This window comes from Dactylosporangium sp. NPDC051541, assembly GCF_044454505.1.
Taxonomy (GTDB): Bacteria; Actinomycetota; Actinomycetes; order Mycobacteriales; family Micromonosporaceae; genus Dactylosporangium.
The window spans coordinates 56,960-151,432 of the sequence record NZ_JBITDU010000019.1 but is presented as its reverse complement, the minus strand read 5'-3'; the positions used below and the strand labels follow the sequence as shown (position 1 = coordinate 151,432).

The 94,473-nt window shown below is 71.5% G+C and carries 87 protein-coding genes, 11 tRNA genes and 1 pseudogene (1 of these 99 running past the window's edge); 55 read left to right on the top strand and 44 right to left on the bottom strand.

The window, feature by feature from the left end; genetic code table 11:
• Positions 1-327 precede the first annotated feature (327 nt).
• Positions 328-1,218 (bottom strand): LysR family transcriptional regulator, encoded by an 891-nt coding sequence (locus ACIA8L_RS48335; RefSeq protein WP_395915783.1) that lies wholly within the window; start codon positions 1,216-1,218, stop codon positions 328-330.
• A 75-nt stretch (positions 1,219-1,293) separates the two neighbouring features.
• On the opposite strand from ACIA8L_RS48335, the gene ACIA8L_RS48330 reads away from it, so the two are divergent.
• The 4 genes from ACIA8L_RS48330 (at position 1,294) to ACIA8L_RS48315 (ending at position 5,366) form a co-directional block, all read left to right on the top strand.
• A complete protein-coding gene (locus tag ACIA8L_RS48330) occupies positions 1,294-2,208 on the top strand; it encodes a threonine/serine dehydratase (protein ID WP_395915782.1) in 915 nt (304 codons plus the stop codon).
• A gap of 289 nt (positions 2,209-2,497) precedes the next feature.
• Complete coding sequence (locus tag ACIA8L_RS48325) at positions 2,498-2,728, top strand: DUF3311 domain-containing protein (RefSeq protein WP_395915781.1); 231 nt, start codon at positions 2,498-2,500, stop codon at positions 2,726-2,728.
• Between the two features lie 6 nt (positions 2,729-2,734).
• Positions 2,735-4,399 carry a monocarboxylate uptake permease MctP gene (mctP, locus tag ACIA8L_RS48320; RefSeq protein WP_395915779.1) on the top strand — a complete coding sequence of 555 codons (1,665 nt, stop codon included), beginning with the start codon at positions 2,735-2,737 and terminating at the stop codon, positions 4,397-4,399.
• Between the two features lie 358 nt (positions 4,400-4,757).
• Positions 4,758-5,366: a YdeI family protein gene (locus ACIA8L_RS48315; RefSeq protein ID WP_395915777.1), complete on the top strand. Its 609-nt coding sequence runs from the start codon at positions 4,758-4,760 to the stop codon at positions 5,364-5,366.
• Between the two features lie 2 nt (positions 5,367-5,368).
• Here ACIA8L_RS48315 and ACIA8L_RS48310 read toward each other — a convergent pair whose 3' ends face one another.
• From ACIA8L_RS48310 to ACIA8L_RS48300, 3 genes are all read right to left on the bottom strand, one after another.
• Positions 5,369-6,163, bottom strand: coding sequence for a GntR family transcriptional regulator (locus tag ACIA8L_RS48310; RefSeq protein ID WP_395915776.1), 795 nt, complete (start codon positions 6,161-6,163; stop codon positions 5,369-5,371).
• A 304-nt stretch (positions 6,164-6,467) separates the two neighbouring features.
• The gene (gene metH, locus ACIA8L_RS48305) at positions 6,468-9,983 is read right to left on the bottom strand and encodes a methionine synthase (RefSeq protein WP_395915775.1); all 3,516 of its coding nucleotides are present in this window, start codon (positions 9,981-9,983) and stop codon (positions 6,468-6,470) included.
• A gap of 10 nt (positions 9,984-9,993) precedes the next feature.
• On the bottom strand, positions 9,994-11,640 hold the full coding sequence (locus ACIA8L_RS48300; protein ID WP_395915774.1) for a hypothetical protein: 1,647 nt from the start codon (positions 11,638-11,640) through the stop codon (positions 9,994-9,996).
• Between the two features lie 158 nt (positions 11,641-11,798).
• Between ACIA8L_RS48300 and ACIA8L_RS48295 the strand changes: the two genes are divergently transcribed.
• Positions 11,799-12,680: a PAC2 family protein gene (locus ACIA8L_RS48295; RefSeq protein ID WP_395915772.1), complete on the top strand. Its 882-nt coding sequence runs from the start codon at positions 11,799-11,801 to the stop codon at positions 12,678-12,680.
• Between the two features lie 15 nt (positions 12,681-12,695).
• On the opposite strand, the gene ACIA8L_RS48290 is transcribed toward ACIA8L_RS48295, so the two are convergent.
• From ACIA8L_RS48290 to ACIA8L_RS48275, 4 genes are read right to left on the bottom strand one after another with little or no spacing between them, the layout of a single operon-like run.
• On the bottom strand, positions 12,696-13,391 hold the full coding sequence (locus ACIA8L_RS48290; protein WP_395915770.1) for a hypothetical protein: 696 nt from the start codon (positions 13,389-13,391) through the stop codon (positions 12,696-12,698).
• Between the two features lie 12 nt (positions 13,392-13,403).
• Positions 13,404-13,886, bottom strand: coding sequence for an NUDIX domain-containing protein (locus ACIA8L_RS48285; RefSeq protein ID WP_395915769.1), 483 nt, complete (start codon positions 13,884-13,886; stop codon positions 13,404-13,406).
• A gap of 29 nt (positions 13,887-13,915) precedes the next feature.
• The gene (locus ACIA8L_RS48280) at positions 13,916-14,317 is read right to left on the bottom strand and encodes a hypothetical protein (protein WP_395915766.1); all 402 of its coding nucleotides are present in this window, start codon (positions 14,315-14,317) and stop codon (positions 13,916-13,918) included.
• Positions 14,318-14,322: 5 nt separating this feature from the next.
• The gene (locus ACIA8L_RS48275) at positions 14,323-14,751 is read right to left on the bottom strand and encodes a hypothetical protein (protein ID WP_395915764.1); all 429 of its coding nucleotides are present in this window, start codon (positions 14,749-14,751) and stop codon (positions 14,323-14,325) included.
• Between the two features lie 155 nt (positions 14,752-14,906).
• On the opposite strand from ACIA8L_RS48275, the gene ACIA8L_RS48270 reads away from it, so the two are divergent.
• Positions 14,907-15,563, top strand: a complete 657-nt coding sequence (locus tag ACIA8L_RS48270) for a hypothetical protein (RefSeq protein WP_395915763.1) — start codon at positions 14,907-14,909, stop codon at positions 15,561-15,563.
• Between the two features lie 26 nt (positions 15,564-15,589).
• Here ACIA8L_RS48270 and ACIA8L_RS48265 read toward each other — a convergent pair whose 3' ends face one another.
• A complete protein-coding gene (locus ACIA8L_RS48265; RefSeq protein ID WP_395915761.1) occupies positions 15,590-16,156 on the bottom strand; it encodes a Uma2 family endonuclease in 567 nt (188 codons plus the stop codon).
• 62 nt (positions 16,157-16,218) lie between these two features.
• Positions 16,219-16,458: an Lrp/AsnC ligand binding domain-containing protein gene (locus tag ACIA8L_RS48260; RefSeq protein WP_395915760.1), complete on the bottom strand. Its 240-nt coding sequence runs from the start codon at positions 16,456-16,458 to the stop codon at positions 16,219-16,221.
• Here ACIA8L_RS48260 and ACIA8L_RS48255 point away from each other — a divergent pair.
• The 3 genes and pseudogenes from ACIA8L_RS48255 to ACIA8L_RS48245 all read left to right on the top strand — a co-directional run bounded on the left by ACIA8L_RS48255 (position 16,457) and on the right by ACIA8L_RS48245 (position 17,299).
• Entirely contained in the window at positions 16,457-16,660 is a 204-nt protein-coding gene (locus ACIA8L_RS48255) for an NAD-dependent epimerase/dehydratase family protein (protein WP_395915759.1), read from the top strand. The genes ACIA8L_RS48260 and ACIA8L_RS48255 overlap by 2 nt on opposite strands.
• A pseudogene (locus ACIA8L_RS48250) lies at positions 16,588-16,812 on the top strand (NADPH:quinone reductase); the annotation flags it as partial. The gene ACIA8L_RS48255 and the pseudogene ACIA8L_RS48250, both read left to right, overlap by 73 nt.
• A 106-nt stretch (positions 16,813-16,918) precedes the next feature.
• Complete coding sequence (locus tag ACIA8L_RS48245; protein WP_395915757.1) at positions 16,919-17,299, top strand: hypothetical protein; 381 nt, start codon at positions 16,919-16,921, stop codon at positions 17,297-17,299.
• A gap of 3 nt (positions 17,300-17,302) precedes the next feature.
• Here ACIA8L_RS48245 and ACIA8L_RS48240 read toward each other — a convergent pair whose 3' ends face one another.
• Positions 17,303-18,517, bottom strand: a complete 1,215-nt coding sequence (locus ACIA8L_RS48240) for a pyridoxal phosphate-dependent aminotransferase (RefSeq protein WP_395915755.1) — start codon at positions 18,515-18,517, stop codon at positions 17,303-17,305.
• Between the two features lie 106 nt (positions 18,518-18,623).
• Here ACIA8L_RS48240 and ACIA8L_RS48235 point away from each other — a divergent pair, with 106 nt between their 5' ends.
• The gene (locus ACIA8L_RS48235) at positions 18,624-19,019 is read left to right on the top strand and encodes a BlaI/MecI/CopY family transcriptional regulator (protein ID WP_395915753.1); all 396 of its coding nucleotides are present in this window, start codon (positions 18,624-18,626) and stop codon (positions 19,017-19,019) included.
• Positions 19,016-19,951 carry a M56 family metallopeptidase gene (locus ACIA8L_RS48230; protein WP_395915751.1) on the top strand — a complete coding sequence of 312 codons (936 nt, stop codon included), beginning with the start codon at positions 19,016-19,018 and terminating at the stop codon, positions 19,949-19,951. The genes ACIA8L_RS48235 and ACIA8L_RS48230 overlap by 4 nt, the downstream gene beginning before the upstream one ends.
• 111 nt (positions 19,952-20,062) lie before the next feature.
• Here the strand turns inward: ACIA8L_RS48230 and ACIA8L_RS48225 are convergent, their stop codons facing one another.
• Positions 20,063-20,452 carry a hypothetical protein gene (locus tag ACIA8L_RS48225; protein ID WP_395915749.1) on the bottom strand — a complete coding sequence of 130 codons (390 nt, stop codon included), beginning with the start codon at positions 20,450-20,452 and terminating at the stop codon, positions 20,063-20,065.
• Between the two features lie 116 nt (positions 20,453-20,568).
• Between ACIA8L_RS48225 and ACIA8L_RS48220 the strand changes: the two genes are divergently transcribed.
• The gene (locus tag ACIA8L_RS48220; protein ID WP_395915747.1) at positions 20,569-21,537 is read left to right on the top strand and encodes a ketopantoate reductase family protein; all 969 of its coding nucleotides are present in this window, start codon (positions 20,569-20,571) and stop codon (positions 21,535-21,537) included.
• 81 nt (positions 21,538-21,618) lie between these two features.
• On the opposite strand, the gene ACIA8L_RS48215 is transcribed toward ACIA8L_RS48220, so the two are convergent.
• The 3 genes from ACIA8L_RS48215 to ACIA8L_RS48205 form a co-directional block, all read right to left on the bottom strand.
• Entirely contained in the window at positions 21,619-23,283 is a 1,665-nt protein-coding gene (locus ACIA8L_RS48215; protein WP_395915745.1) for a hypothetical protein, read from the bottom strand.
• A gap of 112 nt (positions 23,284-23,395) precedes the next feature.
• Positions 23,396-23,677 carry a hypothetical protein gene (locus ACIA8L_RS48210; RefSeq protein ID WP_395915743.1) on the bottom strand — a complete coding sequence of 94 codons (282 nt, stop codon included), beginning with the start codon at positions 23,675-23,677 and terminating at the stop codon, positions 23,396-23,398.
• Positions 23,674-24,048, bottom strand: coding sequence for a hypothetical protein (locus tag ACIA8L_RS48205; protein WP_395915741.1), 375 nt, complete (start codon positions 24,046-24,048; stop codon positions 23,674-23,676). The genes ACIA8L_RS48210 and ACIA8L_RS48205 overlap by 4 nt, the downstream gene beginning before the upstream one ends.
• A gap of 174 nt (positions 24,049-24,222) precedes the next feature.
• On the opposite strand from ACIA8L_RS48205, the gene ACIA8L_RS48200 reads away from it, so the two are divergent.
• Positions 24,223-24,861 carry an HAD family hydrolase gene (locus tag ACIA8L_RS48200; RefSeq protein ID WP_395915842.1) on the top strand — a complete coding sequence of 213 codons (639 nt, stop codon included), beginning with the start codon at positions 24,223-24,225 and terminating at the stop codon, positions 24,859-24,861.
• A 58-nt stretch (positions 24,862-24,919) separates the two neighbouring features.
• Here ACIA8L_RS48200 and ACIA8L_RS48195 read toward each other — a convergent pair whose 3' ends face one another.
• From ACIA8L_RS48195 to ACIA8L_RS48160, 8 genes are all read right to left on the bottom strand, one after another.
• Positions 24,920-27,118, bottom strand: coding sequence for a tetratricopeptide repeat protein (locus ACIA8L_RS48195; RefSeq protein ID WP_395915738.1), 2,199 nt, complete (start codon positions 27,116-27,118; stop codon positions 24,920-24,922).
• A gap of 130 nt (positions 27,119-27,248) precedes the next feature.
• Positions 27,249-29,801: an ABC transporter permease gene (locus tag ACIA8L_RS48190; protein WP_395915736.1), complete on the bottom strand. Its 2,553-nt coding sequence runs from the start codon at positions 29,799-29,801 to the stop codon at positions 27,249-27,251.
• Between the two features lie 5 nt (positions 29,802-29,806).
• The gene (locus ACIA8L_RS48185; RefSeq protein WP_395915734.1) at positions 29,807-30,562 is read right to left on the bottom strand and encodes an ABC transporter ATP-binding protein; all 756 of its coding nucleotides are present in this window, start codon (positions 30,560-30,562) and stop codon (positions 29,807-29,809) included.
• Positions 30,563-30,738: 176 nt separating this feature from the next.
• A complete protein-coding gene (locus tag ACIA8L_RS48180; protein ID WP_395915732.1) occupies positions 30,739-33,294 on the bottom strand; it encodes an ABC transporter permease in 2,556 nt (851 codons plus the stop codon).
• 5 nt (positions 33,295-33,299) lie between these two features.
• On the bottom strand, positions 33,300-34,082 hold the full coding sequence (locus tag ACIA8L_RS48175) for an ABC transporter ATP-binding protein (protein WP_395915730.1): 783 nt from the start codon (positions 34,080-34,082) through the stop codon (positions 33,300-33,302).
• Positions 34,083-34,170: 88 nt separating this feature from the next.
• Complete coding sequence (locus ACIA8L_RS48170) at positions 34,171-34,845, bottom strand: response regulator (RefSeq protein ID WP_395915728.1); 675 nt, start codon at positions 34,843-34,845, stop codon at positions 34,171-34,173.
• Positions 34,842-36,050, bottom strand: coding sequence for a sensor histidine kinase (locus tag ACIA8L_RS48165; protein WP_395915726.1), 1,209 nt, complete (start codon positions 36,048-36,050; stop codon positions 34,842-34,844). Before ACIA8L_RS48165 ends, ACIA8L_RS48170 begins: the two co-directional genes overlap by 4 nt.
• A gap of 513 nt (positions 36,051-36,563) precedes the next feature.
• Positions 36,564-37,433, bottom strand: a complete 870-nt coding sequence (locus ACIA8L_RS48160; protein WP_395915724.1) for a RecB family exonuclease — start codon at positions 37,431-37,433, stop codon at positions 36,564-36,566.
• Between the two features lie 70 nt (positions 37,434-37,503).
• Between ACIA8L_RS48160 and ACIA8L_RS48155 the strand changes: the two genes are divergently transcribed.
• The 3 genes from ACIA8L_RS48155 to ACIA8L_RS48145 are packed head-to-tail and all read left to right on the top strand — an operon-like array spanning position 37,504 to position 40,206.
• Entirely contained in the window at positions 37,504-38,718 is a 1,215-nt protein-coding gene (locus ACIA8L_RS48155; protein WP_395915722.1) for a site-2 protease family protein, read from the top strand.
• Positions 38,715-39,659, top strand: a complete 945-nt coding sequence (locus tag ACIA8L_RS48150; protein ID WP_395915720.1) for a tRNA (adenine-N1)-methyltransferase — start codon at positions 38,715-38,717, stop codon at positions 39,657-39,659. The genes ACIA8L_RS48155 and ACIA8L_RS48150 overlap by 4 nt, the downstream gene beginning before the upstream one ends.
• On the top strand, positions 39,637-40,206 hold the full coding sequence (locus tag ACIA8L_RS48145) for a hypothetical protein (RefSeq protein ID WP_223094089.1): 570 nt from the start codon (positions 39,637-39,639) through the stop codon (positions 40,204-40,206). The genes ACIA8L_RS48150 and ACIA8L_RS48145 overlap by 23 nt, the downstream gene beginning before the upstream one ends.
• A 206-nt stretch (positions 40,207-40,412) precedes the next feature.
• Here ACIA8L_RS48145 and ACIA8L_RS48140 read toward each other — a convergent pair whose 3' ends face one another.
• Positions 40,413-40,703: a ferredoxin gene (locus ACIA8L_RS48140; RefSeq protein ID WP_395915840.1), complete on the bottom strand. Its 291-nt coding sequence runs from the start codon at positions 40,701-40,703 to the stop codon at positions 40,413-40,415.
• A gap of 210 nt (positions 40,704-40,913) precedes the next feature.
• Here ACIA8L_RS48140 and arc point away from each other — a divergent pair, with 210 nt between their 5' ends.
• From arc to prcA, 5 genes are all read left to right on the top strand, one after another.
• Positions 40,914-42,680 carry a proteasome ATPase gene (arc, locus tag ACIA8L_RS48135; RefSeq protein WP_395915717.1) on the top strand — a complete coding sequence of 589 codons (1,767 nt, stop codon included), beginning with the start codon at positions 40,914-40,916 and terminating at the stop codon, positions 42,678-42,680.
• Positions 42,681-42,796: 116 nt separating this feature from the next.
• Positions 42,797-44,314 (top strand): depupylase/deamidase Dop, encoded by a 1,518-nt coding sequence (gene dop, locus ACIA8L_RS48130; RefSeq protein ID WP_395915714.1) that lies wholly within the window; start codon positions 42,797-42,799, stop codon positions 44,312-44,314.
• A gap of 92 nt (positions 44,315-44,406) precedes the next feature.
• The gene (locus ACIA8L_RS48125; protein WP_395915710.1) at positions 44,407-44,622 is read left to right on the top strand and encodes a ubiquitin-like protein Pup; all 216 of its coding nucleotides are present in this window, start codon (positions 44,407-44,409) and stop codon (positions 44,620-44,622) included.
• 426 nt (positions 44,623-45,048) lie between these two features.
• Positions 45,049-45,891, top strand: a complete 843-nt coding sequence (gene prcB, locus ACIA8L_RS48120) for a proteasome subunit beta (protein ID WP_395915708.1) — start codon at positions 45,049-45,051, stop codon at positions 45,889-45,891.
• Positions 45,892-46,171: 280 nt separating this feature from the next.
• Positions 46,172-47,053, top strand: coding sequence for a proteasome subunit alpha (gene prcA / locus ACIA8L_RS48115; RefSeq protein WP_395915706.1), 882 nt, complete (start codon positions 46,172-46,174; stop codon positions 47,051-47,053).
• A gap of 458 nt (positions 47,054-47,511) precedes the next feature.
• Here prcA and ACIA8L_RS48110 read toward each other — a convergent pair whose 3' ends face one another.
• Genes ACIA8L_RS48110 through rfbB form a run of 4 tightly spaced genes read right to left on the bottom strand, consistent with a single transcriptional unit; the run spans position 47,512 to position 50,435 of the window.
• Positions 47,512-48,213 carry a glycosyltransferase family 2 protein gene (locus ACIA8L_RS48110; protein WP_395915704.1) on the bottom strand — a complete coding sequence of 234 codons (702 nt, stop codon included), beginning with the start codon at positions 48,211-48,213 and terminating at the stop codon, positions 47,512-47,514.
• The gene (locus tag ACIA8L_RS48105; protein WP_395915702.1) at positions 48,200-48,601 is read right to left on the bottom strand and encodes a DUF2304 domain-containing protein; all 402 of its coding nucleotides are present in this window, start codon (positions 48,599-48,601) and stop codon (positions 48,200-48,202) included. Before ACIA8L_RS48105 ends, ACIA8L_RS48110 begins: the two co-directional genes overlap by 14 nt.
• Positions 48,598-49,449: a dTDP-4-dehydrorhamnose reductase gene (rfbD, locus tag ACIA8L_RS48100; RefSeq protein WP_395915700.1), complete on the bottom strand. Its 852-nt coding sequence runs from the start codon at positions 49,447-49,449 to the stop codon at positions 48,598-48,600. The genes ACIA8L_RS48105 and rfbD overlap by 4 nt, the downstream gene beginning before the upstream one ends.
• Complete coding sequence (gene rfbB / locus ACIA8L_RS48095; protein ID WP_395915698.1) at positions 49,446-50,435, bottom strand: dTDP-glucose 4,6-dehydratase; 990 nt, start codon at positions 50,433-50,435, stop codon at positions 49,446-49,448. Before rfbB ends, rfbD begins: the two co-directional genes overlap by 4 nt.
• A 60-nt stretch (positions 50,436-50,495) precedes the next feature.
• Here rfbB and rfbA point away from each other — a divergent pair, with 60 nt between their 5' ends.
• The 5 genes from rfbA to ACIA8L_RS48070 all read left to right on the top strand — a co-directional run bounded on the left by rfbA (position 50,496) and on the right by ACIA8L_RS48070 (position 54,481).
• Positions 50,496-51,365, top strand: a complete 870-nt coding sequence (gene rfbA, locus ACIA8L_RS48090) for a glucose-1-phosphate thymidylyltransferase RfbA (RefSeq protein ID WP_395915696.1) — start codon at positions 50,496-50,498, stop codon at positions 51,363-51,365.
• Positions 51,366-51,413: 48 nt separating this feature from the next.
• The gene (locus tag ACIA8L_RS48085; protein ID WP_395915694.1) at positions 51,414-52,013 is read left to right on the top strand and encodes a dTDP-4-dehydrorhamnose 3,5-epimerase family protein; all 600 of its coding nucleotides are present in this window, start codon (positions 51,414-51,416) and stop codon (positions 52,011-52,013) included.
• A gap of 35 nt (positions 52,014-52,048) precedes the next feature.
• Positions 52,049-53,407, top strand: coding sequence for a Pup--protein ligase (gene pafA / locus ACIA8L_RS48080; protein ID WP_395915692.1), 1,359 nt, complete (start codon positions 52,049-52,051; stop codon positions 53,405-53,407).
• A 274-nt stretch (positions 53,408-53,681) separates the two neighbouring features.
• The gene (locus ACIA8L_RS48075; protein WP_395915690.1) at positions 53,682-53,903 is read left to right on the top strand and encodes a hypothetical protein; all 222 of its coding nucleotides are present in this window, start codon (positions 53,682-53,684) and stop codon (positions 53,901-53,903) included.
• Positions 53,900-54,481 (top strand): hypothetical protein, encoded by a 582-nt coding sequence (locus tag ACIA8L_RS48070; protein WP_395915688.1) that lies wholly within the window; start codon positions 53,900-53,902, stop codon positions 54,479-54,481. Before ACIA8L_RS48075 ends, ACIA8L_RS48070 begins: the two co-directional genes overlap by 4 nt.
• Before the next feature lie 610 nt (positions 54,482-55,091).
• Here ACIA8L_RS48070 and ACIA8L_RS48065 read toward each other — a convergent pair.
• Positions 55,092-56,171, bottom strand: coding sequence for a DUF3866 family protein (locus ACIA8L_RS48065; protein WP_395915685.1), 1,080 nt, complete (start codon positions 56,169-56,171; stop codon positions 55,092-55,094).
• Positions 56,172-56,277: 106 nt separating this feature from the next.
• On the opposite strand from ACIA8L_RS48065, the gene ACIA8L_RS48060 reads away from it, so the two are divergent.
• The 6 genes from ACIA8L_RS48060 to ACIA8L_RS48035 all read left to right on the top strand — a co-directional run bounded on the left by ACIA8L_RS48060 (position 56,278) and on the right by ACIA8L_RS48035 (position 61,106).
• Complete coding sequence (locus tag ACIA8L_RS48060; RefSeq protein WP_395915683.1) at positions 56,278-57,276, top strand: helix-turn-helix transcriptional regulator; 999 nt, start codon at positions 56,278-56,280, stop codon at positions 57,274-57,276.
• Positions 57,273-58,217: a helix-turn-helix transcriptional regulator gene (locus tag ACIA8L_RS48055; protein WP_395915681.1), complete on the top strand. Its 945-nt coding sequence runs from the start codon at positions 57,273-57,275 to the stop codon at positions 58,215-58,217. The genes ACIA8L_RS48060 and ACIA8L_RS48055 overlap by 4 nt, the downstream gene beginning before the upstream one ends.
• Before the next feature lie 48 nt (positions 58,218-58,265).
• Positions 58,266-58,532, top strand: a complete 267-nt coding sequence (locus ACIA8L_RS48050) for a hypothetical protein (protein ID WP_395915679.1) — start codon at positions 58,266-58,268, stop codon at positions 58,530-58,532.
• 191 nt (positions 58,533-58,723) lie between these two features.
• Positions 58,724-58,990 (top strand): Sec-independent protein translocase subunit TatA, encoded by a 267-nt coding sequence (gene tatA, locus ACIA8L_RS48045; RefSeq protein WP_395915677.1) that lies wholly within the window; start codon positions 58,724-58,726, stop codon positions 58,988-58,990.
• Between the two features lie 80 nt (positions 58,991-59,070).
• Entirely contained in the window at positions 59,071-60,009 is a 939-nt protein-coding gene (gene tatC, locus ACIA8L_RS48040) for a twin-arginine translocase subunit TatC (protein ID WP_395915675.1), read from the top strand.
• A gap of 215 nt (positions 60,010-60,224) precedes the next feature.
• The gene (locus ACIA8L_RS48035; protein WP_395915673.1) at positions 60,225-61,106 is read left to right on the top strand and encodes a diacylglycerol kinase family protein; all 882 of its coding nucleotides are present in this window, start codon (positions 60,225-60,227) and stop codon (positions 61,104-61,106) included.
• A 5-nt stretch (positions 61,107-61,111) separates the two neighbouring features.
• Here the strand turns inward: ACIA8L_RS48035 and ACIA8L_RS48030 are convergent, their stop codons facing one another.
• Positions 61,112-61,492, bottom strand: coding sequence for an Hsp20 family protein (locus ACIA8L_RS48030; protein ID WP_395915671.1), 381 nt, complete (start codon positions 61,490-61,492; stop codon positions 61,112-61,114).
• Between the two features lie 118 nt (positions 61,493-61,610).
• Positions 61,611-62,417, bottom strand: a complete 807-nt coding sequence (locus ACIA8L_RS48025) for an HAD family hydrolase (RefSeq protein WP_395915838.1) — start codon at positions 62,415-62,417, stop codon at positions 61,611-61,613.
• On the opposite strand from ACIA8L_RS48025, the gene ACIA8L_RS48020 reads away from it, so the two are divergent.
• The 3 genes from ACIA8L_RS48020 (at position 62,373) to ACIA8L_RS48010 (ending at position 69,237) form a co-directional block, all read left to right on the top strand.
• Complete coding sequence (locus ACIA8L_RS48020; protein WP_395915669.1) at positions 62,373-65,138, top strand: DEAD/DEAH box helicase; 2,766 nt, start codon at positions 62,373-62,375, stop codon at positions 65,136-65,138. The genes ACIA8L_RS48025 and ACIA8L_RS48020 overlap by 45 nt on opposite strands.
• A gap of 290 nt (positions 65,139-65,428) precedes the next feature.
• Positions 65,429-66,361 carry an MHYT domain-containing protein gene (locus ACIA8L_RS48015; protein ID WP_395915667.1) on the top strand — a complete coding sequence of 311 codons (933 nt, stop codon included), beginning with the start codon at positions 65,429-65,431 and terminating at the stop codon, positions 66,359-66,361.
• Between the two features lie 392 nt (positions 66,362-66,753).
• Complete coding sequence (locus tag ACIA8L_RS48010; RefSeq protein ID WP_395915665.1) at positions 66,754-69,237, top strand: glycogen/starch/alpha-glucan phosphorylase; 2,484 nt, start codon at positions 66,754-66,756, stop codon at positions 69,235-69,237.
• On the opposite strand, the gene ACIA8L_RS48005 is transcribed toward ACIA8L_RS48010, so the two are convergent.
• Together ACIA8L_RS48005 and ACIA8L_RS48000 are read right to left on the bottom strand one after the other, a co-directional pair.
• Complete coding sequence (locus ACIA8L_RS48005) at positions 69,223-70,134, bottom strand: 5'-3' exonuclease H3TH domain-containing protein (protein WP_395915663.1); 912 nt, start codon at positions 70,132-70,134, stop codon at positions 69,223-69,225. The two genes, ACIA8L_RS48010 and ACIA8L_RS48005, sit on opposite strands and share 15 nt — an antisense overlap.
• Before the next feature lie 10 nt (positions 70,135-70,144).
• The gene (locus tag ACIA8L_RS48000; RefSeq protein ID WP_395915661.1) at positions 70,145-71,092 is read right to left on the bottom strand and encodes an anti-sigma factor RsbA family regulatory protein; all 948 of its coding nucleotides are present in this window, start codon (positions 71,090-71,092) and stop codon (positions 70,145-70,147) included.
• Positions 71,093-71,260: 168 nt separating this feature from the next.
• Here ACIA8L_RS48000 and ACIA8L_RS47995 point away from each other — a divergent pair, with 168 nt between their 5' ends.
• Genes ACIA8L_RS47995 through ACIA8L_RS47985 form a run of 3 tightly spaced genes read left to right on the top strand, consistent with a single transcriptional unit; the run spans position 71,261 to position 73,962 of the window.
• Positions 71,261-72,367, top strand: coding sequence for a M24 family metallopeptidase (locus ACIA8L_RS47995; protein ID WP_395915659.1), 1,107 nt, complete (start codon positions 71,261-71,263; stop codon positions 72,365-72,367).
• Positions 72,364-73,500 (top strand): acyl-CoA dehydrogenase family protein, encoded by a 1,137-nt coding sequence (locus ACIA8L_RS47990; RefSeq protein ID WP_395915657.1) that lies wholly within the window; start codon positions 72,364-72,366, stop codon positions 73,498-73,500. Before ACIA8L_RS47995 ends, ACIA8L_RS47990 begins: the two co-directional genes overlap by 4 nt.
• A gap of 15 nt (positions 73,501-73,515) precedes the next feature.
• Positions 73,516-73,962 (top strand): Lrp/AsnC family transcriptional regulator, encoded by a 447-nt coding sequence (locus tag ACIA8L_RS47985; RefSeq protein WP_395915655.1) that lies wholly within the window; start codon positions 73,516-73,518, stop codon positions 73,960-73,962.
• Here the strand turns inward: ACIA8L_RS47985 and ACIA8L_RS47980 are convergent.
• Positions 73,943-74,632, bottom strand: a complete 690-nt coding sequence (locus ACIA8L_RS47980) for a haloacid dehalogenase-like hydrolase (protein ID WP_395915653.1) — start codon at positions 74,630-74,632, stop codon at positions 73,943-73,945. The two genes, ACIA8L_RS47985 and ACIA8L_RS47980, sit on opposite strands and share 20 nt — an antisense overlap.
• Positions 74,633-74,668: 36 nt before the next feature.
• Here ACIA8L_RS47980 and ACIA8L_RS47975 point away from each other — a divergent pair, with 36 nt between their 5' ends.
• Positions 74,669-75,241: a histidine phosphatase family protein gene (locus ACIA8L_RS47975; protein ID WP_395915651.1), complete on the top strand. Its 573-nt coding sequence runs from the start codon at positions 74,669-74,671 to the stop codon at positions 75,239-75,241.
• Here the strand turns inward: ACIA8L_RS47975 and ACIA8L_RS47970 are convergent.
• The 3 genes from ACIA8L_RS47970 to ACIA8L_RS47960 are packed head-to-tail and all read right to left on the bottom strand — an operon-like array spanning position 75,238 to position 79,293.
• Positions 75,238-75,894, bottom strand: coding sequence for a VOC family protein (locus tag ACIA8L_RS47970; RefSeq protein ID WP_395915649.1), 657 nt, complete (start codon positions 75,892-75,894; stop codon positions 75,238-75,240). The genes ACIA8L_RS47975 and ACIA8L_RS47970 overlap by 4 nt on opposite strands.
• The gene (locus ACIA8L_RS47965; RefSeq protein ID WP_395915647.1) at positions 75,891-78,698 is read right to left on the bottom strand and encodes a BTAD domain-containing putative transcriptional regulator; all 2,808 of its coding nucleotides are present in this window, start codon (positions 78,696-78,698) and stop codon (positions 75,891-75,893) included. The genes ACIA8L_RS47970 and ACIA8L_RS47965 overlap by 4 nt, the downstream gene beginning before the upstream one ends.
• Before the next feature lie 25 nt (positions 78,699-78,723).
• The gene (locus tag ACIA8L_RS47960; RefSeq protein WP_395915645.1) at positions 78,724-79,293 is read right to left on the bottom strand and encodes a TetR/AcrR family transcriptional regulator; all 570 of its coding nucleotides are present in this window, start codon (positions 79,291-79,293) and stop codon (positions 78,724-78,726) included.
• Positions 79,294-79,388: 95 nt separating this feature from the next.
• Between ACIA8L_RS47960 and ACIA8L_RS47955 the strand changes: the two genes are divergently transcribed.
• Positions 79,389-80,300 (top strand): SDR family NAD(P)-dependent oxidoreductase, encoded by a 912-nt coding sequence (locus ACIA8L_RS47955; protein WP_395915643.1) that lies wholly within the window; start codon positions 79,389-79,391, stop codon positions 80,298-80,300.
• On the top strand, positions 80,297-81,199 hold the full coding sequence (locus ACIA8L_RS47950) for an SDR family NAD(P)-dependent oxidoreductase (RefSeq protein ID WP_395915641.1): 903 nt from the start codon (positions 80,297-80,299) through the stop codon (positions 81,197-81,199). Before ACIA8L_RS47955 ends, ACIA8L_RS47950 begins: the two co-directional genes overlap by 4 nt.
• Here the strand turns inward: ACIA8L_RS47950 and ACIA8L_RS47945 are convergent.
• A complete protein-coding gene (locus tag ACIA8L_RS47945) occupies positions 81,184-82,746 on the bottom strand; it encodes an LLM class flavin-dependent oxidoreductase (RefSeq protein ID WP_395915639.1) in 1,563 nt (520 codons plus the stop codon). The genes ACIA8L_RS47950 and ACIA8L_RS47945 overlap by 16 nt on opposite strands.
• Positions 82,747-82,783: 37 nt before the next feature.
• Positions 82,784-83,266, bottom strand: coding sequence for an HAD domain-containing protein (locus ACIA8L_RS47940; protein WP_395915637.1), 483 nt, complete (start codon positions 83,264-83,266; stop codon positions 82,784-82,786).
• A 425-nt stretch (positions 83,267-83,691) separates the two neighbouring features.
• On the opposite strand from ACIA8L_RS47940, the gene ACIA8L_RS47935 reads away from it, so the two are divergent.
• The 11 genes from ACIA8L_RS47935 to ACIA8L_RS47885 all read left to right on the top strand — a co-directional run bounded on the left by ACIA8L_RS47935 (position 83,692) and on the right by ACIA8L_RS47885 (position 84,730).
• Positions 83,692-83,763: transfer RNA gene (locus ACIA8L_RS47935), tRNA-Ala, on the top strand.
• 36 nt (positions 83,764-83,799) lie between these two features.
• Positions 83,800-83,871, top strand: a tRNA-Asp gene (locus ACIA8L_RS47930).
• A 64-nt stretch (positions 83,872-83,935) separates the two neighbouring features.
• A tRNA-Gly gene (locus tag ACIA8L_RS47925) sits at positions 83,936-84,010 on the top strand.
• Positions 84,011-84,016: 6 nt separating this feature from the next.
• Positions 84,017-84,089: transfer RNA gene (locus ACIA8L_RS47920), tRNA-Leu, on the top strand.
• A 25-nt stretch (positions 84,090-84,114) separates the two neighbouring features.
• Positions 84,115-84,189 (top strand) — tRNA-Glu (locus ACIA8L_RS47915).
• A 4-nt stretch (positions 84,190-84,193) separates the two neighbouring features.
• Positions 84,194-84,266 (top strand) — tRNA-Lys (locus ACIA8L_RS47910).
• Between the two features lie 2 nt (positions 84,267-84,268).
• A tRNA-Ile gene (locus tag ACIA8L_RS47905) sits at positions 84,269-84,347 on the top strand.
• A 3-nt stretch (positions 84,348-84,350) separates the two neighbouring features.
• Positions 84,351-84,423: transfer RNA gene (locus tag ACIA8L_RS47900), tRNA-Asn, on the top strand.
• A gap of 64 nt (positions 84,424-84,487) precedes the next feature.
• A tRNA-Tyr gene (locus tag ACIA8L_RS47895) sits at positions 84,488-84,569 on the top strand.
• 5 nt (positions 84,570-84,574) lie between these two features.
• Positions 84,575-84,648: transfer RNA gene (locus ACIA8L_RS47890), tRNA-Arg, on the top strand.
• Between the two features lie 5 nt (positions 84,649-84,653).
• A tRNA-Cys gene (locus tag ACIA8L_RS47885) sits at positions 84,654-84,730 on the top strand.
• Positions 84,731-84,843: 113 nt separating this feature from the next.
• Here ACIA8L_RS47885 and ACIA8L_RS47880 read toward each other — a convergent pair.
• Entirely contained in the window at positions 84,844-85,362 is a 519-nt protein-coding gene (locus ACIA8L_RS47880; RefSeq protein WP_395915635.1) for an LURP-one-related/scramblase family protein, read from the bottom strand.
• A 312-nt stretch (positions 85,363-85,674) separates the two neighbouring features.
• On the opposite strand from ACIA8L_RS47880, the gene ACIA8L_RS47875 reads away from it, so the two are divergent.
• Complete coding sequence (locus ACIA8L_RS47875; protein ID WP_395915633.1) at positions 85,675-86,079, top strand: hypothetical protein; 405 nt, start codon at positions 85,675-85,677, stop codon at positions 86,077-86,079.
• 5 nt (positions 86,080-86,084) lie between these two features.
• Positions 86,085-88,757, top strand: coding sequence for a DUF4132 domain-containing protein (locus ACIA8L_RS47870; protein WP_395915631.1), 2,673 nt, complete (start codon positions 86,085-86,087; stop codon positions 88,755-88,757).
• Positions 88,758-88,830: 73 nt separating this feature from the next.
• On the opposite strand, the gene ACIA8L_RS47865 is transcribed toward ACIA8L_RS47870, so the two are convergent.
• From ACIA8L_RS47865 to ACIA8L_RS47850, 4 genes are all read right to left on the bottom strand, one after another.
• A complete protein-coding gene (locus tag ACIA8L_RS47865) occupies positions 88,831-89,478 on the bottom strand; it encodes a GNAT family N-acetyltransferase (RefSeq protein ID WP_395915629.1) in 648 nt (215 codons plus the stop codon).
• 8 nt (positions 89,479-89,486) lie between these two features.
• Entirely contained in the window at positions 89,487-90,413 is a 927-nt protein-coding gene (locus ACIA8L_RS47860) for a superoxide dismutase (RefSeq protein WP_395915627.1), read from the bottom strand.
• A 70-nt stretch (positions 90,414-90,483) separates the two neighbouring features.
• Entirely contained in the window at positions 90,484-92,469 is a 1,986-nt protein-coding gene (locus tag ACIA8L_RS47855) for a methyl-accepting chemotaxis protein (RefSeq protein WP_395915625.1), read from the bottom strand.
• Positions 92,470-92,532: 63 nt separating this feature from the next.
• Positions 92,533-93,303 carry a C40 family peptidase gene (locus ACIA8L_RS47850; RefSeq protein WP_395915623.1) on the bottom strand — a complete coding sequence of 257 codons (771 nt, stop codon included), beginning with the start codon at positions 93,301-93,303 and terminating at the stop codon, positions 92,533-92,535.
• A gap of 274 nt (positions 93,304-93,577) precedes the next feature.
• On the opposite strand from ACIA8L_RS47850, the gene ACIA8L_RS47845 reads away from it, so the two are divergent.
• Positions 93,578-94,473: the 5' portion of an ABC transporter substrate-binding protein gene (locus tag ACIA8L_RS47845; RefSeq protein WP_395915621.1), read on the top strand. It continues 433 nt past the right edge of the window; the window shows 896 of its 1,329 coding nt (coding positions 1-896); its start codon is at positions 93,578-93,580; the stop codon falls past the right edge of the window.

The following is a 94,473-nucleotide window of genomic DNA, read 5'->3' as shown; positions in this document are numbered from 1 at the left end:
GCGCGGGCCGAGACCAACCGCGCGGGCCGAGACCAACCGCGCGGGCCGAGACCAACCGCGCGGGCCGAGACCAACCGCGCGGGCCGAGACCAACCGCGCGGGCCGAGACCAACCGCGTGCGGGCCGAGACCAACCGCGCGGGCCGAGACCAACCGCGCGGGCCGAGACCAACCGCGTGCGGGCCGAGACCAACCGCGCTGGAGCTGAACGAAGGCTCACCGCAACGGCCGGCAAAGCGCGCCGACGCTCGACGAAGCCACCTCGGGCCACCGGTGCGCTCCGCTTTCTGACACCGTACACCTATGAATCTATTTCACGTTTAACCGCTCACCCTCCGCTGTTTTCCATCACCGAGTGTGACTCGCTGAGGAATTCGAGCAGGCGGGCGGGCGCCGGCGGGTCTGGGGGCACACCGTACGCCGCCGCCAGCACGCGCCGCTCCCCGCCCTCCAGCGGGATCGTGGCCACCGCCGGGGACCGGTGCGCCAGCAGGGCCAAATCCGGCAGGATCGTCACCCCGAGACCGGCCGCGACCAGGGCCTGCACCGCCACATAGTCGTCGGTCGTGAACGCGATGTCGGGCTCGAAGCCGGCCGCCGCGCACCGGCGCACCAGGCTTTCGCGGCACCGTTCGCAGCCGGCGATCCACCGGGAACGCGCGAAGTCGGCCAGTGCGCCCTCGCGGCCGGGCGGGACCACCAGGTGCAGGCCTTCGGTGAACAGCGGGGTCAGCCGCACACCGGCCGGGTCGGCGCCGGTGGGCGGGCCGTAGTCGAACACCACCGCCAGGTCGGCGTCGCCGGAGCGCAGCAGCCTGAGCGCGGCCGGGGGCTCCGCCTCCACGAACTGGAGCTCCACGTCGGGGTGGGCCGCCGCGAACCGGGCGGCCGCGCGGGGCACGAACGAGCCGAGCGCCGACGGGAACGCGGCCAGGCGGACGCGGCCGGCGCACAGGCCGGTGTGTTCGGCCAGTTCGGCCTCGGCGGCGTCCAGGCGGCCGATGATCTCCTCGCCGCGTTCGGCCAGGAGGCGGCCGGCGGGGGTGAGCCGGACGCCGCGGCCGACCCGCTGCAGCAGCTGCGAACCGGTTTCGATCTCCAGGCGGGCCAGGTGGTGGCTGACGGACGGCTGCGCGTAGTGCAGCGCCTCGGCGGCCGCGGTCACCGAGCCGTGCCGCGCGACGGCGACGAGGACCCGCAGGCGCGTCAGATCCAGCATGCATCAATCATGTCTATGCAAAAGCCCAAAAACCAGCATTAGACCTATCCATTGGTACTGCGAGAGCCTCGACCCATGCTCACGATGCACGACGTGCTCAAGGCCCGCCGCATTGTCGCCGCGCACCTGCCGCCGACCCCGTCCTGGTCCTATCCGCTGCTCGACGAGGCCGTCGGGCGGCGCCTGGTCGTCAAGCACGAGAACGCCCAGCCCACCGGCGCCTTCAAAATCCGCGGCGCGCTCAACCTGCTCAGCACCCTCGACGACGACATCGTCACCTACTCCACCGGCAACCACGCCCGTTCGATCGCCTACGCCGCCCGCGAGTACGGCCGCGACGCCACCATCGTCATGCCCGCGCACACCGCCGCGATCAAGATCCGGGCGGTCGAGGCGCTCGGCGCGAAGGTCGTCCCGCACGGCGCGAACATGGCCGACGCCGAGGCGCACGGGCAGACGCTGCCGGGCCGCCTGATCAGCCCCGGTGACGAGCCGGCCCTCATCGCCGGGGTGGCGACGCTGTACCTCGAGCTGTTCGAGCGGCACCCCGAGCTCGACACGATGGTGGTACCCGTCGGCTCGGGCACCGGTGCGGCGGCCGCGTGCCTGGTCGCGGCCGCGGTGGCACCGCACTGCCGGGTGATCGGGGTCCAATCGGCATCGGCTCCGGCCGCGCACGACTCGTGGCGGGCGGGCGAATGCGTGGTCCGCCGAAACGAAACCCGGATCGATGGACTGGCCACTGGCCGCGGCTTCGCCGGCCCGCAGGCGATCCTGCGCGCCCACCTGGCGGATTTCGTGCTGGTGAGCGACGACGAGATCGACGCGGCGCGGCGGGACCTCGCGCGGCTCGCCGGCACCCAGGCCGAGGGGGCGGGGGCGACCGCCCTCGCGGCAGTACACCAGCGGCCCGATCTTCTGGGGGAAGCCGTCGGAGTGATAGTCACAGGAGCCAACGCAACGGAATTGGAGTTAGCGCCTGCTTCGTGACGCAGGCGGGGCTGCGGCGGGCCCAGATTCCGCCTGCGCACCTCCCGCGGAAGCCCGGTTACAACACCGGTAGCCGGGCTTCCACGGGACGCACGCAGACGAAATCTGGACTCCGCCTCGCACCCACCTCCGTCACGAAGCAGGCGCTGACCCGTTAGGCGCATTGTTTCTACCGTTCGCCGATTTGCGGCCCGGCGGGGCTGAGCGCACGGCGGGGATCAGGTTACGTCGATCACTGCGGACCTGCCGCCCAGGTCCGATAACCCCCGTCACATAGAAGAGGTCTGTCATGGCCGCTCCCGAAGAACCCGTCGCCGCGCCAGCGGAGCGGTCGGGTGACCGCAGCCCCTGGAACTGGCTGCTGCTCATTCCGATCGTCCTGCCGCTGCTCACGTTCCTGTTCAACGGCGACAGCCCGCGGCTGCTGGGATTTCCGCGGTTCTACTGGCTGCAGCTGGCGTACATCATCGTCGGCGTCAGCACCACCACGCTCGTCTACCAGATGACGAAGAAGAGGTGACCCGGCATGTGGCGTGATCATGTGCTCGAGATCGTCATCTTCGTCACCCTGTTCCTCGCGGTCAGCGCGATGGGCTTCGTCGCGGCCCGCTGGCGCCGCCCCGACAACCTCGCGCACCTCGACGAGTGGGGCCTCGGCGGCCGCAACTTCGGCGGCTGGATCACCTGGTTCCTCGTCGGCGGCGACCTGTACACGGCGTACACGTTCGTCGCCGTCCCGGCGCTGCTGTTCGCGTCGGGCGCGGCCGGGTTCTTCGCCGTCCCGTACACGATCATCATCTATCCGCTGGTGTTCCTGGCCCTGGCCCGGCTGTGGTCGGTGTCGCACCGGCACGGGTTCGTGACCCCGGCCGACTTCGTCCGGGCCCGGTTCCAGTCGCCGACGCTCGCGCTCGTCATCGCCATCACCGGGATCGTCGCCACGATGCCGTACATCGCGCTGCAGCTCGTCGGCATCGAGTCGGTCCTCAAGACGATGGGTGTCACCGGCTCCGGGACCCTGGCCCGGCACCTGCCGATCATCATCGCGTTCGCGATCCTGGCCGCCTACACGTACTCCAGCGGCCTGCGCGCCCCGGCCCTGATCGCGTTCGTGAAGGACATCCTGATCTACGTCGTCATCCTGGTCGCCGTCTTCTACCTGCCGGCGAAGCTCGGCGGCTGGGGCTCGATCTTCGACGCCGCTGACGCCAAGTTCCAGAAGACGCCGGCCGCGACCGACGGCATCCTGCTCAACGCCAACAACCAGTTGCAGTACTTCACCCTGGCTCTGGGCTCGGCCCTGGCCCTGTTCCTGTACCCGCACAGCATCACCGGCGTCCTGGCCAGCAAGAACCGCGACGTCATCAAGCGCAACATGTCGGCCCTCCCGGCGTACAGCTTCCTGCTGGGCCTCATCGCCCTGCTCGGCTTCGCCGCGATCGCCGCCGGTGTCACCCCGCTGAAGAACGCCAACGGCACCAACGACAACAACACGGTGGTACCGCTCCTCTTCGACAAGATCTTCCCGGACTGGTTCGCCGGCGTGGCCTACGCCGCGGTCGGCATCGGCGCCCTCGTCCCCGCGGCCATCATGTCCATCGCCGCGGCCAACCTGTTCACCCGCAACATCTACCGCGAGTACTTCAAACGCGACGCCACTCCCGCCCAGGAGTCCGCGGTCGCCAAGGTGATGAGCCTGCTGGTGAAGTTCGGCGCCCTGCTCTTCGTCGTCTTCGTCGACCCGCAGTTCTCGATCGACCTGCAGCTGATCGGCGGCGTCATCATCCTGCAGACCCTGCCGGCGGTGGCCCTGGGCCTGTTCACCCGCTGGTTCCACCGCGGCGCCCTCGTCGCCGGCTGGGCCGCGGGCATGGGCCTGGGCCTGTGGATGCTCTACCAGGTGGTCAACCCGACCACGAAGCGCCACTTCGCGGGCTCGGCGTTCCCGCTGAGCGAATGGGGCTTCGACACGAAGAGAACCGTCTACGTAGGCTTCGTGGCCGTCATCGTCAACCTCCTGGTAGCCGTCATCGCCACCCTGATCCTGCGCTCGACGAAGGTGGCCGACGGCGGCGACGACACCACCCGCGCCGACTACTTCGCCGACGCCGACGACCCCCGCGTCAACTCGGCCCCCACCTCCCCGGCCCCGGCCTCGGCCGCGACCGCCGCCCCCGACCCGATCACCTGACCGCTGTTCGGCACGACCGGCGCCGGCCGGGCCTATCCTGGCCGGCGCCCGTGCGTCACCCGCCGTGCGGCCACGGCATCGCCCGCCCCCGATGCGGAGCGGCCCCGTCGGCGCGGCCCAGCCTCCGCGGCACGCTGCGCCGGATGCGGCACGCTGCGCCGGATGCGGCACGCTGCGCCGGATGCGGCACGCTGCGCCGGATGCGGCACGCTGCGCCGGATGCGGCGCGATCACCGGGTTCGCGGCATCGGCCGGGGAGGATGCGGCGACGCCGCCGGGTGCCGCTGGACCGCGCTGTGCGGCAGTGTGGGGCGTGGGCGTGGCGCGAACGGCGGGCCGGTGCCTTAGCCTGCTTCTTGTGCCTGGAGCGGAGCTGGAGGAGCTGATCGTCGCCGACGCCGGAGCGCTGCGGGCGTGGCTGGCCGACAACCATACGACGTCGGCCGGGGTGTGGCTGGCGCTGACCCGCAAGGGCGGGGCGGTCACCACGCTCACCTGGCAGCAGGCGGTGGACGAAGGCCTGTGCTTCGGCTGGATCGACGGGCAGGCCCGGAAGGGCAATGCGGAGCATTCCTGGATCCGGTTCACGCCGCGGACGGCCCGCAGCCCGTGGTCGCAGCGCAACGTCGCCCACGTGGAGCGGCTCGAGGCGGACGGGCTGATGCGCGACGCCGGGCGGGCCGTGGTGGAGGCGGCGAAGGCGGACGGGCGGTGGGCGGCGGCCTACGCGCCGCCGTCCGAGGCCGAGGTGCCGGAAGACCTCGCGGCCGCGATCGCCGCCGAACCGGCCGCGCAGGCCATGTTCGATGTGCTGACGAAGACCAACCGGTTCGCGATCATCTACCGGGTCAACGCGGTCAAGCGGGCCGAGACCCGGGTGCGCAAGATCGGTGAGGTCGTGGCGATGCTGGCGCGGCACGAGGCGTTCCATCCGCAGAAGGCGCGGCCGGTGCCGCCGGCGGGGTGAGGTCAGCCCAGGGCCATGCCCGGTTCGTCGTCGGGCAGGCCGGGGCGGGGGGCCGGGATGCGGTACTCCTCGGTCAGTTGCGTCATCGGGCCCGGCCAGGCCGCCTGGGCGACCTCGAGCACCTTGTGGTCCTCGTCGTAGGCGACGTGGAGGAGTACCAGAACCGGGGTGTCGGGTCTGATCTGCAGCAGCTCGGCCTCCTCGCGGGACGGGAGACGGGCGCTGACCTGGTCGCGGGCGCTGGCGTAGCGGCGGCCGAGCTCGTCCTCGACCTCCTGGTAGAGGGGGCGGTCGAACACGTCGGGGCGCTCGATCGAGGTGCCGCGCACGTCGTTGGGGCGGAACCACGACGCGCCGACCTCGACCGGGGAGTCGCCGGTGCGGACCAGGTGGCGGCGGACCAGCAGCGGCGCGCCGGTGTCGAGGCCGAACGCCTCCGCGACCTCCGGGGGCGCCGGCATCTGGGCGACGATCATCAGGTGCTGCCGGTAGCGGGCCGCGAGCTCGGCGTGGTAGCCCCGCTGCGATCCGTAGCGGCCGCGGGAGAGCCGGTTCATCCGCCGTTTGGTGCCGCGGACGAACGTGCCGGAGCCGGGCCGGGTGATCAGCAGGCCCTCGATCCGCAGCTGGTCGATGGTCCGCTGCACGGTCTGCTTGGCCACCCCGTACTGCGCGGCGAGGGCCGGGATCGACGGCAGCCGCTCGCCGGGCGCCCAGTCGCCGCGCTGGATCTGGGCCCGGATCTGCGCCCCGATCTGCCGGTGCGGAAACTCGGCAGCCCCCGGATTAATCGTCATAAGGCCTAAACTAGCCTCCTAGGACGCTCTCGGCAACCTGTTCGACACAACCGCGGACCAAACAGCATCGCCAGCGCGTCGGCACTGCAAGGCGAAGCAAATCCCAGAAGCCGCGGGGGTACTGCAAGCCGCGGGACCGAAGGCCCAGAAGGCCGACGGGCGAGAAGGGGACAGCGGGGCAATTGGCGCGAGGGAGCTGTGCATGCGGGGGAGCGGTGAGCAGGTGGAGCGGTAGCGGCAAAAGTGCAGGTCAGCCGGGCCGGCCGCGTGCCGGGGTCGCGGTGACCCCGGCACGGCACAGCACCTACTTGGCGTTGAAGTAGGACGCGTCCGGGTGGTGGATGATGATCGCGTCGGTGGCCTGCTCGGGGACGAGCTGGAACTCCTCCGACAGGGAGACGCCGATGCGGTCCGGGCGCAGCAGCGCGACCGTCTTCGCGCGGTCTTCCAGGTCGGGGCAGGCCGGGTAGCCGAAGCTGTATCGGCAGCCGCGGAACTCGGTCTTGAGGAGGCCGTCGAGGTCCTTCGGGTCCTCGTCGGCCATGGGGCGGCCGTCGGGCAGGATCAGCTCTTCGCGGACCCGCTTGTGCCAGTATTCGGCGAGGGCCTCGGTGAGCTGCACGGACAGGCCGTGGACCTCGAGGTAGTCGCGGTAGGCGTTCTCGGCGAACAGTTTCGCGGTGTAGTCCGACACCGGCTGGCCGACGGTGACCAGCTGCATGCCGATGACGTCGAGCTGGCCCGCGTCGCGGGGCTTGAAGAAGTCGGCGATGCACAGGCGGCGGTCGCGGCGCTGGCGCGGGAACGTGAACCGGGCCTGCTCGGCGTGGCCGTTCTCGTCGAGGACGACGAGGTCGTTGCCTTCGGAGTAGCAGGGGTAGTAGCCGTAGACGACGGCGGCCTCGAGGACCCGGTCGGAGGCGAGACGGTCCATCCAGTACCGCAGCCGGGGTCGCCCTTCGGTTTCGACGAGCTCCTCGTAGGACGGGCCGCCGCTGCCGCCGCGGGTGCCGCGCAGACCCCACTGGCCGAGGAACGTGGCGCGCTCGTCGAGCAGGGCGGCGTAGTCGGCGAGGGGGATGCCCTTGACGACGCGGGTGCCGAAGAACGGGGCGGTGGGGACGGCGTTGTCGTAGGTGATGTCGGACTTGACGGAGGTGTCGTCGAGGCCGGGGAGGTCCTCGCGGACCTCGACGGTGCGGGCCCGGCGTTCCCGGCGGGCGGCCAGGGCGGCCTCGCGCTCCGGGTCGATGACGGGGGCGCCGCCGCGCTTGGCGGTCATGACCCGGTCCATGAGGGAGAGGCCCTCGAAGGCGTCGCGGGCGTAGTGGACGTCGCCGTGGTAGATCTCGTTGAGGTCGTCCTCGACGTAGGCGCGGGTGAGCGCGGCCCCGCCGAGCAGGACGGGCCAGCGTTCGGCGACGCCCCGGGCGTTCATCTCCTGCAGGTTTTCCTTCATGATCACCGTGGACTTGACCAGGAGGCCGGACATGCCGATCGCGTCGGCCTGCTTCTCCTCGGCCGCCTCGATGATCGCGGAGATCGGCTGCTTGATGCCGATGTTGACGACTTCGTAGCCGTTGTTGGACAGGATGATGTCGACGAGGTTCTTGCCGATGTCGTGGACGTCGCCCTTGACGGTGGCCAGGACGATGCGGCCCTTGCCGGCGTCGTCCTCGGCCTTCTCCATGTGCGGTTCGAGGTAGGCGACGGCGGTCTTCATGACCTCGGCCGACTGCAGCACGAACGGCAGCTGCATCTGCCCGGAGCCGAACAGCTCGCCGACGGTCTTCATGCCGTCCAGCAACGTGTCGTTGATGATCGACAGCGCGGACTGCGCCGTCAGCGCCTCATCCAGGTCGGCCTCGAGGCCGTTGCGCTCGCCGTCGATGATCCGGCGCTTCAACCGCTCGTCGAGGGGGAGCGCGGCCAGCTCCTCGGCGCGGGAGGCCCGGGCCGAGGCGACGTCGACGCCCTCGAACATCTGGATGAACTTCTGCAGCGGGTCGTAGCCCTCGCGCCGGCGGTCGTAGACCAGGTCGAGGGCGACCTCGCGCTGCTCGTCGGGGATCCGGTTCATCGGCAGGATCTTCGAGGCGTGCACGATGGCGCTGGTCAGCCCGGCCTCCTGGCACTCGTGCAGGAAGACCGAGTTGAGCACCTGGCGGGCGGCGGGGTTGATGCCGAACGACACGTTGGAGATGCCGAGGGTGAAGTTGATCCCCGGGTAGAGCCGGGTGATCTGCCGGATCGCCTCGATCGTCTCGATCCCGTCCTTGCGGACCTCCTCCTGGCCGGTGGTGATCGGGAAGGTCAGGCAGTCGACGAGGATGTCGGAGACGTGCATGCCCCACGTGCCGGTGAGGTCGTCGATGAGCCGGGAGGCGACGCGGACCTTCCACTCGGCGGTGCGGGCCTGGCCCTCCTCGTCGATGGTGAGCGCGACGACGGCCGCGCCGTGCTCCTTGACCAGCGGCATCATCCGGGCGAAGCGGGAGCCGGGGCCGTCGCCGTCCTCGTAGTTGACCGAGTTGACGATGCAGCGCCCGCCGAGCATCTCCAGGCCGGCCGAAATGACCTCGGGCTCGGTCGAGTCGAGCATGATCGGCAGGGTGGAGGCGGTCGCGAACCGGCCGGCGAGCTCCCGCATGTCCTGCGCGCCGTCGCGGCCGACGTAGTCGACGTTGAGGTCGAGCATGTGCGAGCCGTCGCGGGCCTGCTGGCGGGCGATCTCGACGCAGGTCTGGTAGTCGGCGGCGAGCATCGCCTCGCGGAACGCCTTGGAGCCGTTGGCGTTGGTCCGCTCGCCGACCATGAGGACGCTGGCGTCCTGGTGGAACGGCACGTGGTGGTAGATGCTGGCGATGCCGGGCTCGACCTGCGGCGCGCGGGGGACCGGGTGCTGCGCCCCGAGCTGGGCGGCGACGGCGCTGATGTGTTCCGGAGTGGTACCGCAGCAGCCCCCGACGAGCCCCGCGCCGTATTCGAGCACGAAGCGCTGCAGCGCGTCGGCGAGCTCGGCCGGGGTCAGCGGGTAGTAGGCGCCGTTCGCGGTCAGCTGGGGCAGGCCCGCGTTGGGCATCACGGACACGGGGATCTTCGCGTGCTGGGAGAGGTACCGCAGATGCTCGCTCATCTCGGCGGGCCCGGTGGCGCAGTTGAGGCCGATGAGGTCGATGCCGAGCGGCTCCAGGGCGGTCAGCGCGGCGCCGATCTCGGAGCCGAGCAGCATCGTGCCGGTCGTCTCGACGGTGACGTGACAGATGATCGGCACCGTGATGCCCGTGGCGGTGAACGCCCGCTGCGCGCCGATGATCGCCGACTTCGTCTGCAGCAGGTCCTGGCAGGTCTCGATGATCAGCGCGTCGGCGCCGCCCTCGATGAGCCCGGCGGCGTTGTCGAAGTAGGCGTCGCGCAGGGCCGCGAACGGGGCGTGCCCGAGCGTCGGCAGCTTGGTGCCGGGGCCGATCGAGCCGAGCACGAACCGCGGCCGGTCCGGGGTGCTGTGGGCGTCGGCGGCCTCCCGGGCCAGCCGCGCGCCGGCCTCGGACAGCTCCCGGATGCGGGACTCGATGCCGTATTCGCCGAGGTTGGCCAGGTTCGCGCCGAACGTGTTCGTCTCGACGGCGTCGGAACCGGCCGCGAAGTACTCCTCGTGCACGCCGCGGACCACGTCCGGGCGGGTCACGTTGAGCACCTCGTTGCAGCCCTCGTGCCCCTCGAAGTCGTCGAGGGTGAGCTCGGCCGCCTGCAGCATGGTGCCCATCGCCCCGTCGGCGAGCAGGACCCGCTCAGCGAGCGTCTTCAGTAGATCCGGCATACCCCAAAGGCTATCGGGCCTTCTCGGGTGAATCTTCCCCGGGCGTACGCGATTCCCGCCACGTATCGGTACCGGTCTCCCGCTGGCTGGGAACGTCGGGGTTGTCGGTCACACTTTTGCCGGCCGGCTCCAGCGCCGGCGCCTCCCCGCGGCCGAGCTGCGGCGCCGGTTCGTCGTGCGGGACGCGCCAGAACACGGCCGCCGTGAACAGCAGCCCCACGACCATGATCAGCAGGGGGGTGACGGAGCCGGTCGGGGGGTGCCAGTCCCCCTTGAGCGGGTTGAACCAGCCGACACCGGCGTTGCTCGGCAATCCCCGCTGCCACCGGACCATGGCCCAGGCCAGGAGCGCCAGGTGTACCGGCAGCAGGAAGATGATCATCGTACGGACCACGGTCCGGGCCTGCGTCGCGTCGAAGAACCGGCGCTCCAGGGTCCACGCGGCCAGCAGCGGCAGCCCCGCGAGCAGCGGCAGCATGTATCGCCCGTTGATGATGAAACCGGTCATGTTGGCCTGCGTCACCTGCAGGAAGCCGGGCAGCGCGACGCCGCCGAGCAGGATGACCAGGTATCGCCAGCGCATCGTCCAGTCGCCGAACATGCCGCCGAGGACGACGAGCCCGCCGACGAGCAGCGCCCACACGATGTAGAACGGCGACCACATGATCACGTCGAACCAGCCGGCGACGCCGATCATGCCTTCGAGGTACACCCACCAGCTGTTGACGTAGATGGCGATGGCCTCGCCGGTCTTGTAGTCGTAGAGGCCGGCGGGCGGCGGCACGAGCTCGCCGGTCTTCATCCCGACGATCCACGCGGCCGAGAGCACCGCGGCCACGATGACGCCCGCGGTCCACAGTTTCACGCGCAGGAGCCGCCAGTACCCCCGCAGCCATTGCCATCGCACCGGGACGGCCAGGGCGAAGAACGCGAACGCGAACCAGGCGGGCCCGGCCGAGCGCAGTGTCAGCAGCAGGACGGAGCTGATGCCCAGCAGCGTGACCAGGGGGCGTTTCGCAACCAGGTCGGGCGGTTCGAGCAGCAGCGGGATGCCGGCGGCGAAGAACGCGATCCCGGCCGCGATCTCCACCGAGTTCGGGTTCACCCCGCCGGCCAGGTGCGCCAGCATCGGGGTGGCCACGCCGAGCAGCGTCGCCGCCGTCAGCCCGTAGCGCGACCAGCGCAGCAGCGACACGAACGCCGAGGCCAGCAGGGCCGCGCAGATCGCCGACGAGATCAGCCGGGCGACGACGAGGCCGCCCCAGTCGGGCCACAGCCGCAGCGGCACGCCGACGGCGAAGTAGTAGAGGGGGTTGTACCGCCCGGCGCTGGTCGGCACCTCGCCGACCTCGCCGCCGTGCAGGCCCGCGGCGCAGGCGGCGCTGACCTGCGGTTTGAACCCGAAACAGACCGCGTGGGCGTCCATGCCCACCGGAACCCGCTGCAAGGCCCCCATACCGGGCTTCTGGAACGCGTCCGGGACCGTCGCCGGCCGGGCGAAGATCTGCCCCGGGTCGAAGGAGGCGACCCCGGCGGCCCGGATGGTGTGCTGGACCTCGTCGGCCGGCCCGTCGAACGGCGCGGCGAAGCACCACGCGCCGAAGACCAGGAAAAACGCCGAGAAGGCGAGCACCCAGGACCTGCGTCGGTTTCGCATTCCCGGATGCTATCGGGAGATCTTGTGAACCCGGCTCCGGGGCGTGACAGATCACCCGGGGTTGATCGCGCGGGGTTACCGGGCCGTATCCATTCTCATCTGGGTCGCTCCCGCGAGGCTGGCAAGCCATCGCGCGGGCATCCACGTAGGCTGGGACCGTGACCGAGTTCGACGGCCTGCCCGTATTGCGCTCCCCTGTCGCGATTGCCGCGTTCGAAGGGTGGAACGACGCTGCCGACGCGTCGACCGCCGTCGTCGAGCATCTCGAGCAGGAGTGGGGTGCGGAGACCATCGCCTCGCTCGACCCCGAGGACTTCTACGACTTCCAGGTCAACCGCCCGACCGTCGTCATGTCCGAGGGGGAGACCAGGCGCATCGAGTGGCCGACGACCCGGTTCTCGGTGGCCCGCCCGCCGGACGCCGAACGTGACATCGTCCTCATCCGCGGCATCGAGCCGAGCATGCGCTGGCGCACGTTCTGCGAGGAGGTCCTCGAGGTCTGCCACTCCCTCGAGGTCAGCCGGGTCGTGCTGCTCGGTGCGCTCCTCGCCGACGTGCCGTACACCCGCGCCCTGCCCGTCAGCGGTTCGGCCCCGTCGGGAGCGTCGCCCGAGACGATCGAGAACCTGGGCCTGATCCCCACCCGCTACGAGGGCCCCACCGGCATCGTCGGCGTGCTGCACGACGCCTGCCTGCGCGCGGACATCGAATCGGTGTCGTTCTGGGTGCACGTCCCCCACTACGCCAACAACCCGCCCTGCCCGAAGGCGACCCTGGCCCTGCTGCACCGCGTCGAGGAGATCCTGGACATCCCGGTCCCGACCGGTGACCTGGCCAAGGACTCCGCGGAGTGGGAGGAGCGCCTCAAGCAGGCCGCCGAGCAGGACGCCGAGCTCGCCGAATACGTCCGCGAGCTGGAAGAACGCTCCGGCGACGCGGGCCTGCAGCCCCTGTCCGGCGACGAGATCGCGCAGGAGTTCGAGAAGTACCTCCGCCGCCGCGGCGGCCAGGCCGGCCCGTCCGCGACCGGCGCCTGGTAAGGGCGCGGGCCGGGCTCACCCCCGGGCCGCGCGCCGGACGGTGTCGAGCGGGACCGGGTCGAAGCCGGTCCGGGCCGCCCGCGCGTAGTCGCCGGACTCCGGGACCTCGGCCAGGGGCCCGGCGAACGGGTGCCCGCCGCCGCTCCAGCAGCCGGCCGCGCTGAAGATGACCTGCTCGCCGACGACCGGCGCGACCCGCAGCGTGGGGCCGGTCGGGTCGTGGGTCAGCCGCTGCGGCCAGACGATCCCGAACAGCGCCCCGTCCGGCCCCCACAGCGACCCGGCATCAGCGCCCGGCAGCGGCCCGGCCGGCCCCCGGGCGGTGGGCACCCAGACCTTCGCCCCGTCGGCCACCACCGGCCCGGCGAGCGTCTCCACACCGCCGAGCGCCATCTCGGCCCGCACCCGCGGCTCCGGCACGGTCCGGCCGGTCAGGGTGCCGTGCGCGAGGACGATCGACGCTCCCGCCGCCCGCGCCTCCCCGAGATCCGCGGCCAGCGGCACGACCGCACAACCCCCGGCGCCCGCCGCGGCGGCCGCTGCCGATGCGGTCCCAGCCACCGGCGGCGCACCGGACCCCGCGGCCGGCGCCGCGGACACCGGCGGAGTACCGCCCGCCCGCAGCAGCGCGGCCACGATCACCGCGACGGCGGCGATACCGGCCGACCCGGCGAACAACAACCGGCGGTCACGGCGGTCTGTGTCAGTCATGGTCGGTGTCGGTCAGGAGTGCAGGAGCCCGCCGACGGCGATCGGGTCGACGTGCCCGGTCGGCGGGCGGCCGCGGTCCAGGTTCAGGGCGACGTCGATGATGACCGCCCGCTCGAGCCCGTCGACCTCGTCCACCGGCACCCACGCGGCGAGGTCCGTCGACCCGCCGATCTCGTTGCGCAGCTGCCCGCCGGTGACCCGGACGGTGTAGAAGACGCCGACGCTGTGCAGCTCGCCACCGCGGGGCCCGGCCCAGTCCACGGCGATGCAGCGGGAGTCGACCCCGAGCAGCCGCTCGACGGCGACGTCGTAGCCGGTCTCCTCGGCGACCTCCCGCACAACGGCGTCGACCGGGTCCTCGGCGTGCTCGACCTTCCCGCCCGGCAACGTCCAGTGCCGCTGCGCCCGGTCCGGCGACACGTACCGGGCCAGCAGCATCCGCCCGTCGGCGACACACACCCCGTAGGCCGCCACCCGCAACACCCGCGTCGTCACGACCGGTAACTCTAAGCGAACGCGCCCGGCTAGGCGGGGACACCCCAGCGGACCAGGACGCGGTCGGCCCGCTGCGGGTCGACCAGCACCGACACCCGCTGCCCGACGCCGGCCTGCGCGGAGGCGTGCAGCGGCAGCATCGTCTCGGTCGTGACCGGGTACGGCGGGCGGCCCCCGTGCTCCACCAGCAGGGTCAGGCGCACCAGCGGCACCATGTTGATCCGGGTGCCGGTGTCGGCCAGGGCGAGGACGGTCGCCGCCCCCGGGGTGCCGGTGCGCTGCAGCTCCAGGTCGGCCGTCTGCGTCTGCAGCGACTGCTGGGCCTGCTGCATCTGCGCCATCCCGGCCCGCATCTGGGCCGCCGGGTCGTAGGTGCGACTGATCTCGTTCGCCTGCTGCTGCAGCTTCCGGACGTCCTTGAAGAAGCCCACGGCGCTCAGACCTGGCCGAACAGGTTGCCGTAGTGGACGGCGAGCTGCATGTCGCCGCGCATGCGGGCCGGCCAGCCGGTCGCCGCCTCCTGCCACGCCTCCGCGGACACGCCGAAGCTCTGCGCCTTCAGCACGAGCCCGTCGGCGTTGAGGCCCTCCTGCGAGGCGGCCTTCGAGATCCGCGCGTACATGGCGAGGTCGACCCCGGCGATCGGGGCGAGCCGGGGGTCACTCTCGGCGATGCCACCGGCCGGCGCGCCCGGCGCGAAGCCGTAGCCGGCCGGCATCCCGTAGGACGCCTGCGCCTGCGCCGCGTACGCCTGGGCGGCCGCACCGGTCTGCTGCGCCTGCGCGATCATGTCCGGCGCCGCCGCGACGACGTTGCGCATATCCTTGAACTGCTTGAAAAGGCCCATGATTTCCTCAATCGTCAAATTCGATCATTCAGGGGTACGGCAACGACGATAGAGATCCGCCAAGGCGCCCGGCGTCAGCAAAGTGATCACCGCACTGTCGCCAAACCGCGCCCGGGAGTCAGAAAAGCGGCAGACGCGAGCCGTCGGCGCCGGGCCGGGGCTACAACGGCCGGATGGACCTCATCGCGAGCGCCGATGTATCCGCCGACAACATCCTCGACTACACGGTCACCCCGGCCGCGCAGTCCTACGTGATCGGCGAGCACATCGTGCGCATCCCGCGCTGCCGGGTGCTCGCCGTCGGCTGCCTGTCCGACGTGCACCCGCCGGACTACCCGTTCCCGCAGGTACCGTCGGCGCCGTGGCGCTACTCGGTGGCCGCGCACGCGTTCGTCGGGTTCCGGCACGGCGGCACCGGGGTGTGGGAGTACCCGACGGTGTCGCGGGCCGAGCACGGCGACTGCAAGGCGGTGAGCTTCCGGGTGTACTGCGCGCAGGGCTGGGCCGCCGTCAACGGGCTGGTCTTCCAGACGGGTCTGGTCCTGCCGCAGTACGGCTCGATCACGCTCGAGCACCATCGCCTCGTCTTCGACGCGATCACCGGCGGCATCCGCTTCGCCCTCACCGTCTCGCGCACCGAGGACGCCGGCGACCTGGACTTCGACCCCGACGACCACGCCCTGACCGCCGCCCGCGAGATCGCCCCGGACGGCGTCCAGCTGCGCGTCCGGCCCCTCGAACGCCCCCTGCCCGCCGGCCGCCACTACCGCGTCGACACCACCTCCGGCGCCGTCGTCGAAGTCGTCCAGCGCGACCAGAAACCCCGCTGAGCCACCTCCGCGCCGCCCCGTCGTGGTCAGATCTCGCTGAGGTCGACCTCGAGGGCGAAGGGGGCGGTCACCTGCACGACGCCGGTGCCGACCGCGCCGTCGCGGTAGCGGCCGGTGGCCGGGTCGAGGACGTACGTGTAGACGAGGGGCGCTCCGGTGGCGGCCTGTTCGACGCGCCAGTAGAACTGGATGCCGGCCTTCGCGTACTGGTCGGCCTTGACGATCCGGTCCGTCGTCTCCGAGCCGGGGGAGACCACCTCGACGACCAGCAGCACGTGCTCGGGCCGGGTCGGGGTGACGTCGATACTGTCCGCCCGGTAGACCGTCACGTCCGGGCGCCGGTTGTTCAGCGGCACGTCGTGGAGCCGGACGTCGAAGTCCGTGTCGGCGTTCCAGTCCGGCCCGGCGGCGGCATCGAGGGCGTTCGCCAGCAGCCGGGCCAGGCGGTTGTGCCGCTTGGACGCGCTCGGACTCACCAGGACCATCCCATCCACGATCTCGATGCCGGAACACTGCTCTTCGGTCCACGTGGCGTACTGCTCGGCCGTGACCTGTTCATGCATCCAGGCCGGCGCGACCATCTCGGCAGTCATGCACACCTCCTGAATCGCGTTGACCGACCAACCTCAAGATACCGGGGGTCGCAACGGCCCGGTCAGGGTGGCGGTCCGAACTGTTTGATGGTGCGCAGGACCGGTGCCGCCTCGATCGACGTGACGGCCGTCAGTCCGGCGACCTGGCCCGTCACGTAGCGGTACAGGCCGGTCGAGTCGACGCCGGCGAGGTGGGCGACCACGTTCGTCGGGCCAGTCGTGACCGCGGCGAACGACACCTCCGGGCGGGCGGCGAGGGCGGCCGCGGTGGTGGTCAGCGCGCGCGGCGAGGCTGGTGGCATGAGCACTGTTCTGGTGACCGGCGCGACCGGCACCGTGGGGCGGCACATTGTCGCCGGGCTGCACGACGCGGGCGCCGAGGTCCTGGCCCTGACCCGGGATCCGGCGCGGGCCGGGGGCTGCCCGCCACGGTGGTGCGCGGCGACCTGGCCGACCCCGAAACGCTGGCCGCGGCCGTGGCCGGCGTCGACGCCGTGTACCTGATGTGGCCGTTCTTCACCGCCGGACCGGCCGCCGCGGCCCTGGACATCATTGCCCGGCACGGGCCCCGGGTGGTCCTGCTCTCCTCGGCGTCGGTGGGCGGGGCGATACCGGCGGCCGAGGCGATCGCCCGGTTCCACGCCGAGGTGGAGCGGGCCGTCGAGGAGCGCGCGGCGCACTGGACCGTGCTGCGCCCGGCCGGGTTCGCCGCCAACAGCCGCGCCTGGGCCGGCTCGATCCGCGCGGACGGGGTCGTCGGTGATGCCGACGAGCCGGAGCCGGCTTGGGGTCCACGAGGCCGACCTCGCGGCCGTCGCCGTGCGGGCCCTGCTCGACCCGGGCCACGACCGGCGCCGGCACACGGTCACCGGCCCGCAGTGGCTGACGATGGCCGAGCAGGCGCGCATCATCGGCGAGGTCATCGGCCGCCCGGTCCGCTGGCGGACCCAGCCCCGGGCCGAGGCCCTGGCCGCGCTGACCGCCGCGGGCTGGCCGGCCGGCTACGCGGAGGTCGCCCTGCGCGTGCAGGAGCAGCTGGTCCACGCCCCGGCCGCGGTGACGGGCACGGTCGCCGAGATCACCGGCGCCCCGGCCCGCACCTACCGGCAGTGGGTGACCGACCACGCCGAGATGTTCACCTAGCGGTCAGTTCTGGACGTAGGCGCTGAGGAAGCGGGCGAGGCGGGTCACCGCGATCTCCAGCTCCGCCACCCGCGGCAGGGTCACGATGCGGAAGTGGTCGTGGTGGTGCCAGTTGAATCCGGTGCCCTGCACGACCAGGACCTTCTCCGCCTTCAGGAAGTCCAGCGCGAAGCGCAGGTCGTCCTTGATCGGGTACACCTCCGGGTCGAGGCGCGGGAACATGTACAGCGCCCCCTGCGGCTTGACGCAGCTCACACCCGGGATGTCGTTGAGCATCTTCCAGGCGACGTCGCGCTGGGCGAGGAGCCGCCCGCCCGGCAGGACCAGGTCGTTGATCGACTGGTATCCGCCCAGCGCCGTCTGCACCGCGTGCTGCGTCGGCACGTTGGGGCACAGCCGCATGTTGGCCAGGACGTCGAGGCCCTCGATGTAGCTGCTCGCGTGCTGCTTCGGGCCGGTCAGGACCATCCACCCGGTGCGGAAGCCGGCCACCCGGTAGGCCTTCGACAGGCCGTTGAACGTGATCGTGAACAGGTCCGGCGCGACGGCCGCCGTCGCCACGTGCTCGGCCCCGTCGAAGAGGATCTTGTCGTAGATCTCGTCGGAGAAGACGATCAGGTTGTGCCGGCGGGCGACCTCGGCGATCCGCTCCAGCATGGCCCGGTTGTACACGGCGCCGGTCGGGTTGTTGGGGTTGATGACGACGATCGCCTTCGTGCGGGGCGTCACCTTCGCCTCGATGTCGTCGGCGTCGGGCATCCACTCGTTGGACTCGTCGCACAGGTAGTGCACGGGCTTGCCGCCGCACAGCGACACCGACGCCGTCCACAGCGGGTAGTCGGGGGAGGGGATCAGCACCTCGTCGCCGTTGTCGAGCAGGGCCTGCAGCGCCATGACGATCAGCTCGGAGACGCCGTTGCCGAGGTACACGTCCTCGATGTCGACCCCGAGGACCTGCTTCTGCTGGTAGTACTGCACGACCGCGCGACGGGCGGACAGCAGCCCCTTGGAGTCGCCGTAGCCGTGCGCCGCCGGCAGGTTGAGGATGACGTCCTGCAGGATCTCCTCCGGCGCCTCGAAACCGAACGGCGCCGGGTTGCCGATATTGAGCTTCAGGATGTGGTGGCCGTCGGCCTCCATGCGCTTGGCGGCGGCCATGACCGGTCCGCGGATGTCGTAACAGACGTTGGCCAGCTTCGCGGACTGAGTCACCTGCATGCCAGGCACCCTACGACCGCCGCACCCCGGCGACGGTAGCCACTTCCCAACATGTGGCCCCGCGGCCGACTACCCGGATCGCCGGGCCTCGGTACGATTCGCGCTAGTGAACGCTGGGGAGGGCGAGCGCGTGCAGGGGTTCGGTGAACTGGAAGCGGCGCTGATGGAGCTGCTGTGGGGCCGGGGCCGCCCGACCACCGTCCGGGAGGCGATGACGGAGCTGACCTGGCACCGTGAGCTGGCCTACACGACGGTGATGACGGTCCTGGACACCCTGTTCCGCAAGGGCTGGCTGACCCGCGAACCGGACGGCCGGGCCTACCGCTACGTCCCGGCGCTGACCCGCGACCAGTACGTCGCCCGGACCATGCACGAGGCCCTCGTCGACAGCGGCGACCGCCTCGAGGCGCTCACCCACTTTGTCGGAAGGATGACGCTCGACGAGGCGGCGGCGCTGCGGGCGGCGCTGAGCACGTTCGAGCGGCGGATCGGCGGCCGATGAGCCCGCTGCTGCTGGTCGCGTTCGCCGCCGCCCTGGCCCTCGTGGGGGCGCCGCGGCTGGCGGCGGCCGGCTGGGTGGCCCGCTCGCCCCGGCTCGGCGTGGCCGCCTGGCTGGCCCTGAGCGCCGGTGTGCTGCTCTCGGCGCTCCTGGCCGGGCTGACCCTGCTGCTGTACTGGGACTGCGCCCACGACCTCGCGGCCAGTGCCTGGCACGTCTGCCTCGACGCCCTCCTGGGCCGCCACGACCACCGGGCCCGGGCCTTCGCCGTCGCCGGCCTCGCCGCGCTGCTGCTGCTCGGGGCGCGGCTGGGCTACAGCGCGACCCGGCTGTACGCCACCCACCGCTCCCTGCGCAGCCGTCTGCGCCTGCTGGTGCGGGCGGCCGGGACGAGCGGCGCGGTGCCCGGCGCGACCGTGGTGACCCATCCGGAGCCGGCCGCCTACCTGGTCCCCGGCCCCCGCCTGCCGGGCCGCGCGGCCGACATCGTGATCACGTCGGCCGCCGTCGACCGTCTCAAAGCGGAGGAGCTTTCGGCGGTACTGGCCCACGAGCGCGGCCACCACGAAGGCCGCCATTTCGAGGCCACGCGGTGGATGCGGATGCTCGCGCAGGCGTTCCCGCGGGCCACGTGTTTCCGGGTCGGCGCCCGCCAGGTGGACCGCCTGGTCGAGCTGTGCGCCGACGACACCGCGGCCCGCACGGCGACGCGCCTCGACCTGGCCCGCGCGCTCGTCGCGCTGGCCGGCTCCCCGGGCCCGGCCCCGGACCTGGCCCTCGACGGCGGCGACGCCCTCGAGCGCATGCACCGGCTCCTGGACCCGCCGCGCCCACTGTCGAGGGCCCAGCGGTTCATGGTCGCCACGCTCTGTGCGGGCGGCGTGACGACACCGCCCCTGCTGGCCGTACTGGAGCGGACGTTTGTGGCGTTTTAATGGTTTTTGCCCGTGAAACGGCCGCGCCGGAGTCCGACCAAGGGGTAGTTGGGCTGTCCTTCCGGCGCGGCCGAGCACAGGTTACTACTAGTTGCCGTCGTAGTGAATTCCTCAGCTGGACGCGATCGACCAGCCGGGGCCGTCGCCGGTGCTGAGCTGCGTGCCCTGGGCGAAGCTGCTGTCGAACGACGCGCGCAGGGCGTCGAGCTCGGAGAACTCGGCGCTGTGGCTCGACTCACTGCCCTGGGCGGCGAAGACGTGGTCGGACTCCTCGGTGTCGTGGGAGTAGTTGGTGTAGTCGGTCGACTCGAACCGGCTGCCGTCCGCGCCCTCGTATTCGACGTGCTGGCCGGTCTGGAAGTCGGTGGACTCGGCCGCGCTGTGGTCGGCCTCGTAGATCCCGAACTGCGACTGGAAGTCCTGCTCGCTGCCGGAGGCCTGGTGCAGCTGCTCCAGCTCGCCGGACTCCTGGCCCATGGAGAACTCGCCGTACTCGCTCATCGTCATGTCCTTTACCTGGTGTGGGAAGTTGGTGGATCACCTGCCCGGAACACTACTAGGGCCTGTAGTAGGTCGAGTCCCCCGTTCGTGCCACCTCCGTTGGTACCGTCGGAGGCGTGCGAATCGTGATCATTGGAGCGGGCGCCGTCGGCGGCGTTGTCGCGGCCCGCCTGGCCGCCTCCGGCACCGACGTGGCCGTGGTGGCCCGCGGCCCCCATCTGGCGGCGATCCGCGAGGGCGGCCTGCTGCTGCGCGAGGCGACCGGCGACTCCGTCCACCACCTCCCGGCGTTCGCCACCCCGGCCGAGGTGGACTGGCGCCCGGGCGACGTGGCCGTGCTGGCCGTCAAGAGCAACTCCACCGAGGAGGTCCTGGCCCAGCTCCCGCGCGACGTCCCGGTGGTGTGCCTGCAGAACGGCGTCGCCAACGAACGGGCCGCCCTGCGCCTCTTCCCGGACGTCTACGGCATCTGCGTCATGCTCCCGTCGGCCCACCTGGAGCCCGGCGTCGTCATCGCGCAGTGCCACCCGGTCCCCGGCATCCTCGACATCGGCCGCATCCCGGGCAGCGTCGACGCCCGCGCCGAGGAGCTCGCCGCGACCCTGGTCAAGGCCGGCTTCGTCGCCGAGGCCAGACCCGACATCATGCGCCGCAAGTACACGAAACTCCTGATGAACCTGGGCAACGCCGCCGAGGCCCTGTGCGGCCGCGGCGAGGGCGCCGACGAGGCCGCCGCTTACCTACGAGCGGAAGGCGAGGGGGTACTGCGAGCAGCCGGCATCGAATACGCCACCTCGGCCGAGGACCGCGAACGCCGCGGCGACATCCTGCGGATGGTGCCGGTCGCCGGCCAGGTCCGCGGCGGCGGCTCGACCTGGCAGAGCCTGGCCCGCGGCACCGGCACGGTCGAGGCCGACTACCTCAACGGCGAGATCGTCCTCCTGGCCCGCCTCCACGGCCGGCCGGCCCCGGCCAACGAGCAGGCCCGACGCCTCGTGATCGCCGCCGCCGACCGCGGCGACACCCCCGGCACCATGCCCCCCGAGCGGCTCCTGGCCGCCCTCAAGCAGGCCACCGCCGAGTAGCGCCACCGCGGGCGCCGGTCCGCGCACGGGCGCCGGTCCGCGTGCGGGCGCCGGTCCGCGTGCGGGCGCGGTGCGGCCCGCTCAGAGCAGCCAGGTCACCGCGGCCGCGGGATCGGCATCCGGCTCGTAGCGGCAGACGGCGCCGGTGCTGACGTGTTCGTACAGGTGGCGGGCGAGTTCGGGCTGGACCTCGGCGAGCTTGGCCAGCGCGCCCACGATGGCCTTGCGCACGGCGACGCGGGCCCGCTCCGCGGTCGATCCGCTCTCGCGGGCGCGGCCGCCGAGGCCGGTGACCGAGCGCAGGTGGGCCTCGATCGCCGCGCGTTCGGCCGGTCCCGCGGTCGCGAGCCGCCGCCGGTACGCCGCGAGGGCCCGGGCGTCCGCGGCCGGGCCGGTGCCGGGCTGGTGCACCGTCTGCGCGCCGACGAGGTCGACGGCGGCGATGCCGGTGCCGGGCCGCGCGAGCAGCCGGTGCAGGTACTCCAGCCCGCGCATCCCGGGCACCGTCACCGGTGCGGCGTCCGGCCCGACGCTCCACAGCCCGCCCGCCGCCGGCCGGAACCGCATCGCGTGGCCGGACCGGGCGGCGACGCCCTCGAGCCGGTCACGCCACCAGACGGCGCCGATGCGGCGGTAGGTCGCCAGGGCCTGCGCCCGTTGCCGGGCCGCGGCGGCGTCGTGGCCGAGCAGCGCGTTGCCGCGGGACAGCGTGTCGTCGGTGACGCCGTGGAACATCACCGCACCGGCGTTGATGACGGCGCGTCCCTCATAGGGCGTGAGCAGCTCCACCGCGGCCGCCACCACCTCGGTGACGTGCCCCGCGACGGCCGCTTCGAGCACGCACTGGACGGTCAGCAGCCAGTCGGCGTCGGCCGGCCGGCGGGCGAGGGCGTCGCCGCCGAACTGCCCGGCGACGGCGGCCGCCCGGTCGGCCCGGCCGGCGGCGGTCCACAGCAGCCCCGCCTCGGCGAGGACCGCCGGCTCGCCGTGGACCAGCGCGAACTCCTCGTAGGCGGCGGCCTCGGCCGCGCAGGTGGCCCGGTCGCCACCGATCATCGCCGGGTAGGCGACCATGACGTGGCGCAGACCGTCCAGGTCGGCCACGAAGGTCCGGCCGGCCGCCTCCTCCGCGATCTCGCGCAGGTAGGACGCGGTGCCGGTACGGCCGAACAGCAGGTCGACGGCGAGGCGGCGGGTGGCGGCGAAGAACCGCGCGGGCGCGTCCTGCGCGCCGAGCTCCTCCAGGGCCCGCAGGTTGCGGTGGATTCCGGGCAGGTCGAGCAGCTCCCAGGCGACGGTCAGCCCCCACAGGTACGCCTGCCGCCTGGCCTTCGGCTCCCGCAGGTGCGCGGCGACGTCGTCGAGCTCCTCGGCCCAGCGGTGGCGGCGTTCCAGGTCGTCCGGGCCCCAGTGGGCGGTGAGGGTGGCGTCCAGGCAGTCGGCGAGCAGCACCGGGTCGCCGAGGCCGTGCGCGAGTTCCAGCGCGGTGGCGGCGAACGGCGCGGCCCGGCCGGGCCGGCCGGCGTAGGCCCAGGACCGGGCCAGCGCGGCGGCCAGCACGGCCCGGTCCCCGGCCGCGGTGGCCAGCTGGAAGACGTCGTGCAGGCGGGCCGGGATCAGGCCGGGCACCGCGTCGAACCGCTGCGTCCGGGCGAGCTCGAGCACGGCCCGCACGGCCGCCGGCAGGTCGCCGGCGGCCAGGGCCGCGTCGGTCGTCTCGGCGAACCGCCGCACGTCGTCGCTCACCGGCGCAGCAGCTCCACCTCGGCGGCGTGGCGGCGGACGGTGGCCTCGTCCCAGTCGCCGGTGCAGGAGATGGCCAGCTCGGTGATCCGGCCGCCGGTGACGTCGGCCCTGATCATCTCGCGGCAGTACCACCGGCGCCCTCATCGTCCGACCAGCGTTCGACGAACTGGAGCACCCAGCCGCGGCCGGTCGGGTCGAGCCGCTCCACGGTGACCGTGCCCGGCCACGGGTGGCTGTCGGTGCGCAGCGCCATCACGGCCTTGGCCCGGCCGGCCTGGACCCGCCACTGCGGGACCGACAGGTCGGCGAACACGTCGTCGGCGAACAGGTCACCCGGGTCCTCGCCGGTCTCCAGCCAGCGTACGAACCGCGCCGCCGTCTCCGGGCCGCTCACGTCGCCGCCTCCGCCATGTTCGCGCCGATCACGTCCTGGACGACGGCCAGGTCGGCGGTGGGGCTGAACTCGATGACGCTGGTCCCGGCGGTGATCAGGGGCAGATGGCCGGGCGGCGCGAAGTAGGCGTCGCCCTCGCCGTAGGTCTCCTCCCGATCCGGCCAGCGGAAGGTGATCTGACCGCCGGTCACGACGCCCCAGTGCGGGCAGGTGCAGCGGTCGCCGGGGAGCCCCGCGAAGTACGGGGCGGGGTCGACGTCCCGCGGGAATCGTTCGAACGCGACGGTGTAGCCGTCGAGCTCCGCGTAGCGGCCCTCGATCAGCTCGTGGTCGATCGCGATCGGGGTGGTCATCGCGCGTGCGCCGGGCATCGCGGTCCTCCTTCTGCCGTTGATGCTGTCACCCCGGAAGGCGTGACGTGCGCCGTCACACCTCGTGACGCGGCCCGGCACCCCCGGCCACCGTGAGTTTGCGCACCCGGCGCGGGCTGGAGGGGTGGATCGCAACCCTGGGTTGGCAGGATTCAGGGCGTGGCGATGCAGGCGGTGCTCTTCGACATGGACGGGACCCTCGTGGACAGCGAGAAGGTCTGGGAGGTCGGGCTCAGTGAGCTCGCCGCCCACCACGGGCGGCCGCTGTCGGCGCGGGCGCGGCGGGAGATGGTCGGGACCAACATGAGCGACTCGATGCGCATCCTGCATCTCGACCTCGGGCTGCCGGTCACCCGGGCGGCCATGGACGAGTCGGTGGTCTGGCTCGAGGAGCGGGTCAAGGAGCTGTTCCGCGGGGGCGTGTCGTGGCGGCCCGGGGCCAGGGAGCTGCTGACGGCCCTGAAAGCGGCGGGTGTACCGCTGGCACTCGTGACCGCCACCCACCGTCACCTGGTCGACGTGGCGCTGCTGACCATCGGCGCCGACAACTTCGACGCGGTCGTGGCCGGGGACGAGGTCGACCAGACCAAGCCGCACCCGATGCCGTACCTCACCGCCGCGGCCATGGTCGGGGCCGAGGCGCGCAACTGTGTGGCGGTCGAGGACTCACCCAACGGCATCACGAGCGCTCGGGCGGCCGGTTGCGCCGTCCTGGCCGTACCATGTGAAGTCGCTCTTGATCCTGAAGGCGTGACCCTCGTCGGCTCGCTGCTCGACGTCGACGTGGACTACCTGCGCAAGCTGCTCCCGTGAAGACCAAGCCGATGCGGCGGAACACGACGGTTCGGCTCGGCTGGTTGCCCCGGGCCGATCAGTTCACGACCGCAAGGTGACCCGGGCCCGACATCCGGGCGTCGTGGGTCGCGATCCGGTCGCGGACGGTGCTGAGGCGGTCCGCGAGGTCGGGGCGGGTGGCGCGCAGGACGGCGAGGTCCGATCGGGCCTGCAGCAGCTGCGACCACAGCACTGCGCGTCCCTGTTCCAGCAGCTCCACGGCCGGGCCGATGCGGGCCGTCCGGATCGAGCCGGCGGCCGCCGGCCCAACGAGGCCGCGCCAGTCGCGCAACTGCCGCTCGCGGCTCGGGCGTGACGTCCCGTGCCACGCTAGTACGGGCAGCAGCCGGACGGCGGCGGAGAACGCGTCGGTCGCGCTTACCCATTGGCCCTGCTGCGCGGCCAGGACACCGAGCTCTCGGCCGGCGGCGACGCGGACGTTCGGCGGTGCCGCCGTGAGGTCGGCCGCGGCCCGAAAGGCGGCCGCGGCCTGCTCGGCGTCGGCGGGCGCCGTCATGCGGTCGTATCGTTCTTTGAGCGCCATGGCGAGGTTGTAATGCAGCGTTGCCCGGACCGGGTGGTCGGTCGGGCACAGCCGCAGCGTGGTGCGTCCGGTGTCGATCGCGTCGTCGAGATCCGCCTCGGCGCCGAACCGCTCGAAGCGGTCGGCCAGCGCGATCGCGAGATTCGAGAGGAACCGCATCCGCTGCGGATGGTCGTCGGCCACGGCGCGGGCCGCGGCCCGCGCCGTGGTGATCGCCGCGTCGATGTCCGAGGTCTCGCCCCGAAGCTCGAAGCGGGCCCGCAGGGCCGTGCTGAGGTTCGACTGCACCTGCGGCCGCAGTGGGTGGCCGCCCGGGGCCGACTCGACGGCGCCGCGGTTCAGCGTGACGGCCGCATCGAGGTCATCGCGGCTCCCGAACGACTCCCACCGGAGCAGGTGCATGGCGCCGAGGTCGGCCAGTCGTCCCGGCCGGTCGGGATGATCGAGGGGGGTCTCGTCGACCGCCGTGCGGGTTATCTCCACGGCGGTGTCGAGGTCGGCTTGCTCGCCCGTAAGCTCGAACCGCGACTCCAGCACGACTCCGAGGTTGCACAGACAGCGCGCATGATCGGGATCGTCCGGCGGGGTGCCGTCGAGTGCGCTGCGGCAGTTCGCGACGGCGGCGTCGAGGTCCGCCGGTCGTCCCGTGCGCTCGTAGCGGTGTAGCCGCGCGGTGGCCAGGTCCGAGTAGCACCGTGACCGGACGGGGTGGTCGTCCGGCGCGACGTCCAGGGCCGTCTCGTATTCGGCGATGGCGGCGTCGAGGTCCGCGAGGTCGCCGATCCGGTCGTAACGGGCCTGGAGGGCACTGCAGTACTGGACCGCGACCGTGAGCCGGCGGCGCGTCTCGGCCGGCGTCGAGGCCAGCACGGTCCGCAGATGCCGGACGGCCGCGGTCAGGTCGCTCGGGGCTCCGCCGTGCTCGAACCGGACCCGCAGCGCGTCGCCGAGCTCGCTGAGCAGCTGGATCCGCTCGGCGGGCGCCACGGTCCCGGCGTCCAGGCCGCTCGAGCCGAGTGCGATGGCGGTCTCGAGGTCCGGTCGGTCCCGCGTGCGGTCGAAGCGCAACCGCAGGGCGGCGATCGCCACCAGCGTGCGGGTCGCCCGCCGGGGATGATCGATCGGCGTGCGGCGCACCGCCTCGCCGCCGAGCTGGACCGCCATGTCCAGGTCGGCGAGGTCGCCGGCGCTGATGTACCGGCTCTGGAGGGTGTCGCTGAGGTTGGACCGGGCCGCGCAGTTCACGTCGGGGCGGTCAGCGGTGGCCACGACGGCGGCCGCGCCGGCCCGGATCGTCCGGTCGAGGTCGGGCCCGGCGCCGGTGTGCTCGTACCGCCGCCACAGCAGGCCGCTCAAGTTGACCAAACACTGGCCACGGTTCGGGTCGTCGCCGGCCGTGTCGGCGGCCCGTTCGTAGGCCTCCGCCGCCGCGTCGAGATCCGCCAGGTCGTTCGTGCGCTCGAACCGGGCTAGCAGCGCATCGCCGATGTGGGCCACGAAGCCGGAGCGCTCATGGCCGGTGCCGCGCGGGTCGGCCGCCGCGCGGCGCGCCACCTCCAGTGCCCGGTCGCGGACGGCCGCGTCAGACGACTCGCGGACGGAGCGCAGGAAGTCCGACACCTGGTCGGCGAGCGCCCGCGGTTCCCGCCGCAGCCGGCCGAAGATCCGTCGCCGAGGCCGTGCGGCATCCATGCTTGCTCACGGTACTCGTGCGGCCACCCTCACCCAAGGCATCACAGACCGTCAGGTGGTGCGGTCTCATCCCGCGCGAACCACGGCGCCCACGGCCGCAGAGGCCGTGGGCGCCGAGCTGCGATACACCTCAGTCGTGCGCGATCGCCTGCAGGACGTTGACCCGGGCCGCGCGGATCGACGGCAGGACCGCGGCGATGACACCCGCGACGGCGGCCACCAGCAGGTAGAAGCCCATCGTCGACCACGGCAGCGCCAGCTCCGTGATGCCGTCGTCCTTGAGCGCCCGCACCACCGCCGCGCCGAGGCCGACCCCGACCGCGACGCCGAGCAGGCCGCCGAAGACCGAGATGACGACCGCCTCCACGGTGACCATCCGCATGGTCTGGCCGCGGCGCATGCCGATCGCCCGCAGCAGGCCCAGTTCCCGGGTCCGCTCCAGCACCGACAGGGCCAGGGTGTTGAGGATGCCGAGGATCGCGATGAAGACGGCCAGGTACAGCAGCATCTTGATCATCGTCAGGATCTGGTCGAACTGGGCCGACTGGGCCGCGACGTACTCGGCCCGGTTGGCCACCGACACCTCCGGGTTGTCCTTCAGCAGGGTGTTGACCTGCTGCTGGACGCCGTTCACCGGGGTGCCCGCGGCCACCTTGAGGTAGCCCCAGGCCGGCTGCTGGACGCGGAAGTCGGGGATCATGTCGGGTGAGACGATGATGCCGCCGGCCACGTTGCTCTTGCCGTAGATGCCGACGACCGTCACGTGGTGCACGTCGCCGCGGGTGAAGCGCATGTCGATGCTCTGCCCGAGCGCGAGCCCGTGCTCCTTGGCCGTGTCCGGGTCGACGATCGCCTGGTTGTCGCCGGTGAACCGGAGCACGCCCTGCTGCGCCTGCAGCTTGAACATCGCCGCCCACGCCGCCGCGTCCGGCACCGCCGACACGCTGTGACGTTCCGAGCCCACTTGGCCGTACTCCCAGTACTCCGACGCCGCACTGGCGACCCCGGGCAGCTTGGCCGCCGCGGCCATCACGGCCGGGTCGAAGGTCGCCGGCCCGTTCTGGTCGCCGTCGCCGGAGATGATCAGGTCGACGGTGACGTCCTTCTCGGCCTGCTGGCTCAGGCTCGACTTGGCCGAGGAGATGATGACGCTGACCCCGATGACCAGGGCCACGCCGACCATGAGGGCGGCCGCCGTGATCGCCGTGCGGCGCGGGTTGCGGCCCGAGTTGAGCCGGCCCAGCTTGCCCGGGATCGACCACGAGAACAGCCGGCCGAGCAGGCCCACGATCGGCCGGGACAGCAGGGGGGTGAGCAGGGCGACGCCGATGAACGTCACCAGGACCCCGCCGAGGATCAGCCACAGCGTCGTGTTGCCGCTGCCCGCGCCGGACAGGCCCAGGCCGAGCAGGGTGCCACCGGCCGCGCCGACGAGCGCGCCGCTGACCGTGAGCTTCGTCAGCGGCCGGTCGGGGGTGGCCACCTCCTGCAGCGCCGCGATCGGCGCGATCCGGCTGGCCCGCAGTGCCGGCATGACCGCCGCGACGACCGTCACGACCATGCCGACGACGAACGAGCTGATGATGGCCGTGGCCGGGACGCCGATCGACGACACGCCGACGCCGGTGAGGCTGCCGAACAGCCACGCCAGCACGACGCCGACGCCGATGCCGGCGAGGAGGCCGAACACGGAGCCGAGCAGGCCGATGATGACCGCCTCGGTGAGCACCGAGCCGAGCGTCTGGCCGCGGCTGCCGCCGAGGGCCCGCATCAGGGCCAGCTCCCGGGTCCGCTGCGCGACGATGATCGAGAACGTGTTGAGGATCAGGAACGTGCCGACGAACAGCGCCACCCCGGCGAAGCCGAGCAGGATGTTGTTGAAGAAGCCGAGGCCGGCCTGGAAGTCCTTGGACGTGGCGTCCTGCAGCTGCTTGCCGGTCTTGACCTCGTAGCCGGCGCCGAGGGCGGCCGCGACGCTGTCCCGCAGCTGCTCGGCGGTGACGCCGGGTCCGGCGCGCACGTCGATGCTGCTGTACACGTCCTGCTGGCCGAGCATCAGCTCCTGCGCGACGGGCGTCGTGAACATGACCTCGAGCGCGCCGCCGAGCGAGTCCCGGTCGCCGCTGTACCCGAACACGCCCACGAGCTTGAACGTCTTCTTCGGCTGCAGGGTGAGCACGCCCACGTCGTCGCCGACCTTGATCCCGGCCGCGTCGGCCAGGGCCTTGTTCACGACGATCTCGTTGTCGGCGCTCGGTGCCCGGCCCTCGCGCAGCTTGAGCAGGTCCGTCTCCCCGGTCCAGTTCTCGCCGAGGCGCGGCGGGCCGAACGTGGTGACGACCTTGCCGTTGGAGCCGATGACCCGGGCGCCGTCGGTGGACGCCTGCGGGGTCACGGTGGCCGCGCCGGACACGGCCTTGACCTTGCCGACCTCGGCCGCCGGGATCGTCGCGGCCTGGGTGTCGGGGCCGTCGAAGTCGGCCTGGGCCAGGTCCGGCTTCTTGGTGACCTGCACGTCGATGCCGGAGTAGACGGAGGCGAAGAGGCTGTCGAACGAGCGCTGCAGCGTGTCGGTGAGCACGAACGCCCCCGACACGAACATGACGCCCAGCACGACCGCGAGCCCGGACAGCGTCAGCCGCAGCTTGCGCGACAGCAGGCTCTTGAGCGTGGCCTTCAGCATGGTGTTCAGGCCACCTTGTCCAGGCGCTTCAGCCGGTCCAGGACGGCGTCGGCGGTCGGGGCGTGGAGCTCGTCGACGATGTGGCCGTCGGCGAGGAACACGACACGGTCGGCGTAGGAGGCGGCGACCGGGTCGTGGGTGACCATGACGATCGTCTGGCCGAAGTCGCGGACCGAGTTGCGCAGGAACGACAGGACCTCGGCGCCGGAGCGCGAGTCGAGGTTGCCGGTGGGCTCGTCGGCGAAGATGACCTCGGGCCGCGAGACGAGGGCCCGGGCGCAGGCGACGCGCTGCTGCTGGCCGCCGGAGAGCTGGCTGGGCCGGTGCTTGAGCCGGTCGCGCAGGCCGACGGTGTCGATGACGGTGTCGTACCAGGCCGGGTCCGGCTTGCGGCCGCCGATGGACAGCGGCAGCAGGATGTTCTCCTCCGCGGTCAGCGTCGGCAGCAGGTTGAACTGCTGGAAGATGAACCCGACCTTGTTGCGGCGCAGGTTCGTCAGCCCCCGGTCCGACAGGTCGGTGATCTTCGTGTCGCCGACGTACACCTGCCCGCGGGTCACGGCGTCGAGGCCGGCGAGGCAGTGCATGAGCGTCGACTTGCCGGAGCCGGACGGGCCCATGATGGCCGTGAAGCGGCCCTTCTCCAGCTCCACCGACACCCCCGCGAGCGCGTTGACCTGCGCCTCGCCGGAGCCGTAGACCTTCCAGACGTCGACCGCCTTCGCGGCCGTCTCGGTGCGCGTCGCAACCGATGCAGTCATGATTCCCCCTGGTGAATGTTGTGCGCTCATCGTCTCGGCGAAAGCGCGGGGAATCGTCCGCCCGCAGGTACCACCGGCCACGGATATTCGAGTGGGGGAGCAGCCCGGAGCCCGGATCAGGGATGACCCCGACCCGGGCTCGCACAGCTTTCTCAGACACGCATCGCGAACAGCGCCTACTCGTAGGCGATCGCACCCAGGACGTTCAGGCGCACGGCCCGGATCGACGGGATGAGGCCCGCGACCGCGCCGACGACGATGGCGAGGAAGAAGTACAGGACCATCAGCCCCCACGGCAGGGTGACCGCGCCGAACCCGACGACGCTCTTCAGCGCCGTCACGATCGCCGCGCCCAGGCCCGCGCCGACCGCGAGGCCCAGCACCGTGCCGAACACCGTGATGACGATCGACTCCGTGGTCACCATCTGCCAGGTCTGGCCGCGCCGCAGGCCCACGGCCCGCAGCATGCCCAGCTCCCGGGTCCGTTCGATGACCGAGAGCAGCAGCGTGTTGATGACGCCCAGGATCGAGATGAACAGGGCGATCAGCAGCAGCAGCTGGACGATGATCAGGACCGAGTCGAGGCCCTGCTGGTTGCTGCTGATGTACTCGTCCTTGGTGTACGCCTGGACCTTCGGGTTGTCCTTCAGGACGTTGTTGACGGCATCCTTGACCCCCGTCGCCGAGGCGCCGTCCTTCACCGCGATGTAGGCCTGCAACACCTGCGGGAACGCGAAGCCCGCCCTGGCGTCGGGGTAGTCGACCACGATCCCGCCGCTGAAGGTGTTCGACGTGGAGATGCCGACCAGCTTCAGCGTCTTCTGTTGCCCCTTGGCGAACGTCACGTCGATCGTGTCGCCGAGCTTGAGCTTGCGGTCGTCGGCGGTCTTGCGGTCGGTGATGAACTCGCCCGAGTCGAGCCGGTCGATGCGGCCCTCCTCCGCCTTGATCTTGAGCACGGTCGCGACCGCGGCCGGGTCCGGATACGCGGCGACGTACTCCGTCTTGCCGTTGAGCTGCACCGCGTCGGCGCTGACGGCGGCGACGGTCTGCGCCTGCGCCAGGCCCTGCAGCCCCTTGAGCTGGTCGTCGGTGATGACGGCCGGGGAGTCGGGGGACGTCGACTGGCCGAGCACGATGACGTCGGCGGCGAGCTGCTTGTCGAGGGTGTCGCCGAGCGCCGTGGACAGCGAGGTGAAGATCGTGCTGATCGCCGTCACGATCGCGATGCCGGTCATGACCGCGCCGGCCGTGATCGCCGTGCGGCGCGGGTTGCGCGAGGAGTTGCGCCGCCCGAGCTTGCCCGGCACCGACCAGGACAGGGCCGCGCCGAGCGCGGCGACCAGCGGCTTGGAGATGATCGGGGTCAGCAGCGCGACGCCGATGATGACGCCGAGGACCCCGCCGAAGACCAGCAGCAGCGTGGCGCTCCCGGCCCCGGCCAGGCCCCAGATGAGGGCCGCGACCGACAGCGCGGTGATGATCGCGCCGGAGATCGTGAGCTTCGTCAGCGGCCGGTCGGGCGTGGCCGACTCCCGCATCGCCGCGATCGGGGCGACCCGCGCCGCCTTCAGCGCCGGCATCAGGGCCGCGACGACCGTGACGCCGATGCCGATCACGAACGACGCGATGATCGCCGAGGGCGGGAAGCCGAGGCTCGCGACCTGGGCCCCGTCGGCCAGGCTGACGAACCCGCGGGCCCCCAGCGCGCCGAGCCCGAGCCCGACCAGGAACCCGAACGCCGAGCCGACCACGCCGATCAGGACGGCTTCGAGCAGGACCGACCGCAGGATCTGGCCCCGGGCCGCCCCCATGGCCCGCAGCAGGGCCAGCTCCTGCGTGCGCTGGGCGACGATGATCGAGAACGTGTTGAGGATCAGGAACACGCCCACGAGCAGCGCCACGGCGCCGAAGCCGAGCAGGAAGTAGTTGACGTACTTGAGGATGTCCTTGATGCCCTGGCTGGACTCCTCGGAGAGCTCCTTGCCGGTCTTGACCTCGAACTGGGCGCCCAGCCCGGCCTTGACGGTGTCGCGCAGCTGCTCGTCGGTGACCCCGGAAGCGGCCTTCACATCAATGGAGTTGTACTCCCCGGGCGCGCTCAGCATCGCCGACTGCGCCTTGGCCGTGGTGAAGAAGACCGCGCTCTCCCCGGCCATCGAGTCCCGCCCGCCGGCGTACTGCATCAGCCCCACGACCGTGTAGGAGGCGCGCTCCTGGTCCCGGGTGATGACGTCGAGCGTCTCGCCGATCTTGACGTTGGCCGTCGTGGCCAGGCCGTTGTTGATGACGATCTCGTTGTCGGCCTGCGGGCCCCGGCCCTGGAACAGGTGGACGAGCTGGTCTTCGCCGTTCCAGTTGCCGCCGAACTGCTGGCCGGTCTGGTTGAGGACGACCTTGCCGTTCTTGCCGATCGGCGTCGCGCCGTTGAGGAACACCCCGCCGGTGGCCTCGGCCACCCCGGGCAGGGCCTTGACCTTCTCGACCGCCGAGGCCGGGAACGGGGTGCTGCCGTCGTTGCCGCCGCCCTGCTGCTCGACGGCGGGCTTGGCCATCACCTGCACGTCGGTGTAGGTGTAGATGTTGGCGAACAGGTTGTCGAAGGTGCGCCCGAGCGTGTCGGTGAGCACGAGCGAGCCGGACACGAACATGACCGACAGGACGACCGCGAGGGTCGACAGCGTCAGCCGCAGCTTGCGCGCCAGCAGGCTCTTCAGAGTGGCCTTGAACATGGCGGTCAGGCCACCTCGTCCGCGAGCCGGACGTTGGCCGCGGTGTCGAGGCCCTTGAGCTTGTCCAGCACCGCCTCGGCCGTCGGCTCCCGCAGTTCGTCGACGATCCGGCCGTCGGCGAGGAAGATGACCCGGTCGGCGTAGGAGGCCGCGTTCGGGTCGTGGGTCACCATGACGATCGTCTGGCCGAACTCCCGCACCGAGTTGCGCAGGAACGACAGCACCTCGGCCCCGGAGCGCGAGTCGAGGTTGCCCGTCGGCTCGTCGGCGAAGATGACCTCGGGCCGCGACACCAGGGCCCGGGCGCAGGCGACGCGCTGCTGCTGGCCGCCGGAGAGCTGGCTGGGCCGGTGCCCGAGCCGGTCGCCGAGCCCGACCGTCTTGATGACGGTGTCGAACCACGCCGAGTCCGGCTTGCGCCCCGCGATCGACAGCGGCAGCAGGATGTTCTCCTCGGCCGTCAGGGTCGGCAGCAGGTTGAACTGCTGGAAGATGAACCCGACCTTGGTCCGGCGCAGGTCGGTCAGGGCCTTGTCCGACATCCCGGTGAGCCGGGTGTCACCGACGAAGATGTCCCCGCGGGTGACGGAGTCCAGGCCCGCGAGCGTGTGCATCAGCGTCGACTTGCCGGACCCGGACGGCCCCATGATCGCGGTGAAGTGCCCCCGCTCGAGCTCGACGCTCACCCCGTGCAACGCGATGACCTGAGCCTCGCCGCTGCCGTACACCTTCCACACGTCGGCCGCACGGGCGGCGATGCCGCCTCCAGCCGTGACGTTCGTGGTCACGCTCGTCCCCCATCGTGGTGTGGTCCTTGTTTCGTCCACCTCACGCTAGAGCCGCGCCACACCCGCAGAGTCGTCCCCGAGAACGACCTCAGGACCCGGGTCGGACCAGTCCCGTCTCGTACGCGAGGACGACGGCCTGCACGCGATCGCGGAGACCGAGCTTCGTCAGCACGTGCCCGACGTGGGTCTTGACCGTCGTCTCGCTCACGGACAGTGCCCGGGCGATCTCCGCATTGGACAATCCCCGCGCCAGTTGTACCAGCACTTCCCGCTCGCGATCGGTGAGGACACGCAGGTCACGCGGCGGTTCCGCGGACGGGTCCGGCAGCGCGTCGGCGAACTTGTCCAGCAGCCGCTTGAGGATCCGCGGCGCGACCACGGCCTCGCCGGCGGCCACGGTCCGGATGGCGATGACCAGGTCGTCGGCGGGCACGTCTTTGGCGAGGAACCCGCTGGCCCCGGCCCGCAGCGCCCCGACGACGTACTCGTCCAGGTCGAACGTGGTCAGGATGAGCACCCGGACGGGCAGCTTGGCGTCGACGATGGCCCGGGTCGCGGCGACCCCGTCCATCCGCGGCATCCGGATGTCCATGAGCACCACGTCGGGCAGCAGGCGCCGGGCCAGCTCGACCGCCTCGACCCCGTCACCGGCCTCGGCCACGATGTCCAGGTCGGGCTCGCCCCCGAGGACCATCCGGAACCCGGTCCGCAGCAGGGGCTGGTCGTCGGCGAGCAGCAGCCGGATCGGTCGCGCCTGGGTCAATTCGCCAACTGCCTCTCTGCGGGCAACTCGATCGGAATACGTGCATGGACACGATATCCGCCCCCGGGCCGCGGCCCGGTGCGCAGGGTCCCGCCGTACAACATCACACGCTCCCGCATGCCGAGCAATCCGTGCCCGACCGCGGCGGTCCCGAGCTGCGGCCCCCGCCCGGTATCACAAATCTCAACCGTGACATCGGACGGCGTGAACGTGAGCCGCACTTCGACGGTAGCCGCCCCCGCGTGCTTGAGCGCATTCGTGAGCGCTTCCTGAACAATGCGATACAACGTGAGCGAAACTCCCGGGTCGACAATCCCCGGCTCCCCGTCGACGTGCAACGAGGCCGGCAGCCCGGCCTCCCGAATCTGCTCGACGAGTCCTTCGATCCCACCGAGCCCCGGCTGTGGCGCGAGTTCCCCGGCGGGCTCGGTCGCCGTCCGCAACACACTGAGCAGCCGCCGCATCTCCCGGAGCGCCGTCCGCCCGGTCTCCTCGATGGTGGCGAGGGCCTCGTCCGCGGCCGCCGGGTCCCGCCCGAGCATCCGCCGCGACCCGGTGGCCAGGACCCCCATGACACTGACGTGGTGGGCGACAACGTCATGCAGCTCCCGGGCGATCCGCCGCCGCTCCTCGGCGACAGCCTTCTCGGTGAGCGCCATCTGCGTGTTCTCAGCCGTCCGGGCCCGATCCTCAAGCGCCGCGATATAGGCCCGCCGCGTGGCCACGGTCCGCCCCACGGTGAAACAGACAAGCGCACTCATGAGATTGAACAACACAAAGATTTTGTTGTCCGGGTAGAACGCAGTCCCCCCGGTCCGCCCGAACAACACGGCGAACACAACCCCGGGCGCCCACATGATGAACGCCGCAAGCACAGCCGGCCGAATGGGAAGATAAGCGGCCGCGGTGTAGGTGACAACGATGACGGCGATCCCACCGTTGACCAGATTCCAGCCAACAAAGAACGGAATCAGAATATGGAAGGAGGTCCAGACAACAGCCACCCAGAGCGCCCGCCGCCGGATCGCGACGGCCCCGAGCCCAAGCGCGTCATAGACGAACTGCGCCCCAAGGTCGGACACCCCGAACGCCCGCTGAGCGATGGTCTCGAAGAAGGCCCCAACCGCAAGCCACCCCAACGCCAGCACAACATCCTGGCCAAACGGGTCCCCCCGCCGCCCGAAGAACCGCCGAACCGCACCCACACCACGACGGTATAGCCCCCAACGCCCCCCAAGTTCATCGCCGCGCGCGACACCCCCTCATCCTCAAGGAGGACCAAGATCCCGCCAAGGATGACCCCAACTCCTCCCCAAACCCCCCGCCACCCGACGCCCAAGCCACGCCGACCCACCACCCGGCACTGAGACCCACGTCACCAATCGAGTCCCTCCACCGCAAAACCACGAGCCAACATCTCCAGGAGCCCACCGAAGCGTGTTCTCTCCACCGCGCACCCATAGCCAACACATCTCCTGGAGGCCACCGAAGGCTGTTCTCTCCACCGCGCACCCATAGCCAACATCTCCTGGAGGCCACCGAAGGCTGTTCTCTCCACCGCGCACCCATAGCCAACATCTCCTGGAGCCCACCAAGGCGCTCTCCACCGCGCACCCATAAACAGGGTCTCCCGGCGAGAAGGATGGCCGAAGGCCAAAGGAAAAGGACACACTCCCCGGCCCCGCCCTCCCCCCCACCCCCCAACGAAGATCGTGAGCTCAGTCCCGCTCAACCTCCACAGCGTCACCCGCCGACCGCGAGACCGGAAACGCCGGCGGCGTCCCCCCATACGCGGGACACAACGCCTGATGCGAACACCAGGCACACAACCGCGACGGCTTGGCCCGAAAGTCCCGCGAAGCCGTCGCCGCCTCGATCGCCTCCCACAGCGCCAGCAACGTCCGCTCAAACCGCACCAAATCATCCGCATCCGGCGCGAAATCACAGACCTCCTGATCCCGCAGGTACATCAACCGGAGCACCCGCGGCACCACCCCCCGGGTCCGCCACAGCACCAGCGCGTAGAACTTGAGCTGGAACATGGCCCGGGCCTCGAACGCCTCCCGCGGCGCCCCGCCCGTCTTGTAGTCCACGACGCGGATGTCCCCGGCCGGCGACACGTCCAGCCGGTCGATGATCCCGCGGATCACGAGCCGCTCGTCGACGGTCGCCTCGACGTAGGCCTCCCGGTCCGCGGGCTCCAGGCGGTTCGGGTCTTCGAGCGTGAAGTACCCCCGGAGCAGCTCTTGCGCCTCGACCAGAAACTGATCGAGGGTCAGGGCCGTCCCCGTGAAGATCGACGCGAGCTCGGGCTCCTCCTCGACCAGCCGGGCCCACTGCGCCCCGGTCAGCGACGCCGCCTGCTCGACGGTGCGGGCACCGGCGGGGGAGTCGAAGAGGACCTCGAGGACCGCGTGGACCAGGGTGCCGCGGGCCTGGTCGGGGGTCGGGCGCTCGGGCAGGCGGTCGATGCTGCGGAAACGGTAAAGCAGCGGGCAGGTCTTGAAGTCGGCGGCGCGCGACGGCGACAGGGTGGGCAGCGCGGCCCGGAGGGGGGCCAGGTCGTCAGAGGTAACGGGCACCGTCATGCCCCAGAGGTTAAACGGGGGGTACGACAAAAACTGGATTCGCCCTGCTTTACCCGTAGCATCGGGGGCAATGGACGAACACCGCACGGCATCCGCGCCGGCGTCGCCGGCGGCCCGGCCGGAGCCCTCGGAGCGCGGCTCGGGCATCAGGCTGGGCCGGATCGCCGGCGTACCGATCTACCTGGCCCCCTCGTGGCTGCTGCTCGCGGCGCTGATCACGATCACGTATGGGCAGTACCTCTCCAGCCGCTCCGAAGCTCTGACCCTCACCACCGGGCTCGCCGTCGGGTTCGGGTTCGTCGTGTGCCTGTTGATCTCGGTACTGCTCCACGAGCTCGGACACGCGGTCACGAGCCGGCACAGCGGGATCGGTGTGCGCGGGATCACCCTGGAGATGCTCGGCGGCTACACCGAGATGGACAAGGAGGCGCCGCGGCCCGGGGTCGAGCTCTACGTCTCCCTCGCCGGCCCGGCCGTCTCCCTGGTCATCGGGCTGCTCGCGGCCGGGGCCGCCGCGATCCTGCCGCGGGGCGGGCTCGCCGAGACGTTCGCGTTCCAGCTGGCGCTGTCCAATATCGTCGTCGCCGTCTTCAACGCCCTGCCGGGGCTGCCCCTGGACGGCGGGCGGGCGCTGCAGGCCCTGGTCTGGAAGATGACCGGCGACGCCAACACGGGCCGGATCGTGGCCGGGTGGGTCGGGCGGCTGCTGGCCCTGGCCACCGCCGGGGTGGCGATCCTGCTGCTGTGGTCGCCGCTGGTCCACGGATACTTCGGCATCCTGTTCACTCTGCTGGTGGCCCTGACCATGTGGGTCGGGGCCGGGCAGGCCATCCGGCACGCGAAGGCCGTCGGGCAGCTGCCCCCGTTCAGCGCCCGCGAGCTGGCCCGGCCCGTCGTCGCCGTCACCGCGCACACGCCCCTGTCCGAGGCGGACCGGATCGCCTCCCTCGGCGGCGATGAGCGCCGGCCCGTGGTCGCGGTCGTCGACGGCGGCGGGAGCCTGGTCGGGTTCCTGCACGGCGCGTCGGCGCGGGCCGTGCCGGCCGAGCGGCGGCCCTGGGTACCGGTCGGCGACGTCACCCGGCGCATCGACAAGGATCACGTGCTTACCGGCGACCTGCGGGGCGCCGAGCTGCTGCAGGCCATCCGGGACGACCCGGGCGGCGACTACCTGGTGGTCACCGGGGAGGATGTGCACGGCGTCCTGCGCGGCGCCGAGCTCGTCTCCCTCGTGGCCCCGTCCCGGCGGCCGCGGACCCAGACCGCCCGGAGGAACAGCACGTGACCGTGGAAGCCCCTACTCTGCCCCAGTCCGCCGTCCGGAGGGGACCGTTCACCCAGGGCGACCGGGTGCAGCTCACCGACCCCAAGGGCCGGATGCACACCATCGTGCTGGAGCCGGGCAAGGAGTTCCACACCCACCGCGGGCGGCTCCAGCACGACGAGCTGATCGGCGCCCCCGACGGCAGCGTGGTCAGCATCGGCGGCACCGGCTACCTGGCACTGCGCCCGCTGCTGTCGGACTACGTGCTGTCGATGCCCCGCGGCGCGCAGGTGATCTACCCGAAGGACGCCGCCCAGATCGTGGCGATGGGCGACATCTTCCCCGGCGCCCACGTCCTCGAGGCCGGGGCCGGCTCCGGCGCGCTGACCTGCTCACTCCTGCGGGCGGTGGGGCCCGAGGGGTCGGTGACGTCCTACGAGATGCGGGAGGACTTCGCGGCCATCGCCCGGCGCAACGTCGAGGCCTTCCTCGGACCGCAGCCCGGGTGGACCTTGCGGGTCGGTGACGTGGCCGGCTGCGAAGATGCCGGGTTTGATCGGATAATCCTAGACATGCTCACCCCCTGGGAGATCCTGCCGCTCGTGTCGCGGGCCCTGATCCCCGGCGGGGTGTTCATCGGCTACGTGGCGACAACACCCCAATTGTCGGAGTTGGTGGAGGCGCTGCGCGAGGACGGTGGCTACACCGAGCCCCGCGCGTGGGAGAGTCTGGTGCGGGACTGGCACGCGGAGGGCCTGGCCGTGCGGCCCGACCACCGCATGATCGCGCACACGGCGTTCCTGGTCAGCGCGCGGAAGCTGGCCCCGGGCGTCACCGCGCCGCCGCGCCGGCGCAAGCCGAGCAAGGGGGCCGAGGCGTACGCGGCCCGGCGGCTGGCGGCCGCCGCGGCCGCTAGGGCAGACGAGGAGGCCGAAGGGCATGAGCCGACCGAGCTTCAGTGACCTACCCGCGGTCTTTCCCGACTGGTCGCCGTATCCGGACCTCGAGTCGGCGGCCCGGGCATACCTGCGCGATCCGGACATCGCGCTCGACGCCATGGCCGGCGTCCTGCGCGGACAGAGCGTGCTCGGCTTCACCCTCGAACGGTTCGTCAACGACGTCAACGGGGTGTGGCAGGAGGTCGTCGTCTGCGACGGCAACCGGCTCATCCTGTGGCACGGCGAGGACATCCCGCCGGAGGAGGCCCCGCCGGGCTCGATGACGTCGTCGCTGCGGGTCGTGGCCCTGTCGGCGGTCACCGAGGTCGGCTGCCGGCGCCGGATCAGCCGAAACCCCAACGGCACCCACCGGGTCGACAGCGTGGACGTGTATCTGCTGCTCACGTCGCTGGACGAGGCGAATGTGGCGGCCGAGGAGGCCGGTTCGGTCATCCGGCACGACGCGCTGCGCTTCGGCAAGACCCTCGACGACGGCGGCGCGGGCCAGATCGCCCGCCTGGAGGAGTTCGCCCGCCTGGTGAGTTCCCTGGTCGGGAAGCCGATGCTATAGCCGGTCGGCTGAGTGAATCCGCCTGAATAGGCACAATGCGAAATTCATGACTCGGGTCCGCGGTGCTTGCGACCGTCGCTCCCGCCAGACAACGGTCGGCCCCGGGGGGCCTCCCTGCCAGGTCCGTATCGAATGCGGTCCGAACAGAGCCGCGCAGAGCGCGGCCGAAGACCGTACCGCGCTGAGCGCGGTACCAAATCCGGCTCTCAGTCTTCCGCGTTCGGCCCGGCGACGGGAGCGTCGTCGGACTTGCGGTGCACGTGGATGCAGTCGCCGGGGCACTCCTTCGCCGCGTCGATCACCTCGAGCCGCAGGTGGGAGGGCACGCCGACGCGAGAACCGGGCGCCAGTCGCAGCTCGCCGTCCGGCCCCTTGACGTACGCCAGGCCGTCGACGTCGAACTCGAAGACCTCCGGCGCGTACTGCACGCACAGCCCGTCGCCGGTGCACAGGTCCTGGTCGACCCACACGTCCAGGCTGTCCTGAGAAGTCTCCACACTCACGTATCCGACGCTACCCGACCCACCCGAAACCACGCACGGGGCCGTGACACACGCCGCACCGGGGGCCCGAAGGGTAACGGAAAGGGCCGTTCCAGCGGCTCGGATTTGTAAACACCCTGTGGCGCACGTGTTCGAGGGGGCCCGAACCGCCAAACAGCAGTTAGTGTTAGACCACAACGTTCAAAGCCCCCGGGGAGGTGGGACGTGGCACGCAGCGACGACGCGGAGACGCGCGCCGCACGATGGGAGAAGGACGCCCACGATCTCTCCACGCAGGTCGCGTTTCTTCAAGAGGAACTCGCCCTGGTGCGGCGCAAGCTGACGGAGACTCCGCGACACGTGCGACAGCTCGAGGAGCGGCTCGCGGCAGCACAGGCGCAGATTGCCCGGCTGACCGAAAACAACGAGCGGCTCGTGGCCACCCTCAAGGAGGCCCGAGCCCAGATCGTGACGCTGAAGGAGGAGGTCGACCGCCTGGCACAGCCGCCGAGCGGCTACGGCGTCTTCCTCGCCCGCCATGACGACGGCACTGTCGACGTCTTCACCGGCGGGCGCAAGCTGCGCGTGGCAGTATCCCCGGCCATCGAGACCGAGGATCTGCAGCGAGGCCAGGAGGTCCTGCTCAACGACGCCCTGAACATCGTCGACGCGCTCGGGTTCGAGCGGGCCGGCGAGGTCGTCATGTTGAAGGAGGTCCTCGAAGGTGGTGACCGCGCCCTCGTCGTCTCGCACGCGGACGAGGAGCGGATCGTCTACCTGGCGCAGTCGCTCGCCGACCAGCCGATCCGGGCCGGCGACTCGCTCATGATCGAGCCGCGCTCGGCCTACGCGTATGAGCGCATCCCGAAGAGTGAGGTCGAGGAGCTGGTCCTGGAGGAGGTGCCCGACGTCGACTACCACGACATCGGTGGCCTCTCGTCGCAGATCGAGCAGATCCGCGACGCCGTGGAGCTGCCGTTCCTGCACGCCGAGCTGTTCCGTGAGCACAAGCTGCGCCCGCCGAAGGGCGTGCTGCTCTACGGGCCGCCCGGCTGCGGCAAGACCCTCATCGCGAAGGCGGTGGCCAACTCGCTGGCGAAGAAGATCGCCGAGCGGCGCGGCGAGGAGCGGCAGACCAGCTACTTCCTCAACATCAAGGGTCCTGAGCTGCTCAACAAGTATGTCGGCGAGACCGAGCGGCACATCCGGCTGATCTTCCAGCGGGCGCGCGAGAAGGCCGGCGAGGGCACACCCGTCATCGTGTTCTTCGACGAGATGGACTCCGTGTTCCGCACCCGCGGCTCCGGTGTCTCCTCCGACGTGGAGAACACGATCGTCCCCCAGCTCCTCAGCGAGATCGACGGCGTCGAGGGCCTGGAGAACGTCATCGTCATCGGCGCATCCAACCGGGAAGACATGATCGACCCGGCCATCCTGCGCCCCGGCCGGCTCGACGTGAAGATCAAGATCGAGCGACCGGACGCCGAGGCGGCCAAGGACATCTTCTCGAAGTACATCCTCACCGACGTCCCCCTGCACAAGGACGACGTCACCGAGCACGGCGACTCGAAGGACGCGACCGTCGCGGCCATGATCGACGCGGTCGTCCTGCGGATGTATTCCGAGACCGAGGAGAACCGCTTCCTCGAGGTGACCTACGCCAACGGCGACAAGGAGGTCCTGTACTTCAAGGACTTCAACTCCGGCGCGATGATCCAGAACATCGTCGACCGGGCCAAGAAGATGGCGATCAAGGACTTCCTCGCCAGCGGCCAGAAGGGCGTGCGCCTCCAGCACCTCCTGGACTCGTGTGTCGACGAGTTCCGGGAGAACGAGGACCTGCCCAACACCACCAACCCCGACGACTGGGCCCGCATCTCCGGCAAGAAGGGCGAGCGGATCGTCTACATCCGCACGCTCGTCTCCGGTGGCAAGGGCGCCGAGGCCGGCCGTTCCATCGAGACGGCCACCAACACCGGCCAATACCTGTAAATCATGGTTCAGCGATGAGCGGGCGGTGACCGATGGGTCACCGCCCGCTTAAGCTTGCAGGCAAACTGGCCCACGTGAGTGGGCCGGGTCGCCGACGATACGACTAGGGTTGTCTCATGAGTGTGCGGCGCGTGATGGGCACCGAGGTCGAGTACGGCGTGTCCGTGCCCGGCCAGCCGGGTGCCAACCCCATGGTCACGTCCTCCCAGGTGGTCAATGCCTACGGGGCACGGCCCGAGCTGTCCAAGAACGGCCGGGCCCGCTGGGACTACGAGGAGGAGTCGCCGCTGCGCGACGCCCGCGGATTCACCTATTCGGGTGCCCTCTACGACCCCGCCGAGGCACTGGCCGACGAGGACCTCGGCCTGGCCAACGTGATACTGACCAACGGGGCCCGGCTCTACGTCGACCACGCCCACCCCGAATACTCCACGCCCGAGGTGACCAACCCCCGGGACATCGTGCTGTGGGAAAAGGCCGGCGAGCGGGTCATGGCCGAGGCCGCCCGGCGGGCCGCCTCCATCCCGGGCACGCTGCCGATCCACCTCTACAAGAACAACACCGACAACAAGGGCGCCAGCTACGGCACGCATGAGAACTACCTCATGCGCCGCCAGACGCCGTTCGCCGACATCGTCATGCACCTCACCCCGTTCTTCGTCACCCGCCAGATCGTCTGCGGCGCGGGCCGGGTCGGCATCGGCCAGGACGGCTCCGGCCCCGGCTTCCAGATCTCCCAGCGGGCCGACTTCTTCGAGGTCGAGGTCGGGCTGGAGACGACGCTCAAGCGGCCGATCATCAACACCCGCGACGAGCCCCACGCCGACGCCGACAAGTACCGCCGCCTCCACGTGATCATCGGCGACGCCAACCTGTCGGAGATCTCGACGTACCTCAAGGTCGGCACCACCTCCCTCATCCTCGCCATGATCGAGGAGAAGGCGCTCCCGTCCGACCTGGGCATCGCCGACCCCGTCACCGAGCTCAAGAACGTCAGCCACGACCCGTCGCTCAAGCACCTCATCCGCATGCGCGACGGCCGCCGCCTCACCGCCCTCGACATCCAGTGGGCGTTCTACGAGCGGGCCCGCGCCTTCGTCGAAGGCCGCGAGGGCGACGACGCCGACGAGATCACCCTCGACGTCCTCGACCGCTGGGAGGACGCGCTCGACAAGCTCGGCCGCGACCCGATGCTCTGCGCCGGCGAGCTCGACTGGGTGGCCAAGCTGCGGCTCCTCGAGGGCTACCGCGAGCGGGAGAACCTCGGCTGGTCCTCGCACAAGCTGCAGCTCGTCGACCTGCAATACTCCGACGTCCGCCCCGACAAGGGCCTCTACCAGCGGCTCGTCGCCCGCGGCTCGATGGCGACGCTGTTCACCGAGGAAGAGGTCCAGCGGGCGATCGTCGAACCGCCGGACGACACCCGGGCCTACTTCCGCGGCCGCTGCCTCGCCAAGTACCCGGCCGAGGTGGTGGCGGCGAGCTGGGACTCCGTCATCTTCGACGTGGGCCGCGAGTCCCTCGTGCGGGTCCCGATGATGGAGCCCGAGCGGGGGACCAAGAAACACGTCGGCGCCCTGTTCGACAAATGCCCGAGCGCGAAGGATCTGCTCGAAGCGATCACTTCCGGGTAAGTTCGATACAGCGGTCGGCGATCCCCGCGCAGGCGGGGATGATCCGTTCGATGCAGCGGTTCGTTTGGTGGTCCCCCCGAGGAGGATGAAGCATGGCTACGAGGGATACGGGCGGGCAGTCCCAGTCCGGGAAGTCCAAGCGCGACGAGGAAGAGGACGTCGCCGCGCCTGAGGTCAACCCGGAGACAGCCGAACGGGTCGAGCAGCTCGGTGAGGACGTCGACGACCTCCTCGACGAGATCGACTCCGTGCTCGAGGAGAACGCCGAAGAATTCGTCCGCGGATACGTGCAGAAGGGCGGCGAGTAGCCGCACCCCGCCGCCGCCCGTCCGGTCCCACCGGGCGGGCGGCGCGCGTTCGCCAGTTCGGACAGTTCGCGGGTTCGGACAGTTCGCGCGTTGGGCGGTTTGCCGGTTCGCCGGTCGGGGCGTTCGGACAGTTTGCGCGTTGGGCGGTTTGCCGGTTCGCCGGTCGACGCGTTCGGACAGTTTGCGCGTTGGGCGGTTCGCGGGTTCGCCGGTCTACGCGTTCGGGCAGTTCGCGGGTTGGCCGGTTCGCGGGTTCGGGTGGCTCCGACTGGCGGCCGAGCCGGTCGGGACGCGTTCGGACAGTTCGCGCGGCGCGTGTTCGCCCACAGCGTTGCGGCGCGCCGCGAGGGGGCCGTCCGGCGGCGTATTGTTGGGCACTACAGTCGATCACCAGCACGTCACCACAGCGACCAAGGAGGGGCTCCGTTGCCGTCGGGTCTTGACCACTCAGGGCGCCCGCCCGCCGCGTTCCACGCCGCCGGGAGCTCGTCCTTCACTGAGTTCCTGTCGAGCGTGGCGCCGGAGCTGCTCCCCGGGCGGCGGCCGCTGCCGCCGGGCATGGCGGCCGAAGGCGTCAGCGCCCACGCCACCACGATCGTCGCGATCGCCTGCGCCGACGGCGTCCTCATGGGCGGCGACCGCCGCGCGACCATGGGCAACCTCATCGCCCAGCGCGACATCGAGAAGGTCTTCGCCGCCGACGCCTACTCGCTCGTCGGCATGGCCGGCACCGCGGGCTTCGGCCTCGAGATGATCCGGCTGTTCCAGGTCGAGCTCGAGCACTACGAGAAGATCGAGAGCAGCATGCTCTCCCTCGAGGGCAAGGCCAACCGCCTCGCCAGCATGGTCCGCAACAACCTCGGCGCCGCCATGCAGGGCCTCGCCGTCGTCCCGCTCTTCGCCGGCTTCGACGTCGACGCCAAGAGCGTCGACAAGGCCGGCCGGATCTTCAGCTTCGACGTCGCCGGCGGCGTCTACGAGGAGCGCGGCTACGACTCGATCGGCTCCGGCTCCCTGTTCGCCAAGTCGTCCCTGAAGAAGCGCTACCGCCCCGGCATCACCACCGACGAGGCCGTGAAGCTGGCCATCGAGGCCCTCTACGACGCCGCCGACGACGACACCGCCACCGGCGGCCCCGACCTGCTGCGCAACATCTTCCCGGTCATCATGACCGCCACCGTCGAAGGCACCCGCCGCTACGGCGACGACGAAACCCGCGCCGTGGCCGAGCAGATCATCGCCGAGCGCTCCGAAAACCCGACGCCGTAGCCGACCCGCCCGCCCGAGACGCCCGCGCCGCGGCCACACCGCATCACGGGCAACCGGCCGCCCGCACGAAGCTCGACCGCACGCCCCGCACGCAGCACGGCCCGCACACAGCTCCACCGCTCGGCCCGCACGCAGCACGGCCCGCACGCAGCTCCACCGGACGGCACGCAGCATCACCGCCCGCGCAGCCACACCGCAACGCACCGCGCGGGCACACCGCACCGGCACGCAGCACCGCACCGCACGCGCACCACTTGACGCCGAAGGAGAGTCCGCCACCGTGGCCATGCAGTTCTACGCCTCGCCCGAGCAGATCATGCGGGACCGCTCGGAATACGCGCGCAAGGGCATCGCGCGTGGTCGCAGCGTCATGGTGCTCAGCTACGAGGGCGGCGTGCTGTTCGTGGCCGAGAACCTCTCCACGGCGCTGCACAAGGTCAGTGAGATCTACGACCGGATCGGGTTCGCGGCGGTCGGGCGTTACCCGGAGTTCGAGGCGCTGCGCTCCGCCGGGGTCCGCCTCGCCGACCTGCACGGCTACTCCTACGCCCGCGGCGACGTGAGCGGGCGGCAGATCGCCAACTTCTACGCCCGCAACCTCGGCGCGATCTTCACCCAGGAGCAGAAGCCCTACGAGGTCGAGATCTGCGTCGCCGAGGCGGGTGCGACGGCCGCGGACGACGAGCTCTACCGGATCACCTACGACGGGTCCGTCCAGGACGAGCAGGGCCTGGTCACCATGGGCGGCCAGTCCGACGCCATCTCCACCGCCGTCAAGAGCCGCCTCCGGCCCGACCAGACGCTCGCTGAAGCCCTGAAGCTGGCCGTCGAGGGTCTCGCCAGCGTCGGCGGCGAAAACGGCCAGCCGCGCACCCTGGCCGCCCACCAGCTCGAGGTCGCGGTCCTGGACCGCAACCGCCCGGGCCGCACCTTCCGCCGCCTGACCGGCCTGGCCCTGACCGCGATCCTGGAGGACACCTCCGCGGCCAAGGACGCCGACATCGAGGAGGGCCTCGAGGACAAGCCGCAGCCGCCGGCCTCCCCGAGCACCCCGGCCGACAACGCCTCCGGCGGCCCGACCCCGGCCGCCCAGGAGCCCGGCGACCCGAAGCCCAGCAGCGACGCCGACGCCGACAAGACCGACGAGGGCGACGCCAAGTAACGAAGACACGAAGTACCACCCGGCACCGACGTTTCGAGGGCACGACCAGCTTCGGCGGGTCGTGCCCTCACGCCGTCCAGGGTCCGCGAATGCCCGCGGGGGAGCGTCGCGCAGCTTGGACGGAGCGCCGCGCAGAGCTTGGGCGGTGTGCGCCGGCCAGGCTCGGACGGAGCGCCGCCCAGCGTTAGTTCGGACCGTGCGCCGCGCGGTGCTTGGACGTGCGCCGCGCGGTGCTCGGGCGGTGTGCGCCGGCCAGGCTCGGCGGAGCGCCGCCCAGCGTTAGTTCGGACCGAGCCTCGCGCGGTGCTCGGACGTGCGCCGCGCAGTGCTTGGACGTGCGCTGCGCGGTGCTGGACGGTGTGCTGCGCAGTGCTTGGACGTGCGTCGCGCGGTGCTTGGACGTGCGCTGCGCAGAGCTTGGACGTGCGCTGCGCAGAGCTTGGACGGTGTGCGGCGGGTCAGGCTCGGATGATGGCCAGCAGGAGCACCACGAAGGCGCGGCCGAGGTAGATGGTGGCCTTGACGGGGGAGTTGCTGGGGGTGCCGGCCATCCGGGGGCGCATGGCAACCGGGATCTGGGTGATTTTGAAGCCGTTGCGGGCCAGCCGCACGAGGACCTCGATCGTGTCGCCCAGGTACTCGGCCGGGTACCAGTGCGCGAAGAACTCGATCGTGCGCCGGTTCACGGCCCGGTGCCCTGAGGTCGTGTCGGTCAGTTTCGTGCGGGAGAGCCGTGACAGTACCGCCGAAAGCATTTTCATCGCCCACTGGCGTGGGCCCTTGACCGCGTAGCCGCCCTCGCCGGCGAACCGGGCCCCGATGACCATGTCGTGCTCGTCGAGGGCGTCGACGAGCTTCGGGATGTAGCGGGGGTCGTGCTGGCCGTCGGCGTCGACCTGGATCGCCACGTCGTAGCCGTGGTCGCGGGCGTAGCGGTAGCCGGTCCGCATGGCCCCGCCGACGCCCAGGTTGAACGGTAGCTTCGCCACGATCGCGCCCGCGTCGGCGGCCTTGATCGCGGTATCGTCGCTGGAGCCGTCGTCGACGACGATGATGTCGACGGACGGCAGCTCGCCGCGGACCTCGTGGACGACGTCGGCGATCGACCCGGACTCGTTCCAGGCCGGGATGATGATCAGGACCTTCTTACCGTTGATCATCAGGCGTCATTCCGGAGGCGTTGAGGGACTCGTGGGGGATCTCGTCCTGCGGGCGCGGCCGGCCCAGCTCACTGCGCAGCAGCGCCAGGTCCTCGGCCAGCGTCCGGGTCTCCTCCTCCAGGCGGCTGACCTCCCAGCTCAGGTGCACCGTGACCAGCAGCAGGAAGACGATGCCGAGGAACAGCACCAGGCTGACACCGCTGGCGATGCCGAGCAGCCGGGCCGTCTTGTCGGTGATGAACGGGAAGAAGGCCAGGGGCAGCATGACGATGCTGACGAGCAGCCACAGGATGGCGTACTTCTCCTGCAGCTGCCGCCGCCGCAGCAGCTCGACCATGAAGGCGAGCACCGCGAGAGCGGTCAGGCCGGTGACGATCGTGAGCTTCACCGGGGAACTCCGGACACCATGTCGTGCAGCATGGCACGCCACGGCCGCATCGGCGCCAGCCCGGCCGCCGCCCAGCGGTCGTGGCCGAGGACGCTGTAGGCGGGCCGCTTCGCCGGGCGCACGTAGGCGGCGCTGGTCGTCGGGCGGACCCGGGCCGGGTCGTGGCCGGCCTCGGCGAAGATCGCCTGGGTCAGCCCGAACCAAGTGACCTGGCCCGACGCGGTGCCGTGGTAGATCCCGGCCGGTGCGTCCGCCGCCACCAGGGCGACCAGTCGTCCGGCCAGGTCGCGCGACCACGTCGGCTGACCCAGCTGGTCGTCGACGACCTCGACGAACTCGCGCTCGGCGGCCAGCCTGAGCATCGTCTTGACGAAGTTCTTGCCGGTCTCGCCGTAGAGCCAGGCGGTGCGCACGACGTAACCCGAATCCGGCAGTTCGCGCAGCACCGCCCGCTCGCCGGCCAGCTTGCCGCGGCCGTAGGCGTTGATGGGATCGGTCGGGGCGTCCTCGGCGTAGGGCTCGGTGGCATCGCCCGGGAAGACGTAGTCGGTGGAGACGTGGATCAACCGCGCGCCGGTAGCCGCGCACGCCTGGGCCAGGACCTCGACGCCGGTGCCGTTGACGGCGGTCGCGGCGGCCTCGTCGGCCTCGGCGCCGTCGACGTCGGTCCAGGCCGCGGCGTTGATGACCACGTCGTGGCCGTCGACGAGGGCACGGACCTTCGCGGTGTCCGTGATGTCCAGCTCCGCCCGGGTCGCGGCGGTCACGTCGTGATCGTGGGCTTTCAGGACCGCGAGCAGGTCATGGCCGAGCATGCCGCCCGCGCCCGTGACGAGGAAGCGAGTCATGAGTTGAGTGCCGCCCGGGCCTTGAGCGGCTCCCACCAGGCGCGGTTGTCCTGATACCAGGCGACCGTCTCGGCGATGCCCCGTTCGAACGTGATTTGGGGCGTGTATCCGAGCTCGTTGCTGATCTTGTCGATCGACAGGGAGTACCGCCGATCATGTCCCTTGCGGTCCTCGACGTAACGGACCGCGGACTCCCACTCGCGCCCGGTCGCGGCGAGCAGGGTCTCGGTCAGCTCCCGGTTGGTCAGCTCCCGGCCGCCGCCGATGTTGTACACCTCGCCGGGCCGGCCCTTCTCGAGCGCGAGCTGGATGCCGGCGCAGTGGTCGGACACGTGCAGCCAGTCGCGGACGTTGCCGCCGTCGCCGTAGAGGGGGACCGTCGCGCCGTCGATGAGGTTGGTGACGAAGAGCGGGATCACCTTCTCGGGGAACTGGTAGTGGCCGTAGTTGTTGGAGCAGCGGGTGACCACCACCTCCATCCCGTGGGTGCGGTGGTAGGCGAGGGCGAGCAGGTCCGAGCCGGCCTTGCTCGCCGAGTAGGGCGAGTTGGGCTGCAGCGGCCACTCCTCGGTCCAGGAGCCGTCGTCGATCGAGCCGTACACCTCGTCGGTCGACACGTGCAGGAACCGCCCCACCCCGGCCGCGCGGGCCGCGTCGAGCAGCACCTGCGTGCCCAGGACGTTGGTGGTCACGAACGGCCCGGCGCCGAGGATCGACCGGTCGACGTGCGACTCGGCCGCGAAGTGCACGACCGCGTCATGGCCGGGCATGAGCTCGCCGACGAGGGTGGCGTCGCAGATGTCGCCCTCCACGAACGTGAGCCCGCCGTCCTCGACCGGGGCGAGATTGGCCCGGTTACCCGAATAGGTGAGCTTGTCCAGCACGGTCACGGTCGCGCCGGCGAAGGCGGGATAGCCCCCGCTGAGCAGCGTGCGCACGTAATGCGAGCCGATGAAACCGGCACCGCCGGTGACGAGGATTCTCACAGGGACTGGAGTCTAGCGGGCCGTTAGACCCAGGCTACGGGCGTCCCGTACGGTGACCGAGTGCGTGGCATCATCCTCGCCGGCGGGACCGGCTCACGTCTGTGGCCCCTGACCAAGGCCGTGTCGAAGCAGCTCATGCCCGTCTTCGACAAGCCGATGATCTACTACCCGCTCACCACCCTCGTCATGGCGGGCATCAACGAGATCCTCGTCATCACCACGCCGGAGGACCAGGAGCAGTTCATCCGGCTGCTCGGGGACGGCTCCCAGTGGGGCCTGCGGCTGCAGTACGCGGCCCAGCCCCGGCCCGAGGGTCTCGCGCAGGCGTTCATCATCGGGGCCGACTTCATCGGCGACGACACCGTGGCCCTCGTGCTCGGTGACAACATCTTCCACGGCGGCGCGCTCGGGCAGCGGCTGTCGGACAACGGCGACCTGCGCGGCGGGCGGGTGTTCGCCTACCCGGTGGCCAACCCGCAGGACTACGGCGTCGTCGAGTTCGCCCCCGACGGCCGCGTGCTGTCCATCGAGGAGAAGCCGGCCAAGCCCAAAAGCCGATACGCAGTGCCCGGTTTGTACTTCTACGACAACCGCGTGGTGCAGATAGCGCGCGAGCTCAAGCCCAGTGACCGGGGTGAACTGGAGATCACGGCGGTCAACGCGGCCTACCTCGACCTGGGCGAGCTGCACGTCGCCGTCCTGGACCGCGGCACCGCCTGGCTGGACACCGGCACGTTCAACACGATGGTCCAGGCGGCCGAGTTCGTGCGCGTCATCGAGGAGCGGCAGGGCTTCAAGATCGGCTGCGTGGAGGAGGTCTGCTGGCGGGCCGGGCTGATCGACGACGCCCGGCTGCGTGAGCTCGCCGAGCCCCTGCGCAAGAGCGGCTATGGGGAGTACCTGCTGAATCTGCTCGATTGGCAGAATTGACCTTTCGCGTTTGTGGCACGACGACCGACACGCTACGGAGATGAGTTCGTGAAGATCCGACAGCTCTCGATCGGCGGCGCCTGGGAGATCACCCCCGTCGTGCACGGGGACCCCCGGGGCTCGTTCACCGAGGTCTTTCGCACCGACCACCTGGCCGCGGAGATCGGGCACCCGCTGCGGGTGGCCCAGACCAACCTCTCGGTGTCCGCGCGCGGGGTGGTGCGCGGCGTGCACTTCGCCGACGTGCCGCCCGGCCAGGCCAAATACATCACCTGCATCCGGGGCGCCGTGCTGGACGTGGTCGTGGACCTGCGCGTCGGATCCCCGACATTCGGCGTGTGGGAGGGCGTGCAGCTCGACGACGACGAACGGCGCGCGGTGTACCTCTCCGAGGGCCTCGGCCACGGCGTGTGCGCGCTGACCGACGACGCCACCATCGCCTACATGGTGTCGGAGACCTACAACCCGACGGGCGAGCACACGCTGCACCCGTTCGACCCGGATCTCGACATCCGGTGGCCCGTCGACGAGCCCACCCTCTCGGCCCGGGACGCGGCCGCGCCGTCGCTCGCGCAGCTGCGTGCGGAAGGGCGGCTGCCGGACTACGTCATCTGTCAGAGGTATACGGAAAGTCTCCGCTCCCAATAGGTTCGAATCGGCGTTCAGGCGGCTAATGTCTGTACATGGACCGGCGAATTTTCGGCCTTGAGACCGAATACGGGGTCACGTGCACCTACCGGGGACAGCGCCGCCTGTCGCCGGACGAGGTCGCCCGTTATCTGTTCCGGCGCGTCGTGTCGTGGGGCCGTTCCAGCAACGTCTTCCTGCGCAACGGCGCGCGCCTCTACCTGGATGTCGGCTCCCACCCGGAGTACGCCACTCCCGAATGCGACTCCGTGCCGGACCTGGTCGCGCACGACCGGGCCGGCGAACGCATTCTCGAGGGCCTGCTGGTCGACGCCGAGCGCCGGCTGCACGACGAGGGGATCGCGGGCGAGATCTACCTCTTCAAGAACAACACCGACTCCGCCGGCAACTCCTACGGCTGCCACGAGAACTACCTCGTCAGCCGGCACGGCGAGTTCGGCCGCCTGGCCGACATCCTGATCCCGTTCCTGGTCACCCGCCAGCTCATCTGCGGCGCCGGCAAGGTGCTGCAGACCCCGCGGGGCGCCGTCTACTGCCTGTCCCAGCGGGCCGAGCACATCTGGGAGGGCGTGTCGTCCGCGACCACCCGCTCCCGCCCGATCATCAACACCCGCGACGAGCCCCACGCCGACGCCGAACGCTACCGCCGCCTGCACGTCATCGTCGGCGACTCCAACATGAACGAGGTCACGACGCTGCTCAAGGTCGGCACCGCCGACATCGTGCTGCGCATGATCGAGGCCGGCGTCGCCATGCGCGACCTCTCGCTGGAAAACCCGATCCGGGCCATCCGCGAGGTCTCCCACGACATCACCGGCCGCCGCCGGGTCCGCCTCGCCAGCGGCAAGGAGATCTCGGCCCTCGAAATCCAGCAGGAGTACTTCGACAAGGCCACCGAGTTCCTCGACCGCCGCGGCGCCGACGCGGCGACCAAGCGGGTCATGGATCTGTGGGGCCGGGTCCTCACCGCCGTCGAGGGCGGCAACCACAAGGACGTCGAGCGCGAGATCGACTGGGTCACCAAGCTCGGGCTGATCGAGCGCTACCAGGCCAAACACGACCTGCCGCTGTCCCACCCGCGCGTCGCCCAGATGGACCTCGCCTACCACGACCTGCGCCGCGGCCGCGGCCTCTACGGCCTCCTCGAAAAGCGCGGCTCCGTCGACCGGGTCGCCTCCGACCTCGAGATCTTCGAGGCCAAGGAGACCCCGCCGCAGACCACCCGGGCCCGCCTGCGCGGCGAGTTCATCCGCCACGCCCAGGAGCGCCGCCGCGACTTCACCGTCGACTGGGTGCACCTGAAGCTCAACGACCAGGCCCAGCGCACGGTCCTGTGCAAGGACCCGTTCCGCGCCTACGACGAGCGCGTGGACCGGTTGATCGCCAGCATGTGACGGATTCCCCTGCGCGCGTTTTCCTTGCTGGAAGGCGCGCGCCGGGGGAGCCTTCGCACCTCGCTCGTCAGCTGCGCGCGTCTCCGCATTGTGCGAGGCGCGCGTCTCTGTTTCGCGGAGGCGCCGAGGGTGTCCTTTGCGCCGGCTTGTCTCCGCATGTCGCAGAGTCTGCCGCGTCCGTCTCGGCTCCGCGGGAGGCGCCGAGGGGTCGTTCGCGTCGGCTGGCGGCGCGTGTGACGCGGTTGAGACCTCGGAGGGTTAGGCTGGCCGGGCTATGGACCAGTTGCCCGACCAGCCGCCGCCGATGCCCAAGAAGCTCGGTGCCGACTTCAACCCGGACCGCCCCGCCACCAACCGGTTCGGCCGCCGCCTCCAGCGCATCCGCGAGGAGGTCGAGCGCAACCGCACGGTCGGCCCGAAGTACCCGACCTGGCTGCTCGCCACCATCCTCCTCGCGGTCATCCTGTTCTTCGTCCTGATCGTGGCCTACGCGTGATCCGACGCCTGACCCCGCTCCTCGCCGCGGCACTGTGCCTGACCGCGTGCACCGACGGCGGCGCCAACCACACCCCACTCCCCGTCGGCCCCACCGCGACCGCCGACGTGTCCCTGGCCCCGCTGCCGTCCCCGAGCCTCGGCCCGGTCGTCAACTCCGACGGCTGCCAGGGCCTCATCGCCGCCGGCCAGGTCCAGCAGGCGACGGGCCTGCCGGTCCAGCCGAGCCAGGGCGACGGCGCCGCCGCCGTAGCGCAGTACGGCCAGGCCGTCCAGACCCTCGGCCTCAACGCCCGGGCCCGCATGTGCCCGTTCGGCAACCCCGCCGGCGACCAGGTGACCGTCGTCGCGCTGACCTTCACCGACGCGTCGCAGGCGGCGAAGCTCTGGACGACCATCGCCTCCCTCGAAGCCGTCGGCGGCGTGGGCGAGGCGGCGTTGTCGGACAAGTCGAAGACGCTGCTGACCCGGCGGGGCAAGGCGATTGTCGCCGTCTACATGGTCGTGACCGCCGCACCCGACGCCGACCATTTGTCACAGCTGCGCACAGTCGCGAACACCGCCCTTTCCAAGGCGTAGTCAGCACATTCTCCGGAAATCGAAATATCCGCCGCTCCGCGACGGATATTTCGTACATATGCCCCGTCGGGCGATAAGTCCGAAAAGTTTGCGACACGAAGTGTTCGGATTTTTCGTGGGGTTTGTGGTGGCGAAGCTGCCGGAGAGCCGGTCGGGGCGGAGCGGAGTTGCGCTGGCGCGGGACTGGAGTCGCGTGTCGAGGAGCGCGCTTTCGTTGCGCTTCGCCGGATGCGAAAGCTGAGTTTCGCTGGCGTGGAAGGTGGGACCGCGAGCCGAGGACCGTTGTTCGTCGCGCCTCGCCGGGTGCGGGATGGAGTCGCGCCGGCGCGAGGGATGGAGTCGGCGCCGAAGACCGCTTGAGCTGCACCTGGCGCGGGAGCTGGGCTGCGCGCTGGGGACCGGCTGGCGACACACCGACACACCGACAGACGACGCGGCCCTCCGAGCGAAGCTGCATGCCCTCCGAGCGAAGCTGCATGCCCTCCGAGTGGACCTGCGTGGTCGCTAGGACGCCGGAGAACTACGTGCAACCTTGCGGACTGTGTGCTCGGCGGGCGGGGGTTGCGTGATCCCTGGCCGGAGTCGACGGGGTTATGGGGGAGGGGTGGGGTCAGGTCAAGGTGGCGGCGTGGCGGCCGGCGGCGGCGGCGGACAGGAAGTAGGCGGTGTCCTCGTCGAAGGACCGGCCCATCGTGGACAGCTTCACCGGCAGGTCGGTCAGCGCGGCCGCGAGGTCCCGCGACGGTACTTCCACGAGCGTGTGCGGCGGGCACAGGGCGGACAGCGCCGCGCGGACCGGAGTGGCCAGGTCGGCGGCCAGGTCCGACGGCATCACCAGGTCGGCCGGGGCCAGGGCGACCCGGCCGAACGCGGTCACGCTGTGGTGGGACACGCCGCGGTGGCGGGGGCGGGGGTCGGCGTCGGAGATGCGGGGGGCGGCGATCGGGTGGCCGTCGAGGGCGGCGGCCGCGTTGACCGCCTCGCCCGCGGCGACGCCCGAGAAGCCCCAGCTGGTGCCGGTGCCGAGGTTGCCCGGGCCCTGCGTGACGATCGCCAGGTCGGCGTGCAGGCCGTGGCGGGCGGCCAGGAGACCGCTGTGGACGTTTGTCGACTCCAGGTCGCCGCCGAAGGACTGGCCCGTGGTCACGGTGCCGGCCAGGAGGGGGGTGAGGGCGTCCAAGGTTCGGGAGAACCAGGCGGGCAGGGCGCCGCCGTCGGTCATGACGTAGGCGATGCGCACGTCCGGGCGGGTGGCCCGGGCGCCGGCCACGACGGCCGGGAGGGCGGAGTGCAGGTCGGCCACGACCACCGGCATGCCGTCCAGGGACGCGGCGGCGGCCAGGGCGGGGCGCAGGGGTGAGGCCTCCTCGTCGGCGGCCAGGACGATCGCCTGCAGCGGGGTGTACCTGGCCTTGACGACGTGGCCGGGGACGTCCACATCGTCGGGAAGGTTGTCCGGTACCGCCACGACGAGCGCGTAGCCGCCCGTGCCGAGGCCGAGGGCGAGCGCGTTGAGGTTCAGGAGCACGCGGTCACCCACCCGGGGTCGTCCGACCAGCGATGGGTAGGCCAGTGCCCGTACCGACGAAGGATCTTCCGCTCGTCTCGAAGCGACCTCGACGTCCAGCTCCAGGCATCCGCGCCACTCGCGCCGGGCCTGCGTCACCGTTCCCCAGCGCCATCTGATCACGGCACACACCGTAACGCAGCGACACAGCGCGCTGGCTCGGTGACGGTGTGAACGCTCACCGCGTGGGTGGCGCAGAACAGGCGTTCGGGCTGGTACGTTCGCTTCCGTGTCGCGGACTCGAACCGAGCGCCTGGTCAATCTGGTGATCTGCCTGCTCGCTACGCGCCGCTTCCTCACCGCTGAGCAGATCGCCGCGATCGTGCCCGGCTACGAGCACGATCCCAACGACGAGCGCGACCACGAGGCCTTCCAGCGGAAGTTCGAGCGCGACAAGTCGGAGCTGCGCGAGCTCGGTGTACCCCTCGAAATGGGCACGGCCAGCATTTTCGACCAGGAGCAGGGCTACCGGATCGCGCGGCGGGAATATGCGCTGCCCGACATCCCGCTCGCGCCGGACGAGGCGGCCGCGGTCGGGATCGCGGTGCGGCTGTGGCAGCAGACCGGGCTGGCCGCGGCGGCGTCGTCGGGGCTGGCCAAGCTGCGCGCCGGCGGGATCGACGTCGACCCGCACGCCACGCTCGGCGTCGAGACGGTCGTGACCGTCGACCCGGCGTTCGAGCCGCTGACGGCGGCCGTGCGCGACCGGCAGGCGGTCTCGTTCTCCTACGAGGTCCCCGAGCGTGACGGGGCCGGGGTGCGGCGGCTGCAGCCGTGGGGTGTGGTGTGCTGGCGTGGCCGGTGGTATGTCGTCGGGCACGACCTGGACCGCAACGCCGAGCGCTGTTTCCGCCTCTCCCGGGTGGTCAGCGGCGTGCGCCGGATCGGGCGTCGCGACGCCTACGAGCCGCCGAAGACGGACCTGATCGCCAAGGTCGCGGGCTTCACCGGGCCGGTCGAGCGGACCGGGCGGGCCACCGTGCTGGTGAAGAGCGGCAAGGCGGCGGGGGTACGGCGCTGGGCCGAGGACTGTGAGCAGGGGCCCGACGGCGACCGGCTGACGCTGAGCTACTCCGACGCGGAGCAGTTCGCCGGCTGGCTCGTGGGCTACGGCGCCGACCTCGTCGTGCTCGATCCGCCGGAGGTCCGGGCCGAGGTCGTGAAGCGGCTGCGGGCCATCGCCGGCGCCTATGACCAGGCCGGCACCGCCGTGGGGGTGCCGGCGTGACGAACTCCGCGGACCGCCTCGCCCGGCTGCTCAACCTGGTGCCCTACCTGCAGGCCCGGCCCGGCATCACGATCGCCGAGGCGGCCGCCGACCAGGGCATCACCGGGCGCCAGCTGCGCGAGGACCTGGAACTGCTGTGGATGTGCGGGTTGCCGGGGTACGGTCCGGGCGACCTCATCGACATGGCGTTCGTCGGCGACAGCGTGACCCTCACCTACGACGCCGGGATCGGCCGGCCGCTGCGGCTCACGCCCGACGAGGCGCTCGCGCTCATCGTGGCGCTGCGGATGCTGGCCGAGACCCCGGGCGTGACGGCCGGCGACGGCGTCCACCGGGCCCTGGCCAAGATCGAGCACGCGGCCGGCGACCTGGCCGACGCGCCCGTCGCGGTGCGGCTGCCCGGGGCCTCGGACCGCCTCGAGGAGCTGCGCGGAGCCGTCGACCGGCGCCGCGCCCTGCGGATCACCTACTACACGGCGACCCGCGACGAGACCACCGACCGGGTCGTCGACCCCATGCGGGTGCTCGTCGTCGGGCGGTGGGCCTACCTGGAGGCGTGGTGCCGGCGGGCCGAGGCGGTGCGGCTGTTCCGGGTCGACCGCATCGACGCCTCCACGGAGCTCGACGAGCCCGCACAGGTACCCCCGAAGGCACGGCCCACCGACACCCGCACCGGCACCCTCTTCACGCCGACCCCCGACCTGCCGCTGATCACGCTGCGGGTCGGGCGGGGCGCGCGGTGGATCGTGGAGCAGTATCCGTGCGAGAGCGTCGACCGCAGCGCCGGCGAGCACTGGACGGTCGCCCTGCGCGCCTCCGACCTCGACTGGGCCCGGCGCCTGGTGATGAGCCTCGGCGCCGAGGTCACGGTGGTCGCGCCGGCCGCGCTCGCCGAAGCGGTGGTGGCCGAGGCGAACGCAGCGCTGGCCGCCTACGTGTGACGGCGCCGTGCCGCGCGTCGCGGGGCCACGTGCATTAAGGTCGATCACGTGTTGTGGTGGATCGCCGGTGGCATCGTGGTTCTTTCGCTCGTCGTCCTGATTTTTGTCGCGCTGAGCGTCATGAGCCACCTGCGCGCGTTCGACAACGCGGCCCGGGCCATGCAGGCGCGCCTCGTCGACGGGCAGCGGCGCGTGGAGCCCCGCCTGGCCGCCCTCCAGCAGACGGTCGAGCAGATGATGCCGCAGCTCGAGGCCATGGCCGCCCAGCAGCAGGAGCGGGCCGCGCTCAAGGCCGCCCAGGTCGAGAACAGTTAACAATCCTGTCGGATGAACCGGGCAAACCGCACCTTTGTCCGGACGGATGGTTGACGATCGGGCGGACCAGCGTCAACACTCGTCAGGACTTCAGCGGCCGGACCCGATACCGCAACCCCCGGCCACTGCCCACACCCTCAAGTGGTCAGTACGATGGGTGCGGCAGCTCGAATACAGTGAGGTGGCTTCACATGGGTGCAGTTAGGCCGTGGCACATCATCGTGCTGGTGGTGGTGCTGATCCTGCTGTTCGGCGCCAAGCGCCTGCCTGACGCGGCGCGTGCGCTGGGCCGCTCGATGCGGATCATCAAGGCCGAGACCAAGGGCCTGCAGGACGACGACGTCGACGCCAAGGCGGAGGCGCAGTCGGGCCGGGAGCCGCTGCGGGGCGAGATCGCCGACAACCAGGCGTCGCCGACCCCCCGCGTCGACCCGGTTGATCACGCACGCGAGCGCTGAGGCGCGCTCCGGTCGTGAGCATCATCGCCCGGCGGCGCAATAAGCAGCCGTCGAAATTCGAGCGTGCCGCAGATGGCTCCATGACCCTGTTGGAGCATCTGCGGGAGCTCCGCACGAGGCTCTTCCGGGCGTCGATCGCGATCGTCCTGGGCATGATCGTCGGATACCTGCTGTCCACGAAGGTGCTCGAGATCCTCCAGGACCCTTACTGCGACCTCGCCAAGAAGCTCGCCATCGAGCACAACAACGGGGTCCTCGAGCCGGGCTGGACCTGCGGGTTCGTCGCCCTCAAGGTGACCGACCCGCTGCTGCTGCGGCTGAAGATCTCGCTGTGGGTCGGCCTGATCGCATCGGCGCCGTTCTGGATGTACCAGCTGTGGGCCTTCGTCGCCCCCGGCCTGCACCGCAAGGAACGCCGCTGGGCCTACGTGTTCGCCGGCCTCGCCGCCCCGCTCTTCGCCGGCGGCGCGGTCCTCGCGTTCATCGTCGTCTCCAAGGGCCTCGAGTTCCTGGTCAGCTTCATCAACCCGCAGACGACGATCATGCTGGAGGCGATGTCGTACGTCGACTTCGTCACGGGCATGATGCTCGTCTTCGGCGTCGCCTTCGAGTTCCCGCTGGGCATCATGCTGGCCAACATCGCCGGCATCGCCACGGGCAAGCGCCTGCTCGGCTGGTGGCGCATCGCGGTCTTCATCTTCTTCGTCTTCGCCGCCGTGGCCACCCCGACCGCCGACCCGTTCGGCATGACGTTCCTGGCCCTGGCGATGTCGGTCCTGTACTTCGCCGCGGTGGTCTTCGCCCTGGTCAACGACAAACGCAAGGGCCGCAACCGCCCGTCCTACGCCGGCATCGGCGACGACGAGGCCTCCTCCCTGGACGACTACGACGTCGAGCCGGTCGAGGCCGCGAGCCCGATCGACGGCTACGACCCGGTCGACGCCCCGACCCCGGTGTCAGCCCCGACCCCGGTCGAGAAGCCCAGGCCGCTGGACAGCCGCTGGGACGACATCACGTAACAGCAGCTCACACTGCAAAACGGCGCCCCGGCTCCTCAGTCGGGGCGCCGTTGCTGTGTGATGCCGATATGTCGGGCGCATTGCGCCCCGCTTCGCTCGACATATCGGATTTATCGCCTGTCAGGGTATAAGTCCGAAATATCTGTTGCGGAGCGGCGGATATTTCGTTCCCAGGCCGTCGCGGGGACGGGGGCCGAAGCCTTACAGTCGGCGCCGTGAACATCGCGCTGCTCGCCAACCCCACGGCCGGTAAAGGGCGGCGGGCCTCGTTGCTGCCCGCCGTCCGGGAGCGGCTCGGCGCTGACGTCACCGTCCTGGCGGGCGAGAGCGCGGCCGCCTCGCGGGACCTGGCTCGGCAGGCCGTCGCCGACGGGTGCGACGCGCTCGTGGCCATGGGCGGGGACGGGACCGTGCATCTGGGGCTGCAGGCGGTCGCCGGGACTGGTACCGCGTTCGGGATCGTGCCGGCTGGGACCGGCAACGACTTCTCGGTGCGGCTGGGCCTGCCCGGTGAACCCCTCGCGGCGGCGGACGGGATCGCGACGGCGCTGGCGGAAGGGCGAACCCGAGCCATCGACCTGGCGCACATCGTGGGCGGGGACGGGACGGAAGCATGGTTCGGGGCGGTGCTGGCGGCCGGGTTCGACGCGTTCGTCAACGAGCGGGCCAATCGCATGACGTGGCCGAAGGGGGCGCAGCGGTACAACCGGGCCATCGTGGAGGAGCTGCTGGCGTTGAAGCCCAGGCAGTACACGATGAGCCTGGACGGCACCGCAAGCCGCTTCGAATCCGTCCTGGTCGCGGTCGGCAACACCGAGAGCTACGGCGGCGGGTTCCGGATCGCGGCCGGGGCCGACCCCACCGACGGGCTGCTCGACGTCGTCGTGGCCGAGCCGCTCGGGCGGCTGGCGCTCATGGGGCTGCGGCCCAAGGCGCTCAAGGGGACGCACATCCACGACCCGCGGGTCAGCACCCACCGGGCCCGGGTGATCGAGCTGGACGGGGCCGGGATCACCGCGTACGCCGACGGGGAGCGGATCTGCCCGCTCCCCGTGACGATTACGTGTGTGCCGGCAGCACTGCGACTGCTCGGATAGGTGACTCAGGCGGCGTTGCGGATGCGCACCTTCACGCCGTTGCCGGACGGCTCGGTCGACACGTCGGACTGCTCCACGCCGTCCGGGATCGAGAAGCTGCGGCTGAACGACGACGAGCTCGACGACGAGGACGAGAAGTGCGCGCCGCCCGCGTCGTGGCTCTCCGAGGTGCTGCCGCCGCCGGCGCCCTTGATGGTCAGGCGGCCCCCGCCGACCTGGACGTCGACGTCGGAGGCGTCGATGCCCTCGACGGTGATCACGAGGTCGTCGCCGTCGGTGGTGGTGTGCACCGAAGCCGAGTGGGAGTGGGCCTGGTGGGCGGCGCCGCTCAGGTCGTCCTGCATGCGGGCCAGAGCGCTCGACGGGTCCCAGCGGTTCAACGGCATGATGTACCTCCGAATAGCTTGCGTGATGGTTGCACTTTCGTCGCGCGGAACCGGCCGGACAAGCACAGAGCCGGTGTTGCGACAGTGTTTCCCGCCCAGCATGCAAACCATGCGCAAGTCACAGCAGCCGGAGGATTCCTCCCAGTCCGTGCACCTTGCCCGGTTCACTCTCCGGGAGGACAAGCACCGAGCAGCCGGCCGCGGCCGCGCCCGCGTCGGCCGGGGTGTCACCGACCATGAGGGCCCGCTCCGGGTCGACCCGCAGGGCCGCGCACGCCTTCCAGAAGATCGCCGGGTCGGGCTTGGTCCGGCCGACCTCGTAGGACAGCACGAACTCGGTCACCAGGTCGGCGAAGCCCAGCTCGGCGGCGAGTCCGCGCAGGTCGAACCCGATGTTGCTGACGACCGCCACCGGCACCCCGGCCGCCCGCAACGCCTCCAGGGTGGGCACGGTGTCGGCGTAGAGCTCCCAGCCGTCGGCGAGCAGCAGCCGGTCGTACAGCGCCGTCGCCAGGGCCTCGTCGACGGTCGCGGCCAGGCCCGTGTAGCAGGCCCGATGGGCGTCGGTCGACAGGTCGCGGTCGGCCCACACCTCGGCCAGGTGGGCCGGGACCCGCTGCGGCTTCGGCCCGCCGGCCCGTCCCGCCGTGGTGAGCCGGTCGGCGAGGGCCGTCGCGCGGGCCCGCTCGAGGGTCGTCCCGGTGCTCCGCGCGGCCAGGGTCACCCACCGGATCGGGTCCTCGACCTGCGCAAGTGTTCCGTGGAAGTCCAGCAGCACCGCCTCGATCGGCCGTCGGAACGTGAGTGACTCATCGCTTTCCGGCACGCCAGCACGATACCCATGAGCGGATCCGGGCCTTCTTCGCCTAGCCTTGGAAATGTGAGCGGGAACGAGGACATCGAAGCGAGCCCGGCCGACCGCTATCAGGCCGCTCGGGAGCGGGCGCAGAAGGCCGCGGCGCAGCCGGCGCTCACCGAGTTCGTCGACGAGCTGGAGTTCGAGCTCGACCCGTTCCAGATCGACGCGTGCGCGGCCCTGGAGCGGGGCACGGGTGTGCTGGTCTGCGCGCCGACCGGGGCCGGCAAGACGGTGGTCGGGGAGTTCGCGGTGCATCTGGCGCTGCGGCAGGGGCGCAAGTGCTTCTACACGACACCGATCAAGGCGCTGTCCAACCAGAAGTACAACGACCTGGTGCAGCGCTACGGCGCCGAGCGGGTCGGGCTGCTGACCGGCGACAACGCGATCAACGGCGACGCGCCCGTGGTGGTCATGACGACCGAGGTGCTGCGCAACATGCTCTACGCGGGCTCGGCGACCCTGCAGGGCCTGTCCTACGTCGTGATGGACGAGGTCCACTACCTCGCCGACCGGTTCCGCGGTGCGGTGTGGGAAGAGGTCATCATCCACCTGCCCGAGTCGGTGACGCTGGTGTCGCTCTCGGCGACCGTCTCCAACGCGGAGGAGTTCGCCGACTGGCTCGTGACCGTCCGCGGTGAGACGACCGTGGTCGTCAGCGAGCACCGGCCGGTGCCGCTCTGGCAGCACATGCTCATCGGCAAGCGGATGTTCGACCTGTTCCACGACGCCGAGGCCGCGCAGAAACACGATGTGCATCCGGAGCTGCTGCGGTACCACCGCGAAATGCTGCGCCGCGTGGAGATGGCCGGTGGCGACCTGCGCCGCGGCAAGCGGGGCCGGTGGACCGGGCCCTACCGGCAGGAGATCGTGGAGCGCCTGGACCGCGAAGGTCTGCTGCCGGCGATCCTGTTCATCTTCAGCCGCGCGGCGTGCGACGCCGCCGTCCAGCAGTGCCTCGGCGCCGGCCTGCGGCTCACCGGCCCCGACGAACGGGCCGAGATCCGCACCATCGTCGAGGAGCGGACCAAACACATTCCAAGCGAAGACCTGCAAGTTTTGGGGTACTGGGAGTGGCTCGACGGCCTCGAGCGGGGCCTCGCCGCCCATCACGCCGGCATGCTCCCCGCGTTCAAGGAGGTCGTCGAGGAGCTGTTCGTCCGCGGGCTGGTCAAGGCCGTCTTCGCTACCGAGACCCTGGCGCTGGGCATCAACATGCCGGCCCGGTGCGTCGTGCTGGAGCGCCTCGTCAAGTTCAACGGCGAGGCCCACGTCGACCTGACACCGGGCGAATACACCCAGCTGACGGGCCGGGCGGGCCGGCGCGGCATCGACGTCGAGGGCCATGCGGTGGTCGTGTGGGCGCCCGAACTGGACCCCAGGCACGTCGCGGGACTCGCGAGCACCCGGACGTACCCCCTGAAGAGCAGTTTCCGCCCTTCCTACAACATGGCCGTCAACCTGGTCGGCTCCGTCGGCTCCGCGGCCGCCCGCGAGCTGCTCGAGAGCTCGTTCGCCCAGTTCCAGGCCGACCGTTCGGTCGTCGGGCTGGCCCGCCAGGTGCAGCGCAACACCGAGACGATGGCCACCTACGCCGGTGAGATGGCCTGCCACCTCGGGGACTTCGAGCAGTACTTCTCCATCCGGGTCGCCATCGCCGAGCGGGAGAAGGCCATCGCCCGTCAGGGCGTCCAGCAGCGCCGTGCGGCCGCCCTGGAGTCCCTGGAGCGGCTGCGCGCCGGCGACGTCATCCGCGTCCCCGCCGGCCGCCGCTCCGGCCTGGCCATCGTCATCGACCCGGGCACCGGCGGCTTCGGCGAACCCCGCCCCCTCGTCCTCACCGAGGACCGCTGGGCCGGGCGCATCTCCGGCGCCGACTTCACCCAGCCGGTCGAGGCGATCGGCCGGGTCCGCGTCCCGCGCCAGTTCAACTACCGCTCCGCCCAGGACCGCCGCGACCTCGCCGCCCAGCTGCGCCGGGTCGAGTTCGACCCGCCCGAGCGCGGCCCCCGCGGCCGCTCCCGCAACGCCGCGGCCGCCGACGACCACGAGCTCGACACGCTGCGCGCCTCCCTCAAACGCCACCCCTGCCACCGCTGCCCCGACCGCGAGGAGCACGCCCGCTGGGCCGAGCGCCGCCACCGCCTCGACCGCGACACCGAAGGCCTGCGCGGCAAGGTCGCCAGCCGCACCGGCTCCCTCGCGCGCACCTTCGACCGGGTCTGCGGCCTGCTCACCGACCGCGGGTACCTCTCCGAGGCCGGCACCGTCACCGACGCCGGGCGGATGCTGGCCCGGATCTGGTCGGAGACGGACCTGCTCATCGCCGAGTGCCTGCGCCGCGGCGTGTGGGACAACCTCGGCCCGGCCGAGCTGGCCGCCGCCGCCAGCGCGCTGGTCTACGAAGCCCGCCGGGAAGCGGAAGACCGGGCGTCGGTACCGCGCGGCGAGGTCACCGACGCCATCGACGCGACCCTGCAGCTGTGGGCCGACCTCCGTGACGACGAGGACTCCCACGGCCTGCAACTGACCCGGGAACCGGACCTGGGCTTCGTGTGGCCGGTGTACCGCTGGGCCCGCGGCGAGTCCCTCACCAAGGTGCTCGGCAGCGTCCACGGCCTCGAGGGCGACATGCCGGCCGGCGACTTCGTCCGCTGGTCCCGCCAGGTCCTGGACCTGCTCGGCCAGCTCGCCGAGGCGACGGGCGCCCCGGACGGCGTGCGCCGCACGGCCCGCCAGGCGATGACCGCCATCACCCGCGGCGTCCTGGCCTACAGCGTCCTGGGCTGAGATTTTCTGATCCTGAGGGAGGCTTCGCCTCCACGCAGCCTCCCTCACGATCTACGCCGGCCGGCGTCCTCGCGATGGGCGCGACGGGCCGGGTCCGGTGGGGCGTCCCGGTGGGGGCGGCTGGCCGTTCGGGTGTCGGGTGCCGGACCGGTGCGCCATTTCACGGTCCGCCCCGTACGATTTTTCCGGTTTTTCGCAGGATGCGGATTAGGAAAAATCATTCGCGTCCGCAAGAATGCGATGGCCGGTTCGCCGTACCGTTCGCGGGCGGGCCCTGGACGGAGGACACCGTGGGTCAGCTGCACCATTTCACATACGGCGCCATCACACCGATTTTCGCCTTCGCGATGTCATTCCTGGGCTCGCTGCTGGGTCTGGTGAGCACCGCCAGGGCCCGCATCGCCACCGACAAGCGGCGCCGGGCCTGGCTGCTCGTCCTGGCCGCGTGGTCGATCGGCGGCACCGGCATCTGGGTCATGCACTTCATGGCGATGGTCGGCTTCAGCGTCCAGGACAGCCCGCTGCGCTTCGACGTGCCGATCACCGTCGCCAGCTTCTTCATCGCCGTCGTCACCGTCGGCATCGGCCTGTTCATCGTCGGCATGGGCGAGCGCCGGCTGTGGAAGGTCCTCGTCGGCGGCCCGATCACCGGCGTCTCGGTGGCGTTCATGCACTACACGGGCATGGCCGCGATGAACGTCGACGGCACGTTCGACTACAAGCCGAGCCTGTTCATCGCCTCCTACGCGATCGCCATCGTCGCCGCGACCGTGGCCCTGTGGTTCACCGTCGTCGTGCGCGGGATGCTGGCCACGACCGCCGCCGCCACCCTGATGGGCGTCGCCGTGTGCGCCATGCACTACACCGGCATGTACGCCATGCAGTTCCACCTCGAACACAGCGGCGCCAACGTCCCCGGCGTCGACGTCAACTGGTTCCTGGCCCCGATCGTCCTGTTCGTCCTGGTCGTCGTCATCGCCCTGGCCAGCGCCGTGATGGCGGTGCCGTCGGAGCGCGAGCAGGCCGAGGCCGAGGCCGTCCGCGACAAGATCGCCCAGGGCCGGGCGCTGCGCGAGAACAACGGCCCGGTCTTCGGCGGCGGCCCGATGAGCGACGGCCTCCCCGCCTCCGGCCCTTCCCCTGCCGGCCCCCTCCCGTCCCGCAGCAAGGCCGCCCAGGCTTTCGGCGGCCGCGCCGACGCCCGTCGCGACCGCGGCCGTTGACGAACGATTACCCTTTCACCCTTCGTCGCGCCGTTGATCACCGAAAGTGGTCACCGGCGCTTCCTTTTGCCGCCCCATTCGGACAATTACGCAGAATGGCACAGTGAACCTTTGTGGGCCGTTCGCGAATGTCGCACAAATCTGTCCGCCAACCGCAGCCCAACGACATTCCACCGCCATCGGGAATGCGAGTAGTGCATATGCCCCGTGGCCACGTATAAATCCGACATTTCCGATCACGACGTATTGGCAACCGCCGCGCGTCCACGTCGTTCGGCTGCGTGGCGTGCTCCACCCCGCGCGGCCGGGGCGTGGTGGCGGAGATCGTGAGGGGGTCTGGGTGGAGGCGAAGCCTCCCCCAGGCAATAGGGGAACAGCATAGGGTTGGGGTTGTGACTGACGCTCGGCCTCGGCCCAGGATGCGCACCGTCGGCAGCACGCTCGAGGAGTTCGAGCGGGATCTCATCAGCAACCTGTACTACCAGCGGGGCACGACGCTCGAGTCGGCCAGCGGGTCTGATGGGTATCACACGCTGGCCCTGACCGTGCGGGACCGCCTCGTCGAGCGTTACGCGCGCACCGCGGCCGCGCACTACGAGGCTAACCCGCGGTTCGTCTACTACCTGTCGGCAGAATATCTGCTCGGGCGGCAGCTGCCCCAGAATCTCCTGTACACGGACACGGAGAAGCTCGCGCGGCCCATCGCGGCTGAGCTCGGGACGAGTCTTGAGGAGCTCGAGCGGTACGACGTGGAGCCGGGGCTGGGCAACGGAGGGCTCGGGCGGCTCGCCGCGTGCCTGCTCGACTCCATGGCGACCCTCGACATTCCGGCGGTCGGCTACGGGATTCGCTACGAGTTCGGGATCTTCAAGCAGGGGTTCCGGGACGGTTCGCAGGTCGAGCGGCCCGACGACTGGACGTTCTACGGCAATCCGTGGGAGTTCCCGGCGCCCGACGACCGGCAGAAGGTCGGGTTCTACGGTGCTACCGCGCCGGCCATCGACGACCCGACGGGGCTGCGGCGGCAGTGGAGCCCGGGCGAGGTCGTGCGGGGCGAGCCGAGCCACATGCTGGTGCCGGGGTACGGCACACAGACCGTCAACATCATCCGGCTGTGGCGGGCCCGGGCCAGCCGCGAGTCGTTCGACCTGTCGCGGTTCGGGGCGGGGCAATACAAGGAGGCCGTCGAGGACATCACCGCGGCCGAGAACATCAGCAAGGTGCTGTACCCCGACGACAGCACCGAACAGGGCCGCGAGCTGCGCCTGAAGCAGCAGTACTTCCTCGTCGCCTGCTCCCTGCGCGACATCATCCGCCGCTACCGGCTGCGCAACGAGGGCTGGGACGCGTTCCCGGCGAAGGTCGTCATCCAGCTCAACGACACGCACCCGGTCATGGCCGTCACGGAGCTGATGCGGCTGCTCGTCGACGAGTACCGGATGGACTGGGACCGGGCCTGGTCGATCGCCCGGCGGACGTTCAACTACACCTGTCACACGCTGCTGCCGGAGGCCCTGGAGACCTGGCCGGTGGCGCTGGTGGAGCGGCTCCTGCCGCGGCACATGGAGATCATCTACGCGATCAACCACTTCTTCCTGCAGGAGGTCGAGGCGACGTTCCCGGGCGACGGCGACCGGGTCCGGCGGCTGTCGATCATCTCCGAGGACGGGGAGCGGCGGGTCCGGATGGCGCACCTGGCCGTCGTCGCGTCGACCGCCGTCAACGGGGTCGCCGAGCTGCACACGAAGCTGCTCACGGAGACGACGCTGCGGGACTTCGCCGAGCTGTGGCCGCAGAAGTTCCACAACGTCACCAACGGGGTCACGCCCCGGCGGTTCGTGCGGATGGCCAACCCGCGCCTGTCCGAGTTGATCACGAACCAACTCCGGAGCGACAACTGGATCACCGATCTCGACCAACTCGAAGCGCTCGCAACCGCAGCGGACGACCAAAGCTTCAAAGACCACTGGCGGGCGGTCAAGCGGGCCAACAAGGTGGACCTCGCCGCGCTCGTGGAGCAGTCGACCGGCGTGGTGATGGACCCGGACTCGCTTTGCGACGTGATGATCAAGCGCTTCCACGAGTACAAACGCCAGCATTTGAAGCTCTTGCACGTCATCACGCTGTTCAACCGGCTGCGCGACAACCCCGACCTGGACGTCGTGCCGCGCACGGTGCTCTTCGGCGGGAAGGCCGCGCCCGGCTACCACTCGATGAAGCTGCTGATCCGGCTGGTCAACGCGGTCGCGGAGGCGGTCAACACCGACCCGGTGGTGTCGCGGCACCTGAAGGTCGTGCTGCAGCCGGACTACAACGTGAGCCGGGCCCAGGTGATCATCCCGGCGGCCGACCTGTCCGAGCAGATCTCCCTCGCCGGCAAGGAGGCGTCGGGGACGGGCAACATGAAGCTGGCCCTCAACGGCGCGGTCACCGTCGGCACGCTCGACGGGGCCAACATCGAGATCCGGGACCGGGTCGGGGCCGAGAACTTCTTCCTGTTCGGCCTGGACGCGCAGCAGGCCACGGAGCAGCGCCGGCACCACAATCCGCACGCGTACTACGAGACCGACCCGGACCTGCGGGCCGCGATCGACGCCATCGCCAACGGGGTGTTCGCGAAGGGCGACCGGACCCTGTTCGCGCCGGTCGTCGACGCGATGCTGGGCCGGGACGAGTACCTGGCCCTGGCCGACTACCGCGCTTACCTGCAGTGCCAGGAGCGGGTCGAGCAGGCGTGGCGCGACCAGGACGGGTGGGCCCGGATGTCGATCCTGAACGCGGCCCGGTGCGGCTTCTTCTCCTCCGACCGGACCGTGCGCGACTACTGCGACCTGATCTGGCGCGTCGACCCGGTGCGCGTCTCAGTTCCGGGCTAGCACGTCCACGATCCGCTTGGTGGCGCCGGCCAGTCCCCACTGCTCGGCCAGGGCGAGGAGGGCGTCGGGATCGGCCGGTGCCGACGGGAGTTTCGTTTCCAGCGGCGGCAGTGGTACCGCACGCGACACGGCGACCACGTCACGCGACTTGGCGAGATACTCGCGCCCGGCTTCGAGCTTGCCCCGCAGGCCCGGCGCGAAGCCGGACTGCGGGTCGTCCAGGGCGGCCAGGATGCCGTCGAGGTCGCCGTAGCGGTCGACGAGCCGGGCCGCCGTCTTCTCGCCGACACCGGCCACGCCGGGCAGCCCGTCGCTGGGGTCGCCGCGCAGGGCCGCGAGGTCCGCGTAGCCGGCCGCCGGGACACCGTATTTCCCGCGGAGCGCCGCGTCGTCGAGGACTTCGAGTTTCGCGACGCCGCGGCCGCAGTACAACACCCGCACCGGTTTGTGGTCGTCGATGACCTGGAACAGGTCGCGATCACCGGTGGCCACCTCGACCGGCCCCGGCTCCCGGAACGCGAGCGTGCCGATGACGTCGTCGGCCTCGAAGTCGGGGGCGCCGACGGCGGTGATGCCGAGCGCGGCGAGGAACTCGAGGATGATCGGCACCTGGGCGGAGAGGGCGTCCGGGACCTCTTCGCCGCCGGCCGGGGTGAGCCGGTGCGCCTTGTAGGACGGCAGCAGCGCGACCCGCCAGGCCGGACGCCAGCTCTCGTCGAGGCAGCACACCATGCGATCGGGCTGCCGGCCCTTGATCAGGGTGGAGAGGAAGTCGAGGAAGCCGCGGACCGCGTTGACGGGGGTGCCGTCGGGGGCCTTCGCGGCGGCCTCGGGCACGCCGAAGAACGCGCGGAAGTAGAGGCTGGCCGAGTCGATCAGCAGGAGAGGGCGGTCCACCCTGGCGAGGTTAACGCAAGACGTGGACGCGGGTGGTGGTCCCGGTCGTGCTGGTGTGTCGCTGGACCAGGTCGGCCAGGAAGTGGACCATCACCAGGCCGCGGCCCCGGCCGTGGGGCGGGCGCAGGCGGCCGATCATCGGGTTGGTCACGTGGCCGAAGTCGCGGACCTCGCAGACCACCCGCTCCTCGTCGTGCCAGGTGCGCAGCGTCCCGGAGCCGCCGCCGTGCTGGATGCTGTTGGTCGCCAGCTCGTTGACGGCGCTCTGCAGGTCCACGATGCGGTCGGGCACCAGGTCGGCGTCCAGGCCGACCTCGGCCACCCGGCGGCGCACGTCGACCAGGGTCTCCAGCTCGAAGCGCAGCGTGGTGGCGCCGGCCGGCGGCTCGGACAGCGGCACGTTGCCGGCCGCGTTGGCGCGCTGCGGGTCGTAGGCACCGCTCGGGTAGCGCCCGTTGTCGTCGACCATCGTCGGGTGCGTGCGGTGCGCGTCGTCGATCCGGCGCTGGTCGAGCCGCGCCAGGTCGTATGGGCACAGCAGGGTCGCCTCGCGGCCGGCCAGGGCGAGGTTGACCATGGCTTCGTGCTGGACGCAGCCCGGATACTCCTCCGCCGTGCGCTCCGGCCAGACGCACTGCCCGACGATGCGGACCCGCCGCCCGGCGTGCTCGTCCATGAACCGGCACAGCACCCACGGGATGATCCGGCCCGGGTTGCGCCCGGCCTCCTGCATGTCGAGGAAGTCGACGCCCTCGGCGAACGCGCCGAGGCGCTCCTTGAGCAGCGTGACGTTGCCGGCCGGGGCCGCGACCATGGTCGGCTCGTCGAGGGAGAACCCCTCATAGATGAACTTCATGGTGCCGTCGAGGAATCCCACCACGCCTTCGTAGAGCAACGCCTCATGGACGAACGGGTCGGCAACCCGGTCGCTGGGCGTCGGCGCGGTGGGGCGACTCATGGAGATGGCGAACTCATCTCTCGGTCCGGCTACAGCTACATGTGGAGCCTTTACTCAAACGTCGCCCACAGACTACGCCAAGAACGCCCGTCAATCACCTACCCGTTGGTACCGCCGGGTCGACTGCTTCCACAGGGGCGCACGGGAAACCAAACGTTCTTTAAGCTGATGGGCGTGGAGCTGTATACCCCCGACCGGCTCGCCGCCGCCCAGCGGGCCATGGCCGCGGCCGGGCTCGACGCCCTGCTCATCGGCCCGAGCGCCGACCTGCGCTACCTGACCGGCTACGACGCGCACGCCCTGGAGCGGCTGACCCTGCTCGTGCTGCCCGCCGACGGCGAGGCGGTGCTGATCGTCCCACGGCTCGAACGCCCGGCCGCGGAGGCCTCACCGGCCGAGTCCGTCGGTGTGCGACTTGTCGATCACTCCGACGGCAGCGACCCGTATGGATTGGTGAGCGATCGCCTGAAAACCGCCAAAACGGTCGGCCTCGGCAACCGCATGTGGGCGGAGCAGGTCCTCGCCCTGCGCGACGCGCTGCCGGACGCCGAGCAGGCCCTGGCCGGGGCGGTGTTGCGGGAGCTGCGGCTGCGCAAGACCCCGGCCGAGGTCGACGCCCTGCGCCGGGCCGGGCAGGCGATCGACGCCGTGCACCGGCGGATGGGGGAGTGGCTGCGGGCCGGGCGCACCGAGGCCGAGGTCGCCGCCGACATCGCGGCCGCCATCCGGGAGGCCGGGCACGCGACCGTCGAGTTCACCATCGTCGCCGCCGGGCCCAACGGCGCGAGCCCGCACCACGGCGTCTCCGACCGGGTGATCCGGGCCGGCGAGCCGGTCGTCGTGGACATCGGCGGCGCCATGCCGGACGGATACTGCTCCGACTCCACCCGCACCTACTGCATCGGCGCGCCACCGGCCGACTTCGCCGCCTACTACGCCGTCCTGCACGAGGCTCAGCGGGCATCGGTCGCCGCGGTCCGGCCCGGAGCGACCGCCGAGTCCGTCGACGCGGCCGCCCGGGACCTGATCACCGAGGCCGGCCACGGCGACGCGTTCCTGCACCGCACCGGGCACGGCATCGGCCTCGACGGGCACGAGGACCCCTACATCGTGGCCGGCAACGACACCCCGCTCGAGCCCGGCATGGCGTTCTCGGTCGAGCCCGGCATCTACCTCGCCGGCCGCCACGGCGCCCGGATCGAGGACATCGTCGTGTGCACCGAGACGGGCGTCGAGCGGCTCAACACCATCGACACGGAGCTGGTGATCCTATGACCGTCAGTCGCCCGTTTCTCAGCGAGGAGGGCGCGGCCCTGATCGGGCTGGTCCGCGAGATCGCCGACGGGGAGCTGGCCCCGCGGGTCGACGAGTACGAGGCCGAGCGGCGCTTTCCCCGCGAACTGTTCGGCCTGCTGGGCAAGGCCGGGCTGCTCGGCCTGCCGTACGCGGAGTCGCTCGGCGGCGCCGGCGTCCCCTACGAGCTCTACCTGCAGGTGCTCGAGGAGCTCGCGGCCCGCTGGCTGGCCGTGGCCGAAGGGGTCTCCGTGCACACCCTGGCCTGCTACCCCCTGGCCACCTTCGGCTCCGACGGGCAGCGCGAACGCCTGCTGCCGGACATGCTCGGCGGGGAGCTGCTCGGCGCGTACTGCCTGTCGGAGGCGCACAGCGGCTCCGACGCCGCCGCGCTGAACACTCGCGCGACAGCCGACCAGAACGGATATGTCGTCAACGGCAGCAAGTCCTGGATCACGCACGCCGGGCGGGCCGACTTCTACAACGTGTTCGTCCGCACCGGCGGCCCCGGCCCCGCGGGGATCTCCTGCCTGCTGATCGATGCCGCGACCGTCGGCGTGACCAGCGGTACCCCCGAAAAGACCATGGGTTTGCGCTCTTCCACCGTGGCCCAGCTGATGTTCGACGGTGCCGTCGTCCCCGCGGACCGGCTCATCGGCGATGAGGGCCGCGGCTTCAAGATCGCGCTCAGCGCCCTGGACGGCGGCCGGCTCGGCATCGCCGCGTGCGCCGTCGGCCTGGCCCAGGCCGCCCTCGACTACGCCGCCGCCTACGCGCGCGAGCGGGAGCAGTTCGGCAAGCCGATCGCCGAGTTCCAGGGCGTCGGCTTCATGCTGGCCGACATGGCCACCCAGATCGCCGCCGCCCGCGCCCTGTACCTCGCCGCCGCCCGCCTGCGCGACGCCGGCCTGCCACACACCGCGGAGGCGGCCAAGGCCAAGCTCTTCTGCACCGACACCGCCATGCGTGTCACCACCGACGCGGTCCAGGTCCTCGGCGGCGCCGGCTACGTGTCCGACCACCCGGTCGAGCGCTACATGCGCGAGGCCAAGGTCCTGCAGATCTTCGAGGGCACCAACCAGATCCAGCGCGTGGTCATCTCGCGAAGCCTCTAGGTTATGGTTCGCACCGTGGAAGAGACCGATCGCGCGATCGTCGCGGCCCTGGCCGCGGACGGCCGCCTGTCCTACACCGACCTGGCCGAGCGCGTCGGCCTGTCGGTGTCGGCCGTGCACCAGCGGGTGCGCCGCCTCGAGCAGCGCGGCGTCATCAAGGGCTACGCGGCGAAGGTCGACCACGACGCGCTGGGCATGTCGATGACCGCGTTCGTCGCGATCCGCCCCCTGGACCCGTCGCAGCCCGACGACGCCCCCGACCGCCTGGCCAAGCTCCCGCAGATCGAGAGCTGCTACTCGGTCGCCGGCGAGGACTTCTACCTGCTGCTCGTCCGGGTCGAGAACCCCCTGGCCCTCGAACGGCTCCTCCAGGAGATCCGCCAGGCCGCGAACGTCACGACCCGCACGACCGTCGTGCTCTCGACGCCCTACGAGCACCGTTCTAGCGTGCGGCCCGCCTGATCGCGTCCTGCACCAGCCCGGTGTCGGCCAGGTCGTCGAGCGCCACATGCGCGCCGGCGGCCTCGAGCGCGGCCCGCGAATAACGCCCCGTGGCCACACCGACCACCCCGACCCCGCTCGTCAACGCCGCCCCGACATCCTCGGGCGTGTCGCCGACCAGCACCACCTTGTCAAAATGCCTCTTGCTGCGGTGGTACGCGTTGAGCCGCGCGATCGCCACAAGCTCGGCCCGCACCTCGTGACTCCACCCGTACGCGCCCGCGTCGAGGTCCAGATGCGCGGCCAGCCCGAACGGGCCGAGCTTCACCTCCGCGATCCGCCGCACATTCCCCGTCAGCAGCGACTGCACCGTCTGCTCCCGCACCGCGGCGAGTGCCTCGGCCGCTCCCGGCAGCGCCCGCCCGCGCGCCGGCAGCAGATGGGCCAGCTCGTCCAGGGCCTGCTCGGCCCCTTCCCGCAGCGCCTCCAGGTGCGCGTCGGTCACCGCCACGCCGTTGAACCGCAGCATGTCCTTGGCGATGGCCCGATCCGTGCGCCCCGCCATCGGCGGCTGATGCGTCACCGGCACCCCGAACCGCCGCAGGAACGCCAGATCGTAGGCTTCCCGCCCGAGCCCGTCGACGTCGACCAGCGTGTGGTCGACATCCCAGAGCACCAGAACTCCATCCACCCGGTGGAGCCTAGCCGCAACCGGCATAATCTGGAGATGGCCGAGATCGTGGTGGTACGGCACGGACAGACCGAGTGGAGCGCCGCCGGACGGCACACCTCCACGACCGACCTTGACCTCACCCCGGAGGGCGAAGCGGGCGCCAAGTCCCTGGCCCGAGCCCTCGCGACCCGCTCGTTCGTCGCCGTCATCACCAGCCCCCGCAAACGCGCCCGCCGCACCGCCGAGCTCGCCGGCCTCGTCATCACCGACGTGGACAACGACATCGCCGAGTGGAACTACGGCGCCTACGAGGGCCTCACCACCCCCGAGATCCGCGCCGCCGCCCCGTCCTGGGACCTGTGGACCGACGGCTGCCCCGACGGCGAAACCCCCGACCAGGTCACCACCCGCCTGGACCGCTTCATCACGAAGCTCCGCCCGATGCTGGCCCTGGGCGACGTCGCCGTCGTGAGCCACGGCCACGCGTCGCGCTCCCTGGCCGCCCGCTGGCTGGACCAGCCGGTGACGTTCGGCGCCCACCTGACCCTCGGCACCGCCACCGTCTCGGTCCTCGGCCACGAGCACGAAGTCCCGTCCCTGCGCCTCTGGAACGCCCCGCCGGTCTAGCCCCGGTCCGGGTTCGTCAGCCGGAAGGGCCGGCCGATCGGGTCCAGCCACCCGTCGGAGCCGCGGGTCGCGCCGAGGGCGAGCACCGCCCGCTCGGCCGCCTCGAGGTCCGCGACGCCGACCTCGAGGTGGAGCTGCCCCGGGTGCGGGTGGTAGCCGTCCACGCACTGGAACAGGATCGGCTGGGAGCCGGCCTCGGCGATCATCGCGAACCCGTCGTCCCCGTTGTACGTCAGCGGTTTGGCCAGCAGGGCGGTGTAGAAGAGGCTGGCCGGCCACGGGTCGGGGGCGTCCAGAACGGGGCCGAGCAGGTCGGGTGCCGGGATGTTGGGCTGCCAGCCGAGGTCGAACGGGTTGCCGGCCGGGTCGGCGACCGTGAACCAGCGCTCGAAGCGGCGCAGCAGCGTGCCGCCCAGGGCCAGGGCCCGCTCCAGGGCCGGCTCCAGCTCCGGCACCCGGATGTCCAGGTGCCCCTGGTGCGGGAAGGCCGAAGCGGTGCCCTGGAAGGCGACCCGCCAGCCGTCGGGGGCGTGCAGGGTGACCCGGTCGTCGCCGGTGGTGGCCCGGTCCCACCCGGTCAGGTCGCGGTAGAACGCGGCCAGGGCCCGGTGGTCGGTGGCGCCGAGGACGACCGCGTCCAGCGTGCCGATCATGCCCCCAGTTTGGCGTACAGCTCGGCCCGGTCCGGCACCCGGATGTGGAAGTCGTTGCCGGTGCCGGCGGTGGGCAGCTGGTCGAGCTCCTCGAGCAGCGCGGCCGCGGCCCGCCAGGCGTCGGCGGCCGGGCCGGGCTCGCCGGCCGCCTGATGGGTGTCGCCGAGCCGGTCCAGGATCGAGGCCTGCACGAACCGGTTGCCGACGGCCCGGGACACATCGAGGGCCTCGCGGTAGCGCTCCTGCGCGGCCTGATGCTGCCCGAGCCGCCGATGGGCGTCGGCGACGGTGTCCAGGAAGCCGGGGTCGGGCCGTCCCGGGGCCATCTTCCGGTGCGCGGCCAGCGCCTGCAGCCCGAAGTCGAGGGCCTGCTCGGACTGGCCGAGCGCGGCGTGCAGGCAGGCGATGGTGTTGAGAACGGAGGCCTCACCGCGGGCGTGCCCGGCCCGCCGGAACATGTCGAGGGCCGGCCGCTCCTGCTCCAGAGCCTCCCGGAAGCGGCCCTGGGACTGCTGCACGATGGCCAGGTTGTGGGTGCAGTACGCCTCCAGCACGGCGTCGCCGAGCCGGCGGAACTGCTCCAGGGCCTGCCGGAGCTGGAACTCGGCCCGGTCGTGGTGGCCCAGCAGCGTCTCGGCGTAGGCCAGGCTGCGCCGGATGACGGCCTGCGCGGCCGGGTCGTCGACACCGATCGCCGCGCTCAGCGCGACCTGCTGGACCTGGCGCAGGTCGTGCCAGTACCCCTGGGCGGCCAGGAAGTCCTGGCTGATCCGGGCCAGCCGCCAGCAGTGCCCGGGCAGGTCGCTGTCGTGGGCGCGGCCGACCGCGGCCAGGAGCGCGGGACGCTCGGCGGTCAGCCAGGCCAGCGCCGCCCGGTGGTCGGCGAACGCCTCGGCCGGCTCGTCCGGGACGGCGTCGAGGCCGGAGTGCTCCAGGGCGACGGCCGCGGCCCGGGCGGAGTACAGGTAGTGGTCGAGCATCCGGCGCAGGGCGGCCTGGCGTGCGTCGGCGGGGTCGGTCGTGTGGGCGAGCTCGGTGGCGTAGGCGCGGAGCAGGTCGTGGAAGGCGTATCGGCCGGGGGCCCGCTCGCTGATCAGGTGGCCGCGGACGAGCTGGGTGAGCAGGGGCCGGGTGTCGTCGGGGGTGCGGTCGACGAGGGCCGCGGCGGCGGCGAGGCTGATGTCGGGGCCGACGTGCAGGAGCCCCGCGAGGCGGAACAGGCGGGCGGCGTCGGCCGGCACGATCCGGTATGACCAGGAGAACACGGCGCGGACGTCGGTGGCCGGGTCGGCGCCGGTGAACGCGGCCAGGCTCGGGCGGGTGTCGGTGAGGTCGTCGGCGACGGCGTCGAGGCTCAGGTGCGGGTTGGTGGCCAGGCGGGCGGTGACGATCGCCAGGGCGAGGGGGAGCCCGGCGCAGCGTTCCACGATCCGGGCGGTGGCGGGGTCGTCGCCGGTTGTCCGGGCGGGGTCGAGGCGGTGGGCGAGGAGGGCGCGGGCCTCGGCGGTGGAGAACGCGTCCAGGGGCAGGGCCCGGCCACCCTCGGCCGCGACCAGCCCGGCCAGCTGGTCGCGGCTGGTCACCACGACCAGGCAGCCGCGTCCGCCGGGCAGCAACGGACGGACCTGCTCGACGTCGCGGGCGTTGTCCAGCACGACCAGCACGCGGCGGTCGGCCAGGCGGGTGCGGTACAGCGCGGCGCGGGCCTCCAACCGGTCCGGCCCGGCGGAGCCGGGTCCGCCGAGCGCCTCGAGGAAGTCCCGCAGGACGTCGGCCGGGTCCGCCGGGTCGGCGGTGGGGTCGAAGCCGCGCAGGTTGACGTACAGCTGGCCGTCCGGGAACCGTTCGTGGACGCGGTGGGCCCAGTGCACGGTGAGGGTGGTCTTGCCGATGCCGCCCGGCCCGCTGACGGCGGCGACCGGCCCGGCGCCGGCACCGTCCGGCAGCAGCGCGTCGAGCCGTGCCAGCCAGGCCGTCCGGCCCACGAAGCCGGGCACCGCGGCGGGCAGCTGGCGGGGGACCGGCGCCGCGGCCGCCGCGGCCGGGGGCGGGTCGGCGGCGACGGTGGGGGGCGGCCGCTCCTGGCGCAGGATCGACAGGTGCAGGTCCTGCAGCGGCCGGCCCGGGTCGGTGCCCAGCTCGTCGGCGAGGACCTGGCGCAGGCGGCCGTACACCGCGAGGGCCTCCGCGGCCCGGCCGGCGCCGGTGAGAGCCTCCATGAGCTGGCCGTGGAACGTCTCCCGGATCGGGTGCCGGGCGGTCAGCGCCGACAGGTCGGCCACGATCGCGGCGTGCCGGCCGAGCGCGAGCTCGGCGGTGAACCGCTGCTCCAGGACCTGCAGCCGCTGCTCCTCCAGCCGGGCCGCCTCGGCCGCGAGGACCGGCACGCTCTGCAGGCCGGCGAGGGCCGGGCCGCGCCACAGGGCCAGGGCGGCGGTGAACCGCTCGCTCGCCCGCTCGGGATCGCCCGCGGCCGCGGCCGTGCGGCCGTCCGCGGCCAGCGACCGGAACGACGTGATGTCGAGCTCGCCCGGCTCCAGGGTCAGCAGGTATCCGTCCCCGCGGCGGTCGATCCGGGCCCCGCCCACCGCCCGGCGCAGGTGGTGGACCCACACCCGGAGGTTCTCCTCGGCCCGCGCCGGGGTGTGGGTGCCCCACAGCGCCTCGAACAGGACGTTGCCCGGCACGGGCCGGTTGCCGGCGCAGGCCAGCACGGCCGCGAGGATCGACGCCTTGCGGCCGCCCAGCGCGATGCGCGTGCCGCCGTCGACGATCTCGGCCGGCCCGAGTAATCCCACCCGCATCGATCGATTGTCGCCGACGCGGGGCTCAGCCGTGGTACCGCAGCCCGTCCATCAGCAGGTCCAGGACCCGGCCGGCCTGTGCGCGGCGGTCCGGTTCGGAGACCCACAGGGAGACGGCGCTCATCGCGACCATCACGTCGTAGGGTTCGACGTCCTGGCGCACGCCGGAGTCCCGGCCCGCGGCGAGCAGGGTGCGCAGCGCGGCCTCCATCGAGGTGCGGCTCTGCGCGAACGGCTGCCCGCCCGCGGCGATGACCGTGCGCAGGGCCTCGGCCAGGCCGCGCTTCGTCGCCGAGTAGTCGATGAACGCGTCCATCCAGGCTCGCAGCGCCGCCGGCGGGGGCATGGTGGCCAGCAGGCGCGGGGCGGAGTCGCACAGGCGGGTCAGCTCGGCCCGGTAGACCTCCTCGATCAGGGCCTCGCGGGTCGGGAAGTGCCGATACAGCGTGCCGATGCCGACGCCCGCGTCGCGGGCCACCCGCTCCAGGGTGACCTCCTCGGCGGCGCCGGTGGAGAAGGCTTTGAGGGCGGCCTCCAGCAGGCGGTCGCGGTTGCGCTGGGCGTCCGCGCGCAGGGGGCGGGCGGGGTGGTTCACGTCACACTCCAAGGTGAGTCAATCGGAGGTGCCTCCGGTTAGCATGGAGGCATGCGGAGGAACCTCCGTTTCCAAGCATAGCGCTGGAGAAGATCATGAGCGTCACCACACCGTTCGGGAAAGCGTCGACCGCGGCCGAGGTCCTCGCCGGCGTCGACCTCGGCGGCCGGCGGGCCATCGTCACCGGCGGGGCGTCCGGGATCGGTGTCGAGACCGCCCGGGTCCTCGCGGCCGCCGGGGCCGAGGTCACCATCGCCGCGCGGGACGTCGCGGCCGGCGAGCGCGTCGCCGCCGAGATCAAGGCCGAGACCAGGTTCCTGGACCTGGCCGACCAGCGCAGCGTGCGCGCCTTCACCGAGGCCTGGGACGGGCCGCTGCACATCCTCGTCAACAACGCCGGGGTCATGGCCCGGCCCCTCGGGCGCTCGCCGGAGGGGTGGGAGCTGCAGTTCGCGACCAACCACCTCGGCCACTTCGCCCTCGCGACCGGGCTGCTGCCGGCCCTGCGGCAGGCGCGGGGAGCGCGGGTCGTCTCCGTCGCCTCGGCCGGGCACCTGTTCTCGCCGGTCGTGTTCGACGACATCCACTTCGAGCACCGCGACTACGAGGCCTGGTCGGCCTACGGGCAGTCGAAGACGGCCAACATCCTGTTCGCGGTCGAGGCCCACCGGCGCTGGTCGCCGGACGGGATCTTCGTCAACGCGCTGCACCCCGGCTCCATCCGGACCAACCTGCAGCGGCACGTCGACGCCGCCGAACTGCAGCGCCTGCGCGCGGCCACCGGCAACCCCGATCCGGAGTTCAAGACCGTGGAGCAGGGCGCGGCCACCTCGGCCCTGCTCGCCGGGTCGCCACTGCTGGCGGGCATCGGCGGCCGGTACTTCGAGAACTGCAATGAGGCCGGCCCCAACCAGCCGGGGACGCGGACGGGTGTCGCCGCCTACGCCCTCGACCCGGACGCGGCCGCGCGCCTGTGGGAGATCAGCGAGAAGGAGATCGCGCAATGAGGTTCGGTTTCGAGTCCACCGCCGCCGAGGTCCTCGATGGAGTAGACCTGAGCGGGAAGCGGGCCATCGTGACCGGCGGGGCGTCGGGAATCGGGGTCGAGACGGCCCGGGCCCTCGCGGCCGCCGGCGCCGAGGTGACCCTGGCCGTGCGCAATGTCGAGGCGGGGGAGCGGACGGCCGCGGACGTCGGTGCCAAGCACGTGCGGCCGCTCGACCTCGCGGACCAGGCGTCGGTCCGAGCGTTCGCCTGGGACGGGCCGCTGCACATCCTCGTCAACAACGCGGGGGTGATGGCGTCGCCGCTGAGCCGGACCGCCGAGGGGTGGGAGTCGCAGTTCGCGACCAACCACCTCGGGCACTTCGCCCTCGCCGTCCGGCTGCTGCCCGCGCTCAGAGCGGCCGGCGGGGCCCGGGTCGTGGCCGTCAGCTCGACCGCGCACCTGCGCTCGCCCGTGGTGTTCGACGACATCCACTTCGAGCGGCGCGAGTATGACCCGTGGCTGGCCTACGGGCAGTCGAAGACGGCCAACGTGCTGTTCGCGGTGCACGCCGACCGGCTGTGGCGCGGCGACGGGGTCCGGGTCAACGCCCTGAACCCCGGCGGCATCCGCACCAACCTGCAGCGGCACATCGACGTCGAGGAGCTCGTGCGGACGGCGACCGCGGCCAACGGTGGCCGGCCGATCCGGTGGAAGACGCCGCAGCAGGGCGCGGCCACCTCGGCGCTGCTGGCCGGGTCGCCCACGGTCACCGAGTTCGGCACCTACTACGAGGACTGCGCCCAAGCGGTCCCCAACGAGCCGGGAGCCCGGACCGGGGTCGCCGCCTACGCACTCGACCCCGAGGCCGCGGCCCGGCTGTGGGACGTGTCCCTCCAGGCCACTCACATCACGTTGTAGCGGCTGAGCGGCTCGACCAGCTCCCGCTCCTCATAGGACAGGTGCGACAGCAGCGTGTCGGTCAGCAGATCGGTCGCGGCCCGCACCTCGGCGATGCCCTCGGGCTTCGTCACCATCGCCACCAGGGCCTGGTCGACCCGCTCGAGGACGTCGGCGATGACGTGGTGCTCCGCCTCCAGGCGGTCGACGACCGGTGCCAGCCGGGAATCGGCCGCCCGCAGGCGCGGGAACAGGCTCACGTCCTCGATGGTGTGGTGGGTGGTGACGACCCGGCAGTAGCTCTCGCAGTAGGTGCCGAGCGTCCAGTTGTTCTGCCGCATCGCCATCGTGTTGATCATCGAGCGGGCCCGGCCGAGGTCCATCGCGCCCGCCGCCACCTGGTCGACGAGGTCGCGCAGCTGCCGCAGCTCCTCCCGCAGATGGTTGTGGACGTCGATGAGGTGCTGCCCCGACGCCCGTTGCCGGGCGCTGTAGCCGGCCGTCAGGTCGCTCTCGGGGCCGGCCGGGCGCTCGGACTCGTCCCACAGCCGCACGCTCGACAGCCGGGTGCCGTCGTCGGGCGTCGGGGTCGCGAGGGTCGGGTTGAGCGGGCGCTCTTCGGGGGATCGCGCGGGCTCGGGGAGTACCACCGCCGCCGCTTCCGGCTTGTGGGACGATCCGGTCCGCTCGGCCGTGACCAGCTCCCGGACCGCCGGGACGACCTCCATCGCGAAGCGCTCCAGGTCGTTGTCGCCGCCGGCCTGGACCATGAGGATGAACGCGCTCATGCCCTCGGTGACCGCGAGCTCGGCGAGCTGCTCGACCCAGACCTTCGGCGGGCCCTGCAGGAACTCGCGGCTGTCACCGCGGAACGTGCCGGCGATGTTGTACAGGCGGCGCACGTCCTCGGGGCGGCGACCGGCGGCGAGCGCGGCCTCGTCGATGCGGCGGTTGGACTCGGCGAGCTGCTCCGGCGGCACGTACGGCGAGCTGGGCAGCCACCCGTCGGCCAGCCGGCCGGTGAGTGCGAGGGCCCGCGGCTTGATCGCGCCGACCCAGATGCCGATGTCGTGCGCCGAGCCGGGGCCGGGGTGGGCGCCCTTGAGCCGGTAGTGCTCGCCCTCGAAGCGGACCGAACGCTCGTCACTCCACAGCGCGCGGATGACGGCGATCGCCTCCTCCAGGGCCTTGAGCGCCTCGCCGGGGCTGCGCCGGGGGCCGCCCATCGCCTCGATCGGGTCCCAGAAGCCGCCGGCGCCGAGGCCGAGCTCGACCCGGCCCCCGGTGAGCAGGTCGAGGCTGGCCGCGGCCCGGGCCAGGACGGCGGGCGGGCGCAGCGGGAGGTTGGCGACGTTCGGGAACACCGAGATCCGCTCGGTGTGCGCGGCGATCGTCGTGAGCTGCGTCCAGGAGTCCAGGAACCGGCCCTGGTAGGGGTGGTCCTGCAGGCTCGTCAGGTCCAGCCCGAGATCCTCGGTGCGCACCGCGAGCCGCAGCGCCTCGGCGGCGTTGGCGGCCTCCGCGGGCAGGAAGGTCCCGAACCGCAGGTCGTGGCCGTAGTCTGTCATACAGATAATATTCCACTCAGATTGTTCAGCGGCAAATTTACGAGCGTCGGCAGAACGCCTCGATCGCGTCGAGGTCCGCGGGGGTCAGGCCCCGCCGGTCGTCCGGCCGGATGAGCAGCGCCCGGTCGTCCAACGTCATGGATTCGAACAGCAGACCCGTCAGCGGTACTTCAACATCGTCGGTCCACACCAGGCGGCGCCCGCCCTCCATGACCGCCAGCGCCGCCGCCAGCTTCGCCACGGAGTAGTCCGGCACCTCCCCGAACGCCCGGTCGAACCGCACCTTGAAGACCCGCTCGAGCTCGCCCGGCCAGGCGCACCACGTCGAGCACCAGCGCACCTCGGCCAGCCCTTCGCGGTGCAGCCGCCTGATCCGGGCCAGCAGCCCCGGCGCCCAGCGCAGCTTCCACTCCGCGCCGAGCGCATAAGCCCGATCGTGGAACGGCGCCTCGCCCCAGGCCGGCCGCTTCACGTTGATGACGCCGTCGACGTCGAGCAGCCACACCGGCACGTCATCCACGGGGCGAAGGTACCCCCTGGCCGACCGATCCGGGACCCTGCCGCCGCGAATAAATACATTGTGGATCGGCCGGGGAATGCGTAATGTATTCATCAGCACCGAGAAGGAACTCAGAGCCAGACACCGGACGAAGGAGGAAGTCATGCAGCGGCGCCGCGATCTCGAAGCCAAGCGGGCCATGCTCGGCTATGCCCTTCGGGTCTGTCTGCACGGCAAGAACGCCACCGGTCGGTGGAGCGGCTAGCGCCCAGCTAGTGCCGCCTCCGCCGCCCACCCTACCGGGGTCCGGGCGGTTTTTCTTTGCCTTTCTTCACCTCGCCGGAATGGCTATTTCGGCATGCCCTCGTGCAATTGTGTTCATTGACAACTCCACAGTGGATGGCACACGCATTATTGTTCGAGCCGCTCCGTCCGGAGCGGTCAACGGGCTTGTGGCGCAGTGGTAGCGCATCGGTCTGGCAGACCGAGGGTCAGCGGTTCGAATCCGCTCAGGTCCACGTGTGCGAACCCCTGGGGGGAGGTTCGCCACGCATGCCGTCGTAGCTCAGTGGGAGAGCAAGGCCCTGTCGAGGCCGAGGTCGCCGGTTCAATCCCGGTCGGCGGTGCGCAGTGTTGATCACGCGGTTGCGGGTCAGCGTCTTGATGACGCGGTTGCAGGTTTTTGATCAAGCGGTTGTAGCTCAGTCCGGCCAGAGCGCCGCCTCGCCATGGCGGAGGCCCCGGGTTCGAATCCCGGCTGCCGCTCTTCATGCCCTCGTAGCCCAAAGGCAGAGGCACGACGTTGAGGACGTCGACGGTGCGCGTTCGAATCGCGCCGGGGGCACGGTTGTCTGTTTTGCAATTTTTATGGCGCGGTGGACGAATTGGGAGAGTCGCCGGGTTTTCACCCCGGAACCGTGCGGGTTCGAGTCCCGTCCGCGCTTCTACGTGCCGCTAGCTCAACCGGGAGAGCAGCCGACTCTTAATCGGCGTGTTCGGGGTTCAAGTCCCCGGCGGCGCACTCGCAGGGTAGAGGAGTTCGGTCGTCCTCACCGGTCTCATAAACCGGTCATCGCGGGTTCGAATCCCGCCCCTGCCCCCACGTTCCGATGTCGCCCAACCGGCAGGGCAGACGGCTGTTAACCGTCAAGGTCCCGGTTCGAATCCGGGCATCGGAGCCGCACCACCACACCGACGGGACCGGCCGGCCGCGCTCACGGGGGCCGGCCGGTCCCGTCCCTCGCGGGCGCGTCGACGCTGGAGAGTCGAAACTGGCCGTAACCCAGTCGCATTGTCTCAGGGGGTTCGAATCCCTCCGCCCGCACGCACGCCTTCGTAGCTCAGTGGAGCAGAGCGCCAGGTTCCGAACCTGGAGGCCGCTGGTTCGAGTCCAGCCGGGGGTACGCCCGATCCCATGCCCGAGTGGTCAAAGGGGCCCGCCTGCAAAACGGGTTGTCGCCGGTTCGAATCCGGCTGGGGTCTCCACGTTCGCGTGTGCCATCCACTGTGGAGTGTCCATCGCAGGCGGAGCGTTGGCGGCTCGGCCACCCCTCATAAGGGTGGAGTGCCCGGTTCGACACCGGGGCCTGCGACTCCGCTCAGTCGTCGTCCCGCTTCTCCCGGTCCTTCTTGTCCTCGTCCTTCTCGCGCTGCATCGCCAGCTCCAGGGCCAGGACCGCGCAGAGGATCAGCAGGTGGTTCTCGCCGTCGGCGATGTTGACCGCGTAGCTGTCGCGGATGCTCAGCCACCGCTTCGACACCGACGCCACCTCCCGGTCGCCGCGCTCGACCGTGAACTCGTGGTCGAACAGGTCGCCGGACATCGTCAGGTCGTCCGGGCCGGGCACGTCGATCGTGAACTTCTCCCGGAACGGCGTGAACAGCTTCTTCTTGACCTCGGCGGCCTCCTCGCCGCCGATCTCGATCTGGTACGTCGGGCGCAGCGCGATCAGCTTCCGGTGCACCGAGGCGACCTCGTTGCCGGACGGGTCCTCGATGACCAGCTTGTCGCGCACGCTCAGCACCTTGCCGTCGACGTGCAGGACCTTACGCCCGTGGTCGTCGGTGACGTCGAAGTCGTCGCCGACGTCGAAGAAGCGCTCCTTGATGACATACATGCCGTCGATTGTCCGCCTTGACGGCAACTCTTGCCGGACTGGCTTGCGGTTTCGCCGGCTCTTGCCCGGGGCGGCTTCTGGTTCGGCCTTCGGCTGCTCTTGCCCGGGCGGCTTCTGGTTCGGCCTTCGGCAGCTCCGGCCCGGCCGGCTTCTGGTTTGGCCGGCTCCGGCCCGGGTGGCTGCTGGTTCGGCCGGCTCTTGCCTGTTGTCGGCCGCGCGTTCGTGTGCGGCGGCCGGTTTTCGGTCGTCGGCGGCTGACACCTGGTTGACACCGGCGGGGTGGCAGGATGCTGGTCGGGAGGTGAGCGGGCGATGCTGATCGAGGTGCGCAGCCGGGTGCCGGGGCGGGATCGGGACGAGATGCCCGTGGCCACCGTCGAGGCCGCCGACGTCGTCACGGTGGGGGAGCTCATCGCGGGGGCCGTCGCCGAGCAGGTGCGGCTGCTCGGCGGGGACATGCGGCGGCGGGCGTTACTGGATCGGCACTATCTCACCGACGCCGACATCCGCGAGCAGGCGGCCGGTGGCGCGATCCGGCCCCCGGGCGTCGAGCCCGACGCCGACGTGGAGGCGGCCCGGGCCCGGCGGGCGTTCGAGCGGGGCGCGTTCGTGGTGTTCGCCGGTGGGCGGCGGCTCGAGCACCTCGACGACCCGGTCATCCTGCGCGCCGGGGAGCCGGTGCTGTTCCTGCGCCTGACCCCGCTCGTGGGCGGGTGACGGCCGTGGACGAGTTCGTGACCGTGCAGGGCGTGACGATGATGGGCGACGTGCTGCGCCCGCGGGCGACGGGCGGCGTCCCGGAGCGCTACCAGGCCGGGGTCGCCGCGGAGCGGGCGGCGCTGTGGGAGCTCGTCCGCGCGGCCGAGACCGCGGACCGGGCGACGCTGTGGGAGCTGGCCGCCCGGGTGCGGGCCCGGATCCGGGCCGGCACCGAGGGCGAGGCCACCGGCGGGCACCTCGCCTCCAACGTGCGCGACATCGTGCAGGCGCTCGACGCCGTCTACGAGCAGGCCTTCCCCGTGCTCGACCGGCGGGACGCGGCGGGGCTGCTCGACGTGCCGTGGCCGACCCCGAGCCGGGCCGAGCGTCTGGCCATGCTCATCGGCGACAGCTGGTTCCGGCCTGACGTGCTCGCCGAGCGGGCCATCGCCGACGGCGACGGGCCGCTGCTCAAACTGCTGCTGGGCAACGTGTTCCGCCCGCTGTCCCGGCCGATGGTGGTCCGCCTCCTCGACACCCTGCACGCCCGCGGCGACCTCGAAGAGTCCACTGTGGAGCGGGCATTCGCGGCCGACTGGCACCTGTGGCGCGGCCTCGACGAGCAACGGGCGGCCTGCCGGGGCTTCGTCCGCGACGTCGTCGACGCGATGTTCTGGCGCGGCTCGGACATCCCGGTCGTGCGCCCCCGCGGCCTGCGGTTCGTCCGCCGGGCCATCGAGGAGCAGCCGCCGCACGCCGCCGCCCTCGGCGCCGCCGACCTCACCGCCACCGAGCGGACCGAGCTCGTCGAGTGGCTGGCCACCCGCGGCCCGGCCGACATCGAGCGGGCCTACGAGCTGCGGGTCCCGGCCGGTGACGCCGACGTGATCCTGCCGTTGCTGGGCCTCGAACAAGGCCGGCCGCTGTATCTCCTGTGCCGCGACAGCACCGCCCCGCACGACCGGGCCGCGATCCTCGCCGCCGCCGCGGCCGCCGGGGCGGACGGCACGGCCCGGGTCCTGCAGCTGGTGCCGAGCGAGGCCGTGGCGGCCGCGCTGGGCCGCAACCGGGCCGCGGTCGAGCGGCGCGTCAAGCACAACGCCCTCGAGGGGATCGCCGCGTTCGGCCTGCTGCCCCTGGACGCCGGCGAGACCGTCCACGACCGCTACGCCACGCTGCGCGAGGTCGCCAAGCGCGGCGCGAAGCTGGGCCCGAGCCGCCGCCACAGCCACGCCGCCGCGATCGAGACGGCCCTGGAGCACCTGGCGCAGGTGGCCGGCTTCCCCGACGCGGCCCGCCTGGAGTGGCACTGCGAGGCCGAGCTGGCCGAGACCCCGGCGCAGCTGCACCATGGCGACTACACGGTGACCGTCGAGCCCGACGGCGCCGATGCGGTGATCGCGGTGGTCAAGGCCGGCAAGCGCCTCCGGACCGTCCCGGCCCAGCTGCGCAAGGAGCCCGGCTTCGCCGCCCTGCGGGAGCACCAGGAGCGCCTCCGCGAGCAGTCCCGCCGCCTGCGCACCGGCCTCCTCGAGCGCCTGGTCGCCACCGCCGGCACCGTGACCCCGGAGGAGCTCGACCGCCTGCGCCGCCTCCCCGCGGCCGCCGCGATGCTCGCGTCGCTGCTGTGGCTGGACCACACCGGCACCGTCGGCCTGCTGTCCGAAGTGGACACCAGCGCCCCGCTGACCGCCGTCCACCCCCACCACCTCTACGAGCGCGGCTCCCTGGCCCACTGGCAGTCCGAGATCGTGACCCGCCGCATCACCCAGCCCGTGCGGCAGGTCTTCCGCGAGCTCTACCTCCTCACGCCGGCCGAACGCGAGGCGGCCGACCGCTCGGCGAGGTTCGCCGGCCATCGCGTCAACGGCAAGGTCACCGCCCAGCTGCTGTCCGCCCGAGGCTGGTCGACCGGCGGCAACCCCGACGACGAACACCCGATCACCCGCACCGTGGAGGGCGCCCTGACCGCGGCCCTGGAGTGCGAGTTCGACAGCTACCTGGGCCTCGGCGATGCCATCCTGGGCACGCTGACCTTCCTCGCCCCCGGCTCCGCCTCGCACCCCGACCTCGGCTCGGCCTCGCACTCAGCCCCCGACCCTGGCTCGGCCTCGCACCCGGGCTCGGGTTCGCGCCCGGGCTCGGGTTCGCGCCCGGGCTCTGGTTCCGGCTCGGGTCTGCGCTCGGGGCCTGATCCGGGATCGGGCTTGCGCTCGGGCTCTGGCTCCGGATCCAACTCGGGCTTCGGTTCTGGCCGCGGTGGTTCGGTGGCGCTGGAGGACGTCCCGCCGATCGTGTTCTCCGAGACGATGCGCGACCTGGACCTGGTGGTCTCGGTGGCCGGCACGGACCCGGATGCCTACGCGTCACCTCGGCACGCCGAGAGCCGCGCCCAACTCCTGGCCGCCCTGATTCGGGACCTGCACCTGGACCGGGTGACGGTGACCGGGGCGGCGGCGGTGATCCGCGGTTCGAGGGCCACCTACCGGGTCCACCTCAACAGCGGCTCGATCCACCTGGAGCCGGCCGGCTACCTGTGCGTGGTCCCCAAGACCTTCGGCACACCTCGCCACCAGCGCCTGTTCCTGCCGTGGGCCGACGACGACCCGATGACCAGCGTGATCCTGAGCAAGGTCCTGCTCCTGGCCGACGACGAGCACATCACCGACCCCACGATCCTGTCCCAGCTGCCCTGAGCCCGCGCTGCCCGCAACACTTCGGGCCGTCCGATCGCTTGGCCGACGACCGCCGGCCGGCGGGGAGAGGCGCTCAGGTTGGTGGGCGGACCAGGAGGGCTTCGGCGGCCACGGGGCGGTAGCCGGCGGCCTGGAAGGTGCGGACGCTTCTGGCGTTGCCCGGGGCCTGCTGGGCCCAGACCGGGGCGCCGTCCGGGACCAGGTGGCGGGCGGCGGTTGCCAGTTGGCGGCCCAGGCCCCGGTGGCGGAGGGGTTCGTCGACCTCGACGGCGGCTTCCCAGCGGCCGGCTACGCCTCGGCCCAGGACCAGGAGGGCGCCTTCGGTTGCGTACACGTGGACGTCGTCGCGGCGGGTGCTGGCCCTGACCACCCTCGGGTGGTCGGGGGCGTCTACGCGGTGCAAGGGTAGCGGCGGGGGGCCCGGCAAGGCCGTTGCCACCGTGAGGAGGTCGATGGTTTCGGTCGTGCGGCCGGTGCGGTCCAGCAGCGCGGTCAGGAAGCGGGGGTGCATCGGGGCGGCCAGCGCGTCGGTGCCGGCGGCCTCGAGTTGGGAGCGGAGCCACGTCGGGTCCTCGTCCACGAAGACCACGGAGTGGGCGGTGAACGCGATGACGCCCGCGTCCCTCGGGCTCGGCTGGGGGAGCAGTGAGACGCCGCCGTCCGCGGGGGGAAAGTGGCCCGCGGCGGCGGCGTTCAGCAGGTCGGTCAGTGCGGTCCCCATGCCGCCAATCAGAACACGGCGATCGAGTTGGCCGTATAGGTCGTGTCGGCCGCCGGGGGGGTCGTGAAGCGGGCGTTGGGCAGGTAGAGGCGGTGGCCGAACTGGGCGATCGTCGTCGGCACGTCGAAGCGGGGGTCGGTGCGCTCGGCGCGGACCGTGCCCTTCGTGCCGGCGTGGTTCAGCGACACCGCGACGACCTTGTTGTCGCGGTTCTGCACCACATACAGGGTGCGGCCGGAGAGCCACAGGCCGTCGCCGTTGACGAAGGTGCGGTCGCCGGTGTCGATGCGCTTCGTGGCGCCGGTGCGGGGGTCGATGCGGAACAGGAAGCCGGTGTTGGACTGCACGGCGATCAGGGCCCGGCCGTCCGGGGTCGCGGCGATGCCGTTGAGGTTGTTGACGCCGGGGGTGAGGACGAAGTCGCCGGTCAGCGGCAGCGTGGTGAACGACTCCGGCAGGTTGCCGCGGCGGCCCGTCGCCACCTTGTACAGCACCGCCTGCCGCGAATCCGTGAAGTAGGCGGAGCCGTCGAGCAGGATCACGTCGTTGACGAACGTGGTGCCGGTCGTGAACTTGTACGACGCCAGGACCGCGCCGGTGCGGGTGTCGACGACCCGGGCGTCACCGCCGCCCCCGCCGGCCACGAACAGGCGGCCGCGGCCGTCGGTCTTCATGCCCAGCGACGCGCTGCCGACGGGCGGGCTGAGCTGGGCGCCGGCCCCGCTGACGAGGTTGACGCGGTAGATGCGCCCGTCGGCCCGGGAGCCGAAGTAGGCGAAGGCGCCGGGGCCGATCGCGATCCCCTCGGGCTGGAAACCGTCGGGCAGGTTGAGCGTCGTGGGCAGCGGGCGGTCCGCGCCCGAGGCGAACGCGGAGGCCGGGCCGGCCAGCAGCGCGGCCGTGAGCGCGGCGGCCAGGGTCAGGATGACTGTCATGCGCCGATGTACGGTCATGCCTAGTACTTACCCCCCGAAGCTGGGAACGGTTCGACGAACCCCGAAACCGCTAGGCCGAGGCGTCCACGAAGCGGCGGATGCGCTCCACGACGTCCGGGGGCGGGGTCAGCAGCTGCATCCCCACCTCGGTCTGCGCGCCCTGCCGCACGACGTGCATGACCTGCGCGTGGGCCCGGGTCGGGGCGCCGCCGCCGAGGTCGAGCTCCACGATGACGGTGTCGCCGGAGCGCACCGGCACATCACCGTCGGTGCAGGCCCGCAGGCCGCCGGTGCTCAGGTCCATCAGCTCACCGGTCACGAACTCCGACCCGCCGTCGACGCCGAAGCGCACCGGCCCGGACATCGCGATCCGCTCCGCGTGGCGCCGTTCGAGCTTCTCGGCCAGGGCCGACATGCCGCTGATGCGCTCCATGGTCTCGCCGACCCGGCCGGTCAGCCGCTCGACGGTGGCGTGCTGGTCCAGGGCGACGGTGTGCAGTACCCCCGTCGCTTCTCCGATCCCGGCCACGCCGGCGACCATTGCCCGGATGGTGTCGGTCATCTGCCCGGCCGTGCGCTCCAGCTCCGCGACCGTGGCGGCGATCCGCTCGGTCGACTCGGCGGTACTGCCGGCCAGGTCCTTGACCTCGTTGGCGACGACCGTGAAGCCGCGGCCGGCCTCACCGGCCCGGGCCGCCTCGATGGTGGCGTTGAGGGCGAGGAGCCGGGTCTGCGCGGCGATGCCGGCGATGAGCTGGGTGGTGCCGTCGACCTGGCGCAGCCGCTCGCCGAGCGCGGCCACGACCCGTTCGGCGTCGCCGGCCCGGTCCATCACCGACGCGGTGGCCCGGTCGGCCTCGTTGACCCGGTCCTCGATCGTGCGGGCGGCCTGGCGGACCTCGCCGACCTGGGCCACGACGTCCTCGAGCTCGGCCGAGATCGCGCCGACGGACTCGTCGACGACGCTCTGGGCCCGCTCCCGCAGCTGCCGCTGGCCTTCCCGCTGCTGTTCGAAGCTGGCGTGCAGCTGCTCCTCGCGGATCCGCTGGGCCCGGCCGAGCTGCTCCTCCTGTTCGACCAGGCGCTGCCGGGAGCGTTCCAGGGCGCGGCCGATGTCGCCGAGCTCGTCGCGGCCGGCCGGCACCTCGCGCGCCGAGAGGTCACCGGCGGCGGTGGCGGAGACCGCGCCGACGGCCAACTGCACGTCGTGGCGGGTGCGCCACCAGACCGACGCCGCGAACCAGATCGCGAGGACGGCGGTCACGCTGGTGACGGCCAGGTTGATCATGCGGTCGCGGGCGAGCCGGTCGTACCGTTCGGTCAGCAGCCGCCGCAGCGCCCCGGTGGCCGGCCCGATCGCCTGGCGGATCGCGGCCGCGGCGGCGCTCGCGTCGACCGGGCCCGGGGTGGCCAGGCCTTTCGTCAGGGTGGTGGAGAGGGCGGTGAGCGCGTCAGCGGCCGTGGTGAGCGGCTGCAGGTCGCCGGCGAGCGCGGTGTCCTTGGTGTTGGCGACCGCGGTCTTGACCCCCGTGCGCAGCGCCCCCGCGGCGTCGTCGAGCCGGCCGGCCCGCACGGCCTGGGCGGCGACCCGGTCGGCGAGGGGCGGCGCGGTGTCGGGGGCGGCGACGCCGGCCGCGGCCGCGAGGGCCTTGGGCAGCTCGACGACGAGCGCGTCCATGACGTAGTAGGTGTCGAGGTCCGGGTCGAGGATCAGGCCGGAGCTGTTGCCGACCTCGGTGATCAGCCCGGCGACGGCGTCGGCCGCGGCCGGGCCGCCACTACTGGGCAGCGTGCCGGGGAGTGCCGAGAGGTCGGGCTTCCCGCCCGTCGCGAGTTCGGTCATCGCGGTGAGCGCCGGGAGCACGACCTCGGTGCCGTCCCGCTCGCCGGCGGCGAAGTCGAGCTGGCTGCCGACGGAGGTGGTGTAGGCGTAGGTGGTGCCGAGGCCGGGTACGAGCAGTACCACCACCAGCACGGCCAACCGGGTGCTGGTGCGAACCCGGTCGGACAGCCACAGCATCGGCACGAGCAGCGCAGGCCGGCGAGATCCGCTCACAACGGCCTGATCGGCCCGGGCGGGTCCGCTCCTGAGAGAAACGTCCCGCCCGGAAACCGGTCACTACAGGAAGCGGTACGCCGTCCCGCCGCGCACGGGCGCGACGCGGATGCCGGCCGACGGGTTGGCCGCCTCCACCATCTTGCCGCCGCCGATGTAGATGGCGACGTGCCCCGACGTGTGGATGACATCGCCGGGCATCCACTGTCCAGCGGGGACCTGGCGGCCGCGGGCGGCGATCTGCTCGCTCTGGTGCGGCAGCTTGATGCCGACCTTCGCGTAGGCGGCCGCGACGAGGCCGCTGCAGTCGTAGGCGTTCGGGCCCGAGGCGGCGTACACGTACGGCTTGCCCACCTGCGCCATCGCGAACGACACCACCGTGCCGGCGGCCCCGGACGGGGGCTTCACCGTCGTCGTCGTCGTCTGCTGCTTCTTCGTCGTGTTCGACGAAGTCTTCTTCGATGATGACGATGATGACGATGAAGACGCGGAAGACGAGGTCTTCGTGGGCGTCGGCGCGGGCGGCGCCGGGGCCGTGGCGGTGTCGCGCTGCGAGGAGGCGAGGTGGACGTACACCTCGCGGTTGGCGCGATCGACCCGCTCGTAGGCGGTGAGCAGAGCCTCCTGCTCAGCGAGCGTCAGGGCGGGCGAGCCGGTCAGTACCGTCTCGGTCGTCGTGTCCGCCTGACCGGATGCGGTGGTTGGAACGGGTTGGGCCGCGGCGGCCGAGGGGCCGAGCCAGACGGCGGAAAGGGCGATGGCTGCGGTGCCTGCTGCAATGCGGTGCAGCGGCTGGCGTGCGTTCAGTTCGGCTCCACGGTCGGCCCGGTGCACTCTCGCGTGTCTCGGATGGAGCGCCCGTGGTGCCGGCGCTGACCCGAAGTACCGGGCTGAAATCGGACAATGTCGTCGTCCAGCCCCGTTGTGGGGCCGTTGGCGACGCTAGGCCGCTCCTTCCCCGCTGGTGACCGTTCGTGACATTCCTCACCACCTATCTCACCCACATCAGGGCGGGTATCGACCGTTATGTCCGTACCGACCGGCCAACCTTTCCCGGCCGTTCGGGCGTCCCGAGTTTCACGGCGATTTGGACGCATATATTGCTTTCATGGAGTTTCCGGGGGTACAGCGTGCAGCAGTCGCCGCCGCCACCCTCGCGCTCCTCGCCGGGTGTGCCGGCCCCGGCTCCGGGGGCCCCGCCGCCGACCCCGCCTGCGCCCCTTACGCCGCGTACCGGGGTCACGAGGGCACCACGATCACGGTCCGGTCCTCCATCCGCGACGTCGAGGCCGACAAGCTCGTCCAGGCCTGGGACGCGTTCGAGAGCTGCACCGGCATCACGATCGACTACACCGGCCGGGCCGACTTCGAGAAGACGTTGCCGGTCGACGCCGCCGCCGGGCACGGGCCCGACGTCGCCCTCTTCCCGCAGCCGGGCCTGCTGGCCCTGCTGGCTCGGGCCGGGCGGCTCAAACCGGCGGCCAAGACGGTCGCCGAGAGCGTCGGGCGCAACTATCCGCCGGACTGGCAGCGGTACGGCACCGTCGACGGCGAGCTCTACGGCACCCCGATCGACGGCAACGTCAAGTCGCTGGTCTGGTACTCCCCGAAGTACTTCGACGAGCACGGGTACACCGTGCCGCAGACCTGGGCCGAGCTGACGGCGCTGAGCGACCGCATCGCCGCCACCGGCATCAAGCCGTGGTGCGCCGGCATCGAGTCGGGCGGCTCCACCGGCTGGCCCGCCACCGACTGGCTCGAGGACACCCTGCTGCGCACCGCCGGGCCGGCCGTCTACGACCAGTGGGTCGAGCACCGGATCCCGTTCGACGACCCGCGGGTCGTGGCCGCGCTCGACCGGGCCGGCGGGATCCTGCGCAACCCGAAGTACGTCAACGGCGGCCTCGGCGGCGTGGACAGCGTCGCCACCACCGCCTACCAGGAGGCCGGCCTGCCGATCCTGCTGCACGAGTGCGCCCTGCACCGCCAGGCGTCCTTCTACAC

What these genes read in the sequence shown, in the direction of transcription:
- ACIA8L_RS47975 (WP_395915651.1), top strand. Translation starts at nt 74,669, where the DNA reads ATGGCCGAGATCGTGGTGGTACGGCACGGACAGACCGAGTGGAGCGCC.
- ACIA8L_RS47865 (WP_395915629.1), bottom strand. Translation starts at nt 89,478, where the DNA reads ATGGGGACCGCACTGACCGACCTGCTGAACGCCGCCGCCGCGGGCCAC.
- tatA (WP_395915677.1), top strand. Translation starts at nt 58,724, where the DNA reads ATGGGTGCAGTTAGGCCGTGGCACATCATCGTGCTGGTGGTGGTGCTG.
- ACIA8L_RS48270 (WP_395915763.1), top strand. Translation starts at nt 14,907, where the DNA reads ATGGACCTCATCGCGAGCGCCGATGTATCCGCCGACAACATCCTCGAC.
- mctP (WP_395915779.1), top strand. Translation starts at nt 2,735, where the DNA reads ATGTGGCGTGATCATGTGCTCGAGATCGTCATCTTCGTCACCCTGTTC.
- ACIA8L_RS48230 (WP_395915751.1), top strand. Translation starts at nt 19,016, where the DNA reads ATGAGCCCGCTGCTGCTGGTCGCGTTCGCCGCCGCCCTGGCCCTCGTG.
- tatC (WP_395915675.1), top strand. Translation starts at nt 59,071, where the DNA reads ATGACCCTGTTGGAGCATCTGCGGGAGCTCCGCACGAGGCTCTTCCGG.
- ACIA8L_RS48185 (WP_395915734.1), bottom strand. Translation starts at nt 30,562, where the DNA reads ATGACTGCATCGGTTGCGACGCGCACCGAGACGGCCGCGAAGGCGGTC.
- ACIA8L_RS48240 (WP_395915755.1), bottom strand. Translation starts at nt 18,517, where the DNA reads ATGCAGGTGACTCAGTCCGCGAAGCTGGCCAACGTCTGTTACGACATC.
- ACIA8L_RS47880 (WP_395915635.1), bottom strand. Translation starts at nt 85,362, where the DNA reads ATGTATGTCATCAAGGAGCGCTTCTTCGACGTCGGCGACGACTTCGAC.
- metH (WP_395915775.1), bottom strand. Translation starts at nt 9,983, where the DNA reads ATGCCGGATCTACTGAAGACGCTCGCTGAGCGGGTCCTGCTCGCCGAC.
- ACIA8L_RS48290 (WP_395915770.1), bottom strand. Translation starts at nt 13,391, where the DNA reads ATGACTGACACAGACCGCCGTGACCGCCGGTTGTTGTTCGCCGGGTCG.
- ACIA8L_RS47990 (WP_395915657.1), top strand. Translation starts at nt 72,364, where the DNA reads ATGACCGTCAGTCGCCCGTTTCTCAGCGAGGAGGGCGCGGCCCTGATC.
- ACIA8L_RS48265 (WP_395915761.1), bottom strand. Translation starts at nt 16,156, where the DNA reads ATGACTGCCGAGATGGTCGCGCCGGCCTGGATGCATGAACAGGTCACG.
- ACIA8L_RS48300 (WP_395915774.1), bottom strand. Translation starts at nt 11,640, where the DNA reads ATGCGAAACCGACGCAGGTCCTGGGTGCTCGCCTTCTCGGCGTTTTTC.
- ACIA8L_RS48155 (WP_395915722.1), top strand. Translation starts at nt 37,504, where the DNA reads ATGGACGAACACCGCACGGCATCCGCGCCGGCGTCGCCGGCGGCCCGG.
- ACIA8L_RS48310 (WP_395915776.1), bottom strand. Translation starts at nt 6,163, where the DNA reads ATGACGATTAATCCGGGGGCTGCCGAGTTTCCGCACCGGCAGATCGGG.
- ACIA8L_RS48000 (WP_395915661.1), bottom strand. Translation starts at nt 71,092, where the DNA reads ATGAGTCGCCCCACCGCGCCGACGCCCAGCGACCGGGTTGCCGACCCG.
- ACIA8L_RS47875 (WP_395915633.1), top strand. Translation starts at nt 85,675, where the DNA reads ATGCTGATCGAGGTGCGCAGCCGGGTGCCGGGGCGGGATCGGGACGAG.
- ACIA8L_RS48160 (WP_395915724.1), bottom strand. Translation starts at nt 37,433, where the DNA reads ATGACGGTGCCCGTTACCTCTGACGACCTGGCCCCCCTCCGGGCCGCG.
- ACIA8L_RS48325 (WP_395915781.1), top strand. Translation starts at nt 2,498, where the DNA reads ATGGCCGCTCCCGAAGAACCCGTCGCCGCGCCAGCGGAGCGGTCGGGT.
- ACIA8L_RS48180 (WP_395915732.1), bottom strand. Translation starts at nt 33,294, where the DNA reads ATGTTCAAGGCCACTCTGAAGAGCCTGCTGGCGCGCAAGCTGCGGCTG.
- ACIA8L_RS47970 (WP_395915649.1), bottom strand. Translation starts at nt 75,894, where the DNA reads ATGATCGGCACGCTGGACGCGGTCGTCCTCGGCGCCACCGACCACCGG.
- ACIA8L_RS48030 (WP_395915671.1), bottom strand. Translation starts at nt 61,492, where the DNA reads ATGCCGTTGAACCGCTGGGACCCGTCGAGCGCTCTGGCCCGCATGCAG.
- ACIA8L_RS48335 (WP_395915783.1), bottom strand. Translation starts at nt 1,218, where the DNA reads ATGCTGGATCTGACGCGCCTGCGGGTCCTCGTCGCCGTCGCGCGGCAC.
- rfbD (WP_395915700.1), bottom strand. Translation starts at nt 49,449, where the DNA reads ATGACTCGCTTCCTCGTCACGGGCGCGGGCGGCATGCTCGGCCATGAC.
- ACIA8L_RS47950 (WP_395915641.1), top strand. Translation starts at nt 80,297, where the DNA reads ATGAGGTTCGGTTTCGAGTCCACCGCCGCCGAGGTCCTCGATGGAGTA.
- ACIA8L_RS48125 (WP_395915710.1), top strand. Translation starts at nt 44,407, where the DNA reads ATGGCTACGAGGGATACGGGCGGGCAGTCCCAGTCCGGGAAGTCCAAG.
- ACIA8L_RS48260 (WP_395915760.1), bottom strand. Translation starts at nt 16,458, where the DNA reads ATGCCACCAGCCTCGCCGCGCGCGCTGACCACCACCGCGGCCGCCCTC.
- ACIA8L_RS47995 (WP_395915659.1), top strand. Translation starts at nt 71,261, where the DNA reads ATGGGCGTGGAGCTGTATACCCCCGACCGGCTCGCCGCCGCCCAGCGG.
- ACIA8L_RS48245 (WP_395915757.1), top strand. Translation starts at nt 16,919, where the DNA reads ATGCCGACGAGCCGGAGCCGGCTTGGGGTCCACGAGGCCGACCTCGCG.
- ACIA8L_RS48075 (WP_395915690.1), top strand. Translation starts at nt 53,682, where the DNA reads ATGGACCAGTTGCCCGACCAGCCGCCGCCGATGCCCAAGAAGCTCGGT.
- ACIA8L_RS48110 (WP_395915704.1), bottom strand. Translation starts at nt 48,213, where the DNA reads ATGATCAACGGTAAGAAGGTCCTGATCATCATCCCGGCCTGGAACGAG.
- ACIA8L_RS47955 (WP_395915643.1), top strand. Translation starts at nt 79,389, where the DNA reads ATGAGCGTCACCACACCGTTCGGGAAAGCGTCGACCGCGGCCGAGGTC.
- ACIA8L_RS47945 (WP_395915639.1), bottom strand. Translation starts at nt 82,746, where the DNA reads ATGACAGACTACGGCCACGACCTGCGGTTCGGGACCTTCCTGCCCGCG.
- ACIA8L_RS48190 (WP_395915736.1), bottom strand. Translation starts at nt 29,801, where the DNA reads ATGCTGAAGGCCACGCTCAAGAGCCTGCTGTCGCGCAAGCTGCGGCTG.
- ACIA8L_RS48145 (WP_223094089.1), top strand. Translation starts at nt 39,637, where the DNA reads ATGAGCCGACCGAGCTTCAGTGACCTACCCGCGGTCTTTCCCGACTGG.
- ACIA8L_RS48225 (WP_395915749.1), bottom strand. Translation starts at nt 20,452, where the DNA reads ATGAGCGAGTACGGCGAGTTCTCCATGGGCCAGGAGTCCGGCGAGCTG.
- ACIA8L_RS48195 (WP_395915738.1), bottom strand. Translation starts at nt 27,118, where the DNA reads ATGGATGCCGCACGGCCTCGGCGACGGATCTTCGGCCGGCTGCGGCGG.
- ACIA8L_RS48330 (WP_395915782.1), top strand. Translation starts at nt 1,294, where the DNA reads ATGCTCACGATGCACGACGTGCTCAAGGCCCGCCGCATTGTCGCCGCG.
- pafA (WP_395915692.1), top strand. Translation starts at nt 52,049, where the DNA reads ATGGACCGGCGAATTTTCGGCCTTGAGACCGAATACGGGGTCACGTGC.
- dop (WP_395915714.1), top strand. Translation starts at nt 42,797, where the DNA reads ATGAGTGTGCGGCGCGTGATGGGCACCGAGGTCGAGTACGGCGTGTCC.
- ACIA8L_RS48255 (WP_395915759.1), top strand. Translation starts at nt 16,457, where the DNA reads ATGAGCACTGTTCTGGTGACCGGCGCGACCGGCACCGTGGGGCGGCAC.
- ACIA8L_RS47965 (WP_395915647.1), bottom strand. Translation starts at nt 78,698, where the DNA reads ATGCGGGTGGGATTACTCGGGCCGGCCGAGATCGTCGACGGCGGCACG.
- ACIA8L_RS47860 (WP_395915627.1), bottom strand. Translation starts at nt 90,413, where the DNA reads ATGACAGTCATCCTGACCCTGGCCGCCGCGCTCACGGCCGCGCTGCTG.
- ACIA8L_RS48205 (WP_395915741.1), bottom strand. Translation starts at nt 24,048, where the DNA reads ATGCCCGGCGCACGCGCGATGACCACCCCGATCGCGATCGACCACGAG.